This window comes from Burkholderia sp. Bp8963, from assembly GCF_003854275.1.
In the GTDB taxonomy this organism is placed as follows: domain Bacteria; phylum Pseudomonadota; class Gammaproteobacteria; order Burkholderiales; family Burkholderiaceae; genus Burkholderia.
Genome location: NZ_QTQP01000033.1, coordinates 1 through 85681 on the forward strand (window position 1 = coordinate 1; position 85681 = coordinate 85681).

Genomic DNA, 85681 nt, shown 5'->3' on the forward strand with positions numbered 1-85681 from the left:
CTTCCGCTCGTTGGGCCTTCCGTCGCTGGGTCCATCGCCGATCAACTGATCCGAACCGCCGTGTACGGACCCGTACGCACGGTGGTGCGGGAGGGGTCGGGCCGCGAGGCCTGCCCCTATCCCAATTGTCCGGGCGGTGCGAGGGCGTCGTCGGGTTGCGCATTGCTCGTCCCGACGACGAGACGGCCCTGTCTCAGTAACTGCCGTTCGCGAACCGGGAGATCGGATCGTCGGCGCTACCGGTCGCGGCCCTGACGGGCTCCGCTTGCGTCGACGCGCGCAGCACTTGCACGGAACCCGCCGCCGGCTCGGGCGCAAGCGGCTGACTGGCGGTGGCGCGGGCGGCCAGCGGCGTGTCGTAGGTATCCGATCCGGCTGCCGCAAACGCATCGGCCGGCTGGATCGTGATCGTCGGAATCGTGATGCCGCTCGTCGCGGGTTGCGTAGGCGGCGTGTCGTTTCCGCTGCTCGCAAGCGCCGGCGAAACCGAGCCGGCGGTTTGTGCCTGCTGTTGCGCAGCGGCCGTGCGTGACGGCGGCGGCTCGAACGGATCGGTTGTGCCGGTGGCCGCTGCGCGCGGCACAGGCGCCGGTGTGGCGGCCGGACGTGCTGCCGCGATCGTCGTGCGCGGCGCAGGAGCGACCGTCGGCGCAGGCGTTGCCAATGCCGTGGTCGCGGGCGTGGCGGCCAGCGCGGCTGCTGCGGCCGGCGGCGTGTCGCGCCGCGCTTCGTAAGTCGGCGCGTCGAACGGCGTCGGCACCGCCCTCGGCGGCGCGACGCGGCGAATGCCGTCGAAGCGTTTCGCCCAGTACGAATTCGTCAGGTAGTCGAGCCGCACGGTGCCGCCGGTCGATGGCGCATTGACGAAGCGCAGCTTGCCGACATAGATGCCGACGTGCGAATGCGGCCGCCCGGTCGTGTTGAAGAAGATCAGGTCGCCCGGCGCGATCTGCTCCGGATCGATCGAGATGCCGCGGCCGCTCATGTCCGCGGTCGTGCGCGGCAGGTCCACGTCCGCCGCGCGGCCGATCACATAGCGGACGAGCCCGCTGCAGTCGAAGCCGCTGGCCGGCGTGTTGCCGCCCCAGCGATACGGTACGCCGACGAGGCTCATCGCCTGGATCGAGATTTCTTCCTGGCCGACGCTGTGGTCGACGAATTTCGGGAAATTGGCGGGCGGGGGGAATGCGCGCGGCGTCGTGATCGTCATGCCCGACGGGCGCGACGACTGTGGCGGCACGCTGGAACAGGCCGCAAGCAGCGAGACGACGGCGACGGGAAACCAGATTCGAACCATGACGGGCGAGCGAACGCAACGCGTTCGCCTATCGTATGACAACGGACACCCGATGGTAGTCGCTCCGACAGGGCTTAGGCAACCATTCCTGAGAATTTACTTGAAGTTTCGCGCGTAAATGTGGTCGTCGCGGTGGACGTTGCTGTGGTGTAGTGCCCACGCGCGGAGATTGCGACCCCAAAAATAAAAACGGCGCTCCGTTTCCGGAGCGCCGTGCGCTTGTCGCAGACCAGGCCGAATCAGGCCGACTTGGCCGGCCGGCTGCGTTACAGGATGTCCGACGCGTAGTCGGCGAGTCGTGACCGTTCGCCGCGCGCGAGCGTCACGTGGCCGCCGTGGCCCCAGCCCTTGAAGCGGTCGACGACGTAGGTGAGCCCCGAGCTGCCTTCCGTCAGGTAAGGCGTATCGATCTGCGCGATGTTGCCGAGGCAGACGATCTTCGTGCCGGGGCCCGCGCGCGTGACGAGCGTCTTCATCTGCTTCGGCGTCAGGTTCTGCGCCTCGTCGATGATCAGGTACTTGTCGACGAACGTGCGGCCGCGCATGAAGTTCATGCTCTTCACCTTCAGGCGCGAACGGATCAGTTCCTGCGTCGCCGCGCGGCCCCATTCGCCGGCTGCGTCGTCAGTCTTCTGCAGTACTTCGAGGTTGTCGTCGAATGCACCCATCCACGGCTGCATCTTCTCTTCCTCGGTGCCGGGCAGGAAGCCGATGTCCTCGCCGACGGGCACGGTCGCGCGCGTCACGATGATCTCGTTGTAGCGCTTGTCGTCGAGTACCTGCGCGAGGCCCGCTGCGAGCGCGACGAGCGTCTTGCCGGTGCCGGCCTGGCCGAGCAGCGTGACGAAGTCGATCTCCGGGTTCATCAGCAGGTTCAGCGCAAAATTCTGCTCGCGGTTGCGCGCGGTGATGCCCCACACATTGTTCTTGTGGTGGCTGTAGTCGCGCAGCGTCTGCAGCAGCGCCGTCTTGCCGTTCAGTTCGCGGACGATCGCATGGAACGTCGGCTCGCCGTTCTGCGGCTCGAGATAGACGAACTCGTTGACGAGCATCGACGCGACGAGCGGACCCGTCACGCGGTAGTACGTGGTGCCCGTCTTCGTGTCCTGCCAGCTCTCCATGCCCTTCGCGTGCCGGGTCCAGAAGTCCTGCGGCAGTTCGCGCACGCCCGTGTACAGGAGGTCCTTGTCCTCGAGCACCTGGTCGTTGAAGTAGTCTTCGGCCGGCAGGCCGAGCGCGTGTGCCTTGATCCGCATGTTGATGTCTTTCGACACCAGTACGACCTGGCGATCGGGCCGGTCGCGCTGCAGCGCGCGCACGACGCCGAGGATCTGGTTGTCGGCCTTGCCTTGCGGCAGGCCCTCGACGGGCTCGATGTGGTTGAGCGTCGTCTGGAAATACAGACGGCCGAGCGCTTCGCGGCTGCCGAGACGCGACAGCGGAATGCCGGCCGTGATCGGGCCGGCGTCGGCGACGAGCGCGTCGAGCGTGCGGCTCACCTGGCGCGCGTTGCGTGCGACTTCCGACATCCCCTTCTTGTGGTTGTCGAGTTCCTCGAGCGTCATCATCGGCAGATAGACGTCGTGTTCCTCGAAGCGGAAGAGGCTGCTCGGATCGTGCATCAGCACATTCGTATCGAGTACGAACAGCTTTTGCATCTCGGCCTCGGCGGCCTTGCGGCCGCGCGATTTCGTCGCGGTGCCGGCGTCGCGCGCGGTGGCCGACGCCGGTTTCGCGGCCGACGGTTTCTCGGCGCGCGCAACCGGTGCCGTTGGCGCAACCGGCTCGGCGGGAGCCGGCACGGGCTGCAGCAATGCGGCCGTCTGCTTGGTCTTGCGACCGCGTGCGGGGGCGCTCGCGGCTTCCTGCGCGGATGCAACCGCGCGCAGGGGTGCGGCCGTGTTCGCGGCTTCGGTCATGGGTTGGGCCACGCTAGCCGGGCCGTAGTCGGCGGCCGTGGAAACGTCCCCTTCGGCGGATTGCTTCGCGGCTTTTGCCGGTCGCGCTTTCGCCTTGTATTCGTCGGGCGGCAGCAGGCTGCCGAGCTTGCTGGGGGGGGTAGGCAAAGGCATGGTGTCCCTCGGGAGGAATCGTGTCGCATGGCATGCGCCGCTGATCGCATCCTGCTTCGTGACGAAGACGCGTGCAGTTTGCGCGCGGTGGCGCATAAGGATTTCGTATTGCCGGTTCGCCTAAATGTCGATCAGCTCCTTGACGGGGTGAAGGGCCGGACCGAGTGCCGGCGCGCAGACCATAAAAAAAGCCGCTGCCCCGTCGACCGGGACATGCGGCTCGGCTGATACCGTCGTGATGCGCGTCAGGTGCCGGGAAGCATTGCTACGGGCACCGGCGCAGCTACGAGAAATATGGGGCGAACTGGCATTCATTGCGGCCCAATATAGCGCGCCTCAAAGCGCTTGTACAGCACTTAGCACGTCGTCGACATGGCCCGGCACCTTGATGCCGCGCCACTCGCGACGCAGCACGCCATCGGCGTCGATCAGGAACGTCGAGCGCTCGATTCCGCGCACTTCCTTGCCATACATTTTCTTCATCTTGATGACATCGAACAGCGTGCACAGCGCTTCGTCGGCATCGGAGATCAGTGCGAACGGCAACTCGAGCTTTGCCTTGAAATTGTCATGCGAGCGCAGGCTGTCGCGCGACACGCCGACGATTTCCGAGCCGGCCTTCTTGAACTTCGGATAGAGATCGCGGAACTGCAGTCCCTCGGTCGTGCAGCCCGGCGTGTTGTCCTTCGGATAGAAGTACAGCACGAGCTTCTTGCCCTGCAGGTCGGACAGCGACAGGTCGCCGCCGGTAGCCGGTGCGGTGAAATCGGGAACTTGACGGTCAACTTCGACGGACACGTGTTTCTCCTGTTGTTATGGAAGGGCGCCTTGGCGAGCGCGCGCATGCGCGCTGCGCATCGATGGCGCGGGTGCGGCGGCGCGCAACGGGCGGTGCGCCGCCGCACCGGAGGGGCGGGAACGAACGGCGATGCCTCAGTCGGGCTGGACGATCAGCTCGCCGGAGCGGCCAGGGATTTCGCCCCACGTGACAGGGTACGATGGCAGCGTGTCGCGGTCCAGCGTCGCGTGATAGTCGCCCATCGTCGCAAACGTGTGACCTTGCGCGCGCCAGCCCGCGAGCAGTTGCTCGAACACCGGCGCGAGCTTCTGGCCTTCCAGCTCCGCGTGCAGCGTGAAGACCTGGTCGTGCGGATTGGTTTCGGTGAACTTGAGGATGTGCGCGGCGACGTTGTGCGTGTCGACGCCATCGACGCCGAGCACCTCGTCGAGCGTCGGCAGCGTCGTCGGCATCTGCACGTGCTCGAGTGTCCGCCCGCCGACGACCGGCCGATACGGCGAATGTCCGCGGCCGTCGGACGCATAGCGCATGCCCCACGCGTCGATCTGCTCGAACGCCGCGTCGTTCATCTGCCAGCCCGCCGCGCCGTGCGTGACGGGCGGCGCGCCGAAGATCTCGACGAAGCGCGCGTGGCTTTTCTGCATTTCACGCGCGGTCCAGTCGCGGCCGCGCTCACGGACGTTGTCCTGCCAGTACACGTGATCCCACGTGTGGATCCCGCATTCGAAGCCGGCCTCGTGGATCGCGCGCATGTCGGCGATCGCGCGGCGGCCGATGTCGGGGCCCGGCAGCAGCACGCCGTACATCAGCTGCTTCACGCCGTAATGCTCGACCACGGACGTGCGTGACACCTTCTTCAGGAACCCGGGGCGGAACACGCGCCGCAGCGCCCAGCCGGTATGGTCGGGCCCGAGGCTGAACAGGAAGGTCGCACGCGCGCTGAAGCGGTCGAAGATGCGTGCGAGGTTCGGCACGCCTTCGCGCGTGCCGCGCAGCGTGTCGACGTCGATCTTGAGGACGATGCGAGCCAAGCGTGCGTCCCGCTTCAGCCTTGCTGTTCGACGAGCGCGCGCGCGTCGGCGACGTGGCCGCGGTACGCTTCGAAGATCTTGCGCAGTGCTTCGTCGAACGTCGACTGCGGTGCCCAGCCGAGTTCCTGCATCGTGTTGTCGATCTTCGGCACGCGGTTCTGCACGTCCTGGTAGCCCTTGCCGTAGTACGCGCCCGACGTCGTTTCGACGAGGTTCACGTTTTTCGCGGAATCGGCATACTCCGGGAATTCGGCGGCCAGCTCGAGCATCTTGTGCGCGAGTTCGCGGACCGAGAAATTATTCTTCGGATTCCCGATGTTGTAGATCTTGCCCGACGCGATGCCGTTCGGGTTCTCGATGATCTTCATCAGCGCGCTGATGCCGTCGTCGATGTCGGTGAACGCGCGCTTCTGCGAGCCGCCGTCGACGAGGCTGATGTTCTCGCCGCGCACGATGTGGCCGAGGAACTGCGTGACGACGCGCGAGCTGCCTTCCTTCGGCGTGTAGATCGAGTCGAGGCCCGGGCCGATCCAGTTGAACGGTCGGAACAGCGTGAAGTTCAGGCCTTCCATCCCGTAGCCCCAGATCACGCGGTCCATCAGTTGCTTCGAGCATGCGTAGATCCAGCGCGGCTTGTTGATCGGGCCGTAGGTGAGGGCCGATGCGTCCGGGTCGAACTGCTCGTCCGCGCACATCCCGTAGACCTCGGACGTCGACGGGAACACGAGGTGCTTGCCGTATTTCACGGCCGAACGCACGATCGGCAGGTTCGCCTCGAAGTCGAGCTCGAACACGCGCAGCGGCTGCTGGACGTAGGTCGCGGGCGTTGCGATCGCGACGAGCGGCAGGATCACGTCGCACTTCTTCACGTGATACTCGACCCACTCCTTGTTGATCGTGATGTCGCCTTCGAAGAAATGCATCCGCTCGTGGTTGACGAGATCGCCGAGCCGATCGGTCTGCATGTCCATGCCGAACACTTCCCAATCGGTGGTTTCAAGAATGCGCTTGGACAGGTGATGGCCGATGAAGCCGTTCACACCCAGGATCAGGACTTTTTTTGCTTTCATGAATGACGGGAAGAATGAATGAACTGCGCGAATTCCGCGGGCGTCACGACGGTTTCGCTACCGTCGCGCTGTTGCCACAGCTCGAGAATGGAAATGGCGCGGCTGTCGCCGCAGACGCCGAATAGCGCATTATCGCTTACGTGCAGGCCGGGCGGCAAATCGGCCGCCGCCGCGGCGGCCGGGCTGCCGGGCGCCGCGGCGCGTGCGCGCGCGACCACGAAACGCGCGCCGTTCAGGTCGGTGAACGCGCCCGGATACGGGGGCGCGACCGCGCGGATCAGGTTGTAGACCTGTGCGGCGGGCTTCGACCAGTCGATCCGGCCGTCCTCGGGCTTGCGGCCGCCGAAATAGCTGCCGGACGACAGGTCGTTCGGCAGGTGCGGCGCCTCGCCCGCGAGCAGCGCGGGCAGCACGCGCCACAGCGTCTGCTCGGCGGCCACGGTGACCTTGTCGAACACCTGCGCGGCCGTGTCGTCCGGCAGGATCGGCACCGCGGTCTGGCCGACGATCGCGCCCGCGTCGGGCTTCGCGGCCATTTCGTGCAGCGTCGCGCCGGTTTCCGTTTCGCCGTTGAGCACCGCCCAGTTGGTCGGTACCCGACCCCGGTATTTCGGCAGCAGCGACCCGTGCATGTTGTACGCGCCGCGCGGCGCGAGCGCGAGCAGGTCGACGCTCAGCATGTGCCGGTAATAGAACGAGAAGATGAAGTCCGGTTGCGCGTCGGCAACGGCGCGGCGCAGCGCCGGATCGGCCGGGTCGGCCGGGGTGACGACCGGAATCCCGTGCTCGGCCGCGACCGATGCGACGCTGCCGAACCAGATGTTCTCGTTCGGGTTGTCCTCGTGCGTGACGACGAGCGCGACGTCGACGCCGCGCGCGAGCAGCACCTGCAGGCAGCGCACGCCGACGTTGTGATACGCGAAGACGACCGCGCGCGGCTTCATCGCGTGACCTCCTGGCGGCCTTCGCCAGCCGGCGCGTCCTGCACGTTGCCGTGCCGCTCGAGCACGGTCTGGATCAGGTAGCGCGGGCGCGCGCGCACCTGCTGGTAGATGCGGCCGATGTATTCGCCGAGCAGGCCGAGCGCGAAGATGATCACGCCGAGCAGGAAGAACGTGATCGCGAACAGCGTGAACACGCCTTGCACTTCCGCGCCGACGATGAAGCGCCGCACGAGCAGCAGCACGAACAGCGCGGCGGAGCCGAGCGACAGGATCACGCCGATGAACGACAGCCACTGCAGCGGCACGACCGAGAAGCCGGTCACGAGGTCGAAGTTCAGGCGGATCAGGCTGTACAGCGAATATTTCGATTCGCCGGCGAAGCGTTCCTCGTGCGCGACCTCGATCTCGGTCGGGTTCTGCGCGAACGTGTACGCGAGCGCCGGGATGAACGTGTTCACTTCGCCGCACACGTTGATCGTGTCGATGATGCGGCGGCTGTACGCGCGCAGCATGCAGCCCTGGTCGGTCATCTTGATGCGCGTGATGCGCTCGCGCAGCCGGTTCATCATCTGCGAAGCCTTGCGTCGCCACAGGCTGTCCTGGCGCTGCTTGCGGATCGAGCCGACGTAGTCGTAGCCCTCGTGCATCTTCGCGACCAGCTTGCCGATTTCCTCGGGCGGGTTCTGCAGGTCGGCGTCGAGCGTGACGACGATGTCGCCGCGCGACTGCGCGAAGCCGGCGAGGATCGCCATGTGCTGGCCATAGTTGCCGTTCAGCAGCACGACGCGCGTCGTGTCGGGGCGCACGTGGAACTGGTCCGCGAGCATCGCGGCCGAGCGGTCGCGGCTGCCGTCGTTGACCAGGATCACTTCGTACGACGTGCCGAGCGCGTCGAGCGCCGGATAGAGCCGCGCATAGAGCGCAGCGAGGCCGTCTTCCTCGTTGTACACGGGGATGACGATCGATACTTCCGGGTTCGCTGCGCCCGGGCGTCCGGTGCCCGGATGCCCGGCGCGTGCTTCAAGGTGACTCATGTACGCTTACTTTCCGTATTGTTCGCAAATCTGGTTGGTGGCGTCGACGACGCGACGCACGTCGTCTTCCGTCATCTGCGTGAAGAGCGGCAGCGTGACGGTCGACGCGCCGTACCGTTCGGCGTGGGGGAACATGCCCTCCTTGAAGCCGCGCGCGCGGTACAGCGAGAAAAGATGGATGGCCGGGTAATGGATCCCGGTGCCGATGCCGCGTTCCTTCATCTGCGCCATGAACTCGCCGCGCGTGATCGACAGCCGCTCGAGCGGCAGCGTGACGAGGAACATGTGCCAGTTGCCGTGCTCGAATTCGGCGAGCGGCAGGCCGAGGCCGAGCTTCGCGGCCGCGCCGCCGTCGAACGCGGCAAAGTACGCGCGGGCGAGCGCATGGCGCGTCGCGGTGAAGCGCTCGAGGTGCGGCAGCTGGCCAAGCCCGACGCGCGCGGCGACGTCGGTCAGATTGTACTTGCCGCCGAGCACGTCGCAGTCCATCCCGTCGAAGCCGGTGCGCGTGATGCCTTGCAGCCGGTATTTCTGCGCGAGCGTCGCCTCGTCCTCGTTGTTGAGCACGAGCGCGCCGCCTTCGATCGTCGTGAGGTTCTTGTTCGCGTGGAAGCTGAACGACACGATGTCGCCGATCGCGCCGATGCGCTGGCCACGCCACGTCGAACCGAATGCCTGCGCGGCATCCTCGATCACGCGCAGCTTGTGCGCGCGGGCGATCGCGTACAGGCGGTCCATATCGACCGGCAGGCCGGCGAGGTAGACGGGAATGATCGCCTTCGTGCGCGGCGTGATCGCCTTCTCGAGCAGGTCGAGGTCGATGTTGCGCGTGACGGGATCGATGTCGGCGAACACCGGCGTCGCGCCGGTCTCGAGGATCACGTTGCTGGTCGACACCCACGATGCGGGCGACGTGATCACTTCGTCGCCGGGGCCGACACCGGCGATGCGCAGGCCGATCTCGAGCGTGCAGGTGCCCGAATTGAACGCGCGCACCGGGCGGCCGCCGAAGTATTCGGACAGCGCGGCCTCGAACCGCTGGTTCTGCGGGCCGGTGGTGATCCAGCCCGAGCGCAGCACGTCGACTACGCCCTGGATGGTTTCCTCGTCGATTTCGGGACGGGTGAACGGCAAGAACGGAACGGCAGTCTGGCTCATGGACGCTTGACTCGTAATGGCTGTAATAAAAGGGACGGGCGGTTCGCCCGAAACCGGCATTAGACACCGGTTGACCGATTCATACCGTGATTTTTTGTAGGCGAATGCTTAATCGGACGACGCGGTGGCGCTCAGCTGCGCGCGAGCACCAACACTCCGATCAGGATGATGCCGATGCCGACGAGCCGCTGGACGGACAGCACCTCGCCGAACAGGTACCACGCGGCAAATGCGTTGACGACATAGCCGAGCGACAGCATCGGGTACGCGATCGACACGTCGACCCGCGACAGCCCGACGATCCAGACGACGACGCTGAGCACGTAGCACCCGAGCCCGCCGATGATCGGCAATTGGGTCGCGATCTTCAGGCCGACAGGGATGATGTTCGCGCGGCTGAACTCGAAGTGTCCAACGGCGTTGACGCCGGCTTTCAGCAGAAGTTGCGCACAGGCGTTGAGCATCACGCCGGTGATGATGCAGACGAACGAAACGGGATTCATGCGGAAGACGTCCTTACGATTGCGGTTTCTCGACGATCACGCGGCGGGTGTCGCGCGCGATCACGCGCATCGGCACGCGTAGCGCGACGAGCTTGTCGTACTCGCCGGGCGGCATGATCGCGAGCGCGTGGGTTTCCTGCTTCCAGCGCGCGATCCATTCGTCGACGGTCGGAATCCATTTGTCCGGCTCGACCGAGATCCCGAACCCGAGTTCGTCCTGGCGCTGGACCATGATCGTCGTGTGGCCGACGTAGAACGGGAACGTATGGTCGAGCATCTCGACCGAATAGAACGGCGTGTCGGCGGGCAGCCTGTCGAGCTCGGCGCGCACGGCCGGCGCGAGCAGCGCGCCCGAGCTGTAGCGGCCGAATTCGTCGTGGCCGGTGCCGCCGATCGTGCCGAACGCAAGCCAGGCGGCGCCGAACGCGGTGATCGCGGCCGTCACGCCCGCGCGCGGATGGCGGTTGAGCCATGCGGCGCCGAGCGTGAGCACGGCCGAGACCGCGAGGCCCGCGTACAGCCACAGCTGGAACGCGCGGTACAGCGCGTTCGGCGTGCGCGCATCGCCCTGGTACGCGAGGAAGATGATGCCGAACGCGGCAACGACGATGAACACGAGGTAGCCGAGCAGGTGGCGGCGAAACCGGTCCGCCGTCACGAGCGGCAGGTACGCGCCGATCACGAGCGCGAGCGCCGGCGCGACCGGCAGCACGTACGACAGCAGCTTCGAGTGCGACGTGCTGAAGAACAGGAAGATGAATGCGCTCCAGACCAGCAGCACGAGCATCGGCGCGAAGCCGTTCGGCTGGCGCGGCATCCGCAGCGCGTGACGGATGCTCTGCCACGCGACCGACAGCCACGGCAGGAAGCCGACCAGCAGTACCGGCACGAAGTAGTAGAACGGGCCGGGGCGGTTCTGTTCCGGGGTCAGATAGCGGCGGAACTGCTGGACGATGAAGAAGAAGTTGAAGAATTCCGGGTTGCGCTGCTGGACCAGCACGAACCACGGCGTGACGATCGCGAAGAAGATCACGAGCCCGCTGACGAGGTACAGGCGCTTCCACAGCGCCCAGTCGCGCGCGATCAGCGTATAGAGCACCAGCACGGCGCCCGGCAGGATCAGGCCGACGAGGCCCTTCGACAGCACCGCGAGCGCCATCGCTGCCCAGCAGACCCACATCCAGCCGCGCACCGCGGCGGGGCGCAGCCCGGGCCGCTGCGCGAGCAGCAATGCGCACAGCGTGACGGCCATCCACAGCGACAGGCCCATGTCGAGCGTGTTGAAGTGGCCCATCAGGTTCCAGTACGGCGAGCACGCGAGCACGACGGCCGCGAGGAAGCCCGACAGCGGGTTGAACAGGCGCGCGCCGGTGTAGCCGACGAGCAGCACGCCGGCGAAGCTCGCGACGGCCGTATACAGGCGTGCCTGCCACTCGCCGAGGCCGAACCACGCGAACGTCAGCGCGTTGAGCCAGGTCTGCAGCGGCGGCTTCTCGAAATACTTGTAGCCGTTGTAGCGGGGCGTGATCCAGTCGCCGGTGACGAACATCTCGCGCGCCATCTCGGCGTAGCGGCCTTCGTCGCTGGGAATCAGGTGGCGCAGGCCGAGCGGCGCGAACCAGATGACGGCGAGCGCGAGGATCAGCAGGACGAGCACGGTGCGGTTGAGCGGTAGCCTCGACGGCGTATCGTTCATGGAAATTCAGCCTGTTGGTTGTTGTGATGGGCCGCCGGCGGCTTACGTAGTTTAAGCAGGGGCAGGCGCAGGACCCGGGATGGACCGGGCCACGTCAGACCGCGCCAGGCCGGGCCTGGCGTGGCCCGACTGGTCAGGACCCGATGCGTCGGCGAGAGTTTTACCGCATCGGGGATTAACGTTCAATTAAGAGCGCGGCGGCGACTTTGCGGCCTTCGGCCATCAGGATGTTGTAGGTGCGGCAGGCGGCCTGGAAGTCCATCGTTTCGACGCCGATCCGCTTCGCGGTGAGCGCGGCGACGAGGCGCGGATGCGGAAAGCGCAGGCGCGCGCCGCTGCCGAAGATCACGACCTCGGGCGCCGGGTCGAGCAGCATCGCGAAATGCTCGGGCGCGAGCGCGTCGAACGACGACACGGGCCACGCCTGGACCGGTGCGCCCGGCAGGACGATGACGCTCTGTTCGTGCCGCTCGAGATTGACGTCGACATAATCGGGGCCGTAGCCGGTGACGGTGTTGAGCACGCCGCTCGTGTCCTGGTGCAGTTTCAAATCAGTATGTCCGCAGTTCCGAAAGGGGATTGGGGCCGCCCAGGCGGGGCCGCCAAGGTGGGCCGTGCGGGGCCCGGGCGGCCGTTTTCGCGTGCCGGGCGCGCGGGACGCCAGACGACGCGGGCCCGGCGCGGCTTTGTGCATTGCGAAAGTCGGCCAAAATCCGCTAAATTATAACTTTTTGGCCGCCCCCCGGCGGCGTTCGCGTCGTGCGTCGCCACAAGCCGCGCCCGGCCGCCACAATCGTCCAGCCTAGACAGCGCGCGCAGACCGGCCGCTCTCCAGTTTCGATTCCCGCCTCCCAGGCCGCCAGGCATTATCCAGGAACCGTGTCGTCGTGAAACCGATTCAGAAATCGAACAAGCTGCTCAACGTCTGCTACGACATCCGTGGCCCGGTGCTCGAGCACGCGAAGCGCCTCGAGGAAGAAGGCCACCGCATCATCAAGCTGAACATCGGCAACCTCGCGCCGTTCGGCTTCGACGCGCCGGACGAGATCATCCAGGACATGATCCGCAACCTGCCGACCTCGTCCGGCTATTCGGATTCGAAGGGCGTGTTCTCCGCGCGCAAGGCGGTCATGCACTACACGCAGCAAAAGGGCGTGGTGGGCGTCGGCCTCGACGACATCTACATCGGCAACGGCGCGTCCGAGCTGATCGTGATGGCGACCCAGGCGCTGCTCAACGACGGCGACGAGGTGCTGCTGCCGGCGCCCGACTACCCGCTGTGGACGGCCGCCGTGAGCCTGTCGGGCGGCACGCCCGTGCACTACGTGTGCGACGAGCAGAACGCGTGGATGCCCGATCTCGACGACATCCGCCGCAAGATCACGCCGAACACGAAGGCGATCGTCGTGATCAACCCGAACAACCCGACGGGCGCGCTTTATTCGGACGAATTGCTGCTCGAGCTGCTCGAAATCGCGCGCCAGCACGGCCTGATCGTGTTCGCCGACGAGGTCTACGACAAGATCGTCTACGACGGCCTCGAGCATACGGCGATGGCCGCGCTGTCGGAGGACGTGATCACCGTCACGTTCAACAGCCTGTCGAAGAGCTATCGCTCGTGCGGCTACCGCGCGGGCTGGATGGCCGTGTCGGGCCTCGGCGGCGACAACCGCCGCCGCGCGCAGGACTACCTCGAGGGGCTCGGGATCCTGTCGTCGATGCGCCTGTGCGCGAACGTGCCGGGGCAGTTCGCGATCCAGACGGCGCTCGGCGGCTACCAGAGCATCAACGAGCTGATCGTGCCGTCGGGGCGCCTTTACAAGCAGCGCGAACTCGCGTACGACATGCTCACGTCGATCCCGGGCGTGACCTGCGTGAAGCCGCAGGCCGCGCTCTACATGTTCCCGCGGCTCGATCCGAAGCTCTACCCGATCCGGAACGACCAGCAGTTCATTCTCGACCTGCTGCTCGAGGAGCGTGTGCTGCTCGTGCAGGGCACGGGCTTCAACTGGGCGACGCCGGACCATTTCCGCGTCGTGTTCCTGCCGAATCTCGACGACCTGACCGATTCGATCAACCGGATCGCGCGCTTCCTCGACGGTTATCGGAAGCGCCACTCGGTCTGAGCCGGCGACACTGCGCCATCCCTATTTAACTTTTACTCATCGATCACACGCAGCATGGAACCGATCAAAGTTGGCCTGTTGGGCTTCGGCACGGTAGGCAGCGGCACCTTCACGGTGCTGCGCCGCAACCAGGAAGAAATCAAGCGCCGCGCGGGTCGCGGCATCGAGATCGCGCGCATCGCGGTGCGCAACCCGGCGAAGGCGCAGGCTGCGCTCGGCGGCGAGCCCGGCAGCGCGCAGATCACTGACGACTTCAACGCCGTCGTCGACGATCCGTCGATCGCGATCGTCGCGGAGATGATCGGCGGCACGGGCATCGCGCGCGAGCTCGTGCTGCGCGCGATCGCGAACGGCAAGCACGTCGTGACCGCGAACAAGGCACTGCTCGCGGTGCACGGCACCGAGATCTTCGAGGCCGCGCGCGAGAAGGGCGTGATGGTCGCGTTCGAGGCGGCCGTCGCCGGCGGCATCCCGATCATCAAGGCGCTGCGCGAAGGCCTGACCGCGAACCGCATCCAGTACATCGCGGGCATCATCAACGGCACGACCAACTACATCCTGTCGGAAATGCGCGACCGCGGCCTCGACTTCGCGACCGCGCTGAAGGCCGCGCAGGAGCTCGGCTACGCGGAAGCCGATCCGACCTTCGACATCGAGGGCGTCGACGCCGCGCACAAGGCGACGATCATGAGCGCGATCGCGTTCGGCGTGCCGGTGCAGTTCGACCGTGCGTACGTCGAAGGCATCAGCAAGCTCGACGCGACCGACATCCGCTACGCGGAAGAGCTCGGCTACCGGATCAAGCTGCTCGGCATCACGCGCCGCGCCGAAAACGGCATCGAGCTGCGCGTGCATCCGACGCTGATCCCCGAGAAGCGCCTGCTCGCGAACGTCGAGGGTGCGATGAACGCGGTCGTCGTGCACGGCGACGCGGTCGGCACCACGCTGTACTACGGCAAGGGCGCGGGCGCGGAGCCGACCGCGTCGGCGGTCGTCGCGGATCTCGTCGACGTCACGCGCCTGCACACGGCCGACCCCGAGCACCGTGTGCCGCATCTCGCGTTCCAGCCAGACAGCCTGTCGAACACGCCGATCTTGCCGATCGAGGAAGTGACGAGCGGCTACTACCTGCGCCTGCGCGTCGCCGACCAGACCGGCGTGCTCGCGGACATCACGCGCATCCTCGCCGAGTCGGGCATCTCGATCGACGCGCTGCTGCAGAAGGAGTCGGAGCAGGTCGACGACGCGAACGGCGAGACCGACATCATCCTGATCACGCACGTGACGGTCGAGAAGAACGTGAACGCGGCGATCGCGAGGATCGAAGGGCTCGCGACGGTCGTCTCGAAGGTGACGAAGCTGCGCATGGAAGCGCTGAACTGAGGCGGAACACATGAATTACATCTCCACGCGCGGCGCCGGCATCGGCGAGCGCCACACGTTCTCCGACATCCTGCTCGGCGGCCTCGCGAAGGATGGCGGGCTCTACCTGCCGGCCGAGTATCCGCAGGTCTCGGCCGACGAGCTCGCACGCTGGCGCACGCTGCCGTACGCGGATCTCGCGTTCGAGATCCTGTCGAAGTTCAGCGACGACATTCCGGCCGACGACCTGCGCGCGATCACGCGTCGTACGTACACGGCCGACGTGTACCGCAACACGCGCCACGGCGAGAACGCGGACGACATCACGCCGCTGAAGACGCTCGGCACCGAGAACGGTGCGGCGCTGTCGCTGCTCGAACTGTCGAACGGTCCGACGCTCGCGTTCAAGGACATGGCGATGCAGCTGCTCGGCAACCTGTTCGAGTACACGCTCGCGAAGCACGGGCAGACGCTGAATATCCTCGGCGCGACGTCCGGCGACACGGGCAGCGCGGCCGAATACGCGATGCGCGGCAAGGCCGGCGTGCGTGTGTTCATGCTGTCGCCGCACAAGAAGATGAGCGCGTTCCAGACTGCCCAGATGTTCAGCCTGCAGGATCCGAACATCTTCAACCTCGCGGTCGAAGGCGTGTTCGACGACTGCCAGGACATCGTGAAGGCCGTGTCGAACGATCACGCGTTCAAGGCGCAGCAGAAGATCGGGACGGTCAACTCGATCAACTGGGCACGCGTCGTCGCACAGGTCGTGTACTACTTCAAGGGCTACTTCGCGGCCACCCGATCCAACGACGAACGCGTGTCGTTCACGGTGCCGTCCGGCAACTTCGGCAATGTCTGCGCAGGCCATATCGCGCGGATGATGGGGCTGCCGATCGCGAAGCTGGTGGTCGCGACCAACGAGAACGACGTGCTCGACGAGTTCTTCCGCACGGGCGCGTACCGTGTGCGCAGCGCCGAGAACACCTATCACACGAGCAGCCCGAGCATGGACATCTCGAAGGCATCGAACTTCGAGCGCTTCGTGTTCGACCTGCTCGGCCGCGATCCGGCGCGCGTGATGCAGCTGTTCCGCGACGTCGAGGAGAAGGGCGGTTTCGATCTCGCGGCGAGCGGCGATTTCGCGCGCGTCGCCGAGTTCGGCTTCGTGTCGGGCCGCAGCAGCCACACCGACCGCATCGCGACGATCCGCGACGTGTTCTCGCGCTATGACGCGATGATCGACACGCACACGGCCGACGGCGTGAAGGTCGCGCGCGAGCATCTCGACGCGGGCGTACCGATGATCGTGCTCGAGACCGCGCAGCCGATCAAGTTCGGCGAGACGATCCGCGAAGCGCTCGATCGCGAAGCCGAGCGGCCGGCCGCATTCGACGGGCTCGAGGCGCTGCCGCAGCGTTTCGAGGTCGTGAAGGCCGACGCGCAGCAGGTGAAGGACTTCATCGCCGCGCACACGGGCGCGTGACGCGCTGCCGGGCCGCACGCCCGGCGGTGTCGGACGGCCGGAACGCCGATTCGTCGAACGGATCGGGGTTCCGGCCGTTTTGCTTGGCGGCGCGCACCGGCCTGGCCGCCTCGGTGGCGCAAGCACGGCGCGGCAACCGGCCCGTACTGCCGCTGACCGCCGAGCGAGACAAGTGTCAGTGCCGCGCGTCCTCGCCAATCACAGTTTCCGCATGTCCGCCATATCGCACGGCGGCCCGATCGCGTCGCTACAATGACGTATTGCTTCCCACGATTCCCGATTCCATCGATGTCGAACCCGAATCCCGCGGCGCCGCGCGCGCCGATGCTGTCGACCGCCGAGGCGCTTGCCGCGCTGCTCGATGCCGCAATGCCGCTTGCCGGCGTCGAATCCGTCGCGACGCTCGACGCGCTCGGACGCGTGCTGGCGGCCGACGTCGAGTCGCCGCTCGACGTGCCGCCGATGCACACGAGCGCGATGGACGGCTACGCGGTGCGCGTTGCCGACCTGCTGCACGGCGAGCGGCGCCTGCCCGTGTCGCAGCGCATTCCGGCCGGCCATCCCGCCGAGCCGCTCGCGGCCGGCACCGCGGCGCGGATTTTCACCGGCGCGACGGTGCCGCCCGGCGCCGATGCCGTCGTGATGCAGGAGCAGGCCGCGCCCGATGGCGACGCGGTCGAGATCCTGCACACGCCGAAGCCCGGCGAATGGATCACCGCGCAGGGCGCGGATATCCGGCGCGGCGCGGTGATCTTGCCGGCCGGCACGCGGCTTACGCCCCAGTCGCTCGGCCTCGCTGCATCGGTCGGCTGTGCGCAGCTGGCGGTCGCGCGCCGGATCAAGGTCGCGGTGTTCTTCACCGGCGACGAGCTGACGATGCCAGGCGAGCCGCTGAAACCGGGCGCGATCTACAACTCGAACCGCTTCACGCTGCGCGGGCTGCTCGAGCGGCTCGATTGCCACGTGACCGACTACGGGATCGTGCCCGATTCGCTCGCCGCGACGCGCGACACGCTGCGCGAGGCCGCGCGCGACCACGACGTGATCCTGACGAGCGGCGGCGTGTCGGTCGGCGACGAGGACCACGTGAAGCCCGCCGTCGAAGCCGAAGGCCGGCTCGCGCTGTGGCAGATCGCGATGAAGCCCGGCAAGCCGCTCGCGTTCGGCGCGATCCGGCGCGGCGACGGCCGGCCCGATGCGCATTTCATCGGGCTGCCCGGCAATCCGGTGTCGAGCTTCGTCACGTTCCTGCTGTTCGTCCGGCCGTTCCTGCTGCGCCTGTCCGGCGTGCGCGACGTCGCGCCGCGCGCGCTGTCGCTGCGCGCCGACTTCACACAGGGCAAGGCCGACCGGCGCAACGAATTCCTGCGCGCGCGCATCAACGCGGCGGGCGGCCTCGACCTGTTCCCGAACCAGAGCTCGGCGGTGCTGACGTCGACGGTCTGGGGCGACGGCCTGATCGACAATCCGCCGCACCACGCGATCAGCGCGGGCGAGACGGTCCGCTTCCTTCCGTTTTCCGAACTGCTGTCCTGACGCGGCGGCCCCACGAGATGAACATTCAGCTGAAATTCTTTGCAAGCGTGCGCGAGGCGCTGGGCGTCGCCGATGAGCAGGTCGACGTGCCGGACGGCATCGCGACCGTCGGCGACGTGCGCGCGTGGCTGCGCACGCGCGGCGGCGCGTGGGCCGAAACGCTTGCCGAAGGGCGCGCGCTGCGCATGGCCTGCAATCACGAGATGACCGACGCCGGCACGCGGATCACCGACGGCTGCGAGGTCGCATTTTTCCCGCCGGTGACGGGCGGATAAGGGGCGGGCAATGGCAACGGTGCGAGTCCAGACCGACGACTTCGATCTGAACGCCGAGGTGGCGGCGCTGCGCGCGCGCAATCCGAAGATTGGTGCGATCGCGTGCTTCGTCGGCACGGTGCGCGACCTGAACGACGGCGATTCGGTCGCCGCGCTGGAGCTCGAGCACTATCCGGGGATGACGGAGAAGGCGCTCGAGAAGATCGCCGCCGACGCAGGCCGGCGCTGGCCGGGGATCGACGTCGCGATCGTGCACCGCGTCGGCAAGCTGTATCCGCTCGACCAGATCGTGCTGGTCGCGACGGTTGCCGCGCATCGCGGCGACGCGTTCGCGTCGTGCGAGTTCGTGATGGATTACCTGAAGACCGAGGCGCCGTTCTGGAAGAAGGAAACGACCCCCGACGGCGAACGCTGGGTGGACGCGCGCAGCACCGACGACGCGGCGCTCGCGCGCTGGGGCGTCGAATCGGGCAACGCGCCGCGCTGAGAGTCCGCTTATTCGTCCCGCTTATTCGTCTGATAATCCGCGCCCGATGATCTTCGCCGGGAACGGTTCGCCGCGCGAGCGTGACGGCAGGTGATCGGGATCGTCACGCCGGCGCGGCGCGACCGCGTCGAGCAGCGCCTGCTGCTCGGGCGGAATCGGGTAGTCCCAGCCGAACCGGCTCAGCTGCAGGCTCTGCGCGATCCGCAGCGCCGGCTCCATGAAGCGGACTGCGGCGGGCGGCGTATAGCGTGCCTCCACCGTTTTCAGGAACAGCGCCAGCCAGCGGCTGAAGTGCGCAGGCTCGAGGCCGTCGAGCGGCTGGTGCGCCTGCTGCACGTTGCCGCGATAGCCCTTGGTACCGAGCACGAGGCTCGACCAGAAGGTCACCATCTTCGGCAGATGCTCGTCCCAGCGGCCGGCCAGCTTGCCGTCGAATACTGGGCCGAGCAGCGGGTCGGCACGCACGCGATCGTAGAACGCGTACACGAGTTCGCGGATATTGGCTTCGGTCGGCTCCGGGTCGCGGGGACGGATCGGTGCGGTGTCGGGCAGGGCAGGCGTGTCGGTCATGGCGAAAAAGGGGGCGGATTTGGCCGGCGAAGGGCGGGACGCCGGCAGGATTTTGACGCACAATAGCGTCGGCCAACCCCTCGTTAAATGTGCGGATGTCACGCATCTTATTGCGCGCCCGCCGTCCCGGCAACCGGGGTCGTGAGCCGGCCCGCCCTCGGGCCAGTCCGCAGGCCTTTATGCACGAGTGCACATGCGGCTGTTCGCCGCAGCACACTAATCGGGGCATGATTCTTAAAGACCGCTTTCGCCAATGAGACTCACCGACTACACCGATTACTCGCTGAGAGTCATGCTGTACCTTGCCGTGCGCGGCGAAGGGCTCGCGACGATCCAGGAGATTTCGGACGCCTACGGCATTTCGAAGAACCATCTGATGAAGGTCGTGCAGCGGCTCGGTGAGCTGGGCTGGGTCGACACGGTCCGCGGCCGCAACGGCGGGCTGCGGCTCTATCCGGAATCGGCACGGCTGACGGTCGGCCAGGTCGTGCGCGCGACCGAGAACGATTTCGCGCTGGTCGGCTGCTTCGCCGACGGCGAGTCGGCGCGCGCCTGCGTGATCGAGCCGCAGTGCCGCCTGAAGGGCGTGCTGGCAGCCGCGCGCGACGCCTTCTTTGCCGAGCTCGACCGCCACACGCTCGGCGAGCTCGCGCAGCCTGCGTCGCCGCTCGCGTTGCTGCTCGGCGTCAAGCCGATCGCGATCGTGCGAGACGCGCGATCCACCGAACCGTCGACGCTCGCCGGCTGACACCGCGCCGCGCGATGCTGCGCGCGGCCACTCCGCGTCGTTCCTGACCACACGCATTTTTGCGTTGAATCAACCTCGATCCCGCTTGAAAGCCGCATAAGCATCCTCACCTTGGTGTTAATCGAAAATTGGAGGTCTCTGAATGAGAATCGACAAGCTCACCACCAAGTTCCAGGAAGCACTGGCGGACGCGCAGAGTCTTGCGGCGGGCCGCGACAATCAATACATCGAACCTGTTCATGTGCTGTCGGCGCTGATCGCGCAGACGGACGGCTCCGCGCGCTCGCTGATGTCGCGCGCGGGCGTGCACGTGCAGGCGCTGCAAGGCGCGCTGAACGACGCGATCACGCGCCTGCCGCAAGTGACGGGCACGGGCGGCGATATCCAGATCGGCCGCGAGCTGGTCGGCCTGCTGAACCAGGCGGACAAGGAAGCACAGAAGCTGAACGACACGTTCATCGCGAGCGAGATGTTCCTGCTCGCGCTTGCCGACGACAAGGGCGAGGCCGGCAAGCTCGCGCGCCAGCACGGCCTCACGCGCAAGGCGCTCGAAGCCGCGATCGCCGCGGTGCGCGGCGGCTCGCAGGTGCACAGCCAGGACGCGGAAAGCCAGCGTGAAGCGCTGAAGAAGTACACGGTCGACCTGACCGAGCGCGCCCGCGCGGGCAAGCTCGATCCGGTGATCGGCCGCGACGACGAGATCCGCCGCTCGATCCAGATCCTGCAGCGACGCACGAAGAACAACCCGGTGCTGATCGGCGAGCCGGGCGTCGGCAAGACCGCGATCGTCGAAGGGCTCGCGCAGCGGATCGTCAACGGCGAAGTGCCCGAGACGCTGAAGGGCAAGCGCGTGCTGTCGCTCGACATGGCAGCGCTGCTCGCGGGCGCGAAGTATCGCGGCGAGTTCGAGGAGCGCCTGAAGGCGGTGCTCAACGACATCGCGAAGGACGAAGGCCAGACGATCGTCTTCATCGATGAAATCCACACGATGGTTGGCGCGGGCAAGGCCGAAGGCGCAATGGACGCGGGCAACATGCTGAAGCCGGCGTTGTCGCGCGGCGAGCTGCACTGCATCGGCGCGACGACGCTCGACGAATATCGCAAGTACATCGAAAAGGATGCCGCGCTCGAGCGCCGCTTCCAGAAGGTGCTCGTCGACGAGCCGAGCGTCGAGGCGACGATCGCGATCCTGCGCGGGCTGCAGGAGAAGTACGAACTGCACCACGGCGTCGACATTACCGACCCGGCGATCGTCGCCGCGGCCGAGCTGTCGCATCGCTACATCACCGACCGCTTCCTGCCGGACAAGGCGATCGACCTGATCGACGAGGCGGCGTCGAAGATCAAGATGGAAATCGATTCGAAGCCCGAAGAGATGGACAAGCTCGACCGCCGGCTGATCCAGCTGAAGATCGAGCGCGAAGCCGTGAAGAAGGAGCAGGACGAAGCGTCGCAAAAGCGCCTGCAGCTGATCGAGGAGGAAATCGAACGGCTCGGCCGCGAATACTCGGACCTCGAGGAGATCTGGACCGCCGAGAAGGCCGCGGTGCAGGGCAGCGCGCAGCTCAAGGAAGAGATCGAGAAGGTGCGCGCCGACATCGCGCGGCTGCAGCGCGAAGGCAAGCTCGAGAAGGTCGCGGAACTGCAGTATGGCAAGCTGCCGCAGCTCGACGCGCAGCTGAAGCAGGTCACGCAGGCGGAAGAGAAGGAGCAGCACAACCCGACGCGTCCGCGTCTGTTGCGCACGCAGGTCGGTGCGGAAGAAATCGCGGAAGTCGTGTCGCGCGCGACCGGCATCCCCGTGTCGCGGATGATGCAGGGCGAGCGTGAGAAGCTGCTGCACATCGAGGAGAAACTGCACGAGCGCGTGGTCGGCCAGAACGAGGCGATCGACGCGGTTGCCGACGCGATCCGCCGTTCGCGCGCGGGTCTCGCCGATCCGAACCGCCCGTACGGCTCGTTCCTGTTCCTCGGCCCGACGGGCGTCGGCAAGACCGAGCTGTGCAAGGCGCTCGCGGCGTTCCTGTTCGACTCGGAGGAGCACCTGATCCGCATCGACATGAGCGAGTTCATGGAGAAGCACAGCGTCGCGCGGCTGATCGGCGCGCCGCCGGGCTATGTCGGCTACGAGGAGGGCGGCTACCTGACGGAAGCCGTGCGCCGCAAGCCGTACAGCGTGATTCTGCTCGACGAGATCGAGAAGGCGCATCCGGACGTGTTCAACGTGCTGCTGCAGGTGCTCGACGACGGCCGGATGACGGACGGGCAGGGCCGCACGGTCGACTTCAAGAACACGGTGATCGTGATGACGTCGAACCTCGGCTCGCAGGTGATCCAGGCGATGACGGGTTCGCCGCAGGAAGAGATCAAGGACGCGGTGTGGATCGAGGTGAAGCAGCATTTCCGCCCCGAGTTCCTGAACCGGATCGACGACGTCGTCGTGTTCCATGCGCTCGACCGCAGCAACATCCAGTCGATCGCGAAGATCCAGCTCGCGCGCCTGCACGATCGGCTTGCGAAGCTCGACATGGCGCTCGACGTGTCGGATGCGGCGCTCGAGCAGATCGGCCAGGTCGGCTACGATCCGCTGTTCGGTGCGCGGCCGCTGAAGCGCGCGATCCAGCAGGAGATCGAGAACCCGGTCGCGAAGCTCATCCTCGCGGGCCGTTTCGGTCCGAAGGACGTGATTCCGGTCGACGTCCAGGATGGCAAGTTCGTGTTCGATCGCGTCGTGCACTGAGCGCGCGACACTCGTCGCAAGCCCCGGCGCCGGATGCCGGGGCGCCAAAAACAAACACCCCGCCGCAAGGCGGGGTGTTTTTTCATCCGGCGTGAACCTGCCGGCTCAGGCTCAGGCCTGCTTGTTGCCGCCGAACAGGCCCGCGAGCTGCGTCAGCGTGCCGAGCACGTTCGACGTGTCGACCTGGCCGTCGGCCGGAACTTCGCCGCTCGGCGTCGCATGGTTGACGACGTGCGGCAGCACCTGCGCAAGAATGCCCGATGCCTGCTGCGGATCGACGCCGAACTTGCTCGCCAGCGCGCCGATCGCGTCGGAGCCGAGCACGTTCTGCAGCGCATCGGCCGAGATCGGCTGGTTCTCGCCGGTGCCGACCCACGAGCCGATGATGTCGCCGGCGCCACCGGCCTTGAACTTCTCGATCAGGCCGTTCAGGCCGCCCGGCTGGTTGTTGACGAATTCGAGCGCCGCGGACAGCAGCGCGCTTTGCGAATTGCCGCCGGCCTCGCCGCCGATCAGACCGCCAACGATATCGAGTAGACCCATGATTCTTCACCTTCACTGAAACGGCGCCGCACGCGCGGCGCCCGTTGAACGATGCCGCGCACGCTCATCGCGCGCGGCGCGCATCAGGCACCCGACGCCGCGGCGGCGGAGGCTGCCTTGTCCTTCTTGCTCTTCTTCTTCGACCCCTTCGTCGCCTTTGCGGACGACGCTTCGGCCGGCGCCGAGGCGGCGGCGGTCGTCGCCGCAGCGGCGGATGCTGCCTTATCCTTCTTCGACGCGCGCTTGGTGCTGGCCGGCCTGGATGCCGCTTGGGGCGCGCTCGCGGCCGGTGCAGCCGGTGCAGCCGTCGTTGCGGCGCCAGTCGTCGCCGGAGCCGTCGTGGCGCTCGTGGCGGTCGTTGCCGCCGGCTTCGTCGCCGGTGCCGTCGCCGGCGCGGTCGCGGCCGGCTTCGCTGCCTTCGCGCCCGTCGGCGGCGTGGACGACCCGCCGATCGTCAGGCCGTTCTCCTCGAGGTGCGCGACCGATTTCGTGCCCAGACCCTTCACGCGATTCGCGAGATCGTCAGCATTCTTGAATGGGCCATTCCTGGTGCGCTCGTCGATGATCGCCTTCGATTTTACCGGCCCGAGACCCTTTACGGATTCGAGCGCGGCCTGGTCGGCCGTATTGACCTCGACCGCCGCGGCAAACGCCGCGGTCAGCGACAGCGACAATGCGACGAACAGCATCAGCAGCTTCTTCAGCATGGCATAGGCTCCCTGGTTCCGACGGATGAATGGCTGTTGCAACGGATGGCTGGCGACGCGCGGCCGCGCGTCGCCGTTAAGCATAGGACAAGCGCGTGCCCTTTTTAAGACAGGCTGTCCGAATCTTGCTGAAGCGTTGCGCGGCTGTAAAGGCCGCAAGCGCCGCCGGCTGGCGGTTTTGACGATTCTTTACGTAATCGGCGGGTGTCGTCACATTGGCCGCTGCACTGGCCATCTCACTGGCCATCTCACTGGCCGTCACGCGGCGCTTGACTTAGAGTGAACTCTAACTCCTAACCTTGAGCGTGCCATGTCTAACACCGTATCGAAACCTTCCGCTGCCGGTCCGCTGACGATCGGCCAGGTCGCCGACCAGATCGGCGTGTCGACGCACACGTTGCGTTACTACGAGCAGGCGGGCCTGTTGCAGGCGATTTCGCGCACGCCGGCCGGTCACCGGCTCTATGCGCCCGCCGATCTCGACTGGCTCGCGTTCGTGATGCGCCTGAAGGCGACCGGCATGCCGATCGCGCAGATGCAGCAGTTCGCGGCGCTGCGCGCCGAAGGCGAGCCGACGTTCGGCGCGCGGCGCGCGCTGCTCGTCGCGCATCGCGACGCGGTGCGTGCGCATATCGCGGAACTGGAGGCGAGCCTCGACCTGATCGAAGACAAGATCGTGAACTACGAGGCGGCGGAACGCGATGCGGGACGACGGGCGACCCCTTCACAACCGGATCAAGGAATTTCGCAATGGAACGACTCGTTGAAGACCGCTACACGCGCGGCTGGGCCAAACTGAAGGAAATCGACGGCGACGCAGGCGAGCGCGTGGTCGCAGCGCTCGAGCCGATCGCGCCGGACTTCGCGCGACTCTTGATCGAGTTCGGCTTCGGCGACATCTACAGCCGGCCGCAACTCGACCTGCGCTCGCGCGAGATCGCGACGATCGCCGCGCTGGCCGCGCTCGGCAATGCGCAGCCGCAGCTCAAGGTGCACATCGAGGCGGCGCTGAACGTCGGCTGCACGCGCGACGAGATCGTCGAGGTATTCATGCAGATGGCGCTCTACGCGGGCTTTCCGGCCGCACTGAACGCGCTGTTCGCCGCACACGAGGTGTTCCGGCAGCGCGACGGCGAGCCGGCTGCACAGGCTGTGCCGGCCGCCTGACACCGTGCGCCGTTACACGCGGTGCGGCGCGACGATCCGGAGTTTTGCGATGCGCCGGTACAGCGTCGCACGCGAGATGCCGAGCGCCTGCGCGGCCGGGTCGGGGCGCCAGCGGTGCGCGGTGAGCGCGGCGACGATGCGGCCGCGTTCATCGTCGGGCAGCGCACCGGCCGCCTCCGGCGCAAGCCGCGCGGCCAGATCGGCGGGCAGGTCGCGCACCGTCACGCGCGCGCTATCGCATACCGCGCACGCATAGCGCAGCACGTTGCGCAACTGGCGGACATTGCCGGGCCACGGATACGCGGCGAGCTGCGCCGCAAGCGGGCCGTCGAGCGTCAGCACGTGGCCTGTCGCATGTGCTTCCTCGGCGAACACCGCTGCGATCACGTCGCGCACGTCCGCGCGTTCGCGTAGCGGCGGCAGTTCGAACACCGCGCCGCTCAGCCGGTAATACAGATCCTCGCGGAACGTGCCGGCCGCGACCATCTGCGCGAGATCGCGGTGCGTCGCGCAGATCACGTCGAGATCGACGCGCACCGGCGTGTCGCTGCCGAGCGGCACGACCTCGCCGTCGGCGAGCACGCGCAACAGGCGCGTCTGCAGCGCGAGCGGCATGTCGCCGATTTCGTCGAGAAACAGCGTGCCGCCGTCTGCGAGCGCGATCTTGCCGCGCGCGCCGTGCTTGCGTGCGCCGGTGAATGCGCCAGCCGCATAGCCGAACAGCTCGCTTTCGATCAGCGCCTCCGGCAGCGCGCCGCAGTTGACCGCGACGAACGGCCGCGCACGCCGCGCCCCCGCGTCGTGGATCGCGCGCGCAAACACTTCCTTGCCCGCGCCCGTCTCGCCGAGCACGAGAATCGGCAGCCGCTTGCTCGCGACGCGCAGCGCGAGCTCCGCCTGCTGCGCGATGCGTGAGTCGCTGCTGTGCAGGAACGGCGTGAGCGCGCCGACGTGACGCGCGGCGCCGCCAGGGCGGCGCGACGCGGTGCCCGGTTCGCGCACGGTGCGCCGCTGCGGCGCGCGCAGCCGCGCGTAGAGCGGCGCGCCGGTCGCGCGCAGGCGCAGCGCGACGATCGCGTCGATGCGCGCGGCGTCACGCAGCGGCATGTCCGTCGAATCGAAGATCTCGTCGATATGGCGCGGCTCGCGCAACTCGGGCAGCGCATCGCGCGCGTGCCGGTTCGCGGCGACGATGTTGCCGCACTCGTCGAACGCGATCAGCCATTCGGGCTGCGCCTCGACGTAGTGGCGGTTCGGATGCCCGAACAATACCCAGTGCTGGGCCGTGCTGTGCAGGAAATAACCGTCCTCGATCAGCGCCGCGCTTTGCCGTACGAGCTGATAGACGAGCCGCTGGCTGTCGCGGTTGTCGGGCGACTGCACGGCCGACGCGTCGAGCACGCCGATCAGCTCGCCCGCGGGCGCGAAGATCGGCGCCGCGCTGCAGGTGAGGGTCGTGAACGCGGCGCGGAAATGATCGGTCTTGTGCACGGTGATCGGCGCGAGATCCGTCAGCACGCTCGCCACGCCGCAGGTGCCTTCCTCGCTCTCCGACCAGCACGAGCCGATGTGCAGCCCCGCATGGCGGAAATCGGTGCGGCGCTCGCGATCGATCCGGTAGTCGATCGTCACGCCGTGCGCATCGGTCAGCATCACGCAGTAGTCGGCGACGCGAATCATGTCGTGCAGGCGCGTCAGGCACTGGCCGGACGCGCGCAGGAAGGCCTCTTCCTTGTCGCGCACCTCGCGCAGTTCCGCGGCGGTCAGCACGCGCGGGCCGATCGACGACGCGGGGTCGAGCCGGTAGCGCTCGAGCGAGCGCTGCCACGACGACACGAGGCGCGGCGAATCGGCGGGCACGGGCAGGCGCCCGGCGAGCGCGCCGAGCACCCGGTCCGCGTGCTGGGTCTGGGGAACGACGTAGGGCATGGTCGGCTCCGGCTTCGGACGGCAGGGGTTTCGTCGTTCTTGTAGCACATCCGTCTCGCCCGATCACATTGCATCGCAGCACGAAGTACGCGTGAGACGTTCGTCTCACCGCCATCTCACGCGGCTGAGACGCGCGGCGGCGCGTGAGATGGCGCGCATGTGGCCGGGTTCGGAACGTGCAGCGCCTGATTGCGCGCGGGCTGGCGGGCCGAGTCGCGGGGTGTGCGCACACCACGCGGCCGTCGCGAGCGGGCGCCGAAGCTTGAGACGCACCGGCGGTGTCGTCGATCCACACACCATCGTTTCGAGCGGCGCCAATCGCGCGCAGGCCCGCCGTGCCGGCGTTTGCGGGCGACCTGAGGGTGCCACGTACGCGGTGGCACGCTGCTTGCAGATATATCGGGCAAGACCGGCGCATACGTGCCGGCGACAACGGATCCGCGGCCCGCGATGGCTGCGGACACTTTGCGTGGGACCGGACCGCGTGCTGAAGCACCCAGGCCGGTTGACGCAACGCATAGGACAGGAGACAAACCCGTGGCAACGCCCATTACCGTCGGCGTGATCGCGAATCCCGCATCCGGACGCGACATCCGCCGCCTCACGACGCATGCGTCGGTGTTCCCGACCGCCGAGAAAGCGAACATGATCGTGCGCCTGCTGGCCGGACTTGGCGCGATGGGCGTCGAGCGCGTGCTGACGCTGCGCGACCGGACGGGCATCGCGACGCTGCTGCTGCGCGCGCTCGACACGCATCGTGCGGTCGCGCCGCATGAGCGCTGGCCCGCCGTCGATTTCGTCGATCTGCCGATCACCGACAGCGTTGCCGACACGCATGCCGGCGCAGCCTGGATGCGCCGGATGGAAGTCGCGCTGATCGTCGTGCTCGGCGGCGACGGCACCCATCGCGCGGTTGCCGCGCATTGCGGCACGACGCCGCTCGTCGCGCTGTCCACCGGTACCAACAACGCATTTCCCGAACATCGCGAAGCGACCGTCGCCGGCGTCGCGGCCGGGCTCGCCGCGACCGGCGCGGTGCCGGCCGAGGTCGCGTTCACACGCAACAAGCGGCTCGTCGTGCGCTGTGTCGAAGGCCCGCAGCCGGGCCGCGAGGACATCGCGCTCGTCGACGTGTGCGCAGCACGGCAGCGCTTCGTCGGCGCGCGCGCGATTTCCGGCTCCGCCGACATCGATGCGCTCTACCTGACCTTCGCCGAACCGGACGGCATCGGCCTGTCCGCGCTCGGCGGTGCATGGGCGCCACTCGAGCGCAGCGCGCCGCATGGCCTCGCGATGCGTTTCGCCGCAGAAGGCAAGGCGGCCGGCACGCCGCTCGTCGCGCCGATCGCGCCGGGCCGCGTCGACCGGGTCGTGATGCGCAGCTGCGAGCGGCTCGAGCCGGGCGCGTGGCAGCCGATTCCGTTCGAGCGCGGCACGCTCGCGTTCGACGGCGAGCGCGAGCTCGAAGTCGCGCGCGGCGACCGCTACGAGATCGCGCTCGACTGGCGCGGGCCGCTCACGCTCGATGTCGGCCGCACGCTGCGCCATGCGGCGTCTCGGCAGCTGCTGCGCGACGCCGGCGCGTACGGGCAACCGGACTGAGCAACCGATCGAACACGATTCCGACCACCATTCCAACCCACAAGGAGACAGGCGATGACGACTTCCGGACGCGGGCCGCCGGCGCCCGCATGACGCGGCGCGCGGCCCGGCACGGCCGCACGCGCTGTGCAGCATCGGCGCCTCGGCGCCGAACCCACGCAGCACACCGCCGCGACGTCCGTTTGCGCGGCGACATTTCAACGAGGAATCAAGGAGACACACATGACCGTTTCGACTCAGCTCAGCAGGGACAAGCTGCTGGACGCGTACCGGCTGATGCGCACGATTCGCGAATTCGAGGAGCGCCTGCACGTCGAGTTCGCGACCGGCGAAATCCCCGGCTTCGTGCACCTGTATGCGGGCGAGGAGGCGTCCGCGGTCGGCACGATGATGCATCTCGATGTTGCCGACTACGTCGCGACGACACACCGCGGCCATGGCCACTGCATCGCGAAAGGCGTCGACGTGCACGGGATGATGGCCGAGATCTACGGCAAGAAGACGGGCGTCTGCCACGGCAAGGGCGGCTCGATGCACATCGCCGACCTGTCGATGGGGATGCTCGGCGCGAACGGCATCGTCGGCGCGGGCGGCCCGCTCGTATGCGGCGCGGCACTCGCGGCGAAGCACAGGAACACGGGCGGCGTCGGCGTGTGCTTCTTCGGCGACGGCGCGTCGAACCAGGGCGTGATCTTCGAATCGATGAACCTCGCGTCGGTATGGCGGCTGCCTGCGATCTTCGTCGCCGAGAACAACGGCTACGCGGAGGCGACGTCGGCGAGCTGGTCGGTCGCGACCGACAACATCGCCGACCGTGCGAACGGCTTCGGGATGCCCGGCGTGATCGTCGACGGCTTCGACTTCTTCGCGGTGCACGAGGCGCTCGGCGAAGCGGTCGAGCGGGCGCGCGGCGGTGGCGGGCCGACGCTCGTCGAAGTGAAGTTCACGCGCTACTTCGGGCACTTCGAAGGCGACGCACAGACCTATCGCGCGCCCGGCGAAGTGCAGAAGCTGCGCGACGAGAAGGATTGCCTGAAGCACTTCGAGGCACGCGTCGTGCGTGCGGAGGTGCTCACGGTCGACGAATTGCGCGCGGTCGATGCACAGGTGAAGGCACTGATCGACGACGCGGTCGCGCAGGCGAAGGCGGCGCCGCTGCCGGATGCGGCCGACCTGCTGACCGACGTGTACGTGTCGTACCCGTGAACGCCGCGCAGTCGTACCGAACGTAGCGGCAAGCCGTAGCGGCAATCCGTAGCAGAAGGCCGCAAGAATCCCAGGAGACAGACATGGCAAGAAAGATCACTTATTCGCAGGCGATCAACGAAGCGCTCGCTCAGGAAATGGCGCGCGACGACAGCGTGATCGTGATGGGCGAGGACAACGCAGGCGGCGCGGGTGCGCCGGGCGAGGACGACGCGTGGGGCGGCGTGCTCGGCGTGACGAAAGGGCTGTTCCACAAGTTCCCGGGCCGCGTGCTCGACACGCCGCTGTCCGAGGGCGGCTATATCGGCGCGGCGGTCGGTGCGGCCGCATGCGGGATGCGGCCCGTCGCGGAGCTGATGTTCATCGATTTCATGGGCGTGTGTTTCGACCAGATCTTCAATCAGGCGGCGAAGTTTCGCTACATGTTCGGCGGCAAGGCCGTGACGCCGGTCGTGATCCGCGCGATGTACGGCGCAGGCCTGCGCGCGGCCGCGCAGCATTCGCAGATGCTGACCTCGCTGTTTACGCATATCCCCGGGCTGAAGGTCGTATGCCCGTCGACGCCGTACGACGCGAAGGGGCTGCTGATCCAGTCGATCCGCGACAACGATCCGGTGATCTTCCTCGAGCACAAGCTGCTCTACACGCGCGAAGGCGACGTGCCTGAGGAATCCTATGCGATCCCGTTCGGCGAGGCGAATATCGTGCGCGACGGCGACGACGCGACGATCGTCACCTACGGACGCATGGTGCACGTCGCGACGGATGCGGCGGCGAAGCTCGCGAAGGACGGCATCCAGGTCGACGTGATCGACTTGCGCACGACGTCGCCGCTCGACGAGGAGACGATTCTCGAAAGCGCGGAGCGCACGGGGCGCGTGATCGTCGTCGACGAGGCGAATCCGCGCTGCTCGATCGCGACCGACATCGCCGCGCTGGTCGCGCAGCGCGCGTTCCGGTCGCTGAAGGCGCCGATCGAGCTCGTGACCGCGCCGCACACGCCGGCGCCGTTCGCGAGCGTGCTCGAAGACCTGTATATCCCGTCCGCCGATGCGATCGTGCAGGCGGTGCTGAAGACGAGGAGCTGACACGATGTCGATTCACATGATCACGATGCCCAAGTGGGGGCTGTCGATGGAGCAGGGGCAGGTCAACGGCTGGCTGAAGGCGGTTGGCGAGCGGGTGACGAAAGGCGACGAGGTGCTCGACGTCGAAACCGACAAGATCTCGTCGGGCGTCGAATGCGCGTTCGACGGCACGCTGCGCCGGCAGGTCGCGCAGGAGGGCGACACGCTGCCGGTCGGCGCGCTGCTCGGCGTCGTCGCGGCGGAGCAGACGAGCGACGCGGACATCGACGCGGCGATCGCCGCGTTCCAGCGCGACTTCACGCCGAGCGCGGCCGCCGACGACGCAGCCGGCCCGCAGCCCGAGAAGGCGCAGATCGGCGGGCGCACGGTGCGCTTCCTCAAGCTCGGCGACGGCGCGGGCACCCCCGCGGTGCTGATCCACGGCTTCGGCGGCGATCTGAACAACTGGCTGTTCAATCACGCGGAGCTGGCCGCGCACCGCCCCGTGTGGGCGCTCGATCTGCCGGGCCACGGCGAATCGGGCAAGGCGGTCGACACGGGCAGCCTCGACGAGCTGGCCGACGCGGTGCTGGCGCTGCTCGACGCACAGGGCATCGCGCGTGCGCACCTGATCGGGCATTCGATGGGCGGCGCGGTCGCGATGGCGGCAGCGGAGCGCGCGCCGGATCGCGTCGCGTCGCTGACGCTGATCGCGAGCGCGGGCCTCGGCAGCGACATCGATCGCGACTACATCGACGGCTTCGTCGCCGGCAACAGCCGCAATACGCTGAAGCCGCATCTCGGCAAGCTGTTCGCGGACAGCGCGCTCGTCACGCGGCAACTGGTCGAGGATCTCGTCAAGTACAAGCGGCTCGAGGGCGTGCAGGCGGCGCTCGAGAAGATCGCGTCGTCGGCGTTCGACGGCGCGACGCAGCGGCGCGTCTTCCGCGACCGGCTCGCGGCGCTTGCGCCGCGTACGCTCGTGATCTGGGGCGAGCGCGACCAGGTGATCCCCGCGCATCACGCGCAGGGCCTGCCGGACGGCGTGCGAGCGGAAGTGCTCGCGGGCCGCGGGCACATGGTGCAGATGGAGGCGGCCGCCGACGTGAACCGCCTGATCGTCGCGTTCCTCGGAGACTGACGATGACGGCCGCGCTCGAACGACCCAGCCTGACGGCGCTCGGCCAGCCGGGCGCGCGCAGCCACGACAAGCTCGCGCGCATTCCGGTGCGCGTCGAGCCCGCGGCCGGCGCGGCGCTGCCGAAGCCGGCGTGGCTGCGGGCGCGGCCGATGATGAGCGACAGCGTCGCCGCGATGGCGGCGGTGCTGCGCGAGCATCGGCTGCATTCCGTCTGCGAGGAAGCGATGTGTCCGAACATCGGCGAGTGCTTCGCGCAGCGCACCGCGACCTTCATGATCATGGGCGGACTGTGCACGCGGCGCTGCCCGTTCTGCGACGTCGCGCACGGGCGTCCGGATCCGCTCGATCCGGACGAGCCGGACCGGCTCGCGGACGCGGTTGCGGCGCTCGGGCTGCGCTACGTCGTGATCACGTCGGTCGACCGCGACGACTTGCGCGACGGCGGTGCCGCGCATTTCGCCGCGTGCATCGCGGCGGTGCGCGCGCGCGTGCCGGGCATCGGCGTCGAGGTGCTGACGCCGGATTTCCGCGGCCGTGTCGCGCGTGCGCTCGATGCGCTGTCGGCCGCATGGCCGGACGTGTTCAACCACAACGTCGAGACGGTGCCGTCGCTATACCGGGCGGCCCGGCCGGGAGCCGATTATCGTGGCTCGCTCGACCTGCTCGCGCGTGCGAAAGGTGCACGCCCGGCGCTCGTGACGAAGTCCGGCCTGATGCTCGGACTCGGCGAGCAGGACGACGAAGTGCGCGCGACATTGCGTGACCTGCGCGCGCACGGCGTCGACGTGCTGACGCTCGGCCAGTATCTCGCGCCGTCCGCGCATCACCTGCCGGTGCGCCGCTACGTGAGCCCGGAAGCGTTCGCCGCATGGCGCGAAGAAGGGCTGTCGCTCGGTTTCGCGGAGGTCGTCGCCGGCCCGCTCGTGCGTTCGTCGTATCACGCGGCGCAGGTGCTGCAGCACGCGTGACGGGCGGCCGGGCGTGCGTTCAGGCCGCGTCGCGCAGATAGGCGCGGCTGACGCGGCGCAGGTAGAGCGCGAGCCCGGCGCCCGCGAGCATCAGGCTCGCCATGTTCGCGAACCAGAATCCGCGCGCGCCGGTCAGCCATGCGGGCGCGAGGCCGCCGACATCGAAGCCGAGCAGGTAGCCGCCGCAGAGCCCGACGCCCCACAGCGCGACCGCGTAGATGACGGTCGGCACGACCGCGACCTTGTACGCGCGCAGCACGAACGCGCACGTGATCTGCAGCGCGTCGAAGAAGTGATAGCAGGTGACGATCGTGACGAGCGGCATCGCGGCCGCGACAACCGCCGGATTCGGCGTATAGCCGCCGACGATCAGCGGGCGCAGCGCAAACAGCAGCACGCCGTACAGCGCAGCGACCCCGCACGCGAGCATCACGCCGTGCCGGCCGAGCAGCCGCGCTTCCTCGTGCCGTTCGGCGCCGAGCGCGCGCGCGACCAGCGTCGACACGGCGACGCCGATCGACAGCGGCGTCATGTACATCACCGCGGCAATGTTGCCGGCGATCTGATGGCCGGCGAGCGTCGTCGTGCCGAACTGCGCGATGAACAGCGCCATGCAGGTGTACGACGTGACCTCGATCAGGTACGACAGGCCCATCGGCACGCCGAGCTTCAGGATCGCCTTCAGGCGCGTCCAGGCCGGCCAGCAGAAGCGCGAGAAGATCGCGAGCGGCGTGAACACGTCGAGCTTCGCGAGCAGCGTGAAGCCGATCAGCGCGAGCGCCCAGTTGATCAGCGTGCTCGCGAGCCCGCAGCCGGGGCCGCCGAGCGCCGGCACGCCGAACCCGCCGAAGATGAACCACACGTTCAGCGGAAACTTGAGCGCGAGCGCGCCGATCTGCAGGATCATCGCGAGGCGCGGCTTGCCGGCGGCATTGGTGAGCGCGTTGTAGATGCGGAACACGAGGCTCGCCGGCAGGCCGAACGACAGGATCCGCAGGTACATGACGGTGCGGTCGTGCAGCGCGGCCGGGGCGTGCGCGACGCGCAACAGCGGCTCGGGAAAATGCAGCAGCAGGAAGCCGGGGATCGCGAGCAGCGCGGCGAGCCACAGCGCCTGCCGCACTTCCTCGCCGATCTCGGTGTAGCGGCGCGCGCCGTAGAGCTGGCCGGTGATCGGCTGCACCGCGGACAGGATGCCGGTGAGGCCGATGTAGATCGACACGTAGATCGACGAGCCGAGCCCGAGCGCGGCGAGGTCGACGGCGGAGAAGCGGCCGACCATCGCGGTGTCGATTACGCCGAACGCAATGATCGCGAGCTGGCCGACGAGCACCGGCCACGCGAGGCCGACGATCCGGCGGATGTCGGCGAGCATCGTCAATCCGCCGCCTGGCGACGCGGCGGGCGGCGCTTGACCGGCACCTTCGGCCGCTCGATCCGTTCGTAGAGGCGGAAGCGCTCGTCGCGGTCGGCGACGCGGCGGCCTTCCCAGACGAGGCGCCACACGTATTGCGACATCGAGCTCGGCTCGCCGAAATCGGCGCGGTCCTGGCGCAGGATCACGTCGCAGTCGCCGGAGAAATCGAAACGCATGTTGCCGAAATACGCGAACGTCGCGATCTGCGCGTCGCCGAGCCGCACCGGCGAGATGCATTCGTAATCGGACGGCAGGTGCACGGCGATCTGCTGCGCGACGTCGCGGTAGGTGCGGCCATAGTTGACGATCGGCAGCCACAGCGTCATCAGCAGCACCCACATCAGCGTGGTGCCGGCGCCCGACAGTACGACGCTGCGCCACAGCACCTTCGGCTGCCGTGACACGCGCCATCTCGCGAGCACGAACCAGCAGACCGTCACCGCGACCGCACAGACGAACGACAGCACCTTGAAGTGCGGTTCGTAGCCGGGCACGAGCCGCGCGAGGTTGCGCGCGAGCGGATGCGGGAAGCCGGTCAGCGATGCGAGCCAGACGAGCCAGACGAAGCTGCCGAGGATCGTGAAGCTCAGCACCGCGAACCAGTCGATCGCATTGATCGCGCCGCGCTTGAGCGTCGGCAGCGCGAACGTCGCAAGCACCGCGAGCGGCGGCAGCAGCAGCATGTACATCCGGTTCGACTGCTGGCTCTGCAGGATCACGAGCGCGACGAGCGGCACCGCGACCGACAGCGGGATCGCGATGTGCGCGCGCCGACGCATGCCGGCCCAGCTCCACCACGCCCAGATCGCGAGCGGCCATGCGGGCCACGTGAAGAGCGGCAGGTTCTTCGCCGCGTACGCGAGCACGGTGGTCGGCGGGCCCGAGAAACGCATCAGGCTGCCGTGCACCCACTGGTTGAAGAACCACGCGGCGTCGTCGGGTGCGGCAACGACCGCGGCGAGCGGCCACAGCGCGAAGATCGCGGCGGCGAGCGGCAGGCCGATCACGGGCAGGTGGAGGTTGCGCATCTCGGGTGTGACGAGCCACAACGCCGCGGTGCCGGTGATCAGCGCGACGACGAGCACCGGATTACCCGACAGCGCGACGAGGCCGATCGCGAGCCCCCACCACAGCGCACCCTGCACGGGCTTGTCGATGCCGCGCACGATGCCGTACACGAGCACCGCGATCCACGCGAACTGCGCGAGCTGCGGCGTCGTTTCGTGGCCGCGCTCCGCGAGGCCGAAGCACGCGACGAGGATCAGCAGCGCGCCGTCGGCGAGCGTGCGCCCGTAGTCGCGCGGCTCCGGTTCGCCGCCGAATGCGTACTTGAACGGCTGGACCTCGGCACGACGGCCGAGCAGGTACGCGGTGTACCAGACGAATGCGCAGGCGACGCAGAACAGGATCCCGGTGTCGAACCGCGACGCGTTGCTCGCGTCGACCCAGGGCCCGAGCGCGCGGATCGACAGCGCGCCGAGCCAGTAGCCGAGCGGCCCGTCGGTCGTGATGAATTTGCCGACGAGGTTCGGCAGCAGCCAGTCATGCCAGCCGCCCTTGGCCATCGTCCACATCACGCCAAAGCCCGCCGCATCCTCGTTCTTCCACGGGGCGCGGCCGAACAGGCCGAACGCCGCGTAGACGAGGCAGAGCGTGAGCAGCAGCCAGCGTGGCAGCGCGCGCGTGGCGGAGGCGGTGAGACGAACGACAGGCTTCATGCAGATCAGCGATTTGTTATGGGCGTGGCCCGCGCGATGCCGCGCGGCGAGCCGGTTTTGAGCATCCGGCATTGTAGACGCGCTGGCCGCTGCGCGTCAGCGGCGTTCCCCATGCGCTGGCCGCGGCGATCGGGTGAGCAGAGACGAAAAAGGGCAGCCTTGGCTGCAGTAGCGATAAAAAAGGGCAGCCTTGGCTGCCCTTTGGGTGCGGTACCGGTGCGTTGCAGCCACCGGATGCGGTGCGAAGCTTACTTCGCGACCTTGCCGCTGGCGCGCGAGCCGAACTTGTTCTTGAACTTCTCGACGCGGCCGGCCGTGTCCATGATCTTCTGCTGGCCGGTGTAGAACGAGTGCGATTCCGACGACACTTCGATCTTGGCGAGCGGGTAGGTCTTGCCGTCGAGTTCGATGGTTTCACGCGTCTGGATCGTCGAGCGCGTCACGAACTTGAAGCCGTTCGACATGTCTTGGAAGACGACTTCGCGGTAATTCGGGTGGATGCCTTCTTTCATGGTCTTTCCTTGGTGTGAGCGGTAGCCAACCCGCCGCTTGCTGCTCCGATGCGCGCGGAATGCGCGTGTCGGCTGGCGTCAAGCCCGGCGCGAGCCACTTGCCTAAGGTCGAAAAACGGGCATTATGCCAGAAAATCAGACGGTTGGCGAAGAATTTTCAGCGTGCGTCGAGCGTGCCCGTTCTGGCCGGATCCTGCCGGTAGTAGCGGGCGAGCAGCCGGTACAACTCCGGGAACTCGGCCTCGAATGCGCGCGGCCGCACGAACAGCGCCTCGCTGCACACTGCAAAAAATTCCGACGGGTGATCGGCCGCATACGGATCGATCAGCGAATCCCGCTCGAAGCGCGCCCACCCGCGATCCGGCACCGCATCGACGCGCGCGCAGAACTGGTCGTACGCGTTGTCGAACACGTCGGCCCAGGCCTGCGCGTCGAGATGCGGCGCATGCCAGCGGCGAAAGAGGGGCGGACAGCCGTCGGCTGCGCCGTTGATCATGTCGATCTTGTGCGCGAATTCGTGGATCACGACGTTGTACGCGTCGTGGCCGTCGGTCATCTGCGCGTCCTCCCATGACAGGATCACGGGCCCGCCTTCCCATGCTTCGCCGCTCGCGTCCTGCTCGACCTCGTGGACGACGCCATCCTCGTCCTGGACGGTCTTGCGGATCACGAACTCGCCCGGATACACGACGATGCCGACCCAGCCGTCATACAGCGACAGGTCGAGGTTCAGCACCGGCACGCAGGCCTGCACCGCGATGCCGACGATCATCGCGTCGGTCAGTTCGAGCCCGTGCGCGGTCGAAAACGATTTCTGCGACAGGAACAGGCTCGTCAGCTCGCGCAGCCGGCCGAGTTCTTCCTGCGTCAGGTAGTCGAGGAACGGCAGGCGCTCGACGGTGTCCTGCCACAGCGCATCGGCAATCGGGTGACTGCGCAGCGCGCGGTCGCGGCGGCGGTGATCGAGCCAGCGGGTCAGTTTCGAAAGCATGGAGACGGCAAGCAGGAGCCCAAAGCCAGACTTTTAACTCAATCGATGTCTTTTTGCCATGCCGCGAAGAGCCCGCCGCACACGGCGACGCCCGCGAGGAAATAGAAGCCGTCGAGCGACGCGAGGAACGATGCCTGCTGCGCCACCATCCGCGCGACCGCCGCGATCGCGAGTGCGTGCGCGTCGTGCAGCACATGGCCGGCGGCCGCGTAGCTGCGGGTCAGCGTATCGACCGTCTGCTGGAACAGCGGGTCGAACACGTTCGCGCGCTCGACGAGGCGCGTCTGGTGCACGGCGAGCCGATGCTGTTCGACGATGATCACCGATGCGGTCGCGAACGAGATCGTCAGCTGGCGCACGATGTTCTTGAGCCGGTAGCCGTGCGTGTACTCGTCGATCGCGAAGATCCGGAACGTCAGGTTCGCGACCGGCAGCACGATGAACAGCAGCAGCAGGCCGCGCAGCAGCAGCGGCAGGATCAGCGCCGCTTCGCCGACTTGCGGCGTCATGCGCGTCATGTACAGCGCGGCGAACGCGGCGATCACGAAACCCGGCACGATGATCCGTTTCTTGTGCGTGACGAGCTTCGCGTAGCGCAGGTACGCGAACAGCGCGGTGGCGGAGATCAGCGACATCGTGCCGACGAGGCGCCCGGCGTTCTCGACCGGGTAGCCGAGGCCCGTCTCGAGGAAGCGGGAAGTCAGGTAGCTGAAGCCGGTCGACTCGTAGTAATAGAACATGTAGAGCAGCAGCCCGACCTGGAAGGTCCGCTCGCGGAACGCGTGCAGGCGCACGAGCGGTGTCGGGTGGTGCCACTGGTGATGCGCGAACCACGCGAGCGCGCCGAGGCCCGCCGCCGTCAGCAGGATCAGCATCGGCGAGCCGCTGAAGAGCTGGTAGCGCACCTGCTGCATCACGATCTGCAGCGCACCCTGCGCGAGCGCGAACACGACATACGGCCAGAAGTGCCCGGTGCCGCGTTCGTCGTCGGGCGTGTTGCCGGTGTCGGGCAGCGTGAGCAGTGCGAGCGCCGCGAACGCGATGCCGGCGGGTGCCGTGCACGCGAACAGCGCGCGCCAGGTCGAGTGCGCAACGAGCAGGCCGCCGACGATCGGCGCGAGTGCGCTGCCGAGCAGGATCATGATCAGGAATGCGCGCGTCGCGGGCGGCCGCTGCTGCGGCGTGAAGCTGACCTGGATCAGGATCCGGCACGCGCCCATCATCGGGCCGATGAAGTAGCCCTGGAAGCCGCGTGCGAACGCGAGCTGCAGCGACGTGTCGGCGAGCGCGGCGGCGATCGCGCCGAACGAGAACATCAGCATGCAGCCGGCGACATAGCGGCGATGCCCGAGGCGGTCGATCCACCATTGCTGCTGCAGGATGCCGAGCACGGCCGTGACCGCGTACGCGCTCGACGACCACACGAGCTCGTCTGGCGATGCATTGATCCCGCCCGCGATGTAGCTCGCGAAAAACGAAAACGTCGCGTTGTCGAAATAATCGATGCCGGTGACGAGCGCGAGCGCCCACGGGAACAGGTCGGCGCGCAGGTTCGCGCGGCTCCACAGTGGCGGGCGGCCCGGCGTCGCGTTCATGCGCGGCTCTTGCGCGAGCGGCGCTCGCTCGCCTCGGCCCGCCGCTGCGCGATCAGCGTATCGGCGTTTTCGCCGGCGAGACGCCGCTCGACGTAGTCGATATCGTGCTGCAGCTCCTTGCGCAGCGCGATCGCTTCCTTCAGTTCGCGCTCGACCGCTGCGATGCGCCGGTCGAGCGTATCGATCTGCGCGGCAAGGCCCGTGCGGATGTCGCGCAGCGACGCGTCCGAATAGCGGCGGCGGCCGTCGCCCGTTTCTTCGAGCGGCCGCTTCAGCATTTCGGTGATGCCGTGCAGCGAGAAGCCGAGCGCGCGCAGCCGCAGGATCCGCGCGAAGCGCTCGAGATCGGATTCGTCGTAAAGGCGGTAACGGCCCTCGCTGCGCGATGGCGTGACGAGCCCGCGCTCCTCGTAGTACTTCAGCGTGCGCGGCGTGACGCCGAGCCGGGCGGCGGCGTCGCTCACGGTCAGCAGCGGGGTGGGGGCGTCGGTCGTCATCGGGGCGGGGGCTGTGGGTTGGGGCGACGGGATCGATTATAGATCAACGTGTACGTTCACGTTCAGGTTGGCGCGAAAAAACGGCCGCCGGGCGAAACGCGCGGGCGGCCGTCGTATCCGCTACCGGGGCGATCAGCCGCCGCGGCGCATCAGGTCGAAGAACTCGGAATTGCTCTTCGTCTGGCGGATCTTGTCGAGCAGGAATTCCATCGCCTCGACTTCGTCCATGTCGTGGATGAACTTGCGCAGCACCCAGATCTTTTGCAGGATCTCGGGCTTGATCAGCATCTCTTCGCGACGCGTGCCGGACTTGTTCAGGTTGATCGACGGATACACGCGCTTTTCCGCGAGGCGGCGCTCGAGGTGCACTTCCATGTTGCCGGTGCCCTTGAACTCTTCGTAGATCACGTCGTCCATGCGGCTGCCGGTTTCGATCAGCGCGGTGCCGATGATCGTCAGCGAGCCGCCTTCCTCGATGTTGCGCGCCGCGCCGAAGAAGCGCTTCGGGCGCTGCAGCGCGTTCGCGTCGACACCGCCCGTCAGCACCTTGCCCGACGCCGGGATCACGGTGTTGTATGCGCGCGCGAGACGCGTGATCGAGTCGAGCAGGATCACGACGTCGTGCTTCATTTCGACGAGGCGCTTGGCCTTCTCGATCACCATTTCGGCGACCTGCACGTGACGCGTGGCCGGTTCGTCGAACGTCGACGCGATCACTTCGCCCGCGACCGAGCGCTGCATTTCGGTCACTTCTTCAGGGCGCTCGTCGATCAGCAGCACGAACAGGATCACGTCCGGGTGGTTCTGCTTGATCGCGTGCGCGATGTGCTGGAGCATCACGGTCTTGCCGGACTTCGGCGACGCGACGAGCAGGCCGCGCTGGCCCTTGCCGATCGGCGCGATCATGTCGATGATGCGGCCCGTGACGTTCTCTTCGCCGCGCATTTCGCGTTCGAGCGACAGCGGCTTGTTCGGGTGCAGCGGCGTGAGGTTCTCGAACATGATCTTGTGTTTCGAGGCCTCGGGCGGCTGCCCGTTGACTTTGTCGACCTTCACCAGCGCGAAGTAGCGCTCGCCGTCCTTCGGCGTGCGGACTTCGCCTTCGATCGTGTCGCCGGTGTGCAGGTTGAAGCGGCGGATCTGCGACGGGCTGATATAGATGTCGTCGGTGCTCGCGAGGTACGACATTTCCGGCGAGCGGAGGAAGCCGAAACCGTCCGGCAGCACTTCGAGCGTGCCGTCGCCGAAGATCGTCTCTCCCGTCTTGGCGCGCTTTTTGAGAATGGCGAACATCAACTCCTGCTTGCGCAGGCGGTTCGCGTTTTCGATCTCCAGGCCGTTGGCCATTTCGATCAATTCGGACACGTGCAGAGACTTGAGCTCGGATAAATGCATACGGAGATCCCGCCAGGGAGGAGAAGCGACGAAAGAAATATGGGAGGAGGGCGAGCGGAAGCGCTCAGAGACTTAAATGCGTCTTGTAGACGTTTTTTAATTCTAGCATACGCCGATTCGCGCTTGAGCGGCCGATCGGCGGCTTCACGGCGGACGTGTTGCCGGTTGACAACACGTCCGCGAACTTGCGGGCTGGTGCCGGTATTACAGGTGGCTGTCCAGGAACGCGGTGAGTTGCGACTTCGACAGCGCGCCGACCTTCTGTGCGGCCGCGGCGCCGTTCTTGAACAGGATCAGCGTCGGGATGCCGCGCACGCCGAACTTCGCGGGCGTCGCCTGGTTGTCGTCGACGTTGATCTTCGCGATCTGCAGCTTGTCGCCGTAATCCTTCGCGACTTCGTCGAGGATCGGGGCAATCATCTTGCACGGGCCGCACCATTCGGCCCAGAAATCGACGAGCACGGGCTTGTCGGATTTGACGACGTCCTGTTCGAACGATGCGTCGCTGATGTGTTTGATCTGTTCGCTCATTTGGTCAATACCTCTTTCGGTTCGGGGACTGCCTGCTTGGCGCCTTGCGGCGCGCCGACGCCCGGCGGGCTGCCGGCCGCTGCGGCAGGTAGCTCCGCTCTCCGGAACAGAAGGGCGTAAGCGCTGCGTACCGCGGCTCGCGGGTCATTCGGGCGTCATATTAGCCTAAATTGCTATCTGCTGCGGACGGCGATAGTAGCCGCTATGCAAGTAGGGGTACGACGCGCCGACGACTGTTGCGCGATACAGATGGAGGCCGGCACGCAAAATACAAGAGGGCGCGCGCGCCGGCAACGCGCGTGTGCCGGTGTCCGCACATTCGTGCGAATAAACGGTCGCATTCGATCGCAAGCGATGATAGAATGCGACGTGACGGGCCTCCTCGCATGGTGGGCCGGTGAACCTGGTCAGGTCGGGAACGAAGCAGCCACAGCCGTTTTCCGCCAGTGCCGAGGGTCGGGCTCGTCACCTTCCTTTTCGCCCCGTTCGCAGGGCGTTTTTTGTTTCCGTGTCATTCTTCCCGCGTCTTTCTCCTTTTTCCCGTCGCGTTACCTCTCTGCGTTGCCTGTTTTCCGCCCGCATTCCGTGCCGTTTCGCGTGTCGGCGCGACGCAGCGTTGCTGATACAATTTCCCGATGACCTATCAAGTTCTCGCACGCAAGTGGCGTCCGAAGGATTTCGCTTCGCTCGTCGGCCAGGAGCACGTCGTCAGGGCGCTCACGCACGCGCTCGACGGCGGGCGTTTGCACCACGCGTATCTGTTTACCGGTACCCGCGGCGTCGGCAAAACGACGCTGTCGCGGATCTTCGCGAAAGCGCTCAACTGTGAAACCGGCGTCACGTCGCAGCCGTGCGGCGTGTGCCGCGCGTGCCGCGAGATCGACGAAGGCCGCTTCGTCGATTACGTCGAGATGGATGCCGCGAGCAACCGCGGTGTCGACGAAATGGCCGCGCTGCTCGAGCGCGCCGTGTACGCGCCCGTCGATGCGCGCTTCAAGGTCTACATGATCGACGAAGTGCACATGCTGACGAACCACGCGTTCAACGCGATGCTGAAGACGCTCGAGGAGCCGCCGTCGCACGTCAAGTTCATTCTCGCGACGACCGATCCGCAGAAGATTCCCGTCACGGTGCTGTCGCGCTGCCTGCAGTTCAACCTGAAGCAGATGCCCGCCGGGCATATCGTGTCGCACCTCGAGCACATTCTCGGCGAAGAGCGGATTGCATTCGAGCCGCAGGCGCTGCGCCTGCTCGCGCGCGCCGCGCAGGGCAGCATGCGCGACGCGCTGTCGCTGACGGACCAGGCGATCGCCTACTCGGCGAACGAGGTGACGGAGTCGGCCGTGTCGGGGATGCTCGGCGCGCTCGACCAGACCTACATGGTGCGCCTGCTCGACGCGCTCGCGGCCGGCGACGGCCCTGAAGTGCTCGCGATCGCCGACGAGATGTCGCTGCGCAGCCTGTCGTTCTCGACCGCGCTGCAGGATCTCGCGAGCCTGCTGCACCGGATCGCATGGGCGCAGTTCGCGCCGGGTTCGGTGCTCGACGAATGGCCGGAAGCGGCCGACCTGCGCCGTTTCGCGGATACGCTGACTCCGGAGCAGGTGCAGCTGTTCTATCAGATCGCGACGGTCGGACGCGCGGAACTGGGCCTTGGGCCGGATGAGTACGCGGGCTTCACGATGACGCTGCTGCGGATGCTCGCGTTCGAACCGGCCGCGAGCGCCGGCAGCGCGCCGGTTGGCCAGCCGTCGGCGCCGCGCGCCGTGCCGGGGCCGCGGGCGGCGATGCCGGTCGCAGCCGCGAAGGCGGCTTCGACGCCGCCGGCCGCCGCCGCGCCTGCTGCTTCACTTGTTCCCGTTGCTCCCGTTGCTCCCGCGCCGGTGGCGCGGCCGGCCGTTGCGGTGTCGCCGCAACCGGGCGACGATGCAGGCAAGCCGCCTGCCACTGTACCGGCGGCCACGCCGGACAGCGGCGCGCCGCAAGCCGTTGCCGCAATCGAAGCTGCTGCGAGCGGCGAACCGGTGGCTGTCGCGGCCGTGGTGACCGCTGTCGCAAAGGATGACGAACCAGCACCGCAGGCCGAGCCCGCGCCGCGTGCCGAGCCGGCCGAGCGTGCCGAAGCCGCCGCGCGCCCCGCATCGCGCACGGGTGGCGCGGCCGCTGCGCTCGACGTGCTGCGCAATGCCGGCATGCGCGTGTCGACCGATCGCACGCGCGCTGCCGCTGCCGCGAAGCCGGCTGCCCAGCCGGCCGCCGCAACGCCTGCCGCGCCGCGCCCGGCCGTGCCGGTGCCGACACCGCGCGCCGCATCCCGCGCGCCGCAGGCCGATACGCGCCAGGCGCCGCCGCCATGGGAAGACATTCCGCCGGACGATTACGTGCCGCTCAGCGCGGACGAGATGTTCGGCGGCCCGCCTGACGACGGTTTCGTCCCGGTGTTCGACAGCGGGCCGGACGACGTGCGCGTTGCACCGAAGCCGGCGGAATCGCGGCCGGCTGCGCCGGTCGACACGCGTGCGCTGCCACCCGCGATCGCGCTCGATCCGATCGGCTTCGACGGCGAATGGCCGGCGCTCGCCGCGCAACTGCCGCTCAAGGGCGTCGCGTACCAGCTCGCATTCAACAGCGAGCTGACGGCCGTCGACGCGACGACGCTCAAGCTGTCCGTGCCGGTGCCGCAATACGCGGACGCCGCGCAGGTCGCGAAACTGAAGGCTGCGCTCGCGGATGCGCTCGGCAAACCGGTCGACGTGGCAGTCGAAGTCGGGCCAGCACGGCGCACCGCGGCGGCGCTCGATGCGGCCGCGCGCGCGGCGCGCCAGCGCGAGGCGGAGCAGGAGATCCATGCGGATCCGTTCGTCCAGCAGCTCGTGCGCGAGTTCGGCGCGCGCATCGTCGAGGGCTCGGTGCGACCGCTCGCGGACGCCGCCGCGCCCGCGGACGGCGTGCCGCCGACGCTGCATTGAACTGACGGCGCGTCAACAGGCACAAACAGGCACAATTACGCTCACGTACACTGGCCGGCACGCGCCGCGTGCCGGCATTCACACGATCAAGAAGGAGTATTCCCATGTTGAAAGGCAACATCGCCGGACTGATGAAGCAAGCGCAGCAAATGCAGGAAAACATGAAGAAGATGCAGGAGCAGCTTGCGCAGATCGAGGTCGAAGGGCAATCGGGCGCGGGCCTCGTCAAGGTGACGATGACCTGCCGCAACGAAGTGCGCCGCGTGTCGATCGACCCGAGCCTGCTCGCGGACGACAAGGACATGCTCGAGGATCTCGTGGCCGCCGCGTTCAACGACGCCGTGCGCAAGGCCGAAGCGACGTCGCAGGAAAAGATGAGCGGCATGACGTCCGGCCTGCCGCTGCCGCCGGGCTTCAAGCTGCCGTTCTGAGCGCAGCGCCTGTTTTCGCTTCCGTCGACGCATGAAACAGCCGTCCGCCTTGTCCGCCCTCGTCGAAGCGCTGCGCGTGCTGCCCGGGGTCGGCCCGAAATCCGCGCAACGCATGGCGTACCACCTGATGCAGCACGATCGGGAGGGCGCGGAGCGGCTCGGCCGTTCGCTGCTGTTCGCGACCGAGCACCTGCAGCACTGCGAGAAGTGCAATACGTTCACGGAAGCGCAGATCTGCGAGGTCTGCAGCGACACGGAGCGTGACCCGACGCTGCTGTGCGTCGTCGAGACGCCCGCCGACCAGATCATGCTCGAGCAGACGATGACCTATCGCGGGCTGTATTTCGTGCTGATGGGGCGGTTGAGCCCGCTCGACGGCATCGGTCCGAAGGAAATCCATTTCGACCGCCTGGTGCGGCGCGCGTCGGACGGCATCGTCAAGGAGGTCGTGCTCGCGACCAACTTCACGAACGAAGGCGAGGCCACCGCCCACTATCTCGGCCAGACGCTGAAGGCGCGCGGGCTTGCGGTGACGCGCCTCGCGCGCGGCGTGCCGGTCGGCGGCGAACTGGAATACGTCGACGCGGGCACGATAGCACGCGCGATGCTCGACCGCCGCACGATGTAACGTTTCGGCCGCCGCCGTGCCGGCGATGCCGTTCCTCATGCCAGGGAGACACATGAGCACCAGCCAGGGCCCGCTCGCGGGCGTCAAAGTGCTCGAATTCGGTACGCTGATCGCGGGGCCCTTCGCGTCGCGTCTGTTTGCCGAATTCGGCGCGGAAGTCATCAAGATCGAGGATCCGAAAGGTGGCGACCCGCTGCGCAAGTGGCGCAAACTGCACCCGGAGGCGGGCGGCACGTCGCTGTGGTGGTCGGTCCAGGCGCGCAACAAGAAATCCGTCACGCTGAACCTCAAGTCGGACGCCGGCAAGACGATCGCGCGCCAGCTCGCGCGCGAAGCCGACATCGTGATCGAGAATTTCCGCCCCGGCCTGCTCGAGAAGCTCGGGCTCGGCTACGACGTGCTGTCGGCCGACAATCCCGGCCTCGTCATGGTGCGCCTGTCCGGCTACGGGCAGACGGGCCCGTATCGCGACCGGCCGGGCTTCGGCGCGATCGCCGAGTCGATGGGCGGGCTGCGCCACATCACCGGCTATCCGGAGCTGCCGCCGCCGCGCATCGGCATCTCGATCGGCGATTCGATCGCCGCGCTGCACGGCGTGATCGGCGCGATGATGGCGCTGCATCACCGTAACGTGAACGGCGGCGCGGGGCAGGTGGTCGACGTCGCGCTGTACGAGGCCGTGTTCAACATGATGGAAAGCGTCGTGCCGGAGTACGGCGTGTACGGCATGGTGCGCGAGCGCACTGGCGCGTCGCTGCCCGGCATCGTGCCGTCGAACACCTATGCGTGCCGCGACGGCAGCATCGTGATCGGCGGCAACAGCGATCCGATCTTCAAGCGGCTGATGAAAGCAATCGAGCGCGAGGATCTCGCCGACGATCCTGCGCTCGCGCACAACGACGGACGCGTGCCGCGCACGCAGGAAATCGACGCCGCGATCGCCGCATGGCTCGCGCCGCGTACGATCGACGCCGCGCTCGAGGTGCTCAATGCGGCGGACGTGCCGGCCGGGCGCATCTATAGCGTGGCCGACATGTTCAGCGATCCGCAGTTCGTCGCGCGGCAGATGATCCAGCGCTTCAGGCTCGCCGACGGCACCGAGATTCCGCTGCCGAACATCACGCCGAAGCTGTCCGGCACGCCGGGCGATACGCGCTGGCTCGGTCCGGCGCTCGGCGAGCACACCGACGAGGTGCTGGACGGCCTCGGCTACGACGCGCAGGCGATCGCCGCACTGCGCGACGCGGGCGCGATCTGACCGGAAAAGGCCGCCGCTCAACGTGGCGGTGCGCGGCGGAGCACGGCGCGCGAGCGCAGGTCGAGGGTGGCCGGACTGTCGCTCTCGCGCCATCTTTCCTCGGTTACAATCGCCGGATGCGAATCCTACTCAGCAACGACGACGGCTATCTCGCCCCCGGTCTCGCGGCGCTTCACGACGCGCTGCAGCCGCTGGCCGAGCTCACGGTGACGGCGCCCGAGCAGAACTGCAGCGGCGCGTCGAATTCACTGACCTTGTCGCGGCCGCTGTCGATCCAGCGCTCCGCGAGTACGGGTTTCTTCTATGTGAACGGCACGCCGACCGATTCCGTGCACATCGCGCTGACCGGCTTGCTCGACGCGAAGCCGGATCTCGTCGTGTCGGGGATCAACAACGGCCAGAACATGGGCGAAGACACGCTCTATTCGGGGACAGTTGCGGCGGCGACCGAAGGCATCATGTTCGGCGTGCCCGCGATCGCGTTTTCGCTGGTCGACAAGGACTGGGCGCATCTCGCCGATGCGGCGCGCGTCGCCGCCGAGATCGTGCAGCACTATCTCGCACATCCGTTGCCCGGCCATCCGTTGCTGAACGTCAATATTCCGAACTTGCCGTACGACGAGCTGAAAGGCTGGAAGGTCACGCGCCTCGGCAAGCGTCATCCGTCGCAGCCGGTGATCCGCGAGACCAATCCGCGCGGCGAGCCGATCTACTGGATCGGGCCGCCGGGCGCGGCGCTCGATGCGAGCGAAGGCACCGATTTCCATGCGGTCGCAAACGGTTTCGTGTCGATCACGCCGCTGCAACTCGATCTGACGCACACGCAAATGCTGTCCGCGACGCACGACTGGGCGCGCGCCGGAGGGCGCGCTTCATGAGCGGCGAGCGCGCGAAGCGGTTCCCGCTCGCGCTCGAGGATCTCAAGCGAGCGCCGCGCAAGGCCGAAGGGCGGACCGGCGAGCGCCACGCGGCGGGCGAGAGTGCGCGCCAGCGGGTGTCCGCCGGCGCGGCCGCGGGTGCGAACGACAATCGGCAGCCGCGCGGCGGCGCGAAGGCGCTCGCCGCGGCACCGGACAAGCCCGGCGCGTCCAGATCGGCCGGACCGACGCCGGTCGTACCGAAGCCGGCCGCGGCTGCGGCCGCGCCGAGCGCGCCGAAGCACGGCACGTCCAAGGCCGCTGTGCACAAGCCAGCGGTGCCCAAGCCGGCCGCCGCACCGAACGTCGCGCTCGCGGGCACCTTCGCGCTGACGTCGGAACGCGTACGCGAGCGGATGGTCGAACGACTGCGCGCGAACGGCGTGACCGACGCGCGTGTGCTGGAGGCGATGGCCGCGGTGCCGCGCCACATGTTCGTGGACCCGGGGCTCGCGACGCAGGCCTACGAGGATTCCGCGCTGCCGATCGGCCACCAGCAGACGATTTCGAAGCCGTCGGTCGTCGCGCGGATGATCGAGCTCGCGATGGCCGGCCGCACCCTCGAGCGCGTGCTGGAAATCGGCACCGGCTGCGGCTACCAGGCCGCCGTGCTGAGCCATGTGGCGCGCGACGTGTATTCGATTGAACGCATCAAGCCGCTCTACGAGCGCGCAAAGCTGAACCTGCGGCCGCTGCGCGTGCCGAACATCCGTCTGCATTACGGCGACGGGCGCGTGGGCCTGCCGTCCGCGGCGCCGTTCGACGCAATCGTGATTGCCGCGGCGGGGCTCGACGTGCCACAGGCGCTGCTCGAGCAGTTGACGATCGGCGGGCGCCTCGTCGCGCCGGTCGGCGCGCAGAGCGGGCAGCATCAGGTGCTCACGCTCGTCGAGCGCGTCGCGCACGCGCAGTGGCGGGAGTCGCGGCTTGATCGCGTTTTCTTTGTCCCTTTAAAATCCGGAGTAATTTGAAACCGATGAGTATGTTGCGCGCGATGCAAAACAACCGTTCCAAGGAACCGCTCACGCTCGCCCAGCGCGCGATCTGTGTGGCTGCGTTCACCACGCTACTGGCCGCCTGTGCAACGCGGCTCGACAACGCGCCCGTCGTCGACCGATCCGGTTCGCTCGGCACGACGCCCGCCGCACAGCCGGCGGTGCCGCTCGGCCCGCCGCCTCCGGGTTATTACCGCGTGAAGCCGGGCGACACGCTGTACCGGATCGCGCTCGAGAACGGGCAGAACTATCGCGACATCGCCGCGTGGAACAACCTGGCGAATCCGAATCAGATCGAGGTCGACCAGCTGCTGCGCGTTGCGCCGCCGAATGGCGCGGCAGTCGCGGGCGCGCCGGTGATGGGCGGTGCCGTCGCGACCGCGCCGCTCAGCAGCGGCCCGGCGACGCCGGGCGGCGCGTCGGCTGCGACCAACCCGTCGCCGGCCGCCGCATCGAGCGACACGCCGGCGGCGTCGAGCGGCCCCGTCACGTTCGCGTGGCCGGCGCGCGGCCCCGTGTTGAACAATTTCGACGACGCGAAGAACAAGGGTGTCAACATCGGCGGCAACGTCGGCGAGACCGTGAAGGCGGCCGCTGATGGTCGCGTCGTCTATGCGGGCAATAGCCTGCGCGGCTACGGCAACCTCATTATCATCAAACACGATGCAACTTACCTCACGGCATATGCACACAATCGCGCTTTGATGGTAAAAGAGGGGGACGCGGTGACGAAGGGGCAGAAGATCGCCGAGATGGGTAACAGCGATGCCGACCGCGTGATGCTGCATTTCGAGGTTCGCCGTCAGGGTAAACCTGTCGATCCGCTGAAGTATTTGCCGGCTCAATAACCGAGACGACCATGCCGAAATCGAAGCGCCACGATCCGCAAGCCGAGTCTGAGAAAGTCAGTCGCGCCACGCAAGCATCGGTGGAGCGTGCTGGCGCTTCGAAGGACGACGAAGAAGACGCCGCGGACAACGAACGCGAGTTCGAGACGCGCGACGCCGACTCGGATTCCGGCGAGGAAGAGCGCGACGGCAACGCGGAGGCGGCGCCCGATCTCGACGATTTCCGCGCGCTGCTGCAGGCGGAACTGACCGCCGACACGATCCAGCACTACCTGAACCGCATCAGCGTCAAGCCGCTGCTGACCGTCGAGGAAGAGCAGCGCTATTCCCGCCTCGCGAAGGCCGGCGAATTCGAGGCGCGGCAGGTGATGATCGAGCGCAACCTGCGGCTTGTCGTCAGCATTGCGAAGGGCTACCTGAATCGCGGCGTGCCGCTGCTCGACCTGATCGAGGAAGGCAATCTCGGCCTGATGCACGCGATCGAGAAGTTCGACCCGACGCGCGGTTTCCGCTTCTCGACCTACGCGACCTGGTGGATCCGGCAGAGCATCGAGCGGGCGATCATGAACCAGGCCCGCACCGTGCGCCTGCCGGTGCACGTGATCCGCGAACTCAACCAGGTGCTGCGCGCGAAGCGCCACCTCGAAAAGAACTCGATGTCGACGGGCGAGGCGGCCGAGCGCCGCGAAGCCAGCATCGACGACATCGCCTACCTCACCGGCAAGACCGCCGAGGAAGTGACCGACATCCTCGCGCTCAACGAACACACCGCGTCGCTCGACGCGCCGCTCGATCTCGATCCGGCGAGCAGCCTGCTCGATCTGCTGCCGGACGACCAGAGCCAGTCGCCGGACGCCGAAGTGCAGCACCGCGAGCTCGAGACGCTCACGCGCGCGTGGCTGTCGCGCCTGTCCGACAAGCACCGTCACGTGATCGAGCGCCGCTTCGGGCTGAACCATATCGAGCCCGCGACGCTCGAAGAGCTCGCCGACGAGATGGGATTGACGCGTGAGCGCGTGCGGCAGATCCAGCAGGAAGCGCTGGTGCGCCTCAAGCGGTTCTTCGCCTCCAATGGCGTTCGCAAGGACGCCGTTCTGTAACTGATGACTCCGATTCTGGTTTTTGACATCGAGACGATTCCCGATGTCGACGGCATTCGCCGTCTCGAAGATCTGCCTGCGACGCTCGACGATGCGGCGGTGGCCGAGCATGCGTTCGCCGCGCGCCGCGAGAAGACGGGCAGCGATTTCCTGCCGCACCATCTGCAGCGCGTCGCGGCGATTTCGTGCGTGTTCCGCGACAACAACGGTTTTCGCGTGCGCTCGCTCGGCACGCCGCAGGACAACGAGGCGACGCTGATCCAGTCGTTCTACCGCGTGATCGAGAAATACACGCCGCAGCTCGTTTCGTGGAACGGCGGCGGCTTCGACCTGCCGGTGCTTCATTACCGCGCGCTCGTGCACGGAATCCCTGCGATCCGCTACTGGGATCTCGGTGAGGACGATCGCGACTTCAAGTGGAACAACTACATCTCGCGCTATCACTCGCGGCACACCGACCTGATGGACGTGCTCGCGATGTACCAGGCGCGCGCGAACGCGCCGCTCGACGCGCTCGCGAAGCTGTGCGGGTTTCCCGGCAAGCTCGGAATGGACGGCGGCCAGGTCTGGACGGCGTTCCGGGACGGGCGTATCGACGAGATCCGCAACTACTGCGAAACCGATGTCGTCAACACCTATCTGCTCTATTGCCGGTTCCTGCTGATGCGCGGCGGCCTGACGCCGAGCGAGTACGCGGACGAAATCCTGCTCGTCAAGAACGCGCTTGCGCAGGAGCCCGCGCCGCACTGGGCCGAGTATCTGGCCGCATTCGCCGCTTAGTGCCAGTCAATTAATGCCCGTCAATTGAAGCCCGTCAATCCAGCTCGAGCACGATCGGCTGGTGATCGGACGCGCGCGTGTCGCCGTCGATCTCGCATCGGGTGACGCGCGGCAGCAGCGTGTCGGTGACGAACACGAAATCGCATGCGAGCGGCCCTTCGGACCACTGCACGGTGTCGTACACGCCGGCCGTCGGCGGCGGCGCGAGCCCCGGATGGCGCGCGATCCACGCATCGACGAAGCGCGGTGCGTCGTCGAGCGGTGCGATGAAGCGGCGATACGCGTCGCTGTCGTATGCGCTGTTGAAGTCGCCGCAGACGATCGCATCGCGCGGCTGCGCGGTCGTGCTGAACGGGCCATTCTCGTTCTCGGCCCGCGCGGGGCGATCGGCGTGCGCGCAGGCTTCGCGATGCCGGTCGCGCAGCGCATCGACCTGTGCGCGCCGCTGTCGCGCGGAATAATATTCGAGGTGCGTGGTCGTCACGCGCAGCGGGCCTGACGCAGTCGTCACCTCGACTTCGAGCGCGACGCGCGGCATCGATGGGGCGGCGTCGTCGGCCGGCCACGGCAGCAGGCGGCGCATCACGCGTCCGGCCGGCAGGCGCGTGGCGATCGCATTGCCGAACTGACGGCGCGGTGCGCCGGGCGTGGCGGGCGGCAGGTCGGCGCCAATCGCGTCGATGATCGTATAGTCGGGCAGCAGCGCGGCGAGCTCCGCGAACTGGTCGAGGCCAGGGTGGCCGGCCAGCGCGCCGAACCCGCGCGTGACTTCCTGCAGGCACAGCACGTCGAAGTCGCCGAGCTGGCGTGCGGTGGCAATCGTACGGGGGAGATCGACGACGCCGTCCGCGTCCCGACCCCATTGGATGTTCCAGTCGATCAGTCGCATGGCCGAATCTCCGGGGATATTTGGTCCGATGCAAAGCAGGCGAGACGCGATCCTTCGTCTACAATCTCGCCTTCTTCAACGTTTGTCAGGAAAAGCTGGTGTCTGAAGCTGCCCCCACTTCTGCGCGCAAGTTGAAAAGCGTGCCCGCCGCGCCCGATAGCGCCCCGGTTCTCGAGATCGAATCGCTCGACATGGAAGCGCGCGGTGTCGGCCGCGTGACGACCGAGGACGGCGAGCCGGGCAAGGTCATCTTCGTCGAGGGCGCGCTGCCCGGCGAGCGCGTGACCTATTCGAGCTACCGTCGCAAGCCGAGCTACGAGCAGGCGACGGTTGTCGATATTCTGCGCCCGAGCGTGATGCGCACGCAGCCGAAATGCAAGTTCTTCGGCACTTGCGGCGGTTGCTCGATGCAGCATCTCGACATGCGCGCGCAGGTGGCGATCAAGCAGCGCGTGCTCGAGGACAACCTGTGGCATCTCGCGAAGCTGCGCGCGGAGACGATGTTCTCGCCGATCCACGGCCCGTCGTGGGGCTATCGCTACCGCGCGCGCCTCACCGTGCGCAACGTCGTGAAGAAGGGCGGCGTGCTGGTCGGCTTCCACGAGAAGAAAAGCAGCTACGTCGCCGACATGACGAGCTGCGAGGTGCTGCCGCCGCACGTGTCGGCGATGCTCGTGCCGCTGCGCCGGATGGTCGAGGGCCTGTCGATCCGCGACCGCATGCCGCAGATCGAGCTCGCGGTCGGTTCGCAGGTCACGGCGCTCGTGCTGCGCGTGCTGGAGCCGATCAACGCGGCCGACGAAGCGCTGCTGCGCGCGTTCGCGGACGAGCACAACGTGCAGTTCTGGCTGCAGCCGAAGGGTCCGGACACGGTGACGCCGTTCTATCCGCTCGACGTGCCGCTCGACTATACGCTGCCCGAGTTCGGCATTCGCATGCCGTTCAAGCCGACCGACTTCACGCAGGTGAACCACCAGATCAACCGCGTGCTGGTGGGCCGTGCGCTGCGCCTGCTCGCGCCGTCGCGCGACGACCGCGTGCTCGACCTGTTCTGCGGGATCGGCAACTTCACGCTGCCGCTCGCGCGTCTCGCGCGCGAGGTGATGGGCATCGAGGGCAGCGACACGCTGACGACGCGCGCGCTCGCAAATGCGCGCGAGAACGGCGTCGACGGCCACACGACGTTCGCGTGCCGGAACCTGTTCGAGGTCACGGCCGACGACCTCCGCGCACTCGGCGCGTTCGACAAGTTCCTGATCGATCCGCCGCGCGAAGGCGCGCTCGCGGTGTCGAAGGCGCTCGCGGACATCGCGCAGAGCGGCGAAGGTCCGCTGCCGCGCCGGATCGTCTATGTGTCGTGCAACCCGTCGACGCTCGCACGCGACGCGGGCCTGCTCGTGCACGAGGCCGGCTACCGGCTGAAGGGCGCGGGCGTCGTCAACATGTTCCCGCACACGTCGCACGTCGAATCGATCGCGCTGTTCGAGCGCGACTGAGCGCGCCGGCGGCAGGCGTAAAAAAACCGGCCCGCGGGCCGGTTTTTTGCTGGTGTGCAGCGAACGTCAGTTGCGGTTGCCGCCGAAGATGCCGAGCAGCGCGAGCAGGTTCGTGAACACGTTGTACAGGTCGAGGTAAATCGCGAGCGTCGCGGTGATGTAGTTCGTCTCGCCGCCGTTCACGACGCGCTGGACGTCGAACAGCATGTATGCCGAGAAGATTGCGATCGCGAGCACCGACACGGTCAGCATCAGCGCGGGCAGCTGCAGGAAGATGTTCGCGACCGATGCCAGCAGGATCACGATCACGCCCATGAACAGCCACTTGCCGAGCCCGGAGAAGTCGCGCTTGCTGACGGTGGCGATCGTCGCCATCGCGGCGAAGATGACGCCGGTGCCGCCGAACGCGAGCATGATCAGCGACGGGCCGTTCGAGAAACCGAGGATGAAGCTGAGCAGGCGCGACAGCATCAGGCCCATGAAGAACGTGAAGCCGAGCAATACGAACACGCCGGCGGCGCTGTTCTTCGTGCGCTCGATCGCGAACATGAAGCCGAACGCGATCGCGAAGAACGCGAGGAGGCTCATCATCGGGCTGGTGGCGGCGAACAGCGAGAAGCCGGTCGCGACGCCGACCCACGCGCCCAGCACCGTCGGAACCATCGATAGCGCGAGCAGCCAGTAGGTATTGCGCAGCACGCGATTGCGAACCTCGACGGTGCTGACGGTGCCGCCGCGGCCGAAATTGTACGAGTCGTTCATGGTTTCTCCTAACATTGGACGCATGGGCGTCCGGGGCCGGTCTGGCGCGCGCGGTGTGCGGCGCAGCAAACCGGTGCAGCTATGGCTAAGATACGTTCCGCGCCGGGAGGTTTCAATGGCTGCCCGATGCAAAACGCATGCTGTTGGAACCTTACATGCGTGTAAGGGTTCAATCGCAATGATACACGGGATCGTGCTACAATAGCGGATTCATTTGGAAGTGTAACTTCTTAATTTCTTGGAGTTTTTATGGCAATCGAGCGCACCCTGTCGATCATCAAGCCGGATGCGGTGGCAAAGAACGTGATCGGCCAGATCTACAGCCGTTTCGAAGGCGCCGGCCTGAAGGTGATCGCTGCGCGCATGGCGCACCTGTCGCGTGCCGACGCTGAGAAGTTCTACGCTGTCCACGCAGAGCGTCCGTTCTTCAAGGACCTCGTCGAATTCATGATCTCGGGCCCGGTGATGATCCAGGTTCTCGAAGGCGAAGGTGCGATCCTGAAGAACCGCGACCTGATGGGCGCAACGGATCCGAAGAAGGCCGAAGCGGGCACGATCCGCGCCGACTTCGCGGACAGCATCGACGCGAACGCGGTGCACGGCTCGGACGCGCCGGAAACGGCAGCCGTCGAAGTCGCGTTCTTCTTCCCGGCAATGAACGTCTACTCGCGCTAAGCACTGACTGACATTCAGGGCAGGCAGGATTCAGCGCACGCGGCAAGGCAGGGCACCATGACGAGCGAAACTTCCGTCAATCTTCTCGACTTCGACGCCGAGGGCCTTGTCGCGTACTGCGGCAGCCTCGGCGAGAAGCCGTTCCGCGCCAAGCAGTTGCAGCGCTGGATCCACCAATATAACGCCGGCGATTTCGACGGCATGACCGATCTCGCGAAATCCCTGAGGGAAAAGCTCAAGGGCCGCGCGACGATCGCGATGCCGGATATCGCCAGCGATCACGTTTCCGCCGACGGCACGCGCAAGTGGCTGATCGACGTCGGAAACGGCAACGCGGTCGAAACCGTTTTCATCCCGGAAGAGACGCGCGGCACGCTGTGCGTGTCGTCGCAGGCGGGGTGCGCGGTCAATTGCCGCTTCTGCTCGACGGGCAAGCAGGGTTTCTCCCGCAACCTGTCGACAGGCGAAATCATCGGCCAGCTGCGGATGGCCGAATTTGCATTGCGTGCGTCGCTCGGGCGTGCGCCCGGCCCGAACGGCAAGGCCGAACGGGTGATCACCAACGTGGTGATGATGGGCATGGGTGAGCCGCTTCTGAATTACAGCGCGGTCGTGCCTGCGATGCGGCTGATGCTCGACGACAACGCGTACGGGCTGTCGCGCCGCCGCGTCACGCTGTCGACGTCCGGTGTCGTGCCGATGATGGACCGCCTCGGCGCCGAATTGCCGGTTGCGCTGGCCGTGTCGCTGCATGCGCCGAACGATGCGCTGCGCGACGAACTGGTGCCGCTCAACAAGAAGCATCCGCTTCGCGAGCTGATGGCCGCGTGCCAGCGCTATCTGAAAGTCGCGCCGCGCGACTTCATCACGTTCGAATACTGCATGCTCGACGGCGTCAACGACACCGAAGCGCATGCGCGTGAACTGCTCGCGGTGACGCGCGACGTCCCGTGCAAGTTCAATCTGATCCCGTTCAATCCGTTTCCGGAGTCGGGTCTTATCCGATCGAAGCCGGAGCAGATCAAGCGCTTTGCGCAGGTGCTCATCGACGCGGGTGTCGTCACGACGGTGCGCAAGACGCGCGGCGACGACATCGACGCCGCGTGCGGTCAGCTGGCAGGTACGGTGAAGGATCGCACGCGCCTCGCGGAACGGACGGGCGCAGCAGGGAAAATTATCGAGGTTCGGGCGATTTAACAGGGGCGCCTGGCTGGGGATGTCCGGACTTTTTGGCGGTACAACACGCGAATAGCGATCGGACGCGGCGCCAGGTGCGCCGCGCATGGCATGGACGGTCGCGGGCGCGGCGCCGGCAGGAGCCGGCAGCGCTCGCCAGTGAAGAAGAATCGACGCGAGGACAAGGATGAGTGAGCCGCAGCCGTCAAACGGCGCAGAGACGAACGCCGGCAAACCGGTAACGGCCGGACTGGAATCGCTGGCCGCCGTGGGAAGCCGGTTGGCGCAGCTTCGGGAGGCGCGGGGCTGGACGGTCGACGACGTGTCGGCGCGGCTCAAGGTCGCACCGCCGAAGCTGCGGGCGCTCGAGGCGGGCGACATCAGCCATCTGCCCGGCGTGACGTTCGCGCTCGGTGTCGTGCGCAGCTACGCGAAGATGCTCGGCGTCGATCCGGAGCCGTTCGCTCAGGCGCTGCGCCGCGAGCGCGGCGTGCCGGAGGTGGATCTGTCGATGCCGGCGGCGTCGGGGACGGATCTGCCGCGCGGGCGCGTGTCGATTCCGCTCGGCGGCCCGTCGCGACACCGTCCGTGGATGTGGGGGACCGCTGCCGCCGTCGTCGCGGTGATCGCCGCGGCGATGTGGCACACTGGCGGCGATTCGTCGAACTGGCTCGCCCGCTTCAAGGGCGGCGGCGCGCAGGGTGCGTCCGCTGCGCAGGCGTCTGCACCTATTGAAGCGGCGTCGTCCGTCGGCGAAGCGAGTGCGGTCGTCGCGTCGGCGTCAGCGGTCCATCAGGTTCCGGCCGCGGCGGCGACGTCGGGTGTCGCGGCGGCGGTGCCGCAAGCGGTGGCATCGGCTGCGCCGGCGGCGGTCGCGCCGGTGTCGCAGCCCGCGGCGATTGCGCCGGCAGCGAGCGCGGTGGCGGCAGCGGCCCAGCCGGCGAGCGTTGTCGTCGCGGCAGGCCAGTCGGTTCTTGAGCTGAAGGTCAAGCAGGACAGCTGGTTCAGCGTGCGCGACAAGAACGGCAAGGAACTGTTCTCGTCGCTGGTGCGCGCCGGCGAGACGAAGCAGGTCGCGGGTAACGGTCCGCTGAAGGTCACGATCGGCAACAAGGCGGGTCTGGACACGATCGCGTTCGACGGTAAACCCGTCGATCCGGCAAAATATTCGGCAGCGCGGGGGAACGTGGCGCGGTTCACGTTGCCCTGACGGCAAGCGCCGTGGCTAAGCGGGCACGGCGCTTTTTCAATTCATGTGCCGCGTTGCGGCGCATTCCGCGTAAATGGATCTATCGATGCAATCCGAAGCTCAATCCCCACGCAGCAGTCAGATTTGTTCAACCGAGCCGGTGTTCGGCGGGCATGCGCCGCGCCGCGTGTCGCATGCGGTGAATGTCCGTTGGGGCGGGCAGCTCGTGACGATCGGCGGCGATGCGCCGGTGCGCGTCCAGTCGATGACGAACACCGATACCGCGGACGCGATCGGTACGGCGATCCAGATCAAGGAGCTCGCGAACGCGGGCTCCGAACTGGTGCGCATCACGGTCAACACGCCCGAGGCGGCGGCCGCCGTGCCGGCGATCCGCGAGCAGCTCGACCGGATGGGCGTGACGGTGCCGCTCGTCGGCGACTTCCATTACAACGGCCACCTGCTGCTGCGCGACCATCCGGGCTGCGCGGAGGCGCTGTCGAAGTACCGGATCAACCCCGGCAACGTCGGCCATGGCGCGAAACGCGACACGCAGTTCGCGCAGATGATCGAAGCGGCGATCAAGTACGACAAGGCGGTGCGGATCGGCGTGAACTGGGGCAGCCTCGACCAGGACCTGCTCGCGCGGATGATGGACGAGAACGGTACGCGCGCGCAACCGTGGGATGCGCAGAGCGTGATGTACGAGGCGCTGATCCAGTCGGCGGTCGGCTCGGCCGAGCGCGCGGTCGAACTGGGTCTCGGCCGTGACCGCATCGTGCTGTCGTGCAAGGTCAGCGGCGTGCAGGACCTGATCGCCGTGTACCGCGAACTGGCGCGTCGCTGCGGCTTCGCGCTGCACCTCGGGCTGACCGAGGCGGGCATGGGCTCGAAGGGCATCGTCGCATCGACGGCGGCGCTCGGCGTGCTGCTGCAGGAAGGCATCGGCGACACGATTCGCATCTCGCTGACGCCGGAGCCGGGCGCGCCGCGCACGGGCGAAGTGGTGGTCGGCCAGGAAATCCTGCAGACGATGGGCATGCGCTCGTTCGCACCAATGGTGATCGCGTGCCCGGGTTGCGGCCGCACGACGAGCACGCTGTTCCAGGAGCTCGCGATGCAGATCCAGACCTACCTGCGCGAGCAGATGCCGGTCTGGCGCAAGACCTATCCGGGCGTCGAGACGATGAACGTCGCGGTGATGGGCTGCATCGTCAACGGCCCGGGCGAATCGAAGCACGCGAACATCGGCATCAGCCTGCCGGGTTCCGGCGAGAATCCGGCCGCGCCTGTCTTCATCGACGGCGAGAAGGTCAAGACGCTGCGCGGCGAACACATCGCAGAGGAATTCCAGCAGATCGTCAGCGATTACGTCGAACGCACCTATGGCCGCGCTGCGGCACTGAACTAATCCGTCAACACACACGATGACTGAACAAAAACGCAAGATCGAGAAGCTCACGGGCGTCAAGGGCATGAACGACATCCTCCCGCAGGATGCCGGCCTGTGGGAATTCTTCGAAGCCACCGTGAAGTCGCTGCTGCGCGCCTACGGCTACCAGAACATCCGCACGCCGATCGTCGAGCACACGCAGCTCTTCACGCGCGGCATCGGCGAAGTCACGGACATCGTCGAGAAGGAGATGTACAGCTTCACCGACTCGCTGAACGGCGAGCACCTGACGATGCGCCCGGAGAACACGGCCGCCGTCGTGCGTGCTGCGATCGAGCACAACATGCTGTACGACGGCCCGAAGCGCCTGTGGTACATCGGCCCGATGTTCCGTCACGAGCGTCCGCAGCGCGGCCGCTACCGCCAGTTCCACCAGGTCGGCGTCGAGGCGCTCGGTTTCGCGGGCCCGGACGCGGACGCGGAAATCATCATGATGTGCCAGCGGCTGTGGGACGACCTCGGCCTGATGGGCATCAAGCTCGAGATCAATTCGCTCGGTCTCGCGGAAGAGCGCGCAGCGCACCGCGTCGAGCTGATCAAGTATCTCGAGCAGCACGTCGACGCGCTGGACGCCGAAGCGCAGCGCCGCCTGTATACGAACCCGCTGCGCGTGCTCGACACGAAGAACCCGGCGCTTCAGGAGATCGCGCAGAACGCGCCGAAGCTGATCGACTTCCTCGGCGACGAATCGCGTGCGCACTTCGAAGGGCTGCAGCGCCTGCTGAAGGCGAACAACATTCCGTTCACGATCAACCCGCGTCTCGTGCGTGGCCTCGACTACTACAACCTGACCGTGTTCGAGTGGGTGACCGACAAGCTCGGCGCGCAGGGCACGGTGGCAGCCGGCGGCCGCTACGATCCGCTGATCGAGCAGCTCGGCGGCAAGCCGACCGCCGCGTGCGGCTGGGCAATGGGCGTCGAGCGCATTCTCGAGCTGCTGAAGGAAGAGCAGCTCGTGCCCGAGCAGGACGGCGTCGACGTGTACGTCGTGCACCAGGGCGAAGCGGCGCGCGAGCAGGCGTTCATCGCGGCCGAGCGGCTGCGTGACACGGGCCTCGACGTGATCTTCCACTGCAGCGCGGATGGCGCGCCGGCGAGCTTCAAGTCGCAGATGAAGCGTGCCGATGCGAGCGGCGCCGCATTCGCGGTGATCTTCGGCGAAGAGGAGATCGCGAACGGCACGGTGGGCGTGAAAGCGCTGCGCGGTGTCGGCGAGGAAGGGGAAAAGAACGTTCAGCAGACCGTACCGGTCGAAAGCTTGACCGAATTCCTAATCAATGCGATGGTTGCATCCGCCGAAGACGGCGACGACTGATCGCGCTGGCGTCCGCTCGACAACAAAGGCCTGAACAGGAAGGAATCGCTCGCCGATGAGTTACCACGACGAACAAGAATCGATTGAAAGCCTCAAGGCGTGGTGGGCCCGCTGGGGCAACCTCGCCACGTGGATCGTCCTCGCGGCGCTCGTCGTCGCGGCCGGTTTCAACGGCTGGAATTACTGGCAGCGTCGTCAGGCCGCCGAGGCGTCCGGCCTGTACGAGCAGGTGCAGAAGGCCGCCGCGGCGAACGACAAGACGACGATGGCCCGCGCCGCCACCGACATGGAAGACAAGTACGGCAGCACGCCGTATGCGCAGATGACGGCGCTCGCGGCCGCGAAGGTGCTGTACGCCGCAGGCGATGTCGCCGGTGCGAAGGCGCAGCTGCAATGGGCGGCCGATCACGCGAAGGACGACGAGTACAAGCAGATCGCGAAGCTGCGCCTCGCGTCGCTGCTGCTCGACGAGAAGGCGTACGACGCGGGGCTCGCGCTGCTGTCGGGTACGCCGGTCGATGCGTTCAAGGGTCTCGTGGCCGATCGCCGTGGCGATCTGCTCGCCGCGCAAGGCAAGACCGACGACGCGCGCGCCGCGTACAAGCTCGCGCTCGACGGCCTGCCGAAGGAAGACCAGTCGGCGCGCCAGCTCGTGCAGTTCAAGCTGGACGCGCTCGGCGGCTGAGCGCCGGCCCCCTCAACCTCTTAACTTTGCTTCGCTAACCGATGAATTTGCTGAAACGTTACGCTGTGCCCGTTGCCTGCGCGGCGGCCGTCCTGGCGCTGGGGGCCTGCTCGTCGACGAAGGACGCGCGTCGCGTGCCGACGCCGCTCACCGAGTTCAAATCCGTCCTCGACGTGCAACAGGTCTGGTCGGCGAGCGTCGGCAAGGGCGATCGCTACCTGTTCTCGCCGGTGGCGGTGGGCGATGCCGTGTACGCGGCCGGCGCGAACGGCTCGGTCGAGAAGATCGACGCGAAGACCGGGCAGCGGATCTGGCGCACCAAGCTCGATTCGGACCTGTCGGCGGGTGTCGGCAGCGACGGCAACCTGACCGCGGTCGGCGCGCTGAAGGGCGGCGTGTTCGTGCTCGGCCAGGACGGCAAGCTGCTGTGGAAGACGTCCGTGCAGGGCGAGATCTTCTCGCCGCCGCTCGTCGGCAACGGTCTCGTGATTGTCCGCACGATCGACGGCCAGGTGATCGCGTTCAATGCGCAGACGGGCGAGCAGAAGTGGAACTACCGCAACCGCGCGGTGCCGCTGAACCTGCGCGTGTCGGCGGGCATGACGTTCGCGGGCGACGCCGCGGTGCTCGCGGGCTTCCCGGGCGGCGGCCTCGTCGCGATCAACCTGCAGACGGGCGAGCCGTACTGGCAGACGCCCGTGTCGTTCCCGAAGGGCGTGACGGAAGTCGAGCGCATCAACGACGTCAGCGGTCCGCCGACGCTCGTCGGCGCCGAAGCCTGCGCGGTGACGTTCCAGGGCCAGCTCGGTTGCTTCGACGCGAACTCGGGGCGCCCGCTGTGGGAAAAGACGTTCTCGAGCCGCAGCGGCCTCGCGCAGGACGATTCGGTCGTCGCGGGCGGCGACGACTGGTCGGTCGTGAGCGCGTACGACGCGGCAAGCGGCAACGAGCTGTGGCGCAACGAGAAGCTGAAGAGCCGTGACGTCGGCGTGCCCTATCTGCTCGGCCATGCAGTCGTGATGGGCGACTACAAGGGCTTCGTGCATTTCCTGTCGCGCGAGGATGGCAGCTTCATCGCGCGGATGAAGACCGACGGCAGCGCGATCACGGCGGCGCCCGTTCTCGCGGGCAACACGCTCGTCGTGCAGACGAAGGATGGTGGCCTGTACGGCTTCCGTCCGCGCTGACGCGCAACGGCGCGCAGGCCGCGGCGCGGGCAGGTCCCGCATGCCGCGCCGGCGCGTGAAATGATGGCGGCCGGTGTCCCCGGCCGCTCGGTATTTGAAAGGCAGTTCGAGAGAAAGCATGATGGCGCGCAGTGCGCGCCTGGCGCGCGCATCCGGCGCGGCGCGAATTCGTGATATTTTCATTCAGCGCAGCCGCCCGCAGCAGCGGGCCTCCCGCTGCTGCGCATCACCGTAGACAACACAGATGAAACCGGTCATTGCCCTCGTTGGGCGCCCCAATGTGGGGAAATCCACGCTGTTCAACCGGCTCACGCGCTCGCGCGATGCGCTGGTCGCTGACTTGCCGGGCCTGACGCGCGATCGCCATTACGGCGAAGGTCGGGTCGGCGAGCGGCCTTATCTCGTCGTCGACACGGGCGGCTTCGAGCCGGTCGCGAAGGACGGCATCCTGCACGAGATGGCGCGCCAGACGCGCCAGGCGGTCGAAGAGGCCGACGTCGTCGTGTTCATCGTCGACGGCCGCAACGGGCTCGCGCCGCAGGACAAGTCGATCGCCGACTACCTGCGCAAGACCGGCCGGCCGATCTTCCTCGTCGTCAACAAGGCCGAGGGGATGAAGTACACGGCGGTCGCGTCGGACTTCTACGAGCTCGGGCTCGGCGATCCGCGCGCGATCTCGGCGGCGCACGGCGACGGCGTCACCGACATGATCAACGAGGCGCTCGAGGTCGCGTACGCGGATCAGCCGGATGAAGAGGACGACAACGATCCGTCGCGCGGCATCAAGATCGCGATCGTCGGGCGGCCGAACGTCGGCAAGTCGACGCTCGTCAACGCGCTGATCGGCGAAGACCGCGTGATCGCATTCGACATGCCGGGCACGACGCGCGACTCGATCTACGTCGACTTCGAGCGTAACGGCAAGAAATACACGCTGATCGACACGGCCGGCCTGCGCCGCCGCGGCAAGGTATTCGAAGCGATCGAAAAGTTCTCGGTCGTGAAGACGCTGCAGTCGATCTCCGACGCGAACGTCGTCATTCTTCTGCTGGACGCGCAGCAGGACATTTCCGACCAGGACGCGCATATCGCGGGCTTCGTCGTCGAGCAGGGCCGTGCGCTCGTGATCGGCGTCAACAAGTGGGACGGGCTCGACGAGCACGCGCGCGATCGCGCGAAAGCGGATTTGACCCGCAAGCTGAAGTTCCTCGACTTCGCGAAGTCGCACTTCATTTCCGCCGCGAAGAAGACGGGCATCGGCACGCTGATGCGCTCGGTCGACGACGCGTATGCGGCGGCGATGGCGAAGCTGCCGACGCCGAAGCTCACGCGCGCGCTGATCGAGGCGGTCGAGTTCCAGCAGCCGCGCCGCCGCGGCCCCGTGCGCCCGAAGCTGCGCTACGCGCACCAGGGCGGCCAGAATCCGCCGATCATCGTGATCCATGGCAATGCGCTCGATGCCGTGACGGAAACCTACAAGCGCTACCTGGAGAACCGTTTCCGCGAAACTTTCTCCCTGACCGGGACTCCATTGCGCATAGAGTTCCGTTCGTCGAACAATCCGTACGCGGACAAGAGCTGAACGCACGCCCCGCAACGGCTAGGCCGTATGGCCTACGCCCGGGCGGGGCAGGTAAAATCGGCTATAGTGTAGCGATTGGCGCCGGATCTCTTTTTCTTCGTCGCCAATCCAGATCAACCTGCAAAAAAAGATGGAGTACGCCATGAGCAACAAAGGGCAATTGTTACAAGACCCGTTTTTGAACGCACTGCGCAAGGAGCACGTGCCCGTTTCGATCTATCTCGTCAACGGCATCAAGCTCCAAGGGAACATCGAATCGTTCGACCAGTACGTCGTGTTGCTCCGTAATACGGTAACCCAGATGGTCTACAAGCACGCCATCTCGACGGTCGTACCGGCGCGCCCGGTGAATTTCCACCCGGACGCGGAAGCCACGTCCTAACCCATCGCCGCGGCCGGCATCCGGTCGCCGCGTGCGACCGATGCCAGCCGCCACATCTTGACACCCGATAATTTGATCAACGCAGCGCTCGTCGGCATCGATTTCGGCAAGACCGATTTCGAAGCCAGTCTCGAAGAACTCAGTCTTCTCGCATCCAGCGCGGGTGCGCATCCCGCCGTCACGCTGACCGGCCGCCGGTCCAGTCCCGATGCCGCGATGTTCGTCGGCAGCGGCAAAGCCGAGGAATTACGGCTCGCCTGCGAAGCCAACGACGTCGAAATCGTCATCTTCAACCACGCACTGGCGCCGGCCCAGCAACGCAATCTGGAGCGTGCGCTTAACAGGCGGGTGGTCGACCGCACGAGTCTGATCCTCGACATCTTCGCGCAGCGTGCGCGCAGTCACGAAGGCAAGCTGCAGGTCGAGCTCGCGCAGCTGCAATACCTGTCGACCCGGCTGATCCGCGCGTGGACCCACCTCGAGCGGCAAAAGGGTGGTATCGGCCTGCGCGGCCCCGGCGAAACCCAGCTCGAAACCGACCGCCGGCTGATCGGCGAACGCATCAAGATGCTGAAGTCGCGGCTCGAACGGCTGCGCCGGCAGCACCACACGCAACGCCGCCAGCGGGCGCGCAGCGGCACGATGTCGGTATCGCTCGTCGGCTACACGAACGCGGGCAAGTCGACGCTCTTCAATGCACTGACGAAAGCGCAGGCCTATGCGGCCGACCAGCTGTTCGCGACGCTCGATACGACGTCGCGGCGCGTGTACCTCGGCGACGAGGTGGGCCAGATCGTCGTGTCGGACACCGTCGGTTTCATCCGCGAACTGCCGCACCAGCTCGTCGCTGCGTTCCGCGCGACGCTCGAGGAAACAATCCACGCGGACCTGCTGCTGCACGTCGTCGATGCGTCGAGCGCGGTGCGGCTCGAGCAGATCGAGCAGGTCAACGAGGTGCTGCACGAGATCGGCGCGGACACGGTCCGGCAGATCCTGGTGTTCAACAAGATCGACGCCGTGCCTGAGCTGGCGGCCCGCGGCGACGCGGTCGAGCGGGACGAGTATGGTAATATTTCGCGCGTCTTTTTGAGCGCGCGCACCGGTCAGGGTCTTGACGCGCTGCGCGCCGCCATTGCCGAGATCGCTTCCGCGGAACACCTTTCGGGCGCGATGCCGTTCGACGGCACGCCTGCAGAATCACACGAAGACCACACGCTTTCCGAACACGGGCGCTAACCGGTCCCGGCCGGTTCGCCGGCGTCCAATCTGGTGAACACACTCTGGTGAACGAATACAACGAGCGGAGTAACGGGCGGCGGATGCGCGCCTTGCTGTCGATCAACGATCCCCGCTGGGGACGTGGCGAAGGCAATGGCGGGACCCAGCCCCGCGCGAATGAATCGAAGCGCCCGCCGGGCGGTGATGGCGAAGGTCCCCCCGATCTCGACGAAATGTGGCGCAACTTCAACCGGCGCCTGAGCGGCCTGATTGGCGGCAAGGGCGGCAACGGTTTTCGTCCGGACAATGGCCGTGCCGCGCGGGTCGGCGTCGGCATCGTGATCGGCGTGCTCGTCGCGGTCTATGCGGGCAGCGGCCTGTTCGTCGTGCAGGAGGGCCAGACGGGCGTCGTGCTGCAGCTCGGCCGCCTTGCCGGCACCGTCGGCCAGGGCGTGCACTGGCGCGCGCCGTATCCGTTCGGGTCGCATGAAATCGTCGACACGACGCAGGTCCGTTCGATCGAGATCGGCCGCAACAACGTCGTGCGTATCGCGAACGTCAAGGAAGCGTCGATGCTGACCCGCGACGCGGACATCGTCGACGTACGCTTCTCGGTCCAGTACCGGATTCGCTCGGCGACCGACTACCTGTTCCGCAGCGTCGATCCGGAGCGCAGCGTGTCGCAGGCCGCGCAGGCCGCGGTGCGCGCGATCGTCGGCACGCGCAGCGCGGCGGACATCCTGAGCCAGGATCGCGATGCGCTGCGCCAGCCGCTGACCGAAGCGATCCAGCGCGATCTCGACCGCTACCAGACAGGCCTCGAGGTGACCGGCGTGACGATGCAGAGCGTTGCCGCGCCCGAGCAGACGCAGGCCGCGTACGCCGAAGTGGCGAAGGCGCGGGATGAGCGCGAAGCGGCGAAGCGTGCCGCGCATGCGTCTGCGAGCGACCTGCTGCCGAAGGCACAGGGCGATGCGGCGAAGCTCGTCGACGACGCGAAGGCGTATGCGGATCGCGTCGTCACGCAGGCGGAAGGCGACGCCGAGCGGTTCAAGCAGGTCTATGCGCAGTACTCGAAGGCGCCGGCCGTGATCCGCGAACGGATGTACCTGGAGACCATGCAGGAAATCTATTCGAACTCGACGAAAGTTTTCGTCGGTAACAAGGGCGGCAACAACGTGCTGTACCTCCCGCTCGACAAGCTGGTCGAGCAGGGCCGTCAGGGCGCGGCGAAAGCGGCACCGTCGTCCGGCGCAGCCGCGCCCGACGCGGCATCCGCGGCGGCCGCAAGCTCGGCGCCGACTGCTGCTGCGCCTGCCAGTGCGGCCGCGGCCGCGCCGGCGCCAGGCAGCGACGTGCTGCGATCGCGCGAAGCGTTCCGCAGCCGGTCGCGCGAAGACGATCTGAAGTAACGGGGGCGCATGTCATGAATCGAATCATTGCGCTCGTCGTCGCGATCGTGATCGCGGCCTTCGCCGCGTCGTCGACCGTGCTGACCGTCGATCCGCGCCATATGGCCGTATTGTCCGGCCGCGCCGGCGAGCAGCCGTCGCTGGCTGGTCCCGGTGTCCATTTCAAGCTGCCGCCGCCGTTGCAGGCGGCGACGCTGATCGACACGCGCCTGCAGTCGCTCGAGTCGGCCGATCCGCAGCAGTTCTCGACCGCCGACAAGCACGACCTGCTCGTCGGCTACGCGGTCAAGTATCGGATCGCCGATCCGATGAAGTATTTCATCGCGACGGGCGGTGAGCCGGCTGCGGCCGCCGACCGGCTGACCGCCGCGATGAAGGGTGCGCTGGGCGATGCGATCGGCCAGCACGCGCTCGACGATGCGATCGGCGCGCAGCGCGCGATCGGCGACTCGGCCCGCGGCGTATTGCAGGCGAAGGCGTCCGCGTTCGGTGTCGACGTGGCCGACGTCCAGCTCACGCGTGTCGACCTGCCGGCAGCGCAGGCCGACGCCGCGTATCAGCGGATGATCACGGCGCTGCATGGTCAGGCTGAGCAGGTCCGCGCCGAGGGCGCAACGGACGTCGAGCAGATCAAGGCGGACGCGGAGCGCGAGCAGCAGGCCGTGATCGCCAACGCGTACAAGAGCGCGCAGACGATCAAGGGCGAGGGCGATGCGAAGGCCGCGACGATCGCCGCCGATGCGTACGGCCGCGATCCGCAGTTCTACCAGTTCTACGCGAGCCTGCAGGCCTATCGGAATACCTTCAAGCGCAACGACATCATCGTCGTCGATCCTGACAGCGAGTTCTTCCGCTTCATGCGCAGCCCGACGGGCGGTGCCGCACCGGCGGCGCCCGCTCCCCGCAAACATTGACCTTGGGGCGCCGTTTCGTGCGGCGCCGTCGCTCGCATGGACCTGGCTGGCTCGTTGTTGCTCGCAGTTGCGCTGATGTTGATCATCGAGGGGGCGTTCCCCTTCGTGTTTCCCGTCGCCTGGCGCGACACGTTTCGTAGAATAGCGGAGCGGCCGCCGCATCATATCCGGATCGGCGGGCTGATCGTGATGGCGCTCGGGCTCACGCTGCTGCTGCTCGCCTCCTGATCCGGACGGCGCACGGGCCCGTCCGCTTCCACCCGAATCCGATTCACCCGCGGTGCGCGTGTCGTGCGCCGTGTTTCCTGTCGTAGGACCGTACCGATGTCGACCTGGTTACTTCCCGAGAATATCGCCGACGTACTGCCGTCGGAAGCACGCAAGATCGAGGAGCTGCGCCGCAGGCTGCTCGATCGCTTCCGTTCGTACGGCTACGAGATGGTGATGCCGCCGCTGCTCGAATACCTCGAGTCGCTGCTGACGAGCGGCGGCAACGATCTGCGCCTGCGCACCTTCAAGCTCGTCGATCAGCTGTCGGGGCGCACGCTCGGCCTGCGCGCGGACATCACGCCGCAGGTCGCGCGCATCGACGCGCATCTGCTGAACCGTCAGGGCGTGACACGCCTCTGCTATGCGGGCAACGTGCTGCATACGCGTCCGCGCGGCCTGCACGCGACGCGCGAGCAGATCCAGATCGGCGCGGAGATCTACGGCCACGCGGGGCTCGAAGCTGATCTCGAGGTCCAGCAGCTGATGCTCGACGCGCTGCACCTGACCGGCCTGTCGAAGATCCGGCTCGACCTGTGCCACGCCGGGGTGCTGGCGGCACTGTTTGCGCGCGATGCGCAGGCGGCCGAGCGCGGCGAGGCGCTCTACGATGCGCTGTCGGGCAAGGACGTGCCGCTGCTGAACGAGTTGACCGACGACCTCGGCGCCGACACGCGCGCCGCGCTGCGCGCGCTGCCGCACCTGTACGGCGATGCGAGCGTGCTCGACGAGGCGCGCGCGAAGCTGCCCGCGCTGCCCGAAATCACCCGCGCGCTCGACGACCTCGCGCAGCTCGCGGCCCAGGTGAAGGACGCCGAAGTGGCGATCGACCTGGCGGATCTGCGCGGCTATGCGTACCACAGCGGCGCGATGTTCTCCGCGTACGTCGACGGCGTGCCGAACGCGGTCGCCCGCGGCGGCCGCTACGACCATGTCGGCCAGGCATACGGCCGTGCGCGTCCGGCAACCGGCTTCTCGCTCGACCTGCGCGAACTCGCGCGGATCTCGCCCGTCGAGGCGCGCGGCACGGCGATCCTCGCGCCGTGGGCGCAGGACGACGCGCTGCGTGCGGCCGTCGCGGCGCTGCGCGATGCGGGCGAAGTGGTGATCCAGGCGCTGCCTGGGCACGATCACGTGCTCGACGAGTTCGCGTGCGACCGTTCGCTCGTCGAGCGCGGCGGCGCATGGGTGGTCGAACCCCGTTAATAGGCGTTCGCGGACCGCGTTTCGGCATCCATATCGTTGAAGCGAAACGGAAAAATTCGGAATCGTCCGCGAACATAGGTAGAATACGTTTTTAACCAGCTAACGAATCAACATGTCTGCCAGCGCAGTGAATGTGACTCCCGGGCGCAATGTCGTCGTCGTGGGGACTCAGTGGGGTGATGAAGGCAAAGGCAAGATCGTCGACTGGCTGACGGACCACGCTCAAGGCGTCGTGCGTTTCCAGGGCGGCCACAACGCCGGCCACACCCTCATCATCGGCGGCAAGAAAACCATCTTGCGCCTCATCCCGTCGGGCATCATGCGTGAAGGCGTCGCCTGCTACATCGGCAACGGCGTCGTCCTGTCCCCCGAGGCACTGTTCAAGGAAATCGGCGAACTCGAAGAGGCCGGCCTGAACGTGCGCGAGCGTCTGTTCATTTCCGAAGCAACCACGCTGATCCTGCCGTATCACATCGCGATCGACCAGGCGCGCGAAGCGCGCAAGGGCGCGGGCAAGATCGGCACGACCGGCCGTGGCATCGGCCCTGCGTACGAAGACAAGGTCGGCCGCCGCGCACTGCGCGTGCAGGACCTGTTCGACGCGAAGACCTTCGCCGACCGCCTGCGCGAGAACCTCGACTTCCACAACTTCGTGCTGACCCAGTACCTGGGCGGCGCGGCAGTCGACTTCCAGGCCACGCTCGACACGATGCTCGGCTACGCCGACCGCCTGAAGCCGATGGTGGCCGACGTGTCGCGCCGCCTGTACGACGCGAACAACGCGGGCCAGAACCTGCTGTTCGAAGGCGCGCAAGGCACGCTGCTCGACATCGATCACGGCACCTATCCGTTCGTCACGTCGAGCAACTGCGTCGCCGGCGCGGCGGCGGCCGGCGCGGGTGTCGGTCCGCAGAAGCTCAACTACATCCTCGGCATCACGAAGGCGTATTGCACGCGCGTCGGTTCGGGCCCGTTCCCGAGCGAGCTGTACGATGCCGACAACCCGAAGCGCCAGGACCAGATCGGCATCACGCTCGCGAACGTCGGCAAGGAATTCGGTTCGGTCACGGGTCGCCCGCGCCGCACCGGCTGGCTCGACGCGGCCGCGCTGCGCCGCTCGATCCAGATCAATGGCGTGTCGGGCCTGTGCATGACGAAGCTCGACGTGCTCGACGGCCTCGACGAGGTCAAGCTGTGCGTCGGCTACAAGATCGACGGCAAGGATGCGGACATCCTGCCGCGCGGCGCGGCCGATGTCGCCCGCTGCGAGCCTGTGTACGAGACGTTCGTCGGCTGGAAGGAAAGCACCGTCGGCATCAACACGTGGGATGCGCTGCCGGAAAACGCCCGTGCGTACCTGACCCGCGTGCAGGAAGTGGCCGGCGTGCCGATCGACATGGTGTCGACCGGTCCGGACCGCGACGAAACGATCCTGCTTCGCCATCCGTTCAAGGTTTGATTTTTTGATGACGCAGCAAAATACGATGACGGCGGCACTCGTGATGAGCGATCCGCGCAACGACGACAAGAACCTGTGGGTAGGCTGGGATGAGTATCACCGCCTGATCGAGCTGCTCGCACTTCAGGTGCACGAATCCGGCTGGAAATTCGACCAGATCCTGTGTCTCGCGCGCGGCGGCCTGCGCGTCGGCGATCAACTGTCGCGCATCTACGACGTGCCGCTCGCGATTCTCGCGACCAGTTCGTACCGGGAAGCCGCCGGCCGCGAGCAGGGCGACCTCGATATCGCGCAGTACATCACGATGACGCGCGGCCAGCTCGCGGGCAACGTGCTGCTGGTGGACGACCTCGTCGATTCCGGCGTCACGCTCGCGCGCGTTCAGGAGCACCTGAGGGAGCGTTATCCGGCCGTCACGGCCGTCCGCTCGGCGGTGCTCTGGTACAAGGGTTGCTCGAAGGTGAAGCCCGATTACCACGTGCAGTTCCTGCCGACGAATCCGTGGATCCATCAGCCGTTCGAGGAGTGGGACACGGTTCGCCCGCACAATCTCGAAGCCTGGATCAAGCGCGGCAACGCGCAGCGTAACGGCGGGGGCGCGTAAGCGCCTGCCTGCCGATCGCTGGAGACCCTTGCACGGCGCCGCTTGCGGCGCCGTTTTTCATGGGCGGGGCGCGGCGCAGGGTAGGCAGACTCCGCTGCCGCGGATATGATGGCTGGCCCTGCCACAGCTCGCGCCGCATTGCATGCCCGGTGTGGATCACGTGGCTTTGCGGCAACAGGGCCGGGCGGCGTTTAATGCATGTATAGGTAGAATAGCGCTCGTTTTGTCCGCTCCGGACCCGATTATTACGCTTCATATGAACGACACGACCCACGCGACCCACGCGACTGACGCGGTCCACGCGCCGCACTCGCCGACGCAACAACATTCGCTGCAGGCACTCGCGATTGCTGCGATCGGCGTCGTGTTCGGCGACATCGGCACGAGCCCGCTGTATTCGCTGAAAGAGGCGTTCAGCCCCGCGCACGGCATCCCGCTTACCGAAGGCTCGATTCTCGGGGTGATCTCGCTGCTGTTCTGGGCAATCATCCTGGTGGTCGGGATCAAATACCTGCTGTTCGTGATGCGCGCCGACAACAACGGCGAGGGCGGCGTACTGGCGCTGATGGCGCTGTCGCTGCGGCCGCTCGATTCGAAGAGCCGCGTGACGGGCGCGCTGATGGCACTCGGGATTTTCGGCGCGTGCATGTTCTACGGCGACGCGGTGATCACGCCGGCGATCTCGGTGATGTCGGCGGTCGAAGGTCTCGAGATTGCGACCCCGCACCTGTCCCATCTCGTGTTGCCGATCACGATCGTGATCCTGATCGCGCTGTTCTGGATCCAGCGCCACGGCACCGCGACGGTCGGCAAGCTGTTCGGCCCGATCATGGTGCTGTGGTTCGTCGCGATCGCGGCGCTCGGCGTGTATCACATCGCACGCGTGCCGGGCATCATCGCGGCAATCAATCCGTACTACGCGGTGTCGTTCATGTCGGCCCACGTGTTGCAGGCCTACGTCGTGCTTGGCTCGGTCGTGCTGGTGCTGACGGGTGCCGAAGCGCTGTACGCGGACATGGGCCATTTCGGCGCGAAGCCGATCCGCCTCGCCGCGTACGGGCTCGTGATGCCGTCGCTCGTGCTCAACTATTTCGGCCAGGGCGCGCTGCTGATCCAGAACCCGAAGGCGATCGAGAACCCGTTCTTCCTGCTCGCACCCGACTGGGGGCTGCTGCCGCTCGTCATCCTGTCGACGGTCGCGACCGTGATCGCGTCGCAGGCGGTGATTTCCGGCGCCTATTCGCTGACCTCGCAGGCGATCCAGCTCGGCTACGTGCCGCGCATGAAGGTGCTGCACACGTCCGAACTGGCGATCGGCCAGATCTATGTGCCGGTCGTGAACTGGCTGCTGCTGTTCGTGATCCTCTGCATCGTGATCGGCTTCAAGAGCTCGGACAACCTCGCCGCCGCATACGGAATCGCGGTGACCGCGACGATGGTGATCACGACCGTGCTCGCCGCGGTCGTGATGGTGAAGGTGTGGAACTGGAACAGGCTGCTGGTCGGCGCGATCATCGCCGTGTTCATGGCGGTCGACCTCGGCTTCTTCGGCGCGAACCTGCTGAAGGTCGCGCAGGGCGGCTGGCTGCCGCTCGGCATCGGCGCGCTGCTGTTCTTCCTGCTGATGACCTGGTACAAGGGGCGTCACATCGTCAAGGAGCGCACGGCGGCCGACGGTATCCCGCTCGAGCCGTTCCTGCAGGGCTTGCTTGCGCATCCGCCGCACCGCGTGTCGGGCACCGCGATCTACCTGACCGGCAACGACAAGCTCGTGCCCGTCAGCCTGCTGCACAACCTGAAGCACAACAAGGTGCTGCACGAGCGCACCATCTTCCTCACGTTCGTGACGCGCGACATCCCGTATGTGCGCGACGACAAGCGGCTGAGTTCGCGCGACGCGGGCGGCGGCCTGTATATCGTGAGGGCCGAATACGGCTTCAACGAGACGCCGGACGTGAAGGCGGTGCTCGAGGAATTCGGGCGCACGCACGAGATGACGTTCGAACTGATGGATACGTCGTTCTTCCTCGCTCGTGAAACGGTCGTGCCGACGCAGCTGCCCGGCATGTCGATCTGGCGCGAACGCGTGTTCGCGTGGATGCACCAGAATGCCGCGAAGCCGACCGACTTCTTCGCGATTCCGGCCAACCGCGTGGTCGAGCTCGGCACGAAGATCGAGATCTGACGCGACGGCGGGACGCGAGTCCCGTCAGTCACGGAACGAAAAAAAGCCCCGCCATCGAGCGGGGCTTTCTGTTTCCGCGATTGTTTCCGCGATTTTTGCCGTGATCGCGGGGCTCAGCGCTGCTTGAGCTTCGCGAATGCGGCGGCCATTGCGCCAGCCGGTTCCGGCTCGCGCGAGCGGGCCGGACGCGCCTGGGCGCGGCCTGCGCCGCCGCGATCCTGCTGGCCGCCACGCGCGGCCGCGCCGCCGGTGCTGCCTGCTCCGACTTCATCGTCGAGACGCATCGTCAGCGCGATACGCTGGCGCTTGACGTCGACGTCGAGCACCTTGACCTTGACTACCTGGCCGGCCTTCACGACCTCGTGCGGATCCTTGATGAACTTGGTCGACATCGCGGACACGTGCACGAGGCCGTCCTGATGGACGCCGACGTCGACGAACGCGCCGAACGCGGCCACGTTGGTCACCACGCCTTCGAGGAGCATGCCCGGCGCCAGATCCGACACCTTCTCGACGCCATCACGGAACGTCGCGGTCTTGAATTCCGGACGCGGGTCGCGGCCCGGTTTCTCGAGTTCGGACAGGATGTCGCGCACGGTCGGCAGGCCGAAGCGCTCGTCGACGAACTCGGCGGGCGACAGGCCCGCAAGCGCGTCGCGGCTGCCGAGCACGTCGTCGATGCGCTTGCTGATCTTCGCGAGGATCCGCTCGACGACCGGATACGCTTCCGGGTGCACCGACGAGCGGTCGAGCGGGTTCTCGCCGCCGTTGATGCGCAGGAAGCCGGCTGCCTGCTCGAAAGTCTTGTCGCCGAGGCGCGGTACCTTGCGCAGTTGCTCGCGCGACGGGAACGGACCGTTCGCGTCGCGGTAGTCGACGATATTGCGCGCGAGCGTCGCGTTCAGGCCCGACACGCGTGCCAGCAGCGCGGCCGACGCGGTGTTCGCGTCGACGCCGACCGCGTTCACGCAGTCCTCGACCACCGCATCGAGCGACCGTGCGAGTTCGCGCTGGTTGACGTCGTGCTGGTACTGGCCGACGCCGATCGCCTTCGGCTCGATCTTGACGAGTTCCGCGAGCGGATCCTGCAGGCGGCGTGCGATCGACACGGCGCCACGCAGCGACACGTCGAGTTCGGGAAATTCCTTCGCGGCGAGCTCGGACGCCGAATAGACGGACGCGCCGGCTTCCGACACGACGATCTTCTGCAGGCGCAGTTCGGGGTGCTTCGAAATCAGCTCGCTCGCGAGCTTGTCGGTTTCGCGCGACGCGGTGCCGTTACCGATGCTGATCAGTTCCGCCTGCGTGTGCGCGGCGATGCGCGCGAGCCGCGCAATCGAGCCGTCCCAGTCGCGGCGCGGCTCGTGCGGGTAGATCGTATCGGTCGCGAGCAGCTTGCCGGTACGATCGACGACCGCGACCTTCACGCCGGTACGCAGGCCGGGGTCGAGACCGATCACGGCCTTCGGGCCTGCCGGCGCGGCGAGCAGCAGATCCTTCAGGTTGCGGGCGAACACGCGGATCGCCTCGGTCTCGGCGGTCTCGCGCAGTTGCGTCAGCAATTCGTTTTCAATGTGCGGCTGCACCTTTACTCGCCAGCACCAGCGGCACACGTCGGACAGCCACTTGTCGGCCGGCCGGCTCTGGTTCGCGATGCCGAAATGGCGCGCGATCATGGCTTCGCCCGGGTGCGGCACTTGCGCGTCGAGTTCTTCGCCGAGGCCGAGCTTGATGGTCAGCACGCCCGCATTGCGGCCGCGGAACAGCGCGAGCGCGCGGTGCGACGGTACGGTCCTGATCGTTTCCGCGTAGTCGTAATAGTCGCGGAATTTCTCGCCTTCTTCGTTCTCCTTGCCTTCGACGACTGCCGACGACACGACACCCTGATTGTGCAGATAGTCGCGCAGCTTGCCGAGCAGCTCGGCCGTCTCGCCGAATTGCTCGGACAAAATGTCGCGGGCGCCGTCGAGCGCGGCCTTCACGTCGGCAACGCCCTTGTCGGCGTCGACGTAGGCGGCCGCCTCGGTCTGCGGGTCGAGCAGCGGATTGCCGAGCAGCGCCTGCGCGAGCGGCTCGAGGCCGGCTTCGCGGGCGATCTGCGCGCGCGTGCGGCGCTTCGGCTTGTACGGCAGATAAAGGTCTTCGAGCACCTGCTTGCTGTCGGCGGCGTCGATCGCGGCGCGCAGCTCGTCGGTCAGCTTGCCTTGCTCGTCGATGCTCGTGAGGATCGTGGCGCGGCGCTCTTCGAGTTCGCGCAGGTACAGCAGACGTTCTTCGAGCTGGCGCAGCTGCGTATCGTCCAGGTTGCCGGTCACTTCCTTGCGGTACCGGGCGATGAACGGAACGGTCGAGCCTTCGTCGAGGAGTTGCACTGCCGCCGCGACCTGGCGCGGCTGGACGGTCAGTTCGGTGGCGATGCGCTGTACGATCTTGAGTGCTACGTTTTCCGTCATGTCGTGGATGATCTGCCTGCTGATATCGCGGCGCGGGCCGGCGGGGCCCGCGTGGCGGGGCTCTCGCTGCGCGCCCGGCGATCCTGACGCCGCGGGTGAGTGAAGCGGGGCATTTTGCCATAAATGGCGAAGCGCCCATCCGCGGGGTGATAGAATTTGACCTATGTCCCGCAGCTTTCCTACGACGTTGCCAACCTCCCGTTTTCCTCTCGTCGCGCTCGGCGCAGCGCTCGCTGCGGCTTTGTCCTTCGGGCCGGCCGGCGCGCACGCGCAGGCGTCGGCTGCCGCCGCTTCGGCGCCCGTTGCGAACGGCGCCGCCCCCGATTTCGACGCCCGTCAAAAAGTGCTCAATCACCGCACGGCCGAAAACGATTATCGTTATGCGGTGGCGGAGCACGATTGCTACAGCAAGTTCTTCGTCAATTCCTGTCTCGGCAACGCGCGCGACAAGATGCGCGAGGAGCGCGCGAGCATCCGGCAGGAGCAGCTGGCGCTCGACGACGAGCAGCGCGCGGTGCGGGCGCAGCAGCGCGACCAGCAAATCGCGGTGAAACAGGCGCAAAATGCAGCGGAAGCGCCGCAGCGCGCAGCGAACGAAGCGGCCAACGCGGCCGCCTACCGCGACAAGCAGCAGCAAAACGCGCTGAAGCAAACGCAGCGTGGCGCGGAAGGCCCGCAGCACGCGGCGAGCCGGCAGGCTTACGACCAGAAGCAGGCCGATTTCCAGCGCAAGCTCGACGCCGCGCACCAGCAGGCGGCCCAGAAGGCGCAGGAACGGGCGGACAACGCGGCGCGCTACGAGCAGAAGCAGAAGGAAGCAGCGCAGCACAAGGCCGACGTGGAACAGCGGCAGAAGGAAGCGGCCGAGAAGGCCAGGCAGCAACAGCAGCAGGGGCAGTAACGTGTTGGAACGTTGAACCGGGCAGCAGTCCCGAGCGCGCCGGCGTGCAACCCGGCGTGCTGCTTCGATGAGGAGGTGCATATGCAAAACCGTCACGCGGAACAGCAGCAGGAATTGCACAACCGTTTGGCTTCATTGGAGGAGCTCCATGCTCAGCTCGCTCGTGAGATCGAGCTGAAGGAAGGGCGGTCCGACATCGACGACATCACACTGCACAGGCTGAAGAAGGAAAAGCTTGCGGCCAAAGACAAAATCATCATGCTGCAATCGCAGCTGGAACCGGATAAGCGCGCCTGAGCGCGGCCTGGCAAGCGCCGGCGCCGCAACGGGCGCTGGACACAGGAACGCTTGCCTTGAATTCACCGCTTGAAGCCACCCCCGATGCCCGGCGAGACAGCTCGTCCGCCGGGCGCGTTCGTGCGCCCGAAGCTGCCTTCGAGCTGAGCCGCAAGCGCGTCGACGAACTCGACACGATCTTCGGCGACGGCGGGCTGTTCGCGCGCGCGCTCGACGGCTACCGGCCCCGTGCGTCGCAGATCGAGATGGCGCGCGCGGTTGCGGCTGCGATGGAGGCATCCGCGCGCCGGATGCCCGAACCCGAGATCTTCGACACGCGCAAGCGTCCGGCACGCCGGTTGCAGAACGATGCAGACAAGGGCAGCGCGGCCGAGGCCGGCGCGGACGGCGGCGCCGATGCGGATGCGGACAGCGACGCCGGTGACGCCGGCGACAACACGTTGATCGTCGAGGCCGGCACGGGCACCGGCAAGACCTATGCGTATCTCGTGCCCGCGATGCTATGGGGTGGCAAGGTCATCGTGTCGACGGGCACCAAGCACCTGCAGGACCAGCTGTTCCAGCGCGACATCCCGACCGTGCGCGACGCGCTCGCGGTGCCGGTGACGGTCGCGATGCTGAAGGGGCGCGCGAACTATCTGTGCCACTACTACCTGCAGCGCACGGCCGACAACGGGCGGCTGCCATCGCGCCAGGACACGGCCTACCTGCAGGAAATCGTCCGCTTCGCGAAGATCACGAAGAGCGGCGACAAGGCCGAACTCGCGAGCGTGCCGGAGACGTCGCCCGTGTGGTCGATGGTCACGTCGACCCGCGACAACTGCCTCGGCCAGGAATGCCCGCACTACAAGGATTGCTTCGTGATGCAGGCGCGGCGTGAGGCCCAGCAGGCCGACGTCGTCGTCGTCAATCACCACCTGTTCTTCGCGGACATCATGCTGCGCGACACCGGCATGGCCGAGCTGCTGCCGACCGCAAACACGGTCATCTTCGACGAGGCGCACCAGCTGCCCGAGACGGCGACGCTGTTCTTCGGCGAGACGCTGTCGACGACGCAGATCCTCGAGCTCGCGCGCGACACGGTCGCGGAAGGCCTGAGCCACGCGCGCGACGCGGTCGAGTGGGTGAAGCTCGGCGGCGCGCTCGAGCGCGCGGCGCGGGACCTGCGGCTCGCGTTCGCGGACGACACGATCGTGCGCATGTCGCTCGCGCAGCTCGGCGACGACCACCCGATGTTCGGTGCGCTCGACGGGCTCGAGGCCGCGCTCGATGCGCTCGCATCGGCGCTCGCGAGCCAGGCCGAACGGGCGGAATCGCTCGGCGCATGCCTGCGGCGCGCGCGCGAGCTGCAGGAACTGCTGGCCGGCTGGGTCGCACCGGGCGCCGCACAGGAGGCCGCTCGGGCCGAAGCGTCCGGGCCGACGGCCGGCGCTGGCGACGACCTCAACGAGAAAGTGCGCTGGGTCGAGGTGTTCTCGCATACCGTCCAGCTGCACGAAACGCCGCTGTCGGTCGCGCCGATCTTCGCGAAACAGCGCGCCGGCGTGCCGCGCGCATGGGTCTTCACGTCGGCGACGCTGTCGGTGCGCGGCGATTTCACGCACTATGCGGCACAAATGGGGCTCAGCTCGCGCCGTTCGATGACGCTCGCGAGCCCGTTCGACTACCAGACGCAGGGGCTGCTGTACGTGCCGCGCAACCTGCCGCAGCCGTCGTCGCCGGCGTTCACGGATGCTGTATTCGACGCCGCGCTGCCGGCGATCGAGGCGTCGGGCGGCGGGGTATTCATGCTGTGCACGACGTTGCGCGCGGTCGACCGGATCGCCGCGAAGCTGCGTGACGTGATCGAATCGCGTGGCTGGAATACGCCGCTCCTCGTGCAGGGCGATGCGAGCCGCACCGAGCTGCTCGACCGCTTCCGTGCATACGGCAACGCGATCCTCGTCGGCAGCCAGAGCTTCTGGGAAGGCGTTGACGTGCGCGGCGACGCGCTGTCGCTCGTCGTGATCGACAAGCTGCCGTTCGCGCCGCCCGACGATCCGGTGCTGGCCGCGCGCCTCGAGGCACTGACGAAGAAGGGCTTGAGCCCGTTTGCCGTGCATCAGCTGCCGCAGGCGGTGATCACGCTGAAGCAGGGCGCGGGTCGTCTGATTCGCGCGGAAACGGATCGCGGCGTGCTGATGATCTGCGACACGCGCCTCGTCGACAAGCCCTACGGGCGCCGGATCTGGCAGAGCCTGCCGCCGTTCAAGCGCACCCGCGAGATCGAGGTCGTCGAGGAGTTCTTCGCCGAACACCGGGCGGCCAGGCGCGTGTAATCGCTACGCGCCGGCCGGCCGCGCGCGGTGCGTTGCGGCCGGTCGACAGGGACAAAAAAACCGGCCGCAAGGGCCGGTTTTTTGCTGGACACTGCGGGATGCATGCGGGATGCAACCCGGTCGGTCAGAACTGCCACCACGACTTCTTCGCCCCGGGGCGCGCGTGGCCCGTGACGTACGGGCTGTCCGGGAACGTGCCCGCGAGCACACGCTTCGTGTCCTCGGCGAGTTGCGGCTGGTTCAGCTTGCCGTATGACAGGATCATGATGTGCAGTGCATCCTCGATCGCCGGCGCGCCCTTGTAGTCCTTGATCGCGAGCTGGGCACGATTGATTGCCGCGACATATGCGCCGCGGCGGTAGTAGTAGTCCGCGGCGTGCACTTCGTGCGACGCGAGCGCGTTGACGATATAGCGCATCCGGGCCGCGGCGTCGGGCGCGTACTTGCTCTTCGGGTAACGATCGACGACGACCTTGAACGCATCGTACGACTCGCGCAGCGCCTGCGGGTCGCGTTCGCTCATGTCCTGGCCGGAGAAACGGCCGAACAGGCCCAGGTCGTCGTTGAAGTGGATCATCCCCTTCAGGTAGTACGCGTACGGGATATCCGGATGATCGGGGTGGAGCTGGATGAAGCGGTCGACGGCCTGGTCGGCGGCAGCCGCTTCGTTGTCCTTCCAGTTGCAATATGCAACGTTGATCTGCGCCTGCTGCGCGAAATGCCCGAACGGGTCGCGACCCTGCAGCGCCTCGAAGTATTTCGCGCACTTGCCCCAGTCGCCGCCGGACAGCGCGTCCTGGGCCTCTGAGTATAATTTGTTGCTCGACCAGGTCGCTGTCTCGTCCTGCTTCTGCGGCAAGCCGTGGCAGCCCGCGATGAGGGCCGCGGCTGCAACCGCCGTAGCCCGGGCGACGACGGTTCTTGCCGCACGTTTGGTCGAATTCATCATGCTCGCATGTCCTAGCTTCAAGTCTCGGTGACCCAGTCTAAATGACCCGTTCAAGTTCGCAGAATGCCCAGCCGGGCAAGCCAAATCGCGAAGATTATAGCCCAAGCGATCGGCCAGCCGACGCTGCTTCCGGCGATTCGCTCGACGACGATCTGACCGGCGACGCGCTGCAGTCGTCCGTCGTGCCGCCAGTTGCGGCCGACGAAGCGCCGCGCGTCGTCGAAGTTCCCGCGTCGCTTGCCGGCGAACGCCTCGACAAGGCGCTCGCCCAACTCTTTCCCGAATTCTCCCGCAGCCGGCTGCAGAGCTGGATCGACGCCCAGCGGGTGCGCATCGATGGCGCGCCCGCGAAGGTCCGCCAGCCGGTGCCGCTCGGCGCGACCATCGAGCTCGTGCCCGACCTCCTGCCGGAGCAGCTCGCGTTCACGCCGGAGCCGGTGCCGCTCGACATCGTCTACGAGGACGACGCGCTCGTCGTCATCAACAAGCCGGCGGGCCTCGTCGTGCATCCCGCGGCGGGCAACTGGAGCGGCACGATCCTCAACGGGTTGCTGCACCGCTACGGCGACGCGGCGGCCGGCCTGCCGCGCGCCGGCATCGTCCACCGGCTCGACAAGGAAACGTCGGGCCTGATGGTGGTTGCGCGCACGCTCGCTGCCCAGACCGATCTCGTCCGCCAGCTGCAGGCGCGCACCGTGAAGCGCCGCTATTTTGCGCTCGTGTGGGGCACGATGCCCGAAGAAGGCACGATCGACGCGCCGATCGGCCGCGATCCGCGCGAGCGCACCCGGATGGCGGTCGTGACGGGCGCGTCGGGCAAGCCCGCACGCACGCATTTCCGCACGGTTGACACATGTTTGTGGCAACGTCAGCCGGTTTCGGCGATCCAGTGCGATCTCGAGACGGGCCGCACCCACCAGATCCGCGTGCATTGCTCGCACGTCGGGCATCCGCTGCTCGGCGACCCGGTGTACGGGCGCGCGCGCGGCAAGCGGTCGGTGCAGCCGCTGCCGGACGGCTTCGCGCGGCAGGCGCTGCACGCGTGGCGCCTTGGTCTCGTGCATCCGGTGACGGGCAGGACGATGCAATGGCGCTGCCCGCTGCCGGACGACATGACCGCGCTCGTCGAGGCGCTCGGATTCGGGCAGGACAACGCCGATTTCGACGATGAAGGGGCGTACGACGACGATTTCGGCGGCGAGTATGACGACGAGCCGTATCAGGACGATGAGGAGGAGTGAGTGCCGATGACGAATCTGGCGCCATTGACGTGGCAGGACTGCGTGCAGCCCGACTGGCAGGTGTCGCCGCGCGTGCGCGCGCTGATCACGACGCGCGACGGCGGGGTCAGCGAGGGCCCGTGCGGGCGCTGGCAGGCGGGCGCCGCACAGCCGGGCGGGATGAATCTCGGTCTGCATACGGGCGACGATCCGGCACATGTCGCCGAGAACCGCGCGCGACTGCTGGCGCTCGCGGGCGAGCCGCGCGCGGCGTGGCTCGAGCAGGTGCACGGGGCACGGGTCGTGCGCGCGGACGAAGTGATCGCGGCCGATCCTGCTGCCGCCGCGCCGGTGCAGGCCGACGCGAGCGTGACGGACCGCGCGCATGCGATCTGCGTCGTGATGGTCGCCGACTGCCTGCCCGTGCTGCTGTGCGATGCGCAGGGGCGCGCGGTGGGCGCCGCGCACGCGGGCTGGCGCGGGCTTGCGGCCGGCATCGTCGAGGACACCGCGGCGCGCGTTGCAGCGCTTGCCGGCGGTGAGCCGGACGGCCTGCGCGCGTTCCTCGGGCCGGCGATCGGCCCGCACGCGTTCGAGGTCGGCGCGGACGTGCGCGACGCATTTCTCGACACGGCCCCGCAGTCGGAGCATGATGAAACCCGGCATGCGTTCGCCGCGATCGACGGCGCGCCCGGCAAGTATCTTGCCGATCTCTATGCGCTGGCCCGGCTGCGACTCGCGCGCGCGGGCGTGACGCACGTGAGCGGTGGCGGCGCGTGCACGGTCACCGAGCAGGCGCGCTTTTATTCTTATCGGCGCGACCGGGTGACGGGCCGCATGGCCGCTGCCATCTGGCTTGCCGATTGATTTCGCGTTAGGCTTGCTGCGATGCAGAATCGATTTATCCCGGTATTTATGCGGCGTTTCGGCGTTGCTTGCGCGGTCGAATGAAAAAAAGCGAAGTCAAGCGGATCAAAATGTTTTCCCGTTCGCCGGAAGCCTTGTCCCGCCTGTTGTGCGTGGATTATCTCCGTGCCGAAAACGACAATGGTTTGACGCAGTGCTTCACATGGGGAAAACGATAATGATAAAAATACCGCACTGCGGCAGAATCTGGAGATGCCTCTCCAGAGCATGACGGCCCGGCTCGCTTGGCCGGCATGCCGCGCCACGAGCAGGATTTCCACGATAGACGCTCAGGAATCACCGGTAAGGCAGGTAATGACAGCATCGAAAAACTCGTCGACGTCCGCACAGGCGGACACTTCCACTGGCCGCCAGGCATTCGACCAGGCAGTCCAGCCGATGCAGCAGATGTTCGAGGCGTGGTTGACCGCGTGGCGAGGCTTCGCGGATCCGGCTCGGGCCGCGACCGCGTCGGCCGCGACGAATCCGTTCGCGACATTTCAGTTCCCCAAAACGTTTCCGTTCCAGATGCCGTCGATGCCCGATTTCGGCGTTGCGGCGTCGCCGTTCGCGGGCATGAAGCTGCCGGTGGCCGCGGTGCCGCCGGAACGCCTGCAGAAGCTGCAGGCCGACTATGCGCGCGACTGCATGACGCTGATGCAGCAGGCGACCGCCACGACGCTCGATGTGCCTGAACTGAAGGATCGCCGTTTCAGCGGCGACGCATGGAAGGCCTCGCCCGCGCATGCGTTCGCGGCGGCGTGGTACCTGCTCAATGCGCGTTACCTGCAGGAACTCGCCGACTCGCTCGAGACCGATCCGAAGACCCGCGAGCGGATCCGCTTCGCGGTCCAGCAATGGACGGCGGCGGCGGCCCCGAGCAACTATCTCGCGCTCAACCCGGACGCGCAGAAATCGATCCTCGAGACGCAGGGCGAGAGCCTGCGGCAGGGGATGATGAACCTGCTCGGCGACATGCAGCGCGGCAAGATTTCGCAGACCGACGAATCGCAGTTCGTGGTCGGCAAGAATCTCGGCTGCACTGAAGGCGCGGTCGTCTACGAGAACGACCTGATCCAGCTGATCCAGTACCAGCCGAAGACGGAGACGGTCTTCGAACGGCCGCTCCTGATCGTGCCGCCGTGCATCAACAAGTTCTACATCCTCGACCTGCAGCCCGAGAATTCGCTGGTCGCGCACGCGCTGTCGTGCGGCCACCAGGTGTTCCTCGTGTCGTGGCGCAACGCGGACGCGTCGGTCGCCCACAAGACCTGGGACGACTACATGAACGAAGGTCTGCTCGCCGCGATCGATGCGGTGCAGCAGATCAGCGGCCGCGAGCAGATCAACACGCTCGGCTTCTGCGTCGGCGGCACGATGCTGGCGACCGCACTGTCGGTGCTGGCCGCGCGCGGCGAGCACCCGGCCGCGTCGATGACGCTGCTCACCGCGATGCTCGACTTCTCCGATACGGGCGTCGTCGACGTGTTCGTCGACGAGGCGCACGTGCAGATGCGCGAGCAGACGATCGGCGGCAAGAACGGCACGCCGCCCGGGCTGATGCGCGGCGTCGAGTTTGCGAACACGTTCTCGTTCCTGCGCCCGAACGATCTCGTGTGGAACTATGTCGTCGACAACTACCTGAAGGGCCGCACGCCGGCACCGTTCGACCTGCTGTACTGGAACGGCGACTCGACGAACCTGCCCGGCCCGATGTACGCGTGGTACCTGCGCAATACCTATCTCGAGAACCGGCTGCGCGTGCCGGGCGCGCTGACCGTGTGCGGCGAAGCAGTCGACCTGTCGCGCATCGACGTGCCGACGTTCATCTACGGCTCGCGCGAGGATCACATCGTGCCGTGGAAGACGGCCTATGCATCGGCGTCGATCCTCACGGGCCCGCTGAGGTTCGTGCTGGGCGCGTCGGGCCACATCGCCGGCGTGGTCAACCCGCCCGCGAAGAAGAAGCGCAGCTACTGGGTCAACGACGACAGCCTGCCCGAATCGGCCGACGACTGGTTCGCCGGCGCGACCGAGCATCCGGGCAGCTGGTGGCCGACGTGGGTCGAATGGCTCGACCAGTACGGCGGCCGCAAGGTGGCGCCGCCCGCGCAGCTCGGCTCGGCGCAGTTCCCGGTGATCGAGCCGGCGCCTGGCCGCTACGTGTTGCAGCGCGATTGACGAATGCCGGACAGCGGCGCACGCTGTCCGGTACGCCGAAGTTTTTTTAACAGGGCGGGTAGCGACGCGTCGTGTCGCGCCGGCCCGGAGGAAAGTGAAATGACCGACGTAGTGATCGTATCGGCCGCGCGGACCGCGGTCGGCAAATTCGGCGGCACGCTTGCGAAGATCGCGGCGCCGGAGCTGGGCGCAACGGTGATCCGCGCGGTGCTGGAGCGGGCCGGCGTGAAGCCGGAGCAGGTGAGCGAAGTGATCATGGGCCAGGTGCTGGCGGCCGGCTCGGGCCAGAACCCCGCGCGGCAGTCGCTGATCAAGGCCGGGCTGCCGAGCGCGGTGCCGGGGATGACGATCAACAAGGTGTGCGGCTCGGGCCTGAAGGCGGTGATGCTGGCGGCGAACGCGATCGTGGCGGGCGACGCGGACATCGTGATCGCGGGCGGCCAGGAGAACATGAGCGCGGCGCCGCACGTGCTGCCGGGCTCGCGCGACGGGTTCCGGATGGGCGACGCGAAGCTGGTCGACACGATGATCGTCGACGGCCTGTGGGACGTCTACAA

Annotated in this window: 76 protein-coding genes, 1 other RNA gene and 1 pseudogene; 51 read left to right on the plus strand and 27 right to left on the minus strand. The window is 67.1% G+C overall.

Annotation, left to right across the window (positions count from 1 at the left end; translation table 11 throughout):
- Positions 1-193: 193 nt before the first annotated feature.
- A complete protein-coding gene (locus DID96_RS24700; RefSeq protein WP_124601884.1) occupies positions 194-1297 on the minus strand; it encodes a C40 family peptidase in 1104 nt (367 codons plus the stop codon).
- Positions 1298-1563: 266 nt separating this feature from the next.
- The gene (locus tag DID96_RS24705) at positions 1564-3369 is read right to left on the minus strand and encodes a PhoH family protein (protein WP_124601885.1); all 1806 of its coding nucleotides are present in this window, start codon (positions 3367-3369) and stop codon (positions 1564-1566) included.
- Here DID96_RS24705 and DID96_RS39430 point away from each other — a divergent pair.
- Positions 3277-3467, plus strand: a pseudogene (locus DID96_RS39430) (hypothetical protein). The gene DID96_RS24705 and the pseudogene DID96_RS39430 sit on opposite strands and share 93 nt — an antisense overlap.
- Before the next feature lie 238 nt (positions 3468-3705).
- Here DID96_RS39430 and DID96_RS24715 read toward each other — a convergent pair.
- From DID96_RS24715 to DID96_RS24755, 9 genes are all read right to left on the minus strand, one after another.
- Entirely contained in the window at positions 3706-4167 is a 462-nt protein-coding gene (locus tag DID96_RS24715) for a peroxiredoxin (protein ID WP_124601886.1), read from the minus strand.
- Between the two features lie 135 nt (positions 4168-4302).
- Positions 4303-5199 (minus strand): polysaccharide deacetylase family protein, encoded by an 897-nt coding sequence (locus DID96_RS24720; protein WP_124601887.1) that lies wholly within the window; start codon positions 5197-5199, stop codon positions 4303-4305.
- 14 nt (positions 5200-5213) lie between these two features.
- Positions 5214-6269, minus strand: a complete 1056-nt coding sequence (locus DID96_RS24725; protein ID WP_124601888.1) for a bifunctional UDP-4-keto-pentose/UDP-xylose synthase — start codon at positions 6267-6269, stop codon at positions 5214-5216.
- Positions 6266-7213 carry a formyltransferase gene (locus DID96_RS24730; RefSeq protein WP_124601889.1) on the minus strand — a complete coding sequence of 316 codons (948 nt, stop codon included), beginning with the start codon at positions 7211-7213 and terminating at the stop codon, positions 6266-6268. Before DID96_RS24730 ends, DID96_RS24725 begins: the two co-directional genes overlap by 4 nt.
- Positions 7210-8247, minus strand: coding sequence for a glycosyltransferase (locus DID96_RS24735; RefSeq protein WP_124601890.1), 1038 nt, complete (start codon positions 8245-8247; stop codon positions 7210-7212). The genes DID96_RS24730 and DID96_RS24735 overlap by 4 nt, the downstream gene beginning before the upstream one ends.
- Before the next feature lie 6 nt (positions 8248-8253).
- Positions 8254-9405, minus strand: a complete 1152-nt coding sequence (locus tag DID96_RS24740) for a DegT/DnrJ/EryC1/StrS aminotransferase family protein (RefSeq protein WP_124601891.1) — start codon at positions 9403-9405, stop codon at positions 8254-8256.
- A gap of 131 nt (positions 9406-9536) precedes the next feature.
- Positions 9537-9908, minus strand: a complete 372-nt coding sequence (locus DID96_RS24745) for an EamA family transporter (protein WP_011352303.1) — start codon at positions 9906-9908, stop codon at positions 9537-9539.
- Between the two features lie 13 nt (positions 9909-9921).
- Positions 9922-11604 carry a glycosyltransferase family 39 protein gene (locus DID96_RS24750; RefSeq protein ID WP_124601892.1) on the minus strand — a complete coding sequence of 561 codons (1683 nt, stop codon included), beginning with the start codon at positions 11602-11604 and terminating at the stop codon, positions 9922-9924.
- A gap of 175 nt (positions 11605-11779) precedes the next feature.
- Positions 11780-12154, minus strand: a complete 375-nt coding sequence (locus DID96_RS24755) for an Mth938-like domain-containing protein (RefSeq protein ID WP_124601893.1) — start codon at positions 12152-12154, stop codon at positions 11780-11782.
- Positions 12155-12491: 337 nt separating this feature from the next.
- Between DID96_RS24755 and DID96_RS24760 the strand changes: the two genes are divergently transcribed.
- The 6 genes from DID96_RS24760 to moaE all read left to right on the plus strand — a co-directional run bounded on the left by DID96_RS24760 (position 12492) and on the right by moaE (position 18873).
- Positions 12492-13730, plus strand: a complete 1239-nt coding sequence (locus DID96_RS24760; protein WP_124601894.1) for a pyridoxal phosphate-dependent aminotransferase — start codon at positions 12492-12494, stop codon at positions 13728-13730.
- Positions 13731-13784: 54 nt separating this feature from the next.
- Positions 13785-15113 carry a homoserine dehydrogenase gene (locus tag DID96_RS24765; protein ID WP_124601895.1) on the plus strand — a complete coding sequence of 443 codons (1329 nt, stop codon included), beginning with the start codon at positions 13785-13787 and terminating at the stop codon, positions 15111-15113.
- Positions 15114-15123: 10 nt separating this feature from the next.
- Positions 15124-16575 carry a threonine synthase gene (gene thrC / locus DID96_RS24770; RefSeq protein WP_124601896.1) on the plus strand — a complete coding sequence of 484 codons (1452 nt, stop codon included), beginning with the start codon at positions 15124-15126 and terminating at the stop codon, positions 16573-16575.
- A gap of 288 nt (positions 16576-16863) precedes the next feature.
- Positions 16864-18111: a gephyrin-like molybdotransferase Glp gene (glp, locus tag DID96_RS24775; RefSeq protein ID WP_124601897.1), complete on the plus strand. Its 1248-nt coding sequence runs from the start codon at positions 16864-16866 to the stop codon at positions 18109-18111.
- Between the two features lie 17 nt (positions 18112-18128).
- A complete protein-coding gene (gene moaD, locus DID96_RS24780; RefSeq protein WP_124601898.1) occupies positions 18129-18386 on the plus strand; it encodes a molybdopterin converting factor subunit 1 in 258 nt (85 codons plus the stop codon).
- A gap of 10 nt (positions 18387-18396) precedes the next feature.
- Entirely contained in the window at positions 18397-18873 is a 477-nt protein-coding gene (gene moaE, locus DID96_RS24785; protein ID WP_124601899.1) for a molybdopterin synthase catalytic subunit MoaE, read from the plus strand.
- 21 nt (positions 18874-18894) lie between these two features.
- On the opposite strand, the gene DID96_RS24790 is transcribed toward moaE, so the two are convergent.
- Complete coding sequence (locus DID96_RS24790; RefSeq protein ID WP_124601900.1) at positions 18895-19443, minus strand: group III truncated hemoglobin; 549 nt, start codon at positions 19441-19443, stop codon at positions 18895-18897.
- Positions 19444-19696: 253 nt separating this feature from the next.
- Here DID96_RS24790 and DID96_RS24795 point away from each other — a divergent pair, with 253 nt between their 5' ends.
- Together DID96_RS24795 and clpB are read left to right on the plus strand one after the other, a co-directional pair.
- Positions 19697-20191, plus strand: coding sequence for an Rrf2 family transcriptional regulator (locus DID96_RS24795; RefSeq protein ID WP_124601901.1), 495 nt, complete (start codon positions 19697-19699; stop codon positions 20189-20191).
- 142 nt (positions 20192-20333) lie between these two features.
- Positions 20334-22931: an ATP-dependent chaperone ClpB gene (clpB, locus tag DID96_RS24800; RefSeq protein WP_124601902.1), complete on the plus strand. Its 2598-nt coding sequence runs from the start codon at positions 20334-20336 to the stop codon at positions 22929-22931.
- A 111-nt stretch (positions 22932-23042) separates the two neighbouring features.
- On the opposite strand, the gene DID96_RS24805 is transcribed toward clpB, so the two are convergent.
- Both DID96_RS24805 and DID96_RS24810 read right to left on the minus strand, forming a co-directional pair.
- Positions 23043-23474 (minus strand): YidB family protein, encoded by a 432-nt coding sequence (locus DID96_RS24805; RefSeq protein WP_124601903.1) that lies wholly within the window; start codon positions 23472-23474, stop codon positions 23043-23045.
- An 83-nt stretch (positions 23475-23557) separates the two neighbouring features.
- Positions 23558-24181 carry a helix-hairpin-helix domain-containing protein gene (locus DID96_RS24810; protein WP_185732349.1) on the minus strand — a complete coding sequence of 208 codons (624 nt, stop codon included), beginning with the start codon at positions 24179-24181 and terminating at the stop codon, positions 23558-23560.
- 310 nt (positions 24182-24491) lie between these two features.
- Between DID96_RS24810 and DID96_RS24815 the strand changes: the two genes are divergently transcribed.
- Both DID96_RS24815 and DID96_RS24820 read left to right on the plus strand, forming a co-directional pair.
- Positions 24492-24980, plus strand: coding sequence for a MerR family transcriptional regulator (locus tag DID96_RS24815; RefSeq protein WP_124601905.1), 489 nt, complete (start codon positions 24492-24494; stop codon positions 24978-24980).
- Entirely contained in the window at positions 24932-25348 is a 417-nt protein-coding gene (locus tag DID96_RS24820; protein WP_124601906.1) for a carboxymuconolactone decarboxylase family protein, read from the plus strand. Before DID96_RS24815 ends, DID96_RS24820 begins: the two co-directional genes overlap by 49 nt.
- 12 nt (positions 25349-25360) lie before the next feature.
- On the opposite strand, the gene DID96_RS24825 is transcribed toward DID96_RS24820, so the two are convergent.
- The gene (locus tag DID96_RS24825) at positions 25361-27277 is read right to left on the minus strand and encodes a sigma-54-dependent Fis family transcriptional regulator (protein ID WP_124601907.1); all 1917 of its coding nucleotides are present in this window, start codon (positions 27275-27277) and stop codon (positions 25361-25363) included.
- 537 nt (positions 27278-27814) lie between these two features.
- Between DID96_RS24825 and DID96_RS24830 the strand changes: the two genes are divergently transcribed.
- From DID96_RS24830 to lipA, 5 genes are all read left to right on the plus strand, one after another.
- Positions 27815-28879 carry an ATP-NAD kinase family protein gene (locus tag DID96_RS24830; RefSeq protein ID WP_124601908.1) on the plus strand — a complete coding sequence of 355 codons (1065 nt, stop codon included), beginning with the start codon at positions 27815-27817 and terminating at the stop codon, positions 28877-28879.
- A 222-nt stretch (positions 28880-29101) separates the two neighbouring features.
- Positions 29102-30085 carry a thiamine pyrophosphate-dependent dehydrogenase E1 component subunit alpha gene (locus DID96_RS24835; RefSeq protein WP_124601909.1) on the plus strand — a complete coding sequence of 328 codons (984 nt, stop codon included), beginning with the start codon at positions 29102-29104 and terminating at the stop codon, positions 30083-30085.
- Positions 30086-30168: 83 nt separating this feature from the next.
- Positions 30169-31173, plus strand: a complete 1005-nt coding sequence (locus DID96_RS24840; protein WP_124601910.1) for an alpha-ketoacid dehydrogenase subunit beta — start codon at positions 30169-30171, stop codon at positions 31171-31173.
- A gap of 4 nt (positions 31174-31177) precedes the next feature.
- Positions 31178-32293, plus strand: coding sequence for an acetoin dehydrogenase dihydrolipoyllysine-residue acetyltransferase subunit (locus DID96_RS24845; protein ID WP_124601911.1), 1116 nt, complete (start codon positions 31178-31180; stop codon positions 32291-32293).
- Between the two features lie 2 nt (positions 32294-32295).
- Complete coding sequence (lipA, locus tag DID96_RS24850) at positions 32296-33261, plus strand: lipoyl synthase (protein WP_124601912.1); 966 nt, start codon at positions 32296-32298, stop codon at positions 33259-33261.
- Positions 33262-33280: 19 nt separating this feature from the next.
- Here lipA and DID96_RS24855 read toward each other — a convergent pair whose 3' ends face one another.
- From DID96_RS24855 to trxA, 8 genes are all read right to left on the minus strand, one after another.
- Positions 33281-34636 carry an MATE family efflux transporter gene (locus DID96_RS24855; RefSeq protein ID WP_124601913.1) on the minus strand — a complete coding sequence of 452 codons (1356 nt, stop codon included), beginning with the start codon at positions 34634-34636 and terminating at the stop codon, positions 33281-33283.
- A 2-nt stretch (positions 34637-34638) separates the two neighbouring features.
- On the minus strand, positions 34639-36468 hold the full coding sequence (locus DID96_RS24860; RefSeq protein WP_124601914.1) for a glycosyltransferase family 39 protein: 1830 nt from the start codon (positions 36466-36468) through the stop codon (positions 34639-34641).
- 176 nt (positions 36469-36644) lie between these two features.
- Entirely contained in the window at positions 36645-36908 is a 264-nt protein-coding gene (locus DID96_RS24865) for a type B 50S ribosomal protein L31 (protein WP_124601915.1), read from the minus strand.
- Positions 36909-37065: 157 nt separating this feature from the next.
- Positions 37066-37899 (minus strand): M90 family metallopeptidase, encoded by an 834-nt coding sequence (locus DID96_RS24870; RefSeq protein WP_124601916.1) that lies wholly within the window; start codon positions 37897-37899, stop codon positions 37066-37068.
- Positions 37900-37937: 38 nt separating this feature from the next.
- Complete coding sequence (locus DID96_RS24875; RefSeq protein ID WP_124601917.1) at positions 37938-39494, minus strand: MFS transporter; 1557 nt, start codon at positions 39492-39494, stop codon at positions 37938-37940.
- Entirely contained in the window at positions 39491-39991 is a 501-nt protein-coding gene (locus tag DID96_RS24880; RefSeq protein ID WP_124601918.1) for a MerR family transcriptional regulator, read from the minus strand. Before DID96_RS24880 ends, DID96_RS24875 begins: the two co-directional genes overlap by 4 nt.
- A gap of 132 nt (positions 39992-40123) precedes the next feature.
- Positions 40124-41386, minus strand: coding sequence for a transcription termination factor Rho (gene rho / locus DID96_RS24885; RefSeq protein ID WP_006478662.1), 1263 nt, complete (start codon positions 41384-41386; stop codon positions 40124-40126).
- A gap of 204 nt (positions 41387-41590) precedes the next feature.
- A complete protein-coding gene (gene trxA, locus DID96_RS24890) occupies positions 41591-41917 on the minus strand; it encodes a thioredoxin TrxA (RefSeq protein ID WP_006402348.1) in 327 nt (108 codons plus the stop codon).
- 371 nt (positions 41918-42288) lie between these two features.
- On the opposite strand from trxA, the gene ffs reads away from it, so the two are divergent.
- The 10 genes from ffs to DID96_RS24940 all read left to right on the plus strand — a co-directional run bounded on the left by ffs (position 42289) and on the right by DID96_RS24940 (position 51843).
- An RNA gene (gene ffs, locus DID96_RS24895) (signal recognition particle sRNA small type) lies at positions 42289-42387 on the plus strand.
- Between the two features lie 165 nt (positions 42388-42552).
- Entirely contained in the window at positions 42553-44886 is a 2334-nt protein-coding gene (gene dnaX, locus DID96_RS24900) for a DNA polymerase III subunit gamma/tau (RefSeq protein ID WP_124601919.1), read from the plus strand.
- 104 nt (positions 44887-44990) lie between these two features.
- Positions 44991-45317, plus strand: coding sequence for a YbaB/EbfC family nucleoid-associated protein (locus tag DID96_RS24905; protein WP_009692958.1), 327 nt, complete (start codon positions 44991-44993; stop codon positions 45315-45317).
- A gap of 31 nt (positions 45318-45348) precedes the next feature.
- Positions 45349-45945 (plus strand): recombination mediator RecR, encoded by a 597-nt coding sequence (gene recR / locus DID96_RS24910; protein WP_010092235.1) that lies wholly within the window; start codon positions 45349-45351, stop codon positions 45943-45945.
- A gap of 52 nt (positions 45946-45997) precedes the next feature.
- Positions 45998-47203 (plus strand): CaiB/BaiF CoA-transferase family protein, encoded by a 1206-nt coding sequence (locus DID96_RS24915; RefSeq protein WP_124601920.1) that lies wholly within the window; start codon positions 45998-46000, stop codon positions 47201-47203.
- Positions 47204-47319: 116 nt separating this feature from the next.
- Positions 47320-48081, plus strand: a complete 762-nt coding sequence (gene surE / locus DID96_RS24920) for a 5'/3'-nucleotidase SurE (RefSeq protein ID WP_124601921.1) — start codon at positions 47320-47322, stop codon at positions 48079-48081.
- On the plus strand, positions 48078-49091 hold the full coding sequence (locus DID96_RS24925) for a protein-L-isoaspartate(D-aspartate) O-methyltransferase (protein ID WP_124601922.1): 1014 nt from the start codon (positions 48078-48080) through the stop codon (positions 49089-49091). The genes surE and DID96_RS24925 overlap by 4 nt, the downstream gene beginning before the upstream one ends.
- A gap of 5 nt (positions 49092-49096) precedes the next feature.
- Entirely contained in the window at positions 49097-49963 is an 867-nt protein-coding gene (locus DID96_RS24930; protein WP_124601923.1) for a peptidoglycan DD-metalloendopeptidase family protein, read from the plus strand.
- Positions 49964-49974: 11 nt separating this feature from the next.
- On the plus strand, positions 49975-51063 hold the full coding sequence (gene rpoS / locus DID96_RS24935; RefSeq protein WP_124601924.1) for an RNA polymerase sigma factor RpoS: 1089 nt from the start codon (positions 49975-49977) through the stop codon (positions 51061-51063).
- A 3-nt stretch (positions 51064-51066) separates the two neighbouring features.
- The gene (locus DID96_RS24940) at positions 51067-51843 is read left to right on the plus strand and encodes a 3'-5' exonuclease (protein ID WP_124601925.1); all 777 of its coding nucleotides are present in this window, start codon (positions 51067-51069) and stop codon (positions 51841-51843) included.
- 34 nt (positions 51844-51877) lie between these two features.
- On the opposite strand, the gene DID96_RS24945 is transcribed toward DID96_RS24940, so the two are convergent.
- A complete protein-coding gene (locus DID96_RS24945) occupies positions 51878-52732 on the minus strand; it encodes an endonuclease/exonuclease/phosphatase family protein (protein WP_124601926.1) in 855 nt (284 codons plus the stop codon).
- Between the two features lie 98 nt (positions 52733-52830).
- On the opposite strand from DID96_RS24945, the gene rlmD reads away from it, so the two are divergent.
- Positions 52831-54228 (plus strand): 23S rRNA (uracil(1939)-C(5))-methyltransferase RlmD, encoded by a 1398-nt coding sequence (gene rlmD / locus DID96_RS24950; protein WP_185732350.1) that lies wholly within the window; start codon positions 52831-52833, stop codon positions 54226-54228.
- A gap of 66 nt (positions 54229-54294) precedes the next feature.
- Here rlmD and DID96_RS24955 read toward each other — a convergent pair whose 3' ends face one another.
- On the minus strand, positions 54295-54990 hold the full coding sequence (locus DID96_RS24955) for a Bax inhibitor-1/YccA family protein (RefSeq protein ID WP_124601927.1): 696 nt from the start codon (positions 54988-54990) through the stop codon (positions 54295-54297).
- Between the two features lie 249 nt (positions 54991-55239).
- Here DID96_RS24955 and ndk point away from each other — a divergent pair, with 249 nt between their 5' ends.
- The 17 genes from ndk to DID96_RS25050 all read left to right on the plus strand — a co-directional run bounded on the left by ndk (position 55240) and on the right by DID96_RS25050 (position 73899).
- Positions 55240-55665 (plus strand): nucleoside-diphosphate kinase, encoded by a 426-nt coding sequence (gene ndk, locus DID96_RS24960; RefSeq protein ID WP_124601928.1) that lies wholly within the window; start codon positions 55240-55242, stop codon positions 55663-55665.
- 57 nt (positions 55666-55722) lie between these two features.
- The gene (rlmN, locus tag DID96_RS24965) at positions 55723-56862 is read left to right on the plus strand and encodes a 23S rRNA (adenine(2503)-C(2))-methyltransferase RlmN (RefSeq protein ID WP_124601929.1); all 1140 of its coding nucleotides are present in this window, start codon (positions 55723-55725) and stop codon (positions 56860-56862) included.
- A 166-nt stretch (positions 56863-57028) separates the two neighbouring features.
- The gene (locus DID96_RS24970) at positions 57029-58051 is read left to right on the plus strand and encodes a helix-turn-helix domain-containing protein (protein ID WP_124601930.1); all 1023 of its coding nucleotides are present in this window, start codon (positions 57029-57031) and stop codon (positions 58049-58051) included.
- 85 nt (positions 58052-58136) lie between these two features.
- The gene (gene ispG, locus DID96_RS24975; RefSeq protein WP_124601931.1) at positions 58137-59441 is read left to right on the plus strand and encodes a flavodoxin-dependent (E)-4-hydroxy-3-methylbut-2-enyl-diphosphate synthase; all 1305 of its coding nucleotides are present in this window, start codon (positions 58137-58139) and stop codon (positions 59439-59441) included.
- Between the two features lie 16 nt (positions 59442-59457).
- Positions 59458-60798 (plus strand): histidine--tRNA ligase, encoded by a 1341-nt coding sequence (gene hisS, locus DID96_RS24980; RefSeq protein ID WP_124601932.1) that lies wholly within the window; start codon positions 59458-59460, stop codon positions 60796-60798.
- Positions 60799-60853: 55 nt separating this feature from the next.
- Positions 60854-61483, plus strand: coding sequence for a tetratricopeptide repeat protein (locus DID96_RS24985; protein ID WP_124601933.1), 630 nt, complete (start codon positions 60854-60856; stop codon positions 61481-61483).
- A 41-nt stretch (positions 61484-61524) separates the two neighbouring features.
- Entirely contained in the window at positions 61525-62670 is a 1146-nt protein-coding gene (bamB, locus tag DID96_RS24990) for an outer membrane protein assembly factor BamB (RefSeq protein WP_124601934.1), read from the plus strand.
- 244 nt (positions 62671-62914) lie between these two features.
- Positions 62915-64252, plus strand: a complete 1338-nt coding sequence (gene der / locus DID96_RS25000) for a ribosome biogenesis GTPase Der (protein ID WP_124601935.1) — start codon at positions 62915-62917, stop codon at positions 64250-64252.
- 142 nt (positions 64253-64394) lie between these two features.
- Complete coding sequence (hfq, locus tag DID96_RS25005) at positions 64395-64634, plus strand: RNA chaperone Hfq (RefSeq protein ID WP_047901242.1); 240 nt, start codon at positions 64395-64397, stop codon at positions 64632-64634.
- A 72-nt stretch (positions 64635-64706) separates the two neighbouring features.
- Entirely contained in the window at positions 64707-65870 is a 1164-nt protein-coding gene (hflX, locus tag DID96_RS25010; RefSeq protein WP_185732352.1) for a GTPase HflX, read from the plus strand.
- A 47-nt stretch (positions 65871-65917) separates the two neighbouring features.
- Complete coding sequence (gene hflK / locus DID96_RS25015; RefSeq protein WP_124601937.1) at positions 65918-67264, plus strand: FtsH protease activity modulator HflK; 1347 nt, start codon at positions 65918-65920, stop codon at positions 67262-67264.
- A 14-nt stretch (positions 67265-67278) separates the two neighbouring features.
- Entirely contained in the window at positions 67279-68178 is a 900-nt protein-coding gene (gene hflC / locus DID96_RS25020; RefSeq protein WP_124601938.1) for a protease modulator HflC, read from the plus strand.
- Between the two features lie 36 nt (positions 68179-68214).
- Positions 68215-68406, plus strand: a complete 192-nt coding sequence (locus DID96_RS25025) for a DUF2065 domain-containing protein (protein ID WP_124601939.1) — start codon at positions 68215-68217, stop codon at positions 68404-68406.
- A 96-nt stretch (positions 68407-68502) separates the two neighbouring features.
- Positions 68503-69651 carry an ATP phosphoribosyltransferase regulatory subunit gene (locus DID96_RS25030; protein ID WP_124601940.1) on the plus strand — a complete coding sequence of 383 codons (1149 nt, stop codon included), beginning with the start codon at positions 68503-68505 and terminating at the stop codon, positions 69649-69651.
- Positions 69652-69763: 112 nt separating this feature from the next.
- Positions 69764-71110 carry an adenylosuccinate synthase gene (locus DID96_RS25035; protein ID WP_124601941.1) on the plus strand — a complete coding sequence of 449 codons (1347 nt, stop codon included), beginning with the start codon at positions 69764-69766 and terminating at the stop codon, positions 71108-71110.
- A gap of 7 nt (positions 71111-71117) precedes the next feature.
- Positions 71118-71714: a phosphoribosyltransferase gene (locus tag DID96_RS25040; protein WP_124601942.1), complete on the plus strand. Its 597-nt coding sequence runs from the start codon at positions 71118-71120 to the stop codon at positions 71712-71714.
- A gap of 256 nt (positions 71715-71970) precedes the next feature.
- Positions 71971-73899, plus strand: a complete 1929-nt coding sequence (locus DID96_RS25050) for a potassium transporter Kup (RefSeq protein WP_185732351.1) — start codon at positions 71971-71973, stop codon at positions 73897-73899.
- 113 nt (positions 73900-74012) lie between these two features.
- On the opposite strand, the gene DID96_RS25055 is transcribed toward DID96_RS25050, so the two are convergent.
- Positions 74013-76352 (minus strand): Tex family protein, encoded by a 2340-nt coding sequence (locus DID96_RS25055; protein ID WP_124601943.1) that lies wholly within the window; start codon positions 76350-76352, stop codon positions 74013-74015.
- Positions 76353-76515: 163 nt separating this feature from the next.
- Between DID96_RS25055 and DID96_RS25060 the strand changes: the two genes are divergently transcribed.
- From DID96_RS25060 to DID96_RS25070, 3 genes are all read left to right on the plus strand, one after another.
- The gene (locus tag DID96_RS25060; protein WP_124601944.1) at positions 76516-77253 is read left to right on the plus strand and encodes a hypothetical protein; all 738 of its coding nucleotides are present in this window, start codon (positions 76516-76518) and stop codon (positions 77251-77253) included.
- Positions 77254-77334: 81 nt separating this feature from the next.
- Positions 77335-77550 (plus strand): YdcH family protein, encoded by a 216-nt coding sequence (locus tag DID96_RS25065; protein WP_124601945.1) that lies wholly within the window; start codon positions 77335-77337, stop codon positions 77548-77550.
- Between the two features lie 56 nt (positions 77551-77606).
- Positions 77607-79868 carry an ATP-dependent DNA helicase gene (locus DID96_RS25070; protein ID WP_124601946.1) on the plus strand — a complete coding sequence of 754 codons (2262 nt, stop codon included), beginning with the start codon at positions 77607-77609 and terminating at the stop codon, positions 79866-79868.
- A 124-nt stretch (positions 79869-79992) separates the two neighbouring features.
- On the opposite strand, the gene DID96_RS25075 is transcribed toward DID96_RS25070, so the two are convergent.
- Positions 79993-80817 (minus strand): outer membrane protein assembly factor BamD, encoded by an 825-nt coding sequence (locus DID96_RS25075; RefSeq protein ID WP_124601947.1) that lies wholly within the window; start codon positions 80815-80817, stop codon positions 79993-79995.
- A 41-nt stretch (positions 80818-80858) separates the two neighbouring features.
- Between DID96_RS25075 and DID96_RS25080 the strand changes: the two genes are divergently transcribed.
- The 4 genes from DID96_RS25080 to DID96_RS25095 form a co-directional block, all read left to right on the plus strand.
- Positions 80859-82058 carry an RluA family pseudouridine synthase gene (locus tag DID96_RS25080; RefSeq protein ID WP_124601948.1) on the plus strand — a complete coding sequence of 400 codons (1200 nt, stop codon included), beginning with the start codon at positions 80859-80861 and terminating at the stop codon, positions 82056-82058.
- A gap of 6 nt (positions 82059-82064) precedes the next feature.
- Positions 82065-82904 carry a peptidoglycan editing factor PgeF gene (pgeF, locus tag DID96_RS25085; RefSeq protein ID WP_124601949.1) on the plus strand — a complete coding sequence of 280 codons (840 nt, stop codon included), beginning with the start codon at positions 82065-82067 and terminating at the stop codon, positions 82902-82904.
- Between the two features lie 354 nt (positions 82905-83258).
- Complete coding sequence (phaC, locus tag DID96_RS25090; RefSeq protein ID WP_124601950.1) at positions 83259-85124, plus strand: class I poly(R)-hydroxyalkanoic acid synthase; 1866 nt, start codon at positions 83259-83261, stop codon at positions 85122-85124.
- Positions 85125-85223: 99 nt separating this feature from the next.
- Positions 85224-85681, plus strand: a 458-nt coding sequence (locus tag DID96_RS25095; protein WP_311767770.1) for a beta-ketoacyl synthase N-terminal-like domain-containing protein, incomplete at its 3' end; no start/stop codon positions are given.

Coding starts and splice junctions, on each gene's coding strand:
- DID96_RS24805 (WP_124601903.1), bottom strand. CDS start 23,474: ATGGGTCTACTCGATATCGTTGGCGGTCTGATCGGCGGCGAGGCCGGC.
- DID96_RS25050 (WP_185732351.1), top strand. CDS start 71,971: ATGAACGACACGACCCACGCGACCCACGCGACTGACGCGGTCCACGCG.
- DID96_RS24735 (WP_124601890.1), bottom strand. CDS start 8,247: ATGAGTCACCTTGAAGCACGCGCCGGGCATCCGGGCACCGGACGCCCG.
- DID96_RS24860 (WP_124601914.1), bottom strand. CDS start 36,468: ATGCCGGATGCTCAAAACCGGCTCGCCGCGCGGCATCGCGCGGGCCAC.
- DID96_RS25040 (WP_124601942.1), top strand. CDS start 71,118: ATGACGCAGCAAAATACGATGACGGCGGCACTCGTGATGAGCGATCCG.
- ispG (WP_124601931.1), top strand. CDS start 58,137: ATGCAATCCGAAGCTCAATCCCCACGCAGCAGTCAGATTTGTTCAACC.
- DID96_RS24970 (WP_124601930.1), top strand. CDS start 57,029: ATGAGTGAGCCGCAGCCGTCAAACGGCGCAGAGACGAACGCCGGCAAA.
- rpoS (WP_124601924.1), top strand. CDS start 49,975: ATGCCGAAATCGAAGCGCCACGATCCGCAAGCCGAGTCTGAGAAAGTC.
- DID96_RS24955 (WP_124601927.1), bottom strand. CDS start 54,990: ATGAACGACTCGTACAATTTCGGCCGCGGCGGCACCGTCAGCACCGTC.
- moaE (WP_124601899.1), top strand. CDS start 18,397: ATGGCAACGGTGCGAGTCCAGACCGACGACTTCGATCTGAACGCCGAG.
- phaC (WP_124601950.1), top strand. CDS start 83,259: ATGACAGCATCGAAAAACTCGTCGACGTCCGCACAGGCGGACACTTCC.
- ndk (WP_124601928.1), top strand. CDS start 55,240: ATGGCAATCGAGCGCACCCTGTCGATCATCAAGCCGGATGCGGTGGCA.
- DID96_RS24880 (WP_124601918.1), bottom strand. CDS start 39,991: ATGACGACCGACGCCCCCACCCCGCTGCTGACCGTGAGCGACGCCGCC.
- moaD (WP_124601898.1), top strand. CDS start 18,129: ATGAACATTCAGCTGAAATTCTTTGCAAGCGTGCGCGAGGCGCTGGGC.
- pgeF (WP_124601949.1), top strand. CDS start 82,065: ATGACGAATCTGGCGCCATTGACGTGGCAGGACTGCGTGCAGCCCGAC.
- DID96_RS24815 (WP_124601905.1), top strand. CDS start 24,492: ATGTCTAACACCGTATCGAAACCTTCCGCTGCCGGTCCGCTGACGATC.
- DID96_RS24810 (WP_185732349.1), bottom strand. CDS start 24,181: ATGCTGAAGAAGCTGCTGATGCTGTTCGTCGCATTGTCGCTGTCGCTG.
- DID96_RS25080 (WP_124601948.1), top strand. CDS start 80,859: ATGACCCGTTCAAGTTCGCAGAATGCCCAGCCGGGCAAGCCAAATCGC.
- clpB (WP_124601902.1), top strand. CDS start 20,334: ATGAGAATCGACAAGCTCACCACCAAGTTCCAGGAAGCACTGGCGGAC.
- DID96_RS24740 (WP_124601891.1), bottom strand. CDS start 9,405: ATGAGCCAGACTGCCGTTCCGTTCTTGCCGTTCACCCGTCCCGAAATC.
- DID96_RS24845 (WP_124601911.1), top strand. CDS start 31,178: ATGTCGATTCACATGATCACGATGCCCAAGTGGGGGCTGTCGATGGAG.
- der (WP_124601935.1), top strand. CDS start 62,915: ATGAAACCGGTCATTGCCCTCGTTGGGCGCCCCAATGTGGGGAAATCC.
- DID96_RS24700 (WP_124601884.1), bottom strand. CDS start 1,297: ATGGTTCGAATCTGGTTTCCCGTCGCCGTCGTCTCGCTGCTTGCGGCC.
- DID96_RS24795 (WP_124601901.1), top strand. CDS start 19,697: ATGAGACTCACCGACTACACCGATTACTCGCTGAGAGTCATGCTGTAC.
- glp (WP_124601897.1), top strand. CDS start 16,864: ATGTCGAACCCGAATCCCGCGGCGCCGCGCGCGCCGATGCTGTCGACC.
- DID96_RS25065 (WP_124601945.1), top strand. CDS start 77,335: ATGCAAAACCGTCACGCGGAACAGCAGCAGGAATTGCACAACCGTTTG.
- dnaX (WP_124601919.1), top strand. CDS start 42,553: ATGACCTATCAAGTTCTCGCACGCAAGTGGCGTCCGAAGGATTTCGCT.
- rlmN (WP_124601929.1), top strand. CDS start 55,723: ATGACGAGCGAAACTTCCGTCAATCTTCTCGACTTCGACGCCGAGGGC.
- DID96_RS24745 (WP_011352303.1), bottom strand. CDS start 9,908: ATGAATCCCGTTTCGTTCGTCTGCATCATCACCGGCGTGATGCTCAAC.
- bamB (WP_124601934.1), top strand. CDS start 61,525: ATGAATTTGCTGAAACGTTACGCTGTGCCCGTTGCCTGCGCGGCGGCC.
- lipA (WP_124601912.1), top strand. CDS start 32,296: ATGACGGCCGCGCTCGAACGACCCAGCCTGACGGCGCTCGGCCAGCCG.
- DID96_RS24945 (WP_124601926.1), bottom strand. CDS start 52,732: ATGCGACTGATCGACTGGAACATCCAATGGGGTCGGGACGCGGACGGC.
- hflC (WP_124601938.1), top strand. CDS start 67,279: ATGAATCGAATCATTGCGCTCGTCGTCGCGATCGTGATCGCGGCCTTC.
- DID96_RS25075 (WP_124601947.1), bottom strand. CDS start 80,817: ATGATGAATTCGACCAAACGTGCGGCAAGAACCGTCGTCGCCCGGGCT.
- DID96_RS24820 (WP_124601906.1), top strand. CDS start 24,932: ATGGAACGACTCGTTGAAGACCGCTACACGCGCGGCTGGGCCAAACTG.
- hfq (WP_047901242.1), top strand. CDS start 64,395: ATGAGCAACAAAGGGCAATTGTTACAAGACCCGTTTTTGAACGCACTG.
- DID96_RS25060 (WP_124601944.1), top strand. CDS start 76,516: ATGTCCCGCAGCTTTCCTACGACGTTGCCAACCTCCCGTTTTCCTCTC.
- rho (WP_006478662.1), bottom strand. CDS start 41,386: ATGCATTTATCCGAGCTCAAGTCTCTGCACGTGTCCGAATTGATCGAA.
- DID96_RS24905 (WP_009692958.1), top strand. CDS start 44,991: ATGTTGAAAGGCAACATCGCCGGACTGATGAAGCAAGCGCAGCAAATG.
- DID96_RS24725 (WP_124601888.1), bottom strand. CDS start 6,269: ATGAAAGCAAAAAAAGTCCTGATCCTGGGTGTGAACGGCTTCATCGGC.
- DID96_RS25025 (WP_124601939.1), top strand. CDS start 68,215: ATGGACCTGGCTGGCTCGTTGTTGCTCGCAGTTGCGCTGATGTTGATC.
- surE (WP_124601921.1), top strand. CDS start 47,320: ATGCGAATCCTACTCAGCAACGACGACGGCTATCTCGCCCCCGGTCTC.
- DID96_RS25055 (WP_124601943.1), bottom strand. CDS start 76,352: ATGACGGAAAACGTAGCACTCAAGATCGTACAGCGCATCGCCACCGAA.
- DID96_RS24825 (WP_124601907.1), bottom strand. CDS start 27,277: ATGCCCTACGTCGTTCCCCAGACCCAGCACGCGGACCGGGTGCTCGGC.
- DID96_RS24730 (WP_124601889.1), bottom strand. CDS start 7,213: ATGAAGCCGCGCGCGGTCGTCTTCGCGTATCACAACGTCGGCGTGCGC.
- DID96_RS24875 (WP_124601917.1), bottom strand. CDS start 39,494: ATGAACGCGACGCCGGGCCGCCCGCCACTGTGGAGCCGCGCGAACCTG.
- DID96_RS24870 (WP_124601916.1), bottom strand. CDS start 37,899: ATGCTTTCGAAACTGACCCGCTGGCTCGATCACCGCCGCCGCGACCGC.
- DID96_RS24765 (WP_124601895.1), top strand. CDS start 13,785: ATGGAACCGATCAAAGTTGGCCTGTTGGGCTTCGGCACGGTAGGCAGC.
- thrC (WP_124601896.1), top strand. CDS start 15,124: ATGAATTACATCTCCACGCGCGGCGCCGGCATCGGCGAGCGCCACACG.
- DID96_RS24865 (WP_124601915.1), bottom strand. CDS start 36,908: ATGAAAGAAGGCATCCACCCGAATTACCGCGAAGTCGTCTTCCAAGAC.
- DID96_RS24790 (WP_124601900.1), bottom strand. CDS start 19,443: ATGACCGACACGCCTGCCCTGCCCGACACCGCACCGATCCGTCCCCGC.
- DID96_RS24915 (WP_124601920.1), top strand. CDS start 45,998: ATGAGCACCAGCCAGGGCCCGCTCGCGGGCGTCAAAGTGCTCGAATTC.
- hisS (WP_124601932.1), top strand. CDS start 59,458: ATGACTGAACAAAAACGCAAGATCGAGAAGCTCACGGGCGTCAAGGGC.
- trxA (WP_006402348.1), bottom strand. CDS start 41,917: ATGAGCGAACAGATCAAACACATCAGCGACGCATCGTTCGAACAGGAC.
- recR (WP_010092235.1), top strand. CDS start 45,349: ATGAAACAGCCGTCCGCCTTGTCCGCCCTCGTCGAAGCGCTGCGCGTG.
- DID96_RS24925 (WP_124601922.1), top strand. CDS start 48,078: ATGAGCGGCGAGCGCGCGAAGCGGTTCCCGCTCGCGCTCGAGGATCTC.
- DID96_RS25030 (WP_124601940.1), top strand. CDS start 68,503: ATGTCGACCTGGTTACTTCCCGAGAATATCGCCGACGTACTGCCGTCG.
- DID96_RS24835 (WP_124601909.1), top strand. CDS start 29,102: ATGACCGTTTCGACTCAGCTCAGCAGGGACAAGCTGCTGGACGCGTAC.
- DID96_RS24940 (WP_124601925.1), top strand. CDS start 51,067: ATGACTCCGATTCTGGTTTTTGACATCGAGACGATTCCCGATGTCGAC.
- DID96_RS24985 (WP_124601933.1), top strand. CDS start 60,854: ATGAGTTACCACGACGAACAAGAATCGATTGAAAGCCTCAAGGCGTGG.
- DID96_RS24750 (WP_124601892.1), bottom strand. CDS start 11,604: ATGAACGATACGCCGTCGAGGCTACCGCTCAACCGCACCGTGCTCGTC.
- DID96_RS24705 (WP_124601885.1), bottom strand. CDS start 3,369: ATGCCTTTGCCTACCCCCCCCAGCAAGCTCGGCAGCCTGCTGCCGCCC.
- DID96_RS25035 (WP_124601941.1), top strand. CDS start 69,764: ATGTCTGCCAGCGCAGTGAATGTGACTCCCGGGCGCAATGTCGTCGTC.
- DID96_RS24930 (WP_124601923.1), top strand. CDS start 49,097: ATGAGTATGTTGCGCGCGATGCAAAACAACCGTTCCAAGGAACCGCTC.
- DID96_RS24840 (WP_124601910.1), top strand. CDS start 30,169: ATGGCAAGAAAGATCACTTATTCGCAGGCGATCAACGAAGCGCTCGCT.
- DID96_RS24855 (WP_124601913.1), bottom strand. CDS start 34,636: ATGCTCGCCGACATCCGCCGGATCGTCGGCCTCGCGTGGCCGGTGCTC.